Genomic DNA, 112,682 nt, shown 5'->3' on the forward strand with positions numbered 1-112,682 from the left:
GTGCCGATCTCTCGCTCGAGCTCGCCGGTGTGGTCGACAAGATCGAGTTCAAGTCCGGCCAGGACGTCAAGGCCGGCCAGGTGCTCCTGCGCCTGCGCAACGACGACGATGTTGCCAAGCTCGAATCGCTCGAGGCCGTGGCCAAGCTCGCCCAGATCACCTACGACCGCGATCTCAAGCAGTTCAAGGCCCAGGCGGTGAGCCAGGCGACGATCGACAGCGACGCCGCCAACCTAAAGAACAGCAAGGCGCAGGTCGAACAGCAGCGCGCGATCGTCGACAAGAAGATCCTGAGGGCTCCGTTCGACGGCAATCTCGGCCTGCGGCAGGTCGATCTCGGCCAATACCTCGCGCCGGGAACTGTGGTCGTCACCCTGCAGGCGCTGACGCCGATCTATGCCGACTTCCTGCTGCCGCAGCAGGCGCTCGACAAGATCGAGGTCGGGCAGCCGGTGACCGCGAAGGTCGACACCTATCCGGGCAAGACCTTCACGGGCAAGATCACGGCCATCAATCCCAAGGTCGAGGCCTCGACGCGCAACGTGCAGGTGCGCGCCACCATCCAAAATCCGGACAGGCTGCTGATGCCCGGCATGTACGTAACCGTCGACACCGAGATCGGCGAGCCGCGGAAGATGGTGACGCTGCCGCAGACGGCGATCAGCTACAACTCCTACGGCGACCTGGTCTATGTCGTCGAGGAGAAGGGCAAGGGTTCGGACGGCAAGCCACAGCTCGCCGTGCGACAGACCTTCGTCGCCGTCGGACCGACGCGCGGCGACCAGGTCGCCATCACCAAGGGACTGAAGGAAGGCACGACCGTCGTCACGGCGGGCCAGATGAAGCTGCGCAACGGCGTGCCGGTCGTGGTCGACAACTCGGTGGTGCCGAAGGACGATCCCGATCCCAAGCCGGTCGATCACTGAGGGACGGCAGGTCATGAAGTTCACGGACATCTTCATCCGCCGCCCCGTGCTGGCGACGGTGGTCAGCCTGATGATCCTCGTCGTGGGGCTGCGCTCGGTGTTCACGCTGCCGGTGCTGCAGTATCCTCAGACCGAGAACGCGGTCGTCACCGTGACAACGACCTTCTACGGCGCCGACCCTGCCGTGATCGCGGGGTTCATCACCACGCCGCTCGAGAAGGCGATCGCGCAGGCCAACGGCATCGACTACATGACGTCGTCCTCGATCAGCGGGGTCAGCACCATCACGGTCTACCTGCGGCTGAACTGGGACGCCAACAAGGCGATGACCGAGATCAACGCCAAGGTGAACTCGGTGCTGAACGCCCTGCCGACGGGCACGCAGCAGCCGGTGCTGACGGTCAAGGTCGGTCAGACCATCGACGCCATGTATCTCGGCTTCTCGAGCGACAAGCTCGCGCCCAACCAGATCACGGACTACATCACGCGCGTGGTGCAGCCCAAGCTGCAGGCGGTCGAAGGCGTGCAGACGGCCGAGATACTGGGCGGCAAGAACTTCGCGCTGCGCGCCTGGCTCGATCCGCAGAAGCTCGCCGCCTATGGCCTCACCGCGGCCGACGTGGCGAACCAGCTCTCCGCCAACGACTACATCTCCGGCCTGGGCAATACCAAGGGCCAGATGGTGCAGGTGACGCTCACCGCGTCGACGGCGCTGCGCACGCTCAATGAATTCCGCAACCTCGTGCTGAAGCAGGACGGCGGGGCCATCGTGCGCCTCTCCGACGTGGCGAAGGTGACGCTGGGCTCGGAAGACTATGAGAGCGAGGTCGGCTTCGACGGTGCCCAGGCAGTCTATATCGGCATTCAGGTGGCGCCGGCGGCCAATCTGCTGAACGTGGTCAAGGGCGTGCGGGCCATCTGGCCGGATCTCGTCTCCCAGCTCCCGCAGGGGCTGGAGGGCAGGATCGTCTACGACTCGACTGCGTTCGTGAACAGTTCGATCGACGAGGTGGTCCGCACGCTCGTGGAAGCGCTGCTGATCGTCACCGTGGTGGTGTTCCTGTTCCTGGGCTCCCTGCGATCGGTGTTCATTCCGACGGTGGCCATCCCCCTGTCACTGGTCGGCACCTTCTCGATGATGCTGATCTTCGGGTTCTCCATCAATCTCCTGACGCTCCTCGCCCTGGTGCTCGCCATCGGCCTGGTGGTCGACGACGCGATCATCGTGGTCGAGAACGTCAACCGCCATCTCGAGGAGGGTATGAAGCCCGTTCCCGCCGCCATCCAGGCGGCGCGCGAGCTCGGCAGCCCGATCATCGCCATGACGGTGGTGTTGGTCGCCGTCTACGTGCCGATCGGCTTCCAGAAGGGCCTGACCGGCGCGCTCTTCACCGAGTTCGCCTTCACGCTGGTGGGCGCCGTGACCATCTCCGCGATCGTGGCGCTCACGCTTTCGCCGATGATGTGCTCGCGGCTCCTGAAGCCGCACGGCGAGGGGGTCACCCGCTGGGAAGCCGCCTTCATCCGGTTCATCGACCGCAATTTCGATCGGCTGCGGCGCGGCTACGGACGGTGGCTCGACGGCAGTCTGAGCTATCTCCCGGTGACGGCGACGTTCGCCGTCATCATCCTGGGCAGCATCTATTTCTTCTATTCGAGCATCAAGGCCGAGCTGGCGCCGCAGGAGGACCAGGGCGTCATCATCACCTTGGCCACCAACTCGCCGACGGCGACGCTCGACCAGCGCCTGATGTATGCGCGGCAGGTCTACGAGATCTTCGCCAAGCATCCGGAGACGGATCACGTCTTCCAGCTCGACGTACCGGGGCAGGCAATCGCCGGCATGGTGCTGAAGCCCTGGGACGAGCGCAAGCTCACCTCCAACGACCTTCAGCCGGTCATCCAGCAGCAGGTGGCGGGCATCGCCGGTGCGCAGGTGGTGGCCTTCCAGCTTCCGCCGCTGCCCGGCAGCACCGGCCTGCCGGTCCAGTTCGTGATCACCACCACCGGCGGCTTCGAGTCGTTGAACGAGGTGGCGCAGAACTTCCTGAAGGAGGCGCTGCAGAGCGGCATGTTCATCTTCCTGAACACCGACCTCAAGATCGACCAGCCTCAGGCCACGGTACAGATCGATCGCGACAAGGCGGCCCAGCTCGGGCTCAAGATGAGCGACATCGGTGGCGCGCTCGCCTGGATGCTGGGCGGCGGCTACGTCAACTACTTCAACCTCGACGGCCGGTCCTACAAGGTGATGCCGCAGGTGCAGCAGCGCTCGCGGCTCAATTCCGACCAGGTCAAGAACTACTACATCAACGCGTCCGACGGCACGCCTGTGCCGGTCTCGACCGTGGCGAAGATCACCACCAAGGCGATCCCCGAGTCGCTGAACCACTTCCAGCAGCTCAACAGCGCCACGATCCAGGGCGTCGCCTTTCCGGGCGTTTCCCAAGCCGATGCCCTCAAGTTCCTCCAGGATCTCGCCGCGCGCACCCTGCCGGCCGGCTACTCGGTCGACTATGGCGGCCAGTCGCGGCAGTACATCCAGGAATCGGGCGGCTTCGTCACCACCTTCGCCTTCGCCCTGATCATCATCTTCCTGTCGCTGGCGGCGCTGTTCGAAAGCTTCCGCGACCCGTTGATCATCCTGTTCTCCGTGCCGATGTCGATTGCGGGCGCGCTCCTGTTCCTGCTCGTGCTCAGCACTTTCGGCGTGCTCGGCGCGACCATGAACATCTACACGCAGGTCGGCCTGGTGACGCTGATGGGCCTCATCAGCAAGCACGGCATCCTGATCGTGGAGGTGGCCAACGAGCAGCAGACGCTCGGCAAGTCGAAGCGCGAGGCCGTCGTGGCGGCCGCAAGCATCCGATTCCGGCCGATCCTGATGACCACGGCGGCGATGGTGCTCGGCGTGGTGCCGCTGATCATGGCCACCGGGGCCGGCGCTCTGTCGCGCTTCTGCATGGGGCTGGTGATCGCTTCGGGCCTTTCGCTCGGCACCTTGTTCACGCTGTTCGTGGTCCCGGCGGTGTATGTCATGCTGGCGGGCGATCACCACAGGAAGGACGACGAGGCCGAGGAGGCGCTGCCGGCCCCGGCCGAGTGACCGAAGGCGTTCGATCACCCATGAAGCCGCCCAAGAAGTCACCTGCCGTCGCCGACGGCAAGGACGAGCGCGCCGCGCGCCTGGCCGCGGCGCTGCGGGAAAACCTCAAGCGGCGCAAGGCCCAGGCGCGGGCAAAGCAACGGAACGAGGGGCAAAAGCCCGTCGAAGATTGAGCGGCGGGGCCGGCTCGTCTAAAACGTCGCTGTCGTCCCCGAGGAAAGTGTCATCCTGAGTGCAACGAGGGATGATGCGGTCACCTTGGTGGTGATCGCTTCCCCCTCGCGGAAACAACAAGAATGGCAATCCTTTCCGACCGCTGGATCCGCCGCATGGCCGAGGAGAAGGGCATGATCGAGCCCTTCGTCGCGGCCCAAAAGCGGGACGGCATCATCTCCTACGGCCTGTCCTCCTACGGCTACGATGCCCGCGTGGGCAACGACTTCAAGATCTTCACCAATGTCGACTCGGCCGTGGTCGATCCCAAGAACTTCGCCGAGAACAGTTTCGTCGACCGCACGACCGATGTGTGCATCATTCCGCCCAACTCCTTCGCGCTGGCCCGCACCGTCGAATATTTCCGCATCCCGCGCGACGTGCTCGTCGTGTGCGTGGGCAAGTCGACCTACGCCCGCTGCGGCATCATCGTGAACGTGACTCCGCTCGAGCCCGAGTGGGAGGGGCACGTCACCCTCGAGTTTTCCAACACCACGCCCTTGCCGGCGAAGATCTATGCCAACGAAGGCGCGGCGCAGTTCCTGTTCTTGCAGGGCAACGAGCCCTGCGAGATCTCCTATCGCGACAAGGCCGGCAAGTACCAGGGCCAGCGCGGCGTCACGCTGCCCAAGATCTGAAGCGGAGGAAAAGGGGAGATGGATCGCATCCGTATCAAGGGCGGCCGCGCGCTCAAAGGCGAGATCGTCGTGTCTGGATCGAAGAATGCCTGCCTGCCGGCCATGGCGGCGGCATTGCTCACCGACCAGCCGCTCGTCCTCAAGAACGTTCCCCGGCTCGCCGACATCACCACCATGATGCAGCTCCTTCGCCAGCATGGCGTGGAGATCGAGGCCGCGCCCGGCGAGAACGGCCACGCCCACGGCACCCGGCTGACGCTCCGCGCCGACAGAATCACCTCGACCACCGCGCCCTACGATATCGTGCGCAAGATGCGTGCTTCCGTGCTGGTGCTCGGCCCCCTGCTGGCGCGCGAGGGCGAGGCGCGCGTGTCGCTGCCCGGCGGCTGCTCGATCGGGGCGCGGCCCGTCGACCTGCATATCGCCGGGCTGAAGGCCATGGGCGCCGACATCGATATCGATGGCGGCTACATCGTCGCCCGGGCGCCCAAGGGATTGAAGGGAGCGCGCTTCACCTTCCCCAAGGTCTCGGTCGGCGCCACCGAGAACCTGATGATGGCGGCGGCGCTGGCACGGGGAACGACCGTGCTCGACAACGCCGCTCGCGAACCCGAGATCGTCGATCTCGCCGCGTGCCTCTCGAAGATGGGCGTGCCCATCGCCGGCATCGGCACCGAGACGCTGACGATCGAGGGCGTCGCCCAGCTCAAGTCGGCGACGCACGTCGTGATTCCGGACCGCATCGAGACCGGCAGCTACGCCATGGCCATCGCCATGACGTCGGGCGATGTCGAGTTGGTCGGCGGCCGGCTCGAGCTGATGGAGGCCGCGGCGCAGAGCCTGCGCGCGGCGGGCGTGGTCTTCGAGAGGACGAATCGCGGCTTCCGCGTGCGTCGGGCCAACGGCGAGCTGCACGGCGTCGACGTGATGACCGAGCCCTATCCGGGTTTCCCGACCGACCTGCAGGCGCAGATGATGGCGCTGATGACCCGCGCCGAAGGAGCTTCGATGATCACCGAGACGATCTTCGAAAGCCGATTCATGCATGTGCCGGAGCTGATGCGCATGGGCGCCAATGTCACCATCCACCACGAGTCGGCGCTGGTCCGTGGCGTGCCGAAGCTACGCGGCGCGGAGGTGATGGCGACGGACTTGCGCGCTTCGGTATCGCTCGCCATCGCCGCCCTCGCCGCGGAAGGCGAGACCACGCTGCACCGCGTCTATCACCTCGACCGCGGCTATGAGCGGCTGGAGGAGAAGCTCGCCGCATGCGGCGCCGACATCGAGCGGTTGAAGGGGTAAATGGCCGACAAGCTCAGGCTCACGGCGCTGGACGCCGACGATCTCGCGGTGATCTCGGCGGCGGTGCAGGATTCGCTGGTCGCCGTCCGCGACTGTGCCTTCTTCGCCGGGGAGAAGCGTTTTGTTCTCCTGCTGAACCGGTTCTGTTGGGAAGCCGACGCGACCATCGAGACGGCTTACTGGCGGACCCATTCCGCCCTTGTTTTCAACGAGGTGGATGCCGTCCATCACCACAAGATCCCGCTCCAGCAGCCCGACCGGATGCTGGAATTGCTGGCCGTGGGCCAGCAGAAGGACGGATCGGTGGTGCTGAGCTTCGCCGCCGGTCGTGCCATACGGCTGGAAATCGGCCGGCTTGCATGCCATTTGGGGGACGTCGGGGAGCCTTGGCCCACCCCGTGGAAGCCCGCCCATCCGGCCGGATAGCTCGCGCGGCCCCGGCCTGGGCGGGCATTCGTTACTGGTGAGAATCAACCTTGTCGAGCGAAGCCAACGAAAAATTGATCCTGGCGGTGCCGAAGGGGCGCATCCTCGGCGAAGCGTCGCCCCTGCTCGCCGCCGCCAATATCGAGCCGGAGGAGGCCTTCGCCGATCCGGACGCCCGCCAACTGCGCTTCGCCACCAACCATGCCGACCTCGACATCATCCGCGTGCGGTCCTTCGACGTCGCGACCTTTGTCGCGTTCGGCGCCGCCCATCTCGGCATCGCGGGTTACGATGTGCTGATGGAGTTCGACTATCCCGAGATCTATGCGCCGATCGACCTCGGCATCGGCAAATGCCGGCTGGCGGTGGCCGAGCCGGCCGAGATGGCGGGAAGCGACGATCCGCGGCGCTGGAGCCACGTGCGCATCGCCACCAAGTATCCCGAGGTGACGCGCCGCCACTTCGCCGCGCGCGGCGTGCAGGCCGAGTGCGTCAAGCTTTCGGGCGCGATGGAGCTTGCGCCATCGCTCGGCCTCAGCCATCGCATCGTCGACCTGGTCGATTCCGGCCGCACGCTGCGCGACAACGGCCTGGTCGAGATCGAGCACATCGCCGACATCACCTCGCGCTTCATCGTCAATCGCGCCGCCCTCAAGACGCAGTCGGAGCGGATCGGTCACTGGGTCGACCGCTTCCGCGAGGTGAGCCGTGCCGCTTAGGCTCGACGCCTCGGCGCCGGGCTTCGAAAAGGACTTTTCGGCCTTCCTCGGGCGCAATCGGGACACCGACGAGAATGTCGACCGTGTCGTCGCCGACATCGTGGCCGACGTGCGCGCCCGGGGCGATGCGGCGCTGGTCGAGTACACGCGCAAGTTCGACAGGGTCGATACCGACGTGAAGGGCCTGCGCATTTCCGATGCCGAACGCCGTGCCGCGGCGGCCAGGGTGCCGGCGGCACAGCGCGCGGCACTGGATTTCGCCAGCCGCCGCATCGAGGCGTTCCACCGCGCGCTGCTGCCCGGCGATGTCGAGTTCACCGACGAGACGGGCACACGGCTCGGTGCCCGCTACCGGCCGCTCGATTCGGTCGGCGTCTACGTGCCCGGCGGCACCGCCGCCTATCCTTCCTCGGTGCTGATGAACATCGTGCCGGCCAAGGTTGCCGGCGTGGGGCGGGTCGTGATGGTCGTGCCGACCCCTGGCGGCGTCCTCAATCCGCTGGTCATGCTGGCGGCCGAAATCGCCGGTGCCGACGAGGTCTGGCGCATCGGCGGCGCCCAGGCGGTGGCGGCGCTCGCCTATGGCACGCAGTCGATCAGGCCGGTCGACAAGATCACCGGTCCCGGCAACGCCTTCGTTGCCGCCGCCAAGCGTCGTGTCTTCGGGCAGGTCGGCATCGACCTGATCGCCGGCCCGTCGGAGATCCTGGTGGTCGCGGACCGCCACAACGATCCTGCCTGGATCGCCGCCGACCTGCTGTCCCAGGCCGAGCATGACCCGTCCTCGCAATCGGTGCTGATCGCCGACGATGCCGCCTTCGCCGATTCGGTTGTGCAGGCCGTCGACGCCGAGCTCAGAACCTTGCAGCGCAGCGAGATCGCGGGCGCGAGCTGGCGCGACAACGGAGCGGTGATCCTCGTGCCCGATCTCGCCCAGTCGGCGCCGATCGTCGATCGCATCGCGGCAGAGCATGTCGAGCTCGCCCTGGAGCCCGAAGCCGCCGAGGCGCTCAGCCGCAAGATCGTTCACGCCGGGGCGATCTTCCTCGGCCGGCATACACCCGAGGCGATCGGCGACTACGTCGCCGGCACGAACCATGTGCTGCCGACCTCGCGCGCGGCGCGCTTCTCGGGCGGGCTGGGCGTCGCCGACTTCCTGAAACGCACCTCGATCGTGCATTGCACGGTGGATGCGCTCGCCCGTCTCGGGCCGGCGGCGCTGGTGCTTGCCGAGGCAGAGGGACTGGGCGCGCACGGCCGCTCCGTTTCCATACGGCTGAACCGCCGCGATTGACGACCATGGCGCATCCGCCGTCATCTGCGGCTCCCAGGGCACGTCGCCTCGTCGACATCGTGCTCGACGAGAAGTCGGTGGCGCGGCGCTCTCCTGAGGTCGAGCACGAGCGCGCGGTCGCGCTGTTCGATCTGCTGGAGGAGAATCACTTCGGCCTCGTGAACGGCGAGGCCGGCCCGTACAAGCTCCATATCGGCATCTTCGAGCAGCGCCTGGTCTTCGGCGTCCATTCGGCGGACAACCGAAAGCTGCGCGATGTCATCCTGTCGCTCACGCCTTTCCGCAAGATCGTGAAGGACTACTTCCTGGTTTGCGGCAGCTACTATACCGCCATCAAGAAGCTCGGGCCGGCGCAGATCGAGGCGCTCGACATGGGCCGCCGCGGGTTGCACAACGAGGGCTCGGAGCTTCTGCGCGAACGGCTCGCCGGCAAGATCGAGCTCGATCTCGACACGGCGCGGCGGCTGTTCACCCTGATCTGCGCCTTGCATATCAAGGCCTGAGGATGAAGGACGGCCTCCCGGGCAGTCTGCTGTTCGCCTGTACGCACAATGCCGTTCGCTCGCCGATGGCGGAGGCGCTGGCACGTCGTCTCTACGGTCAGGCAGCCTATATCGAGTCGGTCGGAGTCCATCGCAGCGACCTCGATCGCTTCGCGGCGGCCGTGCTGGACGAGATCGGCATCGACAGCCAGGCCTATCGCAGCAAGAGCTTCGACGATATCGAGCCCAGCTCGTTCGACCTGATCGTGAGTCTCTCGCCGGAAGCCCACCACAGCGCGCTCGAGTTCACCCGCAGCACGGCGACCGACGTCGAGTACTGGCCGATTCCCGATCCGAGCGTCGTCGAGGGGACCCGCGAGACTCGGCTCGACGCCTATCGCGGCGTGCGCGACATGATCCTCACCCGCCTCAAGGTAAGATTTGGCGTTCCGTCGGGGCCGACACTTTAGAAAAAAGGTGCGCGGGAAGGTACGTTTGTCCTCTGCATGGCAAAGCAGCCTGCGCGGAGCGCGGTCCACGCAGGCTGCCGTTTGCCCGGCCTCGGCTAACGCAAAGGCCTATCGACGGTCCCAGCCGCGGCGCGAGGCCTCGGAATGGCCGCGCGAATCGCCGAACCAGCCTCCGCGATGGCGTCCACGACGATCGTAATCGTCGTCGTCCTCGTAGCGGCGGCTCCGATAGCCGCGGTCGTCATCGTCGTCATAGCGGGAATAGCCGCGATGGCCGTGCTCCCAACCGCGACGGGATGCCTCCGAGTGGCCCTCCGGATCACCGTACCAGCCGCTGGGACCATGGCGTGGATTGTCCCAGCCGCGGCGCGAGGCTTCGGAATGGCTTTCGGAGTCGCCGTACCAGCCGCTCGGGCCGTGACGCGGATTGTCCCAGCCGCGACGTGACGCCTCGGAATGACCCTCCGAGTCGCCGTACCAGCCGCTCGGGCCATGCCGCGGGTCGTCCCAGCCGCGCCGGGCAGCCATGGAATGACCCTCCGGATCGCCGAACCAGCCGCCGCGCCGGCGACCCCGTCGATCGTAGTCGTCATCCTCGTCGTAGTACCGGGAGCGGCTGCGCCGACGGTAGTCGCGGTCGTCGTCCTCGTCCATGAAGCGACCGCGTTCATCACGTGACATGCTCATGTCTGCTCTCCTGAGTCGGTGTTTGCAGGGGAGCGGAACGCACCGCGGATGTCGTGCCGCAGCTCGTTTGCCGCTCGTGGCGCGCAGCAGTGCCGCGCCTAGGCAGACAACTCTCGGCGTATAAACGGAGTTGCGAAGCCGGTAATCCGCGTGCGTTTTCGTACAGCAACGGAGCAGGCTAGCGGGATGTTCTGCGTCTGCAGTCTTGCGGCGAGCGCGGCGGCATCAGCCGGCAGTTGGATCGCGCAGGCCGACGGTCCGTTCACGCCGCCGCGCGGCGGGCGGTGCAGGCAGCAGCCCGCAATCGACCACCAGCCAGATCTGGCCGACGATGGGCAGCAGCAGAAGCATCGACCAGAATCCTGTCTTGCCGCGGTCGTGACAACGCTTGATCGTGATCGCCGTCTGCACCCAGATGATCGGCAGGGCGAAGATCAGGGCGACGGCCGAGCCCATGAAGATGCTGCCCGGCATCCAGGCTGCGAGCAGGCGGTCGACATAGGTCGCATACAGCCAGACGAGCAGCAGGACCACGATCTGGCCGAGCCAGAACGGACCGCGCCCGATCCGGCCTTCGAAGCCGAAAAGCAGCCCTGCCATTTGCCCGTGCTTCTCCCTTTTGGTTCCGCCCGGTAACGCGTGAGCGTGCCCGAATGGCGGTGGCCGGTCGAGGCCCGCCGCCGCCTGCGCAGGTCGGGCCGTTTTGCACCGGTCCGCAGACATTGACTATGTCCCTGTCCCAGCCCATTTTCCGGCCGCTTTCGTCTTTTGCATTCACCAGCCGGAGGCCGGATGGCCAAGGAAGATCTGATCGAGTTCAACGGTGTGGTCGAGGAGTTGCTGCCGAACGCGATGTTCCGCGTGAAGCTCGACAACGACCACACGATCCTCGCCCATACGTCGGGCAAGATGCGCAAGAACCGCATCCGCGTGCTGGCAGGCGACCGCGTCACCGTGGAAATGACGCCGTACGACCTGACCAAGGGCCGCATCACCTTCCGCTTCAAGTAGACACCGCTGCAGCCGCCGCTGGTCCTGGCTTCTGCTTCGCCGCGCCGCCTGGATCTCCTGCGGCAGATCGGGTGCGAGCCGGCCAAGATCGATCCGGCCGATGTCGACGAGAGCCCGCGCCGGGGAGAGCTGCCGCGCGGCTATGCATTGCGCATGGCCCGCGCCAAGCTCGACGTCGTGGCTGCCCGTCATCCGGACGCCGTGGTGCTGGCCGCCGACAGCGTGGTGGCGGTCGGCCGGCGCATCCTGCCCAAGGCCGAGGACGAGAGTACGGCGCGCGACTGCCTCGCTCTTCTGTCGGGCCGCCGTCACAAGGTGCTGGGCGGTGTTGCCGTCGCGGCAGCGGGGCGAGTGCGCATCCGGCTGGTGGAGACGGCGGTCCGCTTCAAGCGGCTGGAGGCGGCGGAAATCGACGCCTACGTCCGCAGCGACGAATGGCATGGCAAGGCCGGCGGCTATGCCATCCAGGGCCGCGCGGCCGCCTTCGTCTCCTTCCTGTCCGGCTCCTACAGCAACGTGGTCGGTCTGCCGCTCTTCGAGGCCGCGGCGCTGCTGCGCTCGGCCGGATTTCCGATGGGGACGTCGTGAGCCGGATCGACCGGCTGATCTGTCATGTGCTGCCGCGCGCTTTTCTGCTCGCGCTGGTCGCGGACGGCCGGCTGGTCGAGCTGCGCATTGCGCGGCGCGATCGTCCCTCGCTGATCGAGGGTGTCTTCCTCGGCCGCCTGGAGCGCGTCATGCCCGAGCTCGGCGCGGCCTTCGTCGATATCGGCACCGGCCAATCGGGCTTCCTGCGCGCCGAGGATCGCGCCGGCATCGAAGGCTGGCCGCCGGCCGGCGCGCCGATGCTGGTGCAGGTGCGCAACGACGGCGAGGATGGCGGCAAGGGTCCGCGGCTGTCGATGGATGTCGCCGTCACCGGCCGCTACGTCGCCTATCATCCGCTGGGCGCGGGCATCCGCTTCTCGCGCCGCATCGAGGGCGAGGCCGAGCGCGAACGGCTGGCCGGTCACGTGCGCGACCTGCTGGAAGGCGGGCTGGTGCTGCGCACGGCGGCGGCCGGCGCCTCTGGCGACCTGCTGCGGGACGACGCGGTGCGTGTGCTGGCGCGCTGGGAGACCATCCGGCGCCAGGCCCTCGACCTGCCGCCGCCGGCCGATCTCTCGGCGCGGATGCCGGGTGAGCTCGATCCGATCGAGCGGGCGTTGCGCGATCATGGCGCGAGCCTCGACGAGCTGATCATCGACGACCGCGGCCGGGCAGGCCGGTTGCAGGAAGAGTTCGAGCGCCGCCAGGAGAGGATTCGCGTGCGCTGGCACAGCGGGCCGATGCCGATCTTCGACGTCGACGACGTGGCGGGCCAGATCGACACCGCGCTCGCGCGGCGCATCGCCTTGCCGAGCGGCGTCGAGGTGCTGTTCGAGCCGGGCGAGACGCTGGTCGCGATCGATGTCGACAGCGCCGGCGCCGGCGGGCGCCAGGGGCGCGCGCCGCGCCGGCCGGTCGACGTCAATCTCGAAGCGGCGCCCGCCATCGCCCAGCAACTGCGGCTGCGCAACCTCGGCGGTCCGGTGATCATCGACTTCGTCACCATGCGCAGCGCCTACGATCGCGACAAGGTGCAGGCCGCGCTGGCCGAGGCGCTGGCGGACGATCCCGTGCCCAGCCAGCTCTACGGTTTCACGCGGCTCGGCCTCTTCGAGTTGACGCGCGCCAGACGCGGCGCGACTCTGGCGGCGCAATTGGAGGCCCTTCAACAGGCAACGGGCGAACAGACCGACCAGGAGCCATGACCCCGGCCGATCGATCCTCTCCGCCGCTGCGCGCCGTGCGCATCGACGCCAAGTGTCCGGTCTGCGGCAAGCCCGCCGAGCTCAAGTACCGGCCGTTCTGCAGCAAGCGCTGCGCCGACATCGACCTCGGCCGCTGGCTGAAGGAAGGCTATCGCGTGCCGACCGACGAACCCCCGGACGATGGCGCCGGAGAAGGTTCGGACGGACGACCTAGACACAAGCCCTGACGCATCCTATACAGCCCGCCGCCAACGAACGGCGCGCCCAGGTAGCTCAGTTGGTAGAGCATGCGACTGAAAATCGCAGTGTCGGTGGTTCGATTCCGCCCCTGGGCACCATTACCCTTTTCTCCCGCCATCTCAGAGCGTCTCACCTCGCCCGATAATGCATTGATATCGCTTCCTTTTTGAGGATTCTGGCGCCTTTTGTCGTCCCAATCCGCGTCACCGGATATCGCCTCATCCCGCGGATTTGTTGGCCTTGATGTTGGCCTCGGCCTGGTCTTTGTTGGCCCGAGGCCAACAGCGGGAGGCCAACAATGGCTTTGACGGATACGGCGTGCCGTACCGCCAAGAGGCGGGAGATGGAATACAAGCTCTCCGATGGCGGCGGGCTCTATCTCCTTGTGAAGCCAGGCGGCGGGCGGCTCTGGAACCAGGCATACCGGTTCAACGGGAAGCAGAAGAAGCTGTCCCACGGCGCCTATCCCTCCGTATCCCTCGCCGAGGCGCGCCGGCTGCGCGACGAGGCCAAGAAGCTGTTGGCCTCGGGAGTCGATCCCGGGGCCAACAAGAGGGCCGCAAGGCTGACCGCCGTCATCTCGGCGACGAACACCTTCGGGGGGATCGCCGAGGAATATCTGCAACGGATCGAGGACGAGGGCGCCGCCGCGTCCACCGTCATGAAGAACCGATGGCTGCTGGTCGATCTGGCCGGCCCCGACCTCGGCGCCCGGCCGATCGCGGATATCACCCCGGCGGAAATCCTCGCCCTGCTGCAACGGATCGAACGCACCGGGCGCCGGGAGACGGCGCGGCGGCTCCGCAGCATGATCGGCACCGTCTTCCGGCTTGCCATCGCTACGCTGCGGGCCAAGGACGATCCGACGCTTCTCCTGCGGGGCGCCCTGAAGGCCCCCAAGGTGCAGCACCGGCCCGCGATCACCGACGAGAAGCGTCTCGGTGCGCTTCTGGTGGCCATAGATGCCTATGACGGCTGGCCGACGCTCCGGTCCGCTCTTCAGTTCACGGCGCTGACGTTCGCCCGCCCCGGCGAGGTCCGCGGCGCCGCGTGGGCAGAGATCGATATGGAGGAGGCAATCTGGCGCATCAACGGCACCCGCACCAAGGTGCGCCGGCCGCATGAGGTGCCGCTATCGCGGCAGGCGCTCGACGTGCTGCGCGAGGTGAAGGAGGTCGGCCGGAGGAGCACCCTTGTGTTCCCCTCTATCCGCTCCAATGCCCGCCCCCTCTCGGAGAACGCAATGAACGCCGCGCTGCGGCGCATGGGCTTTACACAGGATGAGATGACCGCGCACGGCTTTCGGGCGGCGGCGAGCTCAATATTGAACGAACGGGGCTTCCGGCCCGACGTGATCGAGGCAGCGCTTGGGCATCAGGATCAGAACGAAATCCGGCGTGCTTACAACCGGGCAAGTTATTGGCCGGAGCGAACTGAACTGATGCAGGCGTGGGCAGACCACACTGATCGGTTGAAGCGAACGCCGTGACAAAGACTTGGATCGTGCACTGGATGGGGGCGGGTCTCACCGGCCAAAATCGGTCTTCTGCTCTGGCCGCCACGCCACGGGGTTGGCGACCCAGCAGTCGATATCGGATTCCCTCCAGCCGGCGCCGTTGACGCTGATCCTGATCTGGGGCGGGAACGTGCCTTCGGCGATCTTGCGGTAGATGGTGGACCGGGACAGGCCGGTCCGGGCGAGAACGGTTTTCAGACGGACGATACGGTCTGGTGCGGGCATTACTGCGCTTGCTCCTGCCGGTTGTCTCTGACTGCTCCTGATCCAGACAAAACAAGCACTTACGCGCGCGCAAGAGGATTCAAACCATCATCGTAGCCTGGCGTGCAGAGGGGCAAAAATAGGACGGTTCTACAGCCCGATGCTCCGGCCTCTGCCAAGGTCGATGCCATGACTGAAGGCGAGTTCCAGCCCGAGCCGGCGGCCGGATTCGATTCCGATGCCGAGGTCTCGCTTGCGGTTGGCGAGGATCGATTCAAGCTGCGGATCGCGTTCGAGACTCTTCGCCATGTCACCCATCGCCGACCTCGTGGCTTTGTAGCCGGACATGTCGCCCGCCTGATACTGGCGCTGGCTGGTCTGGCCGAGTTCTCGCCAGCGTTCCACGAAGCGGTCGGCGCGGCGCTGCGGATCGGTGCGCAGTTCGGTTTCGAGCTGGAGGGCACGGACGGCGCGGTTGACCCGGCCCGTCGCCGCTTCCTGGGCAAGTTCCGGGTTCCTCTTGTAGGCAGCTTCAGCATCACGCGAGCCATGGGGCCGCACCTCCTCGAAGGCCGTGCGGGCCTCCTGCAATTCCTTCACCTGCTCCGGGCTCGCCTTGCCGCCCCGCTCCTGCATCTCGAAGATCGCATCCACGGCGCGGGCATGACGGATGAGCGCCTTGGTGCGGGTGCGGCGCAGCGCCGTTTCCGGATCTTCCGCCACCTTCCTTTCCGGCGCTGCCCGTTCCGCCCCCTGCCCGTCATCGGCGGGCAGGCACAGGCCGTCGAACATGCCGCGCACCTTTTCCGGCACGACCTTGCGCACGATCTCGGTGACGCGGGCACGAAAGGTAATCCCGCGCCGCTCGGCATAATCCTGCGTCGGATCAAGCCGTTCGTAATCCGATGCCATATCCTTCGCCCGGTCGCGCGACAGGGTGCGGACAAGCCGATCCTGGCTGGCGAAGTCATCCCGGCCGTAATGCAGGTCCGTGCGGTCGCGGTGGCGTGACAGAGCGACATAGCTGCCATGGGCGTCCAGGCCCGGCGTCGCCAGAACGTGGGTGTGGTCCACGGTCATACCCTGCGCCTTGTGGATGGTCGCGGCATAGCCGTGGTCGATGCGGTCATAATCTTTGATGTCGAACGAGACGCTGCGCCCGTCGTCGGTGCGCACGGACATAGATTGTGCGCTGACCTGGTCGACGGTCCCGAGCGTGCCGTTCTTCACGCCAAGGCTGCGCTCGTTTTGCAGGAACATGACCCGATCCCCGCTGGCGAAGCTGCGCGCACCGCGTTCGACCACCAGGCGCACGTCATCGCCAAGATCGCCGGCGGCCCGCATCCGTTCGCGTGCGGCCTCGTTGAGCGCGCGAACCTCATCATTGGTGTGGGTAAGGATGATGCGGCTCTGGTCGGGCGACTCTTGCCGGTCGCGGTCCCAGCGGTCGATCAGATCGTCGCGCGCCTGCTCGCGTGTCGGGGCGGCATGGACCATGCCATGTGTGTCATAGGCATGGATCGCTTCGCCCGTCTTGCCGGTCGCAAGATCGCGCGTGGTGTCACGCTGCCAGTCGTCCCGCTGGCGGCGCACCTCGCCGATCTCCACCCCGCCGTGGCGCTCAAAGATCGAGCGGAACGCCGCGCCCGCCTCGATGGATTGCAACTGCTGCGGATCGCCGACCAGCACCACCTTGGCGCCGGCCTCGGCGGCATGGGACAGTACGCGCTCCAACTGGCGCGTGCCGACCATGCCCGCCTCGTCGATGACAAGCACATCGCGGGACGTGAGCACGTCGCGGCCCTGTCCCCAACCGTGTTCCATGCTGGCAATGGTGCGCGACGCGATGCCCGATCCGCTTTCCAGATTCTCGGCCGCGATGCCGGACAGCGCCACGCCCCGGACCTCGTAGCCAGCCGCTTCCCAGGCTTCGCGCGCCACGCCCAGCATCGCGCTCTTTCCCGTCCCGGCGTAGCCGATGACGACGCTCAGATCGCGCCGATCCGTGACATGCGTAAGCGCCTCGGCCTGCTCTCCCGAAAGGACAAGACCACGCGCTTCCGCACGCGCCAGCGCCGTTTCGCGGTCTCTGTCGCCGACCCCATGGCGCTCCTTCTCGGCCATGAGTTCGGCGGCGCGGTGCAGGCACTGTTCGGACTCGATCATGTCACGGGTGGTGAAGCGGTCTTCGCCCCGCCCGTCCGCCCCGAGTACGACTAGCTCGGGCGCGCTCCGCATCGCGCCCATGACCGCGTTGAACTGCTCGATCCCGTCGCTGTGCCGGTGCGCGAACATCGCTATGTCGCGCCGCGTGAAGGTCGATTGCTGGTGGGTTATCGCGTCCAGCGCCACCGAAGGATCGGCGATGATCCGCGCGCCGTTGTTGCGGGCGATCTCGCGGTGCATTTCCGCGCGATCGGCGGCCTCTAACCCTTCGCCCTCGATGCGTTGGGCGGGCGCGCCGATCTGCGTTTGCGGCTCAAGGCCGATGCCCTGCGCTTCCAGACTGCGATGGTCGATGCGCGCGTCGATGTCGAGTTCGGCCAGGCGCTCGTTTGCCAGCTCCGCCCAGCGTTCGCGCCAGCGTTCGACCATCTCGGTGCGGTTCCAGTCCCGCACCTTTTGGCCGAAGCCGTCCTCGTCCACGGATCGCATGGTGAGCATGACATGGGCGTGGGGCTTGGGTGTCCCGTCCTCGCCGATGTCCCAATGCACATTGAGGTCGGCGATCATGCCCTGATCGACAAGCTCAGCCTGCACAAAGTCGCGGGCGAGTTCGATGCCCTGGGCTTGCGTCATCTCGCGCGGAAGGGCGAACTCGACCTCGCGGGCAAGCTGGGCGTCCTTCCTCACCTCGAACGCCTCGACATCGTTCCAGAGCCGTTCGCGGTCGCGCCATTGTTCGGGCGCATCCTCCGGCAGCATGACCTCGGAATGGACGACGCCGCGCTTGTTGGAGAAGTCGTGGCTGCGTCCGAGCCGGTCGTCGTGCAGTCGCGAGGCCGAGCGGTAGGCGGCCGACGCCACCGCGCTCGACCCGGCCTTGCGGCCAATGACCTTAACGTGGAGATGATAGATCGCCATCGCGGGCGGATCATTTACACCGCGAAGCGCACGTCGGAACGACGTATAAGCGCGCCCTCGAAACTAATTTCTCGGGATTGCTCGTGCCGTTCCAGCCCGTCCCGGCAACATTACTGCATTACGCGCCCCGCTCAACTACGCTTTCTCCATCGCCACTGATGGAGGACATGATGCGGAAACCACGGGATTTCGACGCGGAACTGAAGGCGCTGGAGGACAAGGCGCGGGACCTGAAAGCCCGCAAGGTGCAGCAGCTCGGCGAGCTGGTGATCTCGACCGGAGCCGACGCGCTCACCGCCGACGAACTGGCGGGCGCGCTGATCGTGCTGGCCGAAACCAGGGATGCCGGAAAGAGGGAGGCATGGGCCAAACGCGGGGCCGCGTTCTTTCAAAGCCGGGTGCGGCGAACTGCGCTATCGCCTGACCGCGACGGTGGCGGCGCTCTGGCGCAACCGGGCGGCACACAACCGGCATCGGGCGGCACAGGCGCGGGATAACATGCGCACCTGGCAAGTCGAGCGTCGCAAGCGCACGCGGCATCTGATCGAACTCGGCGGCCTCGTCGTCAAAGCCGGGATCGTGGAACTGACCGGCGACGACCGCGCCATCCTCTACGGCGCGCTACTCTGGATGGCCGACAAGCTCCAAAGCGATGAGCGCGACAAGGCGTTGGCGCTATGGGCCGCGAAGGGGAAGCAGGGGTTCAAGGCTGAGCGCGACAGCATCGCCGAGAATGCTTAGACTCCGAACCGCTCCCGCATTTCTTCGGCCTTCGCCCATTCGTCGCCGGGTATCCGGTCGATCAGTTCCTTCATCACCCGGACAAACGTGGCCTTGAGCGTCTCGTCGGTCAGGGCCTTGGCGCGATCCGTCGAAAGCAGCGGGCGCATGTCGGTGAAGAAGGTCGGATTGGCGAGTTTTTGGAACATGCGCTGCTGCGCTTCGGCCCTGGAAATCGCTATCTCCGCCTTCTCGAGGTAGAGCCGGAAACATTCGACGATCCGGGCCGTGTTCAGCCCCTCGAACACGGTCAGCGCGTGATCGAGATCGAACAGATCGCGGCCCTTGTTGCGTTGGAGCAGCGCGCGCAGCTTGGTCGCCAGCATTTCCTCCCGTGAGAAGGTCGGGATCGCGGCCTTGCCGGTGAACCACGGATTTTTGACGCCGAACGGTATCTCGATGGGCGGATCGTGGGCTTCCCGCTCCCGCGTGTTGATTTCGACCTTGAGGTTGATACGTACATCAGCAGGCTCGCCTTCCGCATCGGCGCGAAAGCGAAGTTTGGGGGCGACGGGGCTCGGATCGGACTTTGCCTTATCAAGCCACGGTTCAAGGACGGCACGAACGCCATCGAGAACCGGCCCAATCGGGCCAGCGCTCGTTCGCACGAGGTCTATATCTTCGGAATAGCGCAGCGGCGCGGGGAAATGCAGCTTGTTGAGTGCTGTGCCGCCCCGGAAGCGCAGTTCGCCCCGCAGGAACGGATCGGAGAAGATAGCGACAAGCGCACGGCTAATGATGAGGTCTTGCTCGACCTGTCGCTGGCTTGCCCACGGCGCGACACGGCTCCAGGCGGTGATATAGTCTTGCGGGATCATTCGTCGATCTCCGGCGGTCGACGAACGATCACGCGCCAGCGGTCATCGCGTTCGGACGGCGGCGGCGACAAATCGGGATCGCCTGCCTGTTTGGGGTCGAGTTCGACCCACGGCAGCGACCCGCGCGCCGATAGCGCCACGAACATCGGCTCCGCAATCTGCGGATGCCCCAGCCTTCCGAGGAGATGCCCGAGGCGCTGCACGACCGCTTTCTCGAAACCGCCCGACAGGGAGGCGAGCTTTTGGGGTTGCAGTCGTTCGGCAAGCTCAGAAAGCACCGTCGCAATGTTGTCCAGGCCGGCGCCGGATTGCGGATAGCGCACGAGGTCGAGCGCCGTCAGTTCCGGTGAGGACAGCTTCATATAGCCCGATGGCGTCTTGCGATCCTCGATCCCCGCCGACACCGCCGCCATGTCCTTGCGGTAGGAAAAGACGATCCGCGTCCGCCCGGCCTCAATGTTTGGCAGGAGTTTGTCCGTGACGACCTGAAACTCCATCACGGCTTGATGGGAAGCGCCGTGAGCCGCTGCCGCCGTTAGCAACCCGGCATAATAGGGCCGCTGCTCATGGCGCATCAGGGCGTCGATATACCACTCCGGCGGCGGCGCTCCCGCCGTGGCGTGCTGGGGCGGCACGACCACGTAGAAGCCGCGCCGGGGCCGAATGAGCTGGCCGCGCCGCTGCAAACGCTCGGCGGCATCGAGAAATGCGCCTCGGCTAATGCCGATCTCCTTCTGCGCCTCATCCGCAGAAAAGACCCCCCGGCCCCTAGCAAGCAGGCCGGAAGCGTAGGAAGACAGGGCTGATCGCTCGACTCGGATCATATCTCATTATCCGCTCTTAGAGCGGATTCTTCAATATGAAGCTGTCACCGGATTATCCTTAAAAATCCGCTTCTAGGGCGGATTTTTCAATATGACGCTGCCGTGGCCCCGGTCCCCGCTACCGCTGCCCCTGGAGATGGACAGTCACCGCATCTTCCCTGATTTTCTCCGATCTTCTATACGCTTTCTCAACCATGAGTTACAGTGGGCGCGTAGCCGATGAAATCCTGACGATCCGGGAGGTGGCGGAACTTCTCAAGATCAATGAGAAGACGGCCTACAAGCTCGCCTCGGCAGGCAAGATTCCTGGCTTCAAGGTCGGCGGATCGTGGCGGTTCCAGCGGCAGGAAATCGCAAACTGGATAAAGCGTAAGGTTGAGGAGCAGCAGGGGGCAGCGGGGGCGCATGACGAACGAAGCCGACACGTGCCGAAAATTCGTCGTGCCCAAGCTACAATCCATCGGTTGGGATAATGACCCTCATTCCATCGCCGAGCAGCGCACCATCACGGATGGCCGCGTCATTCCCGTGGGCAAGGGCTTTGTCCGCAAGCCGCCCAAGCGGGTCGATTATCTGCTGCGTTACACGCGGGACTTTCCGCTTGCCGTGGTCGAGGCCAAGGCCAGCTATAAATCCGCGACCGACGCCGTGCAGCAGGCCCGCGATTATGCGGAAATCCTCGGCCTCAAATACGCCTACGCCACTAACGGCGCTGAGATCATCGAGATCGATTATTTCAAGGGGACGGAAACGCGCGTCCCCGACTTCCCGAGCCCCGATGACCTTTGGCGGCGCTATCAGACGGGCAGCGGAATCAACACGCCCGAGCGCGTGGAGCATCTGATCGCCCCCTACAATACGGTCGGCGGCAAGCTGCCCCGATACTACCAGCAAATCGCCATTAACCGGACTGTCGAAGCCATCCTTGCCGGAAGGAAGCGCCTGCTTCTCACCATGGCAACGGGGACGGGCAAGACCATCGTGGCCTTCCAGATTTGCTGGAAGCTTTGGTCGAGCCGCTGGAACAGGACCGGGGAGCATCGCAAACCGCGCATCCTGTTCCTCGCGGATCGCAACATCCTCATCGACGACCCGAAGGACAAAACCTTCACCCCTTTCGGGGATGCGCGCCACAAGATCGAATCCGGTGAGATCGTCAAAAGCCGGGAAATGTATTTCGCCATCTATCAGGCGCTCGCCGAGGACGAGCGCCGCGCGGGGCTTTTCCGGGACTATCCGCCGGACTTCTTCGACCTCATCATCGTCGATGAATGTCACCGGGGAAGTGCGCGGGACGACAGTTCATGGCGTGTCATCCTTGAGCATTTCAAGCCCGCCTATCAGCTCGGCATGACAGCCACCCCGCTACGAGAGGACAACCGCGACACCTACCTCTATTTCGGCAACCCGATCTACGAATACAGCCTGCGTCAGGGCATCGACGACGGCTTTCTCGCGCCCTACCGGGTGCATCGTGTCATCACCCAATGGGACGCCGCCGGATGGCGGCCCAGCAAGGACGAGGTGGATCGCTTCGGCCGCGCGATCCCCGATGATGAATACCAGACCAAGGATTTCGAGCGGGCCATCGCCTTGCGCGCCCGTACGGAAGCTATCGCCCGCCACCTGACCGACTTCCTTAAGAAGACCGACCGTTTCGCCAAAACCATCGTGTTCTGCGTCGATCAGGAACACGCCTCGGAGATGCGGCAGGCTCTGGTCAACCTCAATGCCGACCTTGTGGCGCAGTATCCTGATTATGTGGCGCGCGTCACCGCCGACGAGGGCGCAATCGGGCGAGGCCACCTATCGAAGTTCCAGGACCTCGAAACCAAAACCCCGGTCATCCTCACGTCGTCGCAACTGTTGACGACCGGCGTTGATGCCCCGACCTGCAAGAATGTCGTTCTGGCGCGCGTCGTCGGGTCCATGAGCGAGTTCAAGCAGATCATTGGACGCGGAACACGCCTGCGCGATGATTACGGCAAGCTGTGGTTCAACATCCTCGATTACACCGGCTCGGCAACCCGCATGTTCGCCGACCCGGATTTCGACGGCGATCCGGCCCGGATCACGGAAGAAGAAGTGAACGACGCCGGGGAAACTACCGCGACGACGGAGACGGTCCCCGAAGGGCAGGAACCGGAACCTACCCCTCCGGAGGAAGGCGAGCCCGGCGTGATCGAGCGGCCAACCGGCGAGCCGCGCAAATTCTATTTCGACGGGGGCGAGGTCGAAGTCGTGGCCCACCTGGTCCACGAGCTCGATCCGAACGGCAAGCAGCTACGCGTCGTCAAATACACCGACTATGCCGCCGAAAGTGTCCGTTCCCTCGCCCCGACCTCCGCCGAGCTTCGCAAGCGGTGGGCGGATGCGGACCAGCGCAGCGAGATCATCACCGCACTGGGCGAGCGTGGCATCGACTTCGATGTGCTGGCCGAACAGACGGGTCAGACCGACGCCGATCCCTTCGACCTGCTTTGCCATCTGGCCTTCAATGCGCCGCTTCGAACCCGGCGCGAGCGGGCGCAGCGCCTCAAAGCTGAGCGCAAGGACTATTTCGAGAAATTCTCGCCCGAAGCGCGTCAGGTGCTCGACGAGCTTCTGGAAAAATATGCCGAACACGGCGACGCGCAGTTTGTCCTGCCGGACGTGCTCAAGGTTCCGCCTATCTCAACCCACGGCCAGCCCGCCGAAATTATTAAGCTGTTCGGCAGCCCCGACGTGCTTCGCCGAGCCGTAAACGACCTGCAAGGACTGCTCTATGGCACGAACTAAGAAAAAGAACGGCGCAGAAGCCGCGCCGATGACGACCTCCCAGATGCTCGGGCGCCTTCTCAAATCCGCGCGCGACATCATGCGCAAGGACAAGGGGTTGAACGGCGATCTCGACCGTCTGCCGCTGCTGACATGGATCATGTTTCTCAAATTCCTCGACGATCTCGAGCAGCAGCGTGAGGAGGAAACCGCGCTGTCGGGCAAGAAATTCAAGGCCGCCATCGAGGCGCCGTATCGCTGGCGCGATTGGGCCGCCGATCCGCAGGGGATCACGGGCGATGAATTGCTTTCCTTCATCAATTCCGACGAAGCAGTGCGTGCGGACGGGACGAAAGGCCCAGGCCTGTTCGCTTATCTGCGCTCGCTCTCAAGCTCCAACGGCGACAACCGCCGCGACGTGATCGCCACCGTGTTCAAGGGCGTCGATAATCGCATGAAGAGTGGCTATCTGCTGCGCGACATCATCAACAAGGTTGACGGGATTCATTTCACCTCGTCGGATGAGCTTCACACCCTCGGTGCCCTCTATGAATCCATGCTCCGCGAAATGCGTGACGCGGCGGGCGATTCTGGCGAGTTCTACACGCCGCGCCCTGTCGTCCGCTTCATGGTAGAAGTCACCGATCCGCGCCTTTGCGAAACCGTCCTTGACCCGGCCAGCGGTACAGGCGGGTTTCTGGTAGAAGCGTACAACCACCTTGAAAAGCAGGTAAAGACTGTCGTCGACCGCAAGCGCCTTCAAAACGGCACCATTACCGGCTGCGAGCCCAAGTCCCTGCCTTATCTGCTTTGCCAGATGAATCTTTTGCTGCACGGGTTGGATGCACCGCAGATTGACCCCGGCAATGCCCTGCGCTTTAAGCTCTCTGAGATCGGCGAAAGAGAGCGCGTCGATGTGATCCTCACCAACCCGCCCTTTGGCGGGGAGGAGGAAAAGGGTATCCAGGGCAACTTCCCGGAAGACCGCCAGACGGCGGAAACCGCGCTGCTATTCCTCCAGCTCATCATGCGCAAGCTCAAACGCCACCCGACTCCCGTGGGGCGCCCGGCGCGTGCGGCAGTCGTCGTGCCGAATGGAACGCTGTTCGGCGACGGCGTTTGCGCGCGCATCAAGGAAGAGCTTCTCAAGGAGTTCAACCTTCATACCGTCGTGCGGCTGCCCAATGGCGTGTTCGCGCCCTACACCAGCATCCCCACCAATATCCTGTTCTTCGACCGCTCCGGCCCGACAAAAGAGGTCTGGTATTACGAGCAGCCCTTGCCCGATGGGCGCAAGAATTACACCAAGACCCAGCCCATGCAGTTCGACGAGTTCAAGGGCTGCATCGCGTGGTGGGCAAACCGCCAGGAAAGCGATCAGGCGTGGAAGGTGTCCGCCAAGGAGTTGCTCAACGCGGGCTGCAACCTCGACCGCAAGAACCCTCGGGCCAAGGTGGACTTTGAGCACCTGCCGCCCGATCAGCTCGCCGACGACATCTTGAAGAAGGAACTGCGGATCGCTGAGCTGATGCAGGAGATCAAAAGGGCGCTTGGGGCAAGCGCATGACAGCGACAGTACCCAGCGTCATGCTTGGTGAGGTTTTGAGGCAAGACACGCAATACGTCCACGATCTCGAGCCAAGGGCATATCCGAAGCTCTCAGTAAAGCTCTACGGGCGTGGCGTTGTCTTGGACGCCCCCGCAGATGGCGGTTCCGTCAAGATGGAAAAGCATCAGCTTGCGCGATCTGGACAAGTCATCCTTTCGGAAATTTGGGCGAAGAAAGGAGCCATAGGTATCGTGCCGCCGGAAGGTGATGGGGCGCTTTGTACGTCCCACTTCTTTCTTTTCGACATAGACGGAAGAAAGGCTTTCCCGGGTTTTATCGCGTGGCTACTTCGCGGCAATTACTTCGAGCCTCAACTCAATGCAGAGGCTCGGGGCACTACCGGCTACGCAGCAATTCGACCAAAACAATTTCTAGCAACCTCAATTCCTCTTCCGTCGCTTGATGAGCAACGCCGCATCGTCGCGCGCATCGAGGAACTGGCCGCAAAGGTGAAGGAAGCAAGCAAGCTGAGGGCTGAGAGCGCCCGTGCCTCGCAAGCACTATCAGCTTCCATCTTGGACAGGCTTCTTCCTAAGTCCGCTCCAGAGATGCCCCTACGCGAATTAGTCATGCCTGGGACATCAATTTCATACGGCGTTCTGGTTCCCGGAGCAGATACGGAAAATGGCGTCCCATTTGTTCGAGTGCAAGACTTGTCCGTCAAGTCGCCTTTATCAATGCCGAACAAGCGAATATCCAAGGATATCGCCGCACAATACAAGCGCACGACCCTTCAAGGTGGGGAAGTCTTAATTGGCGTTGTGGGAAGCATCGGTAAAATCGGCATGGCTCCGCAGTCGTGGGCTGGAGCCAACATTGCACGCGCAGTCTGCCGTGTGCTTCCAAGGCAGGACGTTGATGCGCGCTTTCTTGCAGAGAGCCTTTCTGATCGCCGTTGTCAGGATTACTTCCGAGAACAAACTCGAACATTAGCTCAACCAACGTTGAATGTGGGCCAACTCGAAAACACCCCAATCAAGCTCCCATCGCTTGATGAGCAGCGCCGCATTGTCGCCGAACTCGACGCACTGCAAACCAAAGTCGACACCGTCAGGGCACTCCAAACCGAAACCGCCACCGAGCTGGATGCCGTGCTTCCCGCAATTCTCGACAAGGCGTTCAAGGGGGGATTGTGATTACATGACTAGTACTTTTTTCGCCATCCGGGGTTCTCGCCCATTGAGCGAAGAGGAGTTTGCGTCCCACCTCGCGCTGACCATTCGCCTGGAGAATGTCGGCGTTCTCATCGGGGCAGGTGCGTCCAAGTGCGTGGGCGGTCTCACCATGGATGATGTCTGGTCGCGTTTGGAGGCGGACGCCGCCGACGCGGTGAAGACACTTCGGGAGCAGAAATTCCTGAAAGATGGCGAGAAGCCCAATGTCGAGCATCTGCTGGACCGGCTGGAAATCGCCTGTCTCGACGGCGAACGGGTGGGCGCCGATCTCGCGCCGATCAAGCGGGTGCGCCATGCTCTGCGCAAGGCTGTCCTGCAGGCCGCCATGCTACAAGCCGAGCTTTGGGAGCACCCGAGCAGGGCGCTGGTGCATGAGAAGCTCTCCCATCACGTCCGCATGGTGTCGCGGCTGGTGGGCAACCGACAGCCAGGGCAGTCGGCCCCTTGGGTCTTCACGACCAACTACGACTTGGCCATCGAGTGGTCCGCCGAGGCGCTGGGCCTGCATTGCGTCAACGGTTTCTCCGGCCTTCACGACCGTTCCTTCCGTCCCAGCAGCTTCGATCTGGGCCTGCGGAATGTGCAGGCCCGAGGCGAAGCCCGATTCGGCACCTACAACCTCTATCTCGGTAAGCTGCACGGCTCGGTGTCGTGGGTGACGTCGCCCGAGGGCGTTGTCTGCGAAATGCCGTGCGGCCCGATGAAGGGGAAAATCGACGCCTTCTTCGACTCCGACGAGCCGGATGACTGGCCGGGCCTGATGATCTTTCCCGGTGCAACGAAGTTCGTGCAGACCACTGGCTTCGTCTATGGCGAGATCATCCGCCGTTTCACCGAATTCCTCTCGCGCCCGAACACCTGCCTTTTGGTCAATGGCTACGGGTTTGCCGACGATCACATCAACCGGCTGATCGTCTCCGCCCTTCAGAATCCGACCTTGCAGCTCATTATCTACCTCCCTGAAGTTCACCGGCTTGGGCTCTATCCGACCCTCACATCCGGGGGTGAAAGCGCCATCGCGCCGAATGAGCAGTTGCGGCGCTTGCTTCTGGCTCAGTTGCCGCAGGTGGCCGTCAGGGGGTTTGGGCCGGGCAGCTTCTTCGACACGCTCGCCAGCGACCTGCCGGAGCCGGCGCTGCTGGATGATACCTCCGAGCGCGCAAGAAGCATCGAGCAGTTGCTCAAGCGCGCCACTAGCCTGCCCATCAGGAAAGATCCCGATGACCAAAGCGGCAACGGGAGCGGGTGAGGACGGCGCATGAGCAGCCGACGTCCGATTGGTTATGTCGTTGAGATCGACGGCGCGAACCTACTGGTGAATCTCCTTGAGGACTCGCGTGGTCATGTCGCCGGCCACAGGGACGGCCTGTCCACGGTAGAGCAGCCTGGCGATCTGGTCGGCGTTGAGGCCGGCGCGGAAACTGTGATCCTGCGGATCATGTCGGTTGCGTTCGCCGAACCCCGCGAGGTTCATGCCGGTCAGCGCGCCAATGCGCGGATCGTGCAAGAGCCGCTGCGCCAGCTCCGAGGGCGCGTGATCGGCTATCTTGCCCGTAGCGGCGGCAGGCTGCGGTTCCAGCCGCAGGAATGGCGTCTGCCGGTGCTGGGGGCCAGCGTGTATCCGCTGGCCGATGCCGAAACCATCGCCACGATAAGGGCGTCGGGAGACCCGGATGGCCAGATCACGCTGGGGGCCGATTCACGCAATCGCGGAATTGAGGTCCGCGTCGGCATCAACGATATCCTCGGCCGCCATCTGGCGGTGCTCGGCGCGACCGGACAGGGAAAAACTCATTTCGTCGCGGCGATCTTGCAGCAGCTCAGCCGATGGCCCCGGTCCCGTATTGTCGTCTTCGACGTGAACGGCGAATATGCACCAGCCTTCGCCCCCTTGGGGAGGCGCGTCAAACACACTCACCTTGGCGAGAGCAGCGTGCATGGCTTTCGGATTCCCTACTATGCTCTGGGGCGCAATGGCCTGGCGCGCTTGCTCATCCCGAGCGAGCGCGCACAGATGCCCGCGCTGCGTTTTGCCATCGAACATCTGAGATTTGTTGAAGCCAACCAATTCGGTGCGCGGGTAACCGGGCAGACCAACAACACTCTCTTCGACGACTGCCACACTGGCGCACCCGCGCGGGCACTTCAGGACCTTAACGCGATCCGCGCCGGCACCGCTGCCGTTGCGGCGGCTTGGCCCCATATGCGGGCTTTATCCTGTCTTGCCACGGAATGGTATGTCACCAAGCAGGGGCGGCAGGGGGCGGAGCGGGATACTTTTCACTACGGCCATATCCAGTCCCTGATTAACCGCATCCGCGGATTCATCGAGGATGCCCAATTTGCTTCCGTCGTCGATACCGGCGGCGGCGCTGCCGTCGAAAATCCGCTCAACATGGCCGCTGAGTCGGCGAAGCTGGTGAACAACATCTTCGGCCATGCGGCCATTCAGGCGAATGACTGGTCGATCCACATTGTCGATCTTAGCCGCCTGGCGCAGGATCTCATGCCCTTTGTTCTGGGCTCGTTGCTTGAAATGTTCGCCGCCGAGCTGTTTCGGCGCGGACCTGGCCGGACGCATCCCACCATGCTGGCACTGGAGGAGGCGCACCACTACCTGCGTCAGCTTCCCAGCGACAGTGATTCTGGGCAGCACGCCCTAGCCTACGAGCGTCTCGCCAAGGAGGGGCGCAAGTTCGGCTTGTCGCTAATGATTAGCACGCAGCGCCCGTCCGAAGTCTCGCCCACTGTTCTCGCTCAGTGTGGGACGTGGGCCGTCTTCAGGCTCAGCAACGACGCCGACCAGCGGGCCGTGGCATCGGCTGCCGAGACGGCCGGGGTGAACATATCCCGTCAGCTCTCCGGCCTGGGGCGCGGCGAGGCTATCGTCTTTGGTGCCGCGCTCCCGGTACCGACGCGGCTTGCGGTGGTCCGGCCAAGCCCCGAGCCGGATTCCAAGGACCCGCCATTTCTTGAGGCGTGGCGCTCAGAGCTTGCCGACATTGGCTGACATCGCGGGCCGTGTTATCCACAGGAAAATCGGCTGTTGGCTTTTTTGTTGGCCTTTCGATTTTCCACACTGCCAATTTTCGCTTTTAATATCAAGTCGTTATACGAATCGCGTGATGACGCCCCTGGGCACCATTTCCCAATTCCATCGACAATTCGATCGGGTCGGCCGAGTCGAAAGCGGCGGCGAGTTTCTCAATTCCGAGTGCGTGCGGACATGGACAGAGCAAGACCGCCCAGTATCAAGATCACTCCGGCAACGAAGAAAAATCCCAGCCTGTCCCCGAACATGGCGGATGAAGCGGCGATGCCCACGATCGGCTGAAGGTACTGCACGCTGGCGGCGGTCCGAGCCGGGACGAGGCGTAGCAGGTGGAGCCACAGGAAGAGACCCGCTACCGTGACGATGACGCCGAGATAGACCGCCGCTCCGAGACCTTCGGCGGTGACGTGGAACTGAACCCGCGCCATCTCCCAGCCTGCCCACGGCAGCAGCACCACAAATCCAAAAATGTACTCCAGGCCGCCACGGTGGCGGTCCCGTACGTGTTGGTGAGCTCGACGCTCCAAACGTATTAGAAAGCGACCGCGAGTGCAGCGCTGCCTACCTATGACGAATAGGAACAGCAATGGCACGGCGAGCGCGAACTGTGCGGCCGTCAGCGTCAACGGCGGCATGGTCACCAGGCCGAGTTTCGTTAATTGCTTCGTCGGGCCAGATTTCTACGGGCCCTGGACTCCCTCACATCGCTAGTTCCCAAGCTGAGGGTCCGTAAATCGTTGCAAGAGTGCTGCCTTTCGACAAGGGTCGCGCGGTCGAGCGGTTGGACTGGTCCTGCTGACCGCAGCATGCGGCTACTGCACCGGTGCCGGTTTCGCGCCCGCGCGGAACCGGCTTCATCGGTAGTCGGGCCGCATCTTCAAGCTCTCCTTGTGGGTTCTCGGCGTCCATGCGTGCATTGGCGAGCGGGCACAGAGCAGCCCGCCATCGGGACGCCCAGACCTGCGGCACGCGGCCGACACCGCAACCATTGGTTTGACAAGGATCAAGGAGCCGCCTGGATAGCCGTTCACGATGCGCCCTTTCGATGAGGCGCTGATGAACCCTTCCAGCTTGATGGTCCACCTGACGGCGGGCCAGTCCAATGATGCGTTGCTGCGGCTTGCCATCGACTTGGCGAACCGGGTCAAGGCCATCCGGGTGATCGGGATCAGTGCCTGCCAGCCGCTGCCGATCTACGGCAGCCCCGACGCATACGTGCCCCAGGACCTGATCACCCGGGATCTCGAGCTCATCGAGAAGGAGCTGAAGGCGGCCGAGAAAAGTTTCCGGTCGGCCTTCGAGGGCAAGGTGATGGACTGCCAATGGCGCTCGACAGTCGTCTCCTACGGCACCATCGCCGACTACGTCGCCGAGCAGATGCGCGCCGCCGACTTGTTGGTCGCGGCGGTCGAGGAACAGGCTTCCCTGCTCGAAAAGCATCGCATCAATCTGGCCGACTTGGCCATAAGGGCGGGCAAGCCGGTCCTCGTTGCCGGGCGCGGCGTCGACAAGCTCGACGTGAAAAGCGTGGTCGTCGGTTGGAAGGACACACGCGAAGCTCGTCGGGCGGCCGAGGACGCCCTGCCGGTTCTGACGCTGGCGGAACGCGTGACGGTCGTCCAGGTCGCGGCAGAGGACGATCTCGACGACGCCCGGACGAGCACGGCGGATGTCGCGGCCTGGTTGTCCGGTCACGGCATCTCTGCCACGGCGCGCGCCGTTGTCGGAGCTGCAGACGACTCGACCGAGCTCGAGGCCATCGCCAGGGAGCTCGACGCCGGACTGCTCGTAGGGGGTGCGTACGGCCATTCCCGCTTGCGCGAGTGGGTATTGGGCGGCGTCACGCGGGATTTGCTCCTCAGCCCGGCGCGATGCTCGTTCGTGTCCCACTGATCAAGGCAGCCGGTCTGGTGCCGCGCCGGTACGAATCGGTGATTGGTGCGTTTGCCTAACCGACAATGCCATAGTCGCGTCGACACGGAGCTTCGATCGATGCGCTACGGCTTCTATCTTCCCACCCGCGGCCCGATGGCCACGCGCGAAGGCGTCCTCTCCCTGGCGCGCGAAGGCGAGCGCCTGGGGCTGCATTCGGCGATGATCGCCGACCACATCGTCTTCCCGGTGACCAGCGACTCCGACTATCCCTACACGCTCGACCGCAAGCATCCGAGCGGCGGCGATGCGCTCGAGACGTTCTCGATCCTGGGCGTGGTGGCGGGCGCCACGGAGCGGCTGCGGCTCGTCACGTCGGTGCTGGTGCTGCCGTACCGCAACCCCGTGCTGACGGCGAAGATGGTCGCCTCCCTCGACGTCCTGTCCGGCGGCCGGGTCACGCTGGGCGTGGGCGTCGGCTGGTTGAAAGAGGAATTCGTCGCACTCGGCAGTCCGGGCTTCGAGCGGCGCGGCGCCGTGGCCGACGAATGGATCGCGATCTTCAAGCGGCTCTGGACGCAGTCGCCCGCGAGCTTCGAGGGCAAGTTCTACAGCTTCGCCGACATCCGCGCCGAACCGTTCCCGCTGCAGAAGCCGCATCCGCCGGTCTGGATCGGCGGCCATTCGCGCGCCGCCCTGCGTCGCACGGCACGGCATGGCGACGGCTGGCATCCGGTCGGTGCCGTCGCTGCCTCGCCGCTGCCGCCCGGGGAGATGCGGGCGCATCTCGAGACGCTGAAGCGGATGACGGAGGAGGAGGGACGGGACTTCTCGGCGCTCACCGTCTCCTACAAGGCGCCGCTCTACGACTCGGCCATTCCCGACCGTGACGGCAGCCGGCGGAGCTTCTCGGGCAGCCCCGAGGAGATTGCCGCGGACATCCGTTCGTTCGCCGCGATCGGCGTGCACGAGCTCGTCTTCGATTTCCGCGGCCGCTCCATCGCCGAAAGCATCGAAGGCCTGCAGCGCTTCGCGGCGGAGGTGATGCCGCTGGTGCGCGATTGAATCATCGATCCGGACGACAGGGTCAGCTCAAGCTGCCCGGATAGTCGCGCCAGATGCTGGGCTCGAGCTTGAGATGGGTTGTCGCCGGGAAGGCGATCGTCCAGTGGCGCGCGCATGCCGCGCTCGTCGCGTTCCACAGCTCCGGCAGGCCGCGGGCGTGGCCGAGGAACTGCTCGAGCATGTGAAGCCGGTTCGGCCAGGCGATGGCGTGCGGATGCAAGACCATGGCGAACTGCCGGCCGCGCTTGTACTGCGCGTCGAGCTCGGCCTTCCAGTTGCGGAAGAGGACGGCGGGATTCTCGAGGCCGGTGCCCTTCCGCGGGAACAACAGGAAGAACTGGTCGTCGAAATGATAGTAGTAGGGCAAGGTCAGGATCGCCCGGCGGCTGGCGAAGTCGGACACCCACCAGTGCGGCAGGTCGTCGGCCAGGCCGTTGCCGAAATAGGCGTAGCCCTCCTCGATCAGCAGATCGATCGTATGGGCGCTCACGGCGCCGCCGGCGAACTTGTCGCCCGGGCGCGGCAGGGAGAACCAGCCGTCGGGCCGCCGGCCGGCGATCCTGGCCAGGATCTCGGTGGTGCGCCGAAGCCGCGCCTGCTCCTCGTCCCTCGCCAGCAGGCTCACATCCTCGTGCTTGAAGCCGTGCGCCGCGATCTCGTGGCCCTCGTCGGCAAGCGCGCGGACTATGCCCGCATGGATCTCCGCCACGACCGCCGGCACCGCGAAAGTCACCGTGAGCCGGTGGTTGCGGAGCACGGCCATGAGCGCCGACAGCCCGCCGTGCATGCCGTAGAAGGCCTCGGGAGTCGCGAGATCGTGGCCCTTGATGCCTTCGGGCCCGCAGGCCGGGCTGAGGTCGACGACGACACGGAAGCAGCAGCGTTTGCCGTCGGGCCATCGCACCTCGGAGTCGGCGAGCGTTCTCTCGTCGCTGATCGTGTACCGGTCCTTCCACGGCATGTGCGTTCTCCCGATTCAGCCGGCCGGATGGGTCGCGAGGATGTGGCGCGCCACCTGCTCGCAGGTGGGCAACCACACGCCGGGCAGCGCCTTCATGCGCGAGATCAGCCGGTCGAGCATGGCGATGCGCAAGGCGCGGCCCGACACGAAGGGATGCATGCAGATGTTGAGGTAGCCGCCCTGCCGGTACTGCTGCAGGAAGGCCTGCCACCAGATCTCCTCGACATAGTCGGGATCCATCATGCGCTGGGCGCTGTTCTCGCTGTTGAGCCAGGCGAAGCTGAAGAACATCGCGTCGTCGATGGCGTAGTGGAACGGCAGATTGAGCAACGGCCGCGCGCCGTCGGGATCGCTCGTGTAGTTGGGCCGATGGTCGAGCGAATCCTCGGACGTGTAGATATAGCCTTCCTCGAGCAGCAGACCGCGCGTGTGCGAGCTGCGCGTGCCGACCGGCCGGCGCCCGGTCAGCTTCTCGAGCGCGGCGACGGTCTTGCGCAGATGATCCCGCTCCAGCCCGGGATCCTTCGGCACCTGGTGCTCCCACATATGGTCGGCGATCTCGTGGCCGCTCTGCGATGCCGCCTTCACCGCCTGCGGGTAGAGCTCGCAGATGCGGCCGGGCGTGAAGATCGTGGCCTTCACGCCGTGGCTGTCAAACAGCTCGATCAGGCGCCAGATGCCGACCCGGCCGCCGAACTCGCCCTTGGCGAGCTGCATCGGCGGCTCGTTCAGGACCCGGCGCAGCAGCATGGCGTCGAAATCCGCCGTGAAGTTCACGGCAACGCGCACGCCTTCCGGCCAGCGGCAATTCTCGATCACGCGGTGGCGCGCATTGTAGTCGGTGGCCGTGGCCTTGAGGCTGGCGATCTCCCGGTCCAGGCCGTTCTCGATTCCGGTCGTCGTATCCATGGCTAGCGTCCTCCCGCGACGGGCAGGGTCGTGCCCGTAATGTAGTTCGCTTCGTCGGAAGCAAGATAGAGCACGGCGTTGGCGACGTCGTCCGGCACTCCGATCCGGCGAAGCGGTGTGGCGCGTATGGGACCGTATTCCAGATGCTCGATCTTGCGGAAGCCGGGGCCTGTCCGCTCGGTCTCGATCGGCCCGGGCGCGACCGCATTCACGGTCACGCCGTATTCGGCAAGTTCCAGGGCCACGCCGCGCGTGAAGCCATGGATGCCCGCCTTGGCCGCCGAATAGGCCGAGTTTCCGCTGTAGTAGGCGGCCCAGGGTGTGCCCTCGCGCGCGCCGGACGAGAGATTGATGATCCGCCCCGAACGGTGCGCGCGCATATGGGCCGCCGCCTCGCGCGTGCACAGGAATGCCGAGCGCAGATTGAGGCGGATGACATGATCCCAGTCTTCCGCTGTCGCCTCCCAGATCCGGCCCGACGTTCCGCCGCCGACGTCGTTCACCAGGATGTCGATCCGGCCATGTTGGCCAAGTGCCGCGGCGAACAGAGCCTTCACGGCGCTTTCGTCCGTGACGTCGGCGGTGATCGCCTGGGAGGGCGCATTGCCGTCGGCTGCGCCGATCAGGCGGCCGGTTTCGACAAGCCCCTGCTCATCGATGTCGACGATGACCAGCGACGCGCCTTCCTCGGCCAGGCGCCGCGCGATGGCCCGGCCGATGCCCGCGGCGGCGCCCGTCACCAGAGCGACCTTGCCCGCGACTCGTCCGGGACGTCCTGCCACGCGTTCCTCCAATCCGATTGGTCGGGTGAAAAGCTAGCACGTTATCGATCGCCTTCCAGACTCGTCGGTCGACGCCGAGCCGACGCCAAAAGCCCTCATTGGTCACATCGCCAACACGCGCTGGTCACAGCCGTTCGCGGCCTGATTGGGTTATGCGATGTGCCAATCCCGGATACACACAAAATGAAGGAGGGCGCGTTGGCTTACCTGTGGCTCACGCTTTGCGATCCAGACCCGCAGACCAACGGCCAGTTCATCTATTCCGGAGGGCTGATCCGCGCGGTCGCGAAGGCCGGCGTCGAGCTGAGCGTGCTCGGCCTCAGTCGGCAGCCGGGCTGTGCCCATCGCCGGCGCGAGCCCAATATCGACTGGCATTTCGCCGAAGATCGCCGGCTCAACCGGTGGAGGCGCACGGCCTCTCGCTTCCCGGCGTTCGCGCAGCGGACGCGTGTGCCGGACATGCGGGCCGCGCTTGCCACACGTCTTGCGACCGGACGCTGGGACGCCGTCGTGCTCGACAGCATCAACGTCGGATGGGCACTGCCGCATGTCCTGCGCCATCGTCGCCGCCATCCGCAGACCAGGATCGCCTATCTCGCCCAGAACGACGAGACCGCCGCCGCGCGCACGCTCGCCGAGGCGCAGAAGGGCTGGCGGCGCGCGGTCCGCACCGCCGATGCGGCGAAGACCCGCTGGCTGGAACGCCTGCTGCTGCGAACGGCCGACCTGGTGACGGCCGATTCGCCGGACGATTGCCGGACCCTCGCTGCGCTGTCGCCGGGCAGGCCCGTCGTCTTCGTGCCGCCCGGCTATGACGGGACGCGCGTTCCCAGCCGGACGATCGACGCCACGCTGCCCCGGCGCGCCATCGTCGTCGGCAGTTTCGACTGGCCCGCCAAGCGGCTGAGCCTCGATGCCTTCCTCTCGACCGCGGCGCCCGTGTTCGCGGCCAACGGCATCGATCTGCAGATCGTCGGCCGCACCGAAGCCTCGCATGTCGCCGCCTTGCGCAAGCGGTTCCCGTCGGTCGAGGTCGTCGGCACGGTGCCCGACGTGCGCCCCTACATGGCCAACGCCCGCATCGCGCTGGTGCCGGACGTGCTGGGCGGGTTCAAGCTGAAGTCGCTCGACTATATCTTCAACCGGCTGCCGATCTTCGCCATGGATGGCGCCGTTCCGGGAACGCCGCTGGCCGAGGGCCGCGGCCTGCGCCTGTTCGCGAGCCATGCGGCCCTGGCTCGGGGCGTCGTCGACATGATCGACGACACGGCAAGCCTGAACGAGCAGCAGGAGACCGCTTACGCCTTGTCGGTCGGTCATTTCGATTGGCATGCGATCGGCCAGAGCCTGGTGCGGCATATCCAGATGGCCCCGGTGGAACGGGCGAGAGGGCCGGCGAGGGACGGACGCTGCTCTCCGGTCATGTCGGCGCTCGGCGCCCTGCACATCGTCGCGGAACGCTGCTCGTCGGTGTTCGAATACGGCTGATCCGATCGCACAGCGCATTGCAATTCACCGCGAAGCTGGGCAAAAGCGCGTCATCGTTCCCTCGTGCCCAGAAGTTCGATTGCGTTTCATGCATAAGCGGAAGTGGAGTAAGGCCCTCGTCCATCTGCGCCCTTCCAGGATCGACGGCATAGGATGCTTTGCCGACATCGCCATCAGGAAGGGCGAGTTCGTGCGGGTGTGGGATACCGAGGACAGCAAGTGGGTGACGCTCCGGGAGGCCCACGCCTCGCGCTACAAGGATCTCTACAAGCGCTACGGCATCAGGAGCGCCGGCGGCTACTGGGTGCCGGTCGATTTTCTGCGGATGTCGGCGGGCTGGTACATGAACCATTCGACCTCACCCAATCTGCAATCCGACGACGGCGAGGTGACATACTTCGCGCTGCGGGACATTCCCGCCGGCGAGGAGCTCACGATCGACTATCGGCGGATGGACGAGCAGTTCGACAACCTGAGCCGCGACGTCGTGATCGGCGAGCGGCCGCTCAGGAAGGCATCGTAGGCGGGATCGGCTTTACAGCAGCGGGCGCTGCTCGGGCGGGTAGGTGATCGTCCGGCCCTCGACGTGCGCGAAGCTCGTGAGGGCATGCGGACGCCAGCTCGTCTCGGACAGGATCTCGATCACCGGGACGCCGCGCACGCCGAGCGCATCCGCGACCAGCGAGCGGTGGCAGCGCCAGGGAACGGCCTCGGCGCACATGATGGCGACGCGCTTGTCGGCCGCGAGCTGCAGCAGCGCCTCGAGGCCCGCCGTGAAGGCCGGAGTCTGCATATAGTCCGCATAGCCGCGGAAGCTTTCGTTGCGCCACCCGGTGTTGGGCGAATCCTTGCGCGGCCGGCGCAGGCCGCCGAGCGCCGGCAGAGCCCGGTAGTCGATGCCGTCCCGGTGCAGCGACGGACCGAGCGTGTCGCTGTTGAATTGCGGGTTGCGGCGCGAACGCGGCACCGTGCGGATGTCGACCAGCCGTTCGATGCCGTAGGTCCGCAGGAGGGCCGTGAAGCGCTCGATCGGCAGCGTCGAGTGCCCGACGGTGAAAAGGGCGCCCGGCGGCCAGGATGTCTCGTGCGGAGGGGTTGCGGGAGTCATGCGGCAGAAGAACGCCGGCGCGGGGCATCCGGCGGGGGTGCGCCGGCAAAAAATTCGGCTTGAAGACGCGGGCGATCGGTCAAAAATCGGCGGAAGCCGACGTGCGCAGCCAGCCTTCGAGGGACCCGACCGCCATGTCCAGCAAGCCCGCTTCTCCTGTCGTCAGCCAGCGGCCCGCCACGCGGGCGGACTTCCATCGCATCCTCGGCTCGCTCGAGGATCCGAAGATCATCGACATCCTGAAGCTCAACCCGACCGTCGCGGATCTCGAGGAGGCGGCGATGTGCGTCATAGGCGACCACGACGTCCTCGCCAGGGGCGGCCACCAGGTGAGCAGCGTGGCGGTCCGCGTCGCCGAGATCATCGCTGCCGACGAGGAGGAGGACGAGCCGCCGCCGGTGCCCGAAGCCTGACGGCGTCATCTCGTCGTTGCCGGCGAAGCCGGCGTTCCCTGCAGCAATTGGCGGGAGATGTAGTCCGCCATCCTCCGATGCCAGAGGGCATTGGGATGCCGATCGTGGATGCTGAGAATGTACTTGTCCGAGCTGTAGAAGTCCGGCACCGCATCGGTCATGCGGCTCAGACGAACGCCGCTTCCCGCCAGCCCCTCCTCGATCTGGCGTGCCGCGCCGTCGTTGCCGCCATCCCACAGGATCATGTCGAACACGCTGCCGGGAAAGCGTTCGTGCGCGACGCGGGCCGACTGTCGGATGATGCCGTCGAGCAGGGCGATGTCCTCGCCGTCGATCCGGTACGGCCGGCCGAAGAACTTCTGCCAGACAACGGAGCCTGCCAGCGCATTCCCCATCCAGGCTGGCATCCAGCTTCCGGCTGCCGGGTCCGGATCGTCGAAATGGCCCTGCTGCACGACGGATCCGTCGGGCTGGAGCCGGAAGCGCGGGCCGTGCATGTCCCAGCGGTCCAGGCCAGCGGCCCGCGCGGCATGGTCGGGGATGCCGAGATAGACGAAGTATTTCGGCGCACACCGCACGGTCTCGCCGACCCGTCCCGACTGGAGGGCGGCCAGCATCTGATGGGCGCCGTAGCCGCTGAAGCCGAAATTGTAGGTGGCATAGCGGTCGGCCATCGCCTGCGAGACGAGGAAGGGGAAGTTCTGCCGGTCGCCCACGCCTTCGCCGAAGGTGATGGAATCGCCGAAGAACACGACGCATTCCTTCGCCGAGGCCGCCGCCTGGGTGGTGACCCGCAGGCCCTGCGCGCTGGTGGTGTAGACGACGTCGTAGATCGGCTCGGTGCCGTAGAGCTTGCGGGCGGTCACGCTCGCGTTCGCATCGGGCGCATAGCCCAGGACCTCGTCCCGGTGGGTGAAGCCGTTGACGATCGAGCCCTCCATGCGCGTGCCGTCGCCCTGGGCCTGCTGGCGCTCGAGATAGAACTCGAACAGCGTCAGCGCCCCGACCACGGCCGCGAGGTTGACGCAGAGGAGGGTCCATGTCCGGCGCCGCCTCAGGATCCAGCCGAGGAAGGCGAGCCCGACGGCGATGACGAGGAGGGCGACCGGGACCGTCACGCGCGTTTTCCTATGAGACGAAAGGGAAGAAAAAGAAGGAAGAGGCGAGCGCGGCGCAGAATGCCTGTGCGGCGGCCAAAATCCATCCTGAAAAGACGGCCGGACGCCCCGAAGGCCCTTGCGAGCGACAGCGCGAGCGACCATGTCTGAAAGACGGCGCCATTTGCGCCGCGATCGATCGTCGCCGTCCCGGCAGTATTTCACCGGTGTCGGGGCGAGAGAGGGGCCGTCGTCATGCAGATCGTCAGGCAAGGGAGCAGGCACATCCTCCCGGGCCTTTTGTGCGCGCTCGCCGTGACGGCCTGCCTCGGCGCGACGGCGCAGGCAGAGGCGCCGGCGGCGAAGGTTCTCGCCTGGAGAGTCGAGCCGGATGCCCAGCCGTCGCACTATGCCGCCGTCGCGCCGTCGGAGACCAACCTCAATGTCGAGAGCGTCGTGCTGGCGTGCGAGAGGGCGGGCGACCGCAATGTCCTGCAGCTCCAGCTCTATCTCACCGACGATGGCCCGTTGCTGCCCCGGGGCGCCACGACGGCGGACCTCAAGGATCAGCCGCGGGCCGAGATCGCGATCGATGGTCGGGTCTTTCCGGTGAGCCTGCTGTTCGGCGACGCTTACGCGGTGCTGGCCGACCGGCAGGTGGAGGGCTTCGCCGCACTGTCCGACGGTTTCGTCGATGCCATGGCCAACGGTCGCCGCATGATCTTGCGGCTCGATCTTGTCGCCGCCCAGCCCGGCGCGGCCGACGCCTTCGACGGCGAGGCGGTGGTCGATCTGAAAGCGGGCGGCGGCAGCGCGGCCATCGAGGCCGTGCGACGCTGCGCCTCGCCCGCGACCGGCCGGACCGTCGGCCTCGACCGCTGAGCCGGACCCGGCCGGACGCGCCGCGCGGTCAGGCCTTGACGCGATTGCTCGCGCGGCAATTGCATTTGTCGATCTGGTGCAGCTCGACCATGTTGCCGCACGGATCGTTGAGGAAGACCTGCAGCGAATCCGGGCTCGTCAGCCCCTCGATCTGCCAGTAGGGCACGCCCATGCGGTCGAGCTCGGCGCGGGTCTGGATGATATCGGCCACCGCCAGCGCGACATGCGGCAGGGTGGGATCCTGACCCGGCCCTATCGCCGCCGGCGAAGGCTGGGCGCCGCCGAACAGATGGATCTGGCCGACCTCGCCGACATTGATCCACATGCCCGGGATGCCGGGAATGGTCGGCCGGCCGGGATCGCGTTCGAGGCCGAGCACGCCGGTGTAGAACGTCTCCAGCGCCTTCATCTTCCGGTCTTCCGCGTCGATGCGGAAGCCGGTGTGGTGGATTTCCAGGACCTTGATCGCCATCGCTCGAACTCCTCCGCTTGCGGCTCGATGTTTCTCGACGGGCCCGCCGCTGTCGAGGCGAAATCGCCGGGCCCGACCGTCGAGCGGAGCAAGGCCGGTGCCGGGCGAGGGTGGGAGCGGGCACGAGACTGGGCCGCCGAGGCCGCCGGCAGGGACGTGCCAGCGACATCGACCCCGAGGCGAAGACTCGCCCGCGGCGCGAAAACCGGCTTAACTGGAAGGGCAATATTTTCTGCGTGAGCGCCTGGATGAGAAAACCGGTGGTGGGCGTGATCGGAAGCGCCCACCTGATCAACGACCGTCACAATGTGCAGATCGTCGGCCAGCGCAATCTGCGCGCCGTCGCGGAGGTCGCGGGCGCGCTTCCGCTGATGTTCGCCGGCACGCCGGACATCACCGACATCGACGCCCTGCTCGGCGCCGTCGACGGCATCCTGCTGACCGGCGCGCGCGCCAACGTCCATCCGTCGTGCTTCGGCGTCGAGCCCGACGCCCGGCACGAACCCTACGACCCCGATCGCGATGCGATGGCGCTGGCGCTGATCGAGGCCTGCGTCGAGCGGGGCGTGCCGCTGTTCGGCATCTGCCGCGGGCTGCAGGAGATGAACGTCGCGTTCGGCGGCTCGCTGCATCCCGAGATCCGCGAGCTGCCGGGGCGCATGAACCATCGCATGCCGCGCCTGGCGAACGGCGAGATCCATCCCGATCCGCAGGTCGTGTTCGCCGACCGCCACGAGGTGCGGCTCGCGCCGCAGGGCGAGTTCGCGCGCCTTCTCGGCTGCGACACGATCCGGGTGAACTCGCTGCACGGCCAGGGCATTCTCGAGCCCGGCCGGCGGATCGTGGTCGAGGGCGTGGCGGAGGACGGCACGATCGAGGCGATCCGCATCGCCGACGCGCGATCGTTCGCGCTGGGCGTCCAGTGGCACGCCGAATACGATCCGCAACGCAACCCCGTCAACCGCACCCTGTTCGAGGCGTTCGGCGCGGCCCTGCGCGACCGCCGGGCCGGCGGTGCAATGGAATGACCGGCAACAGGGAGCGATCGCCATGGCGCAGAAGACCTGGGAGCTGAGCGGCCAATACATGGAGAGCTGCAACTGCGACTATCTCTGCCCCTGCATCTTCACCAATCCGCAGGCTTCGGCGACGCACGAGCATTGCACGGCTCTCATGGTCTATCGCATCGATCGCGGCCGTCATCGCGAGATCTCGCTCGACGGCCTTAAGTTCGCGCTGGTCATCCGCTCCGGCCGCGTCATGTCGGACGGCGGCTGGATATTCGGCGTCGTCGTCGATGAAACCGCGAACGAAACGCAGCGACAGGCGCTCGCCGCCATCGCCGGCGGCACGGCCGGCGGGCCGCCGCAGATGATCCGCGACAATCTGGTGAGCGACTTCCGCGGCATCGAATACCGGCCGATCGAGTTCACGGCCGACGGCCTGCATCGCGCGGCGAGCATCCCGGGCGTGCTCGCCTTCGCGATCGACGGCGTGGCGTCGCGCAACCGCTCCGGCGAGCCGTTCTATATCGACAATACCGCGCACCCGGCGAACCGGCGGCTCGCGCTGGCGAGGGCCAGCAATCTCGAGGTGCAGGGCTTCGGTCTCGCCCTCGGCCTGGCCGGCAAGGGCAACAATGGGCATTTTGCGCCCTTCGCCTGGGGCGCCTGAGCCGTCGGCGCGGCCGGCCGCGGCCGGCTGGCCGTTCGACCGCCAGCGCGGCCTGATCGCGGGCGCCCTCGTCGCCCTGGTGGCGCTGTGCTGGCTCCATCTCGCCCGTCTCGCCGCCGACATGGCGGCGATGGATCCGGACATGACGATGCCGTCGGAGGGCGCCCTCGATCTCGTCCTCCTGCTCGCCATGTGGTGGATCATGATGATCGGCATGATGCTGCCCGGCGCCATGCCGATGATCCTGACCTTCGCCTCGATCGCCCGCACCGCGCGGGCGCGCGGCCAGCCCTATGTGCCGACCGCGATCTTCGCCGCGGGCTACCTCGTGGCCTGGGGCGGCTTCAGCGTCGTCGCGACGCTCGCGCAATGGGGGCTCGAGCAGGCGAGCCTCCTGTCGCCGATGGCGATGAGGATCACCAGCCCGGCAGCAGGCGGCGCCCTGTTCGTCGCCGCTGGCCTCTACCAGCTGACGCCGCTCAAGCGGCGCTGCCTCAGCCACTGCCGCTCGCCGTTCGGCTTCGTGCTCAACCGCTGGCGAAGCGGGCTCGCCGGCGCGCTGGGCATGGGCCTCGAGCACGGCCTCTACTGTCTCGGCTGCTGCTGGGTCCTGATGGCACTGCTGTTCGCAGTCGGCGCCATGAACCTCCTGTGGGTGATCGGGCTCGCCGCCGTGGTCCTCGTCGAGAAGCTGTTCCCGTCCGGCGTCTGGATCGCCCGGATCGGCGGGCTCCTGCTGATCGCCTGGGGCGTGGCCTTGCTGGTTGGCAGCCTGCCGGGACCCTGACCGGTCTCGTCGCCGTCAAGGCGCCTGGTCGAGGCTCGACACTTCGTTGGTGAGCGTGGTGCGGCGCATGTCGCGCACCGCGGTGTGATCGTAGCGGCGGGCGCGGTGCATGGTGACGCGGTTGTCCCACATCACCAGATCGTGCGGCCGCCAGACATGGGCATAGACGAACCGGCGTTGCGTCGCGTGCTCGGTGAGATCGCGCAGGAAGGCGCGCGCCTCGGGCACCGGCCAGCCTTCGATGCCGCCGGCGTGGCTGGAGAGGTAGAGCGACAGCCGGCCCGTGCGCGGATGGCGGCGCACCAGGCGCTGGCGCACCGGCGCCCACTTGGCGCGCTCCTCCTCGGTGAAGTCGGTGAAGCCCAGGATGCCGCGGGAAAAGATCTGGCTGTGCACGCAGACGAGGTCGTGCACCTCGCGCCTGGTGGCTTCGTCCAGCGCATCGTAGGCCGCACGCATGTCGGCGAACTCGGTGTTGCCGCCGGTCGGCGGGATGGTGCGCGCCGACAGGATCGAGTACTTGGCCGGCACCGGCTTGAACGAGCTGTCGGAGTGCCAGAGCTGGTTGCCGAGCCCGAACAGGCGGCGCCGATCGTCGCGCGCCACCACCTTGTTGTTCTTGTCGAGATTGGAGATATCGTTCAGGTCCATGCTGACACGCCGCTCGTGCGGGGCGGCGATGTCGCCGGTCGCCGTCTCGAGCGGTCCGAGCGCGCGGCTGAAGGCAAGCTGCTGTTCGTCGTCGATGTCCTGGTCGTGGAACACCAGCACGCCGAATTCGTCCATGCCGTCGTGGACGGCGGCAACTTCCGCCGCGGTCGGTGGCTTCCTGAGGTCGATGCCGGAGACGACGCCCGCGAAGAAGGCCCGGCCGACCGGATCGATGGGCGCAATGGCGATGGTCATAAGGGAAGTTTAACGCCGATGCCGGAATGGTGGAACTGCATCGCCTCGCTCCGCGGGGCATCGCGTGGCGGCCTCCATCGGCACGAGCGCCACTCCAGTGGCGCCATCATGCCTGCGGCTGATCGGGCCGCCATTCCGGAAGGGCGGACCACTCGGCGAACAGGCGGCCGTTGGCCTGGCGTGGCTCGTCTTCACCGAGGCGCCGGCGGCCGCGACGCTGCTGGGCGGCGCGATCGTCCTGGCACCGGTGGTGGGCGACGTGGCCCCGCCGCGCCCGCCGATGGTCGTCAGGCAACCGCCTTGACTCGGAAGGCGCAGGACAAGACATTTGAACAGATATTCAAATGTCGAAGGCCAGGAAAACCGTTCTGTCCGACAGCCACGCCGCGGCGCTGGCCGATCTGTTCCGACTGCTGGGTGATGCCACGCGCCTGCGCATCGTCGTCGCCTGCCTGCGCACGCCGCTCGCCGTGTCGGAGATCGCCGGGCGACTGGGACTGTCGGTCTCGCTGGTGAGCCATCATCTGCGCCTGCTCAAGGGCGCCCGTCTGGTGCGGGCCGAGCGCCAAGGCAAGCAGGTCTTCTATGGCGCCGACGACGAACACGTCCGCCGCATGGTCGAGGACATGCTCACGCACGTCGCCGAGGACTGAGGTGGGCGCAACTGGAGTTGCGCCTGTCCTGAGCGAAGCCGAAGGGCGCTCCGATGAGCGTCCGGAGGAGCGCGCCAATAACAAGAAACAAGAGCAGACGTCCCAGTGTCGTGTCATCCCGAGCGAAGCGAGGGATCTTTCGCAGCGCCGACAAAGGATCCCTTGCTGCGCTCGGGATGACACGGCCTTACCGAAAAGCACTTGTTCATTCCTGGAGGGTCTGCCCTTCGCTGGTGGCGAATTCCAGTGGCGCAATCTTGCTCTTTCAGTTCCGCCCTGGCCCGCCGCCTATGCCGTCGGCAGCTTGTAGTCCTCGAACTGCTTGCGCAGCGCGGTTTTCAGGATCTTGCCGGTGGCGCCGTGCGGGATGGCGTCGATGAACTGCACGTCGTCCGGCATCCACCATTTGGCGACCTTGCCGTCGAGGTGCCTGAGCAGGTCCTCCTTGGTGACGTTGGCCTCGGGGCGTTTCACCACGACCAGCAGCGGCCGCTCGTCCCACTTGGGATGATGGACGCCGATCACGGCCGCCTCGGCGACGCCCGGGCAGCCCATGGCCGCGTTCTCCAGATCGATCGAGCTGATCCATTCGCCGCCCGACTTGATCACGTCCTTGGAGCGGTCGGTGATGACCACCGAGCCGTCGGGCTCGATCTTGCAGACGTCGCCCGTCATGAACCAGTCGTCCTCGAGGAACTGGCTTTGGCCGGCGCCCTTCATGTAGCCCTTCACGATCCACGGCCCGCGCACCACCAGATTGCCCGACACGGTGCCGTCGTTGGGCAGGTCGTTGCCGGCGTCGTCGATGATCTTCATCTCGCAGCCGAACACCGGCCGGCCGGCCTTGGCGGTGATGGCGAAGCGCTCGGCGTCGGGCAGATTGCGTTCGCCCCGGTTGAAGCGGGTGAGGGTGCCGAGCGGGCTCATCTCGGTCATGCCCCAGCCCTGCGCGACCTCGACCTGGTGCTCCTTCCAGAAGCGCTCGATCATGGCGAGCGGAACGGCCGAGCCGCCGATCAGCGAGCGCTTCACGGACGACATCTTGAGCTTGTTCTGGGCGCAGTAGTCGAGCAGCGCCAGCCATACGGTCGGCACGCCGGCGCTCAGGGTCACCTGCTCCTTGTCGAGGAGCTCGTAGACGCTGGCGCCGTCGAGCTTGAAGCCGGGGAAGACCAGCTTGGTGCCGCAGAACGGGCCAGCATAGACGAGCCCCCAGGCGTTGGCGTGGAACATCGGCACCACGGGCAGGATCGTCGTGTCCGGATCGAGCGCCAGCACCGGCCCCGACGCCATCATCATCGAATGGATCATGGTCGAGCGGTGCGAGTAGAGCACGCCCTTGGGATTGCCGGTCGTGCCCGAGGTGTAGCAGAGCGACGAGGCGGTGTTCTCGTCGAACAGCGGCCATTCGATCGTGCCCGGCTTGTCGGCGATCAGCTCCTCGTAGCACAGGAGCTCCGGGATCTTCTTCGAGGTCGGCATGTGGGCGCGGTCGGTCATGACCACGACATGCTTCACGGTCTCGAGCTGGTCGTAGACGTTCTCGACCACCGGCAGGAGGTTGAGATCGACGAAGATGACCTTGTCTTCGGCATGGTTGGCGATGTAGGCCACGTGGTCGGGCGCGAGCCGCGGGTTGATGGTGTGCAATACCGCCCCGAGGCCGGAGATGCCGAAATAGAGCTCGAAGTGGCGATAGGTGTTCCAGGCGATGGTGCCGACACGGTCGCCGAGCTCGATACCCAGGCCTTGCAGCGCCTCGGCCACCTGCTTGGCGCGCTTGTGCGCCTGCCGGTAGCCATAGCGGTGGATCGGCCCCTCGACGGTCCGGGTCACGATCTCGACGTCCGGATAGGACGCGGCGGCGAAGTCGATGATCTGCGAAATCAGCAGCGGACGGTCCTGCATCAAGCCCAGCATGGCGCTCCCTCGGTTACGCGTGCCGCTCGATATGGAGGCTTCTGAAATTCGCGAGCGGCTTCAAGTCCGGTTCTAGGCCGAGTCCCTGCCCGTTGGGAAGTGATACGCAGCCTTCGGTCACATCGAGAACACCGGCCAGGAGCCCTTCGCGCAGCGGATTGGGATTGGCGTCGACCTCGAGCAATCCCGGCCCGCGCACCGCCGCCAGCAGATGCAGCGAGTGCATCAGCCCGATCGCCCCGCCCAGGAAATGGGGACAGTAGGTGCGGCCGGCGGCCAACGCCGCCCTGGCGACCGGCAGGCAGCCGGAATGGCCACCCCATTTCGCGGCATCGGGCTGGAGAACGCCCAGCAGGCCGGAGTCGATCGCCTGCTGGAAGGCGCCGGCGCCGCGCAGGTTCTCGCCGCCGGCCAGCCGCGCCGGCGCGGCCGCCGCGACCTGGACCCATTCCGCAGCCGGCCGGTCGGCGGGCAGCGGCTCCTCGATCCAGCCGAGGCCGAACTCGGCGAGCTTGGGCGCCATCCGGCACGCGGCTCCGAGGTCCCAGCCCTGGTTCACGTCGACCATCAGCCGCTCGCTGCGCTGGAGCGTCTTCGCCACCGGTCGCAGCGTGCCGAGGTCGGTCTCCTCGCCGAACCCGATCTTGATCTTGAAGGCGCGATAACCCGCGGCGCGCGTGCGTTCGACCGTTTCCAGCGCGGCCCGGCCGGGATTGAGACCGGAGGCATAGACGGGCACCGAGGAATCGTCGGTGCCGCCGAGCGCGCGCCACAGCGGCAGGCCGCGCTTGCGGGCCCGCAGATCGTGGATCGCGAGGTCGAGGCCGGCGGTCGCGGCCGATAGCGCACCCGCGTCGCCGCTCTGCAGGCGCAGCACGTGCAGGCCGCGATCGATCGCCGCCCACAGCGCCGGCGGATCGTCGAGCGGCTGGCCGAGCGCGCGCGGCGCCACGATCTCGGCGAACAGCAGCGCGCGGTGTTCGGCCGACGCGGTCGGGAAGTTGGACCAGATCTCGCCCCAGCCGCGGGCGCCATCCGAATCCTCGACGCGCACGAACACCGCGACCCGCTCGGTCATGGTGCCGAAGGAGGTGCGGATCGGCTCCCCGATGGGAACGCGGAAGACATGCGCCTCGACGCGCGCGAGCGTGGCCGTGGTCAACTGGTCCTCAGAGTCGGATTGTCATCCCGAGTGCAAGCGAGGGATCTTTTGCGGCACCGACCAAGGATCCCTCGCTACGCTCGGGATGACACCGAGTTTTTGATTGAACAATCAATCGGCGGCCTGGGGATCCTTCAGCAGGTCGTAGGTGCGCTGCTGATAATGGACCATGTAGTCGGTGTAGTAGGTCGTCGGATAGTTCGGCGGCCTGTCCGGCCCGACGGTGGTCGGCACGGCGGCGATCGGCCAGTCGATGTTGCTGTCGCAGAAGAAGGCCAGCGCATAGCGCTCGCCGCCGGAGCGGTTGACCGCGCGGTGGGGAGTCGCGAGGAAGAAGTCGTTGGTCCAGCGCAGCAGGAGCTGGCCGCCATTCACGACATAGGCATTGGGGATCGCCGGCGCCTCGATCCACTTGCCGGCCGGGGTGCGGATCGAGAGGCCGGGCACGTCGTTGGGCGCGAGCAGGGTGAGGAAGCTGGTGTCGGTGTGGGGGGCAATGCCGAACTCGTCGTCGGCCGGGACGTCCTGCGGCGGATAGTGCGTCATGCGGAGCTTGTACTGGCTCTCGCGGAAGGCTGCGTCGAACCAGGTCGCCGGCAGATCGAGGGCGCGGGCGTAGAGCGGCACCAGCTTCCGCACCAGCCGCTCCATCGTCTCGCAATAACCGACGATGGTCTTGCGGAAGCCCGGCAGAGCGCCGGGCCAGCGATTGGCGCCGCGGAACCGCCGGTCGGCCACCACGTCGGGATGATCGGCCGGCAGATCGCGCGCGACAAAGAAGGCCTCGTTGAGGTTGGCCTTGGTGACCGTCTGCACCACCGAGGTGCGCAGCGTGTCGCCGCGCATCGGCAGGTAGCCGACATTGTGCCGGTCGATCCGCACCGCCATCTTTTGCTCGAGCGGCAGGGCGTGGAAACGGGCGGCCTCGCGAAAAGTGTCTGCGATCAGGGCCGGCGGTACGCCATGATTGACGATGAAGTAGAAGCCGATCTCGGCGAGCGCGAAGCGCAGCTCGCGGGCACAACGTTCCCTCGCCCCCGGCTCGCCCGCGAGATAGGGCCCGAGGTCCAGGACGGGAATGATGTCGGTGCTCGTCAGTCGGCTGCCTGCGCTTCGTTCAGGACGTCGTAGTTCCGCTTCTGATACCAGATCATATAATCGGTATAGTAGGTCGTCGGATACTTCAGCGGCCGGTCGGGACCGATGGTAGTCGGCACCGCGGCCACCGGCCAGTCGATGTTGCTGTCGCAGAAGAACGGCAGCGCATAGCGCTCGCCGCCGCTGCGGTTGACGGCGCGATGAGGGGTGGCGAGGAAGAAGTCGTTGGTCCAGCGCTGCAGCATCTGCCCCCCGTTCACGACGTAGGCGTCGGGAATGGCCGGCGCGTCGATCCACTTGCCGCTCTGGGTGCGGATCGAGAGACCCGGCACGTCATTGGGTGCCAGCAGGGTGAGGAAGCTCGTGTCGGTATGCGGCGCGAGACCGAACTCGTCGACCGCCGGCCCTTCCTGCGGCGGATAGTGGGTCATACGCAGCGAGAACTGCGGATCCTGGAAGGCGGCATCGAAATACTCGGCCGGGAGATCGAGGGCGCGGGCGTAGAGACGCACCATCTTCTGCACCAGGCGCTCGAGGTCGTTGCAGTAGTCGATCACGGTCTCGCGGAAGCCGGGCAGATCGGGCCAGCGGTTCGCCCCTCGAAAGCGGCGGTTGGCGAGCACGTCCGGATGATCCGGCGGCAGCTCGCGTTTCACGAAGAAGGCTTCGTTGAGGTTGGGCTTGGTGTTCGACTGCACCGTCGAGGTGCGCAGCGTATTGCCCCGCATCGGCATGTAGCCGGTGGTATGCTCGTCGATCTTGAGCGCCAGCTTCTTCTCCAGCGGCTGGGCGTGGAAGCGCTTCACCTCGTCGAACACGCGGCGGATCTTCTCGCGCGCGATGCCATGATTGACGATGAAGTAGAAGCCGATCTCGGTGAGGGCGAAATGCAGCTCCTTCGCCGTGCGGTCGAGCGCCCCCGGCTCGCCCGCGAGATAGGGCCCGAGGTCGACGACGGGGATGGTCTCAGTGGCGGCCATGACGCCTGCTCCTTCGTGCGGAACCGATGGTGCCGATTCACAAACGATAGGCGGCAATGGCCCGAGGGTCCACCCGCGGCAGCGCGGAATTTCGCAGCCCAAGTCGGCCGGCGGCAAGTCAGCCGGCCGTCGGCAGCTTGTAGTCGCGGAAGTCCTCGCGCAGGCGGGTCTTCAGGATCTTGCCGGTCGCGGTATGCGGAATGTCTTCGACGAACTGCACATCGTCGGGCAGCCACCATTTGGCCACCTTGGTGCCGAGGAACTCGATCAGCTCCTTCTTGTCGAGCGTGGCGCCGGGCTTCTTGTGCACGATCAAGAGCGGCCGCTCGTCCCACTTGGGATGATGGATGCCGATCACCGCCGCCTCCGCCACCGCCGGATGGGCCATCGCCGCGTTCTCGAGGTCGATCGAGCTGATCCATTCGCCCCCCGACTTGATCACGTCCTTGGACCGGTCGGTGATCTGCATGTAGCCGTCGGCATCGAGGGTCGCCACGTCGCCGGTCGTGAACCAGCCGTCGTCGTCCAGGATCTCGCCGCCCTCGCCCTTGAAGTAGCCGCAGGTCACCCACGGGCCGCGCACCAGCAGATCGCCGAACGCCTTGCCGTCGCGCGGCAGCTCCCGGCCGCCTCCGCCCACGATCTTCATCTCGACGCCGAACGGCGGCCGGCCCTGCTTGACGCGAAGATCGAGCTGCTCGCGACGCGAGAGCCTGAGGTGCTTGGCCTTGGGATGGTTGATCGAGCCGAGCGGGCTCATCTCGCTCATGCCCCAGGCGTGCAGCACCTCGACGCCATAGTCCTCGTCGAAGGTCTCGATCATGGCCGGTGGTGCCGCCGAGCCGCCGATCACGGCATGTTTCAGCGTCGACAGCTTGAGCTTGTTGGCTTGCATGTGCTGCAGCAGCGCCAGCCACACGGTGGGCACCCCGGCGGTGAACGTCACCTCCTCCTGCTCGAACAACTCGTAGAGGCTCGCGCCGTCGAGGGCGACGCCCGGGAACACCAGCTTGGCGCCGACCAGCGCCGAGGTGTAGGGCAGCCCCCAGGCGTTGACATGGAACATCGGCACCACCGGCAGCACGACCGAGCGCGCCGAGAGGTCGAGCATGTCGGGCAGGGCGGCCGCGTAGGCGTGCAGGATGGTCGAGCGGTGGGAATAGAGCACGCCCTTGGGATTGCCGGTCGTGCCCGACGTGTAGCAGAGCGAGGACGCCGTATGCTCGTCGAAGGTCGGCCACTCGTAACGGCCTGGCTTGTCTGCCAGCAGCTCCTCGTAGACCAGCAGGTTCGGGATCGCGAGGTTCCCGGGCAGGTGGGCGCGATCGGTCATGGCCACGACGTAGCGCACGGTCTTGAACTGCGGCAGGAGCGCGGCGACCGCCGGCAGCAGGTTGAGGTCGACGAAGAGGAGCTGATCCTCGGCATGGTTGACGATGTAGACGATCTGCTCGGGGAACAGCCGCGGGTTGATCGTGTGGCACACCGCGCCCATGCCGGAGATGCCGTAGTAGAGCTCGAAGTGGCGATAGCCGTTCCAGGCCAGCGTGCCGATGCGCTGGCCGGCCTCGATGCCGAGCGCCAGCAGGGCCTCGGCCACCTTCTTCGCCCGTTGACGGGCATCGCGATAGGTATAGCGGTGAATGCCGCCCTCGAGCGTGCGCGACACGATCTCGGTGTCGCCATGGTTCAGCGCCGCATGCTCGATGAGCTGCTGGATCAGGAGTGGACGGTCCTGCATGAGGCCGAACATCGGGCGTTCTCTCCGAAAAAGTCGGTTGTCAGGGACAGGCCCAAAACCTAGCAGACCGTCTGAGCCATGCCAGCGTCCACGGGGCCGCAGACCCGGCGCCACTGGCGAGGCGCTCGGTTCTGGCCTACCGTCGGCCAAGGGTAGAGGCAGATCACGGCGATGGTCCGGAAGACTACAGTGATAGCGGGCGCCGCGGCCCTCTTCGCGGCCGGGCCGGCGGGGACTGCTTGCGCGCAGGTCAGCAAGGCGTTCAGCACCAACGGGACGCTGGGGACGTTCCTCACCCAGTTGTCGGACCGGCTCGACCATACGATCCAGCACATCCCCAAGCTCGGCCGTTACCTGCTCGCCCTGCCGCAGCAGTTCGACCTGCCCACCACGCTGCTGCTGATCGGCATCGTGGTCGGCGGCCTGGCGGCGGAATTCGTCGTCCGTCAGGTCCTGCAGCGGCTGCGCCACCGCGGCTTTGCCCGCCATTCGACCGAATCGCCCCTGCGGGCGTTCCTGCACGGCGCTTTGCTCGACGCGGTCGCGTTCCTCGCCCTGGTGGTGGCGGCGCGCTACATCGCGGGCCAGGTCGGCGCTCCCGACACGGTGCCGGGCAAGGTCGCCCATCAGGTCCTGGTCGCGCTGCTCTATTGGCGCGGCTTCAATTTCGTGTTCCGGACCTGGCTGCATCCGGACGCGCCGGAGGGCCGCATCGCCCCGGTCGACGACGCAACGGCGCGCCGCCTGCTGGTCGGCCTGAACGTGGTGATCCTCCTGCCCATGCTGGCCCGCCACATCGTGCAGTTCATGGCCGTGACCCAGGCCGGCTCGAACGTGATCTCGACCGCGGTGGTCCTCTACGTCCCGGTCTTCGGCGCGGCCCTGATCTACGCCATCTGGCATTGGCGCCGCGACATGGCGGCCTGGTTGGCGGGAATGGTGCAGGAGAAGGACCTGTTCCGGGCGCTGAAGCTCGCGATGGCGAAAGAGTGGTGGGTCGCGGGCGTCGTCTTTTACGCGGTATCGGGATCGGCCGCGGTCTATGCGGCGATCACCGAGCGGGCGGCCGCCATGCACGGCCTCGCCGGCGTCGAGTCGATGCTGATCCTTCTGCTGCTGCTGGAGACACTCGTCCATCGTCGCACGCGCCATCTGCCGACGGAGGTGCCGACGGTGGGCGAGGTGCTGGCGGCCTGCCTGCGGCTGGCGGTGCGGCTGCTGGTGATCGTCGTCGCCGTGCAGGGCATCCTGATCGACGCCCTCGGCATGATGTCGCCCGAGGACTGGGAGCCGCACGAGCGGGCGATCAAGCTCGCGGCGGTCACGACCTTCCTGATCTATACGCTGTGGCGGTTCGTGAAATTCCGCATGGACCGCTACATCGCCGACAATCCGCTGCCGTCGGCGGGCTTCGGCGGCGATGCGGCCGACAACGGCGACCTGCCGCCGGCGGCGTCGCGGCTGCGCACCATCATGCCGGTCCTGCGCGTGACCGCCGGCGTCGCGATCCTGATCCTGGGCGGCCTGCTGGTGCTGTCCGAGCTCGGCATCAACATCACGCCGCTGATCGCCGGCGCCTCGGTTCTGGGGCTCGCCGTGTCGTTCGGCAGCCAGTCGCTGGTGCGCGACATCGTTTCCGGCATCTTCTTCCTGGCCGAGGATTCCTTCCGCGTCGGCGAGTATATCGATGCCTCGAAGGTCAAGGGCACGGTCGAGGGCTTCTCGATCCGCTCCATCCGGCTGCGCCACCAGAACGGCCAGCTTCACATCGTGCCGTTCGGCCAGCTTCTTCACGTCACCAACTTCAGCCGCGACTGGACGACGGTGAAGTTCAACCTTGCCTTTACGATCAACACCGACGTCGAGCTGCTGCGCAAGACGGTGAAGAAGATCGGGCTCGAGATGATGAGCGAGCCGCAGTTCCAGAAGGAGCTGCTGCAGCCGCTCAAGATGCAGGGCATCGTCGACATCAAGGACGCCTCTCTGATCGTGCGCTTCAAGTTCACGGCCAGGCCGAAGAATCCCAGCCTGATCCAGCGCACCGCCATCCGCCGCATGTTCGAGGCGCTGCCCAAGCTCGGCATCGAGTTCGCACGGCCGCCCTACGCCGCCTTGGGGTTCGGCGGGCTGGATCCCGCCGCCCGCGCCGCCGCGCAGTAGTATCGTCAGCTTTCGAGGAGGAAACGACATGGAAAAGCGCAAGCTCGGCAAGTCGGGCATCGAGATCGCGCCCATCGCCTTCGGCGGCAACGTGTTCGGCTGGACCGCCGATGAGGCGACGTCGCACCGGCTGCTCGACGCCTTCGTCGATGCGGGCTTCTCCTTCGTCGATACCGCCGACGTCTACTCGCGCTGGGCGCCCGGCAACAAGGGCGGCGAATCGGAGACGGTGATCGGAAGCTGGCTCAAAAAGGACAAGAGCAAACGCGACAGGATCGTGCTTGCCACCAAATGCGGCATGGGCCTGCCCTCGCGGGCGCTGTCGCGCAGTCACATCGTGGAGTCGGTCGACGCCTCGCTGAAGCGGTTGAACACCGACCGCATCGACCTCTTCCAGTCGCACAAGGACGACAAGGATACGCCGCAGGAGGAGACGCTCTCCACCTACGCCGAGCTGATCAAGGCGGGCAAGATCCGCGCCATCGGCGCCTCCAACTTCGAGGCGCCGCGGCTTGCCGAGGCGGCGAGGATCGCCGGGGAGAAGGGCCTGCCGCGCTACGAGAGCCTGCAGCCGCACTACAACCTGATGGAGCGCGGCCTGTTCGAGGGCGCGCTGGAGAACGAGTGCCTGAAGGAGGGGATCGGAGTCATCCCGTACTACTCGCTGGCCAGCGGCTTCCTGTCGGGCAAGTATCGGTCGGACGCCGATCTCGCCAAGAGCAAGCGCGGCGCCGGCGTGAAGAAATACCTGAACGACAAGGGCTTCGCTGTGCTGAAGGCGCTCGACGGGGCGGCCAAGAAGCACAATGCCAGCAACACGCAGGTGGCGCTCGCCTGGCTGATGCAGCGCAAATCGATCACCGCGCCGATCGTGAGCGCGACCAGCCTCGCCCAGCTCGAGGACCTGATCGCGGCGCCCCGCGTCGAGCTCGACGCCGAGTCGGTCGCGGCCATCGACAAGGCGAGCGCGCCAGGCTGATGGCGGGTCAAAGGAAGGGCAATCGCATATGACGAAGAAGCCTGGCTGACACGAACGGGTGGTCAGGACTGGTTCATCGGCGGTAGCCTTGGGGGCAAAGGGGAAGGGAAGGCCAATGCTCGTCTTTCGTCAGCTTTTCGACCCGACCTCGTCGACCTACACCTATCTCCTGGGTGATCGCGCCAGCGCCGAAGCGGTGCTGATCGATCCCGTCTTCGAGCAGGTGAGACGGGATGCGGCGCTGATCGCCGAGCTCGGCCTCAGGCTCCTGTGGACGCTGGAAACCCATGTCCACGCCGATCACGTCACCGGAGCGTGGCTGCTGAAGAACCGCCTGGGCAGCCAGATCGCAGTCTCCGCCGCGGCCGGCGTGACGGGCGCCGACTGGCTCCTGCAGGACGGCGACCGGGTGCGGTTCGGCAAGCGCTCGCTCGAGGTGCGGTCGACGCCCGGCCACACCAACGGCTGCATCACCTACGTCCTCGACGACGAGACCATGGCCTTCACCGGCGATTGCGTGCTGATCCGCGGATCCGGACGGACCGACTTCCAGCAGGGTGACGCGCGGGCGCTTTACCGCTCGGTGCGGTCGCGCATCTTCTCGCTGCCCGAGACCTGCCTGCTCTATCCGGCGCACGACTATCGCGGGCTCACCGTGACGAGCGTGGCCGAGGAGAAGCAGCACAATCCGCGGCTGGGCGGCGAGGCGGGCGAGGCCGACTATGTCGGCTACATGAAGAACCTCGACCTGCCGCATCCCAAGAAGATCGACGAGGCGGTGCCGGCCAATCTGCGCTGCGGGCAGCCGGGCAACGAGGCGTCGTCCGCGCTTGATCCCGACTGGGCGCCGCTGCGCTTCACCTTCGGCGGCGTCTGGGAGGTCGAGCCGCACTGGCTCGAGGAGAATCTCGGCGCCGTGCGCGTGCTCGACGTGCGCGAGCCCGAGGAGTTCTCGGGCCCGCTCGGCCATATCCGCGGCGCCGTGCTCGTGCCGCTGGGAGAGCTTGCCCAGCGGGCGAAGGAGCTGCCCAAGGACAAGCCCATCGTCGCGGTCTGCCGTGCCGGCAGCCGCTCGGCCCATGCCACTGCCATCTTGCAGAAGGCGGGCTTCACCGACGTGGCGAACCTCCCCGGCGGCATGCTGCGCTGGCGCGGCGAGGGCCGCGGCGTCGAGGGTGGCGCCCTGTAGGAGCGGGGGATGGATATCCGCGGCTGGCTGGAGCGATTGGGGCTTGGGCAGTACGCGGACACCTTCGTTGCCAATCACATCGATGCGACGCTGCTCGGAACGTTGACGGCCGACGATCTGCGCGAGCTCGGCATCGACTCGGTCGGTCATCGCAAACGACTGCTGGCGGCGATCGCGGCGTTCGAGCAGGCGCCCGCTGCCGGGCCGGCTGCGGAGGCCGATCGCCGTCAGGTGGCTGTCCTGTTCGCCGATCTTTGCGGCTTCACCGAGCTGTCGGCGCGGATCGGCGCCGAGGATGTGCGGATTGTCGTCGAGAAATTCCTGGCCCGTGCGGACGAGGTGGTCGCCGAGTTCGGCGGATCGGTGGACAAGCATATCGGCGACGCTGTGATGGCGCTGTTCGGCGCTCCGGTTGCGCACGAGGACGATTGCTGGCGGGCCGTCTCGGCGGCCGATGCCCTGCAGCGCTCGATGCCGGCGCTGTCGACGCATTTCGGCCGGCCGCTCGCGACCCATGTCGGCATCGCGCTGGGCGAGGTGGTGGCCGGCGAGATCGGAGGCAGTGTCCGGCGCGACTACACGGTGCTCGGCGACACCGTCAATCTGGCGGCGCGGCTGGTCGCCGTCGCGGGGCCGGGCGAGATCCTGCTCAGCGATCCGGCGGCGCGTGTGCTTGCCGGCCGGGTGCGGCTCGTCGATGCCGGTCTGCGCGGCGCAACGGCTGCATGCATTGGCTGCCGACTGGTACGGCGAGAGCGAGGCCGATCTGCGCGCCCAGCATCTCGATCGGGCCGGAGATCCCCGGGCCGCGGCGGCCTATCGCGTGGCGAGCGAGCGGCTGCGCGCATCCGGTCGGATCGCGCTCGCCCTCCAGCGCGCAAGGCGCGGCCTCGAGCTCGCACGGGAGGGCGAGCAGGTCGTTCCCCTGTCGCTGCTCGCCGGTCATCTGATGTTGGATCTCGGCGTGCCGCACGAAGCCTTGAGCCGGTTTCGTGACGTCGTCGGGCTGGCAAGAGGTGATGCACAGATCGCCGAGGTGGAGTTGGGGCTGGCCTCCGCCATGCGCATCACCGATGACCTGCCCGGCGCCGAGCAAGCCGTCCAGCGGGCGCAGGCGGCGGCCGAGCGCGGCGGCCATATCGAGCTCGAATCGCGCTGTCGTCATCTGCGCGGGAATCTCCTGTTCCCTCTGGGCCGGGTCGACGACTGCATGGTCGAGCACCGTGCCGCCCTGGCATTGGCCGAGCGGGCCCAATCGCCGGAGCTGGTCGCGCGGGCCCTGGGCGGCCTCGCGGATGCATTCTATGCCCAGGGCCGCATGCGGTCGGCGCGCGACGCTCTCGAGCGCTGCATCGGCGCCGCGCGGGCGGCGGGCGCCGCCAGCGTCGAGATCGCCAACCGGCCGATGATGGCCTTCGCCGAAAGCTGCATGCTGCAGCTCGACAGGGCGCGAGAGCTCGCCGAGCAGGCGCGCCTGCTCGCGCTGCAGGCGCGGAACGGCCGCGCGGAGCTGATCGCCTTGCATGGTCTGATGGTTGCCGCCATCGAGGCGGAGGATCCGGAAGCGGGGCTGCCGCACGTCGCGCGATCGCAACAGATCGTCGCCGAGCTCGGCGCCTGGCGCTTCGAGGCCGAGAATCTCGTTTTCGGTGCGCAGCTCGAGCATGCCGCCGGCCGGCCGGACCTCGCCGCGCGGATGGCGCGCGAGGCGGTGTCGCTTTGCCGCGACCATGCGATGGCCTATCTCGGCGGCCTTGTTTTCGGCATGGGCGCCGCGCTGACCGACGATCCGTCCGAGCGCGATTCGTGGCTGGAGAAGGGCGATGCCCTGCTGTCGGCTCCGTCGCTCGGGCATAACCATCTCTTCTTCCGGCGCTATGCCATCGATGCCTCGCTGAAAGCCGGCCGGGCGGCGGAGATGCGACGCCACGCGCATGCCCTGCGGGCGTTCGTTGCCGCCGAACCGAATCCGTTCGTCGACCTCGTTGTCCAGCGCGCCCTGTTGCTGGCCGATGCCCTCGATGGCCGCCTGGAGCCGGCAGGCCGGGCCGACCTTTCCCAACTCGGCGAGCGGGCCTTGCGCGCCGGGTATCGGCAGCTTGCCGGGGCGATGCTGGCGGTCTTGCAACAGGAGCGGCGAGCGTCGCCGCGGCCGGCAGCGGATTAAGTTTTGCGGACTAAGTTTTCCGTTGTGTGCGGTCGGTCACAGTAAACCCGGGTCCGTCGCCCTAGCGTCGCCTCGCAAGCCACTCTCGGTCTTGCAGGAGGCAGCGAATGGACACCATGATTGCGGGCTATGACGTCCTGTCGGACGACCTGCTCAAGCGTTTTGCCGGGCGTGTCGGCACCTACGATCGCGAGAATCGCTTCTTCAAGGAGGATTTCGAGGATCTGAAGCGCTCTGGCTACCTTACGATCTGTGTTCCCAAGGAGCTGGGAGGAAAGGGCTTCAGCCTGGCCGAGTTCTGCCGCCAGCAGCGGCGTCTGGCCTACTATGCGCCGGCGACGGCGCTCGGCGTCAACATGCATCTCTACTGGGTGGGACTCGCCGCCGACCTCTACCGCGCTGGCGACCGCTCGCTCGAATGGATGCTGCGCGAGGCCGCGGCCGGCGAGATCTTCGCCGCCGGCCATGCCGAGCGCGGCAACGACATCCCCGTGCTGCTCGCGACCACCACGGCCAAGAAGGTCGACGGCGGCTTCGCCTTCACCGGCCGCAAGATGTTCGGCAGCCTGGCGCCGGTATGGACCCGCTACGGCCTGCACGGGTTGTGGGCCGACGCGCCGGGCGGCCCCAAGGTCGTGCACGGCTTCCTGCCGCGCAACGCCAAGGGCTACCGCATCGTCGAGACCTGGGACACGCTCGGCATGCGCGCCACGCGCAGCGACGACGTGCTGCTCGAGGAAGCCTTCGTGCCTGAAAAGTACATGGCCCGCACCTTGCCGGCCGGCGGCGCCGACGCCTTCGTGGTGGCGATCTTCGCCTGGGCGCTGCTGGGCTTCGCCAACATCTACTGTGGCATCGCCGAGCGGGCGCGCGACCTGGTGCTGCCGGCGATCAAGGGCAAGGGCTCGATGGGCCTCACCCGCAGCATGGCCTACCATCCCGGTGTGCAGCACGGCGTCGCGGAGATGGTGATGGCGCTCGACACGATCGCCCCGCTTCTCGACCACGTGGCCAACGACTGGTCGAACGGCGTCGACCATGGCGCCGCCTGGCCGGCCAAGATCGTCTCGGCCAAGGCCCATGCCGTCGAGACCTGCTGGAAGATCGTCGATCTCGCGATGGAGCTGTCCGGCGGCACGGGCATGTTCAGGTCGAACGAGCTCGAGCGGCTGTTCCGCGATGCGCGCTGTGGTCGCTTCCATCCGGCGAACGCGATCCTGGCTCACGAGATCGTCGGCAAGACCGCCCTCGGCATCGACCTCGGCGAGCAGCCGCGCTGGGGGTGATCGGGGGGCCGATACCTGCCAGACTGAGGCGTTCCCTCGGGGAGGGCGCATGGCCGAAGATATCGAGCGCTGGCTCGCGGAGCTGGGCCTCGGCAGGTATGCCGAGGCCTTCGCCGCCAACGGCGTCGATTGGGACGTGCTGGCCGACCTCACCGAGAAGGACCTCGAGTCGCTCGGCCTGCTGCTGGGCGATCGCAAGCGCCTCCTGCGCGCCATTGGCCTGCTCGACGGCGCGAACACGCCGGCGCCGCGCCGTGCCGTCGACGGGGCGGAGCGGCGGCAGATCACCGTGATGTTCGTCGACCTCGTGGACTCGACGCCGCTTTCCGAGCGCCTCGATCCCGAGGACATGCGCGCGCTTCTGCAGAGCTTCCACGGCCTGTGCGCGGCGGCCGTCGAGGCCCATGGCGGGCATGTGGCCCGCTACATGGGCGACGGCATCCTGGTCTATTTCGGCTACCCGCAGGCGCACGAGGACGATGCCGCGCGCGCCGTCCATGCCGGCCTCGGCATCCTGGAGAACCTGCGCGCGGCCAACGACCGCCAGGGCGAGCCCGGCACCCGGCTGAGCGCGCGCATCGGCATCTATACCGGGCTCGTGGTGGTGGGCGAAGTGGGCGCGGGCCCGGCGCGCGACCAGGACGCGATCACCGGCGAGACGCCCAACATCGCCAACCGCCTGCAGACCGAGGCGGCGGCCGACTCGGTCGTCATCGGCGACGCCACCCAGCGGCTGGTGGAGGGCCTGTTCGAGCTCGAGGATCTGGGCCCGCGCCGGCTCAAGGGCGTCGGCCATCCCGTCGGCATCTACCGTGTCCTCGGCGAAAGCGGCGCGGTCGACCGGTTCGGTCTGCGCGCCCGCACCCGCCGCAGCATGACGCCGCTGGTGGGGCGCGAAGCCGAGCTCGACATGCTGCGCCGCCGCTGGCAGCAGGCCCGGGATGGCGAGATGCGTTGCGTCCTGCTGGGCGGCGAGGCCGGCATCGGCAAGTCGCGGCTGCTGCGCGCCCTGCGCGACAGCCTGAAGGGCGAGGCGCACGAATTCCTGCCGCTGTTCTGCACCTCCCACCATTCGAACAGCGCCTTCTGGCCGGTGCTGGACTGGTTCCGGCGCATCTTGCGCTACGGCGCGCCCTCCCGCCCGCAAGCCGGCACCGTCCCGCTCGACCGGATCGTGGGACCACTCGACCTCGACATGACCGAGGCGATGCCAATCCTGGAAGCCTTCCTCGACCTGCCGGGCGACGAGCGCTATCCGCCGGCCGACCCTGCCGCGCCCTCCTTCCGCCGCCAGTTGATCGACGTCCTGGTGAAGATGATGGGGGCGACGGCACGGCGGAGGCCGCTGCTGCTGGCGGTCGAGGACGCCCACTGGATCGACCCGTCGACGCTGGAGTTCCTGCAGCAGGTGCAGGAGCAGCTGCCGGCCGCGCGCGTCATGCTGCTGATCACCGCCCGGCCGACCTTCAAGCCGGCCTGGATCTATCCGCAGTTCGTCCAGATCAATCTCGACCGCCTGTCGCGGCGCGAGCGCGTGGTCATGGTCGAGCGCCTGGTCGGCGGCGATCGCGTGCTGCCCGAGCCGGTGCTGGCCGAGATCGTGGCCAAGACCGACGGCATCCCCCTGTTCGTCGAGGAGCTGACCAAGGCGGTGCTGGAGGGCGGCGTGCTGCGCGAGACCGAGGCGGCCTACGAACTCGTCGGGTCGCTCAGGACCATCGCCATTCCCGATACCCTGCAGGGCTCGCTGATGGCACGCCTGGACCGGCTCGACGCCGAGGCGCGCGAGGTGGCGCAGATTGGCGCCACGATCGGACGGGAATTCTCGACCCGCCTGCTGGCGCGGCTGGCCGGCCGCCCGGAGGAGGAGCTCGGCGCGCCGCTGGCGCGTCTGGTGGCGGCGGAGATCGTCGTGCCGGCGACAGTCGAATCCTTCGCCGGACCGTCGCACGTGTTTCGCCACGTCCTCATCCAGGAGGCAGCCTACCAGTCGCTGCTGCTGGCGCGCCGACGCCAGTATCACGTGGCGGTCGCCGAGGCGATCGAGGCCCATTTCCCGGAAACCGCCGCGATGCAGCCGGAGACTGTCGCCCAGCATTGGACGTCGGCCGACCGCGTCGACGAGGCGATCGAGTGGTGGCGCCGTGCCGGCGAGCGCGCCTTCGTCCGCAGCGCCTACCAGGAAGCCGTCGCCCACTTCCAGCGCGGCGTCGAGCTTGCGGAGCGCCAGCCGGGTGAGACAAGGGATCGCTATCAGCGGGCGCTTCCCCTCCTGCTGGCGCGCGGTGACGCCGAAACCAAGGCGACCATCCTCTCCGCCGGCGCCACCTATCTGGAATGTCTCCGCATCGCCCGCCGCGAAAATCTGCCGGCGTTGATGGTCCTGGCGGCGCTGAAGTACGCCGATTCGGAGGTCTACGTCTCCGCGCCCAGCAAGACATCGGTCGCTGTGCTCGACGAGACCTTGGCGGTGGTCGGCGAGGGCACGCTCGATCGCTGCCGGGTGCTGAGCCGGCTGGCCAAGGCGCTGCTGTCGACCGGCGAGACGGAGCGCGGGCGCGAGGTCCTGCACGAGGCCCGCCAGATGGCCGAGCGGCTGAACGACCGGCGCAGCCTGTACGAAGTTCTGGTCAGTGATCTCATGCCCAATGCCGGCCCGCCGCCCAGCGGACCCGCGGTCGAGGAGCGGCGGCAGGCGCTGGCGCTGGTTTGGGAAATCGCCGAGGAGTTCGAGTCGATCCTGAAGATGCAGGCGCTGTCGCGCTCCAGCGCGGGCTTCCTCGAGATCGGTGACATCGAGGGATTCGAAAGAACCGCGCGGATGCAGCAGGAGATCGCGCAGACGACCCGCGCCAGTTTCGACAAATGGCTCGCGGCGAACGCCAACGCAATGCGTGGGATCGTCCAGGGGACCTTTGGCGATGCCGAACGATCATCCCTGGAGGCGCTGAATGCCTTGAGCGGTCTCGACGTCGATTTTCCGCTGGGCATCCACGGCATGCAGATGTTCACGATCCGGCGCGAGCAGGGCCGGCTGACCGAGGTGGCGCCGCTGGTGAAGCGCTTCATTCGCGAGAATCCGGACAATGCCATATGGCGGCCAGGCCTGATGCTGATCGCCAGCGATCTCGGCTTCGAGGGCCAGGCGCGGCGCAACTTCGACATGATGGCGGAAACGGGCTTTGCGTTGCCGCTCGACAGCAAGCGCACGGTGACGCTCGCCTATCTCGCCGAGGTCTGCGCGCGGCTGGGTGACGTCCGTCGCGCCAGCCAGATTCGCGAGCTCCTCCTGCCATACCGCGATCTCGCCGTCGTCGTGCCGATCCATGCGCTCTGTTGCGGCGCCGCGGCGCGCTATCTCGGCATGCTGTCCACGACGATGGGAGACTGGCCGTCGGCGGAGCGCTATTTCGAGACGGCGCTTGCGATCGAGGAGAGGATGAAGGCATGGCCGTGGCTTGCCCACACCCGGCACGAATATGCCGCGATGCTGTTGGCGCGCGGACGGCCGCAAGATAGAGTCCGGGCCGGAGAGTTGCATGACATGTCGCTGGCGGCGGCCGACCGGCTGGGGATGGGGCGCCTGCGCCAGCGTCTCCTGGGTTCGGCCGCGGCGGCCTGATCAATCCGATTTGTGGGGACGGAGATGCGACGCTACGTGATCGAGCGGAACTTTGCCGACCAGCTCGAGGCCTCCAAGGAGGCCAACGACATGATCCGCCGTGTCAACGACGAGGAGGGGATCAAGTGGCTCTTCTCCTTCTTGAGCGCCGACCGGAAGAAGACCTATTGCCTTTACGAGGCGCCCAACGAGGAGGCCATCCGCATCGCCGCCCGCCGCGCCGGCTTGCCGGCCGACGTGATCGTCGAGGTCAGCCAGGAGATACGGCCCGACATGTTCGACTAGGTGCCAGAAGGGCGCCTTGTTGCGAAACGGATGGGATTCATGGGCTGACTACACGCGCGGCGCCGGCAAGGGACGCCGCGGATCTCCGCTCGCCGGGTTGGGCCGCAACATCTCCGCGCATGTACGCCTGCGGGCTGCACCCCATGTCGCTGCGGAACGCGTAGACGAACGCCGACGTCGATCCGTAGCCGAGTTCCATCGCGGTCTGTGTCACGCTCAAGCCGCCGCCCATGAGCTCGATCGACTTGAACAGACGGAGCCGCCGTCGCCAGGAGCGAAGGCTCATGCCCAGTTCCGCCTCGAAGCGGCGCGCCAGCGTGCGCCCCGACATGCCGAGCTCGCGGCCCCACGCCTCGGAGCTGCGTGGGTCGGCTGGCTCCCCGTACAGCGTCTCACAAAGCTTTCCGAGCGATGCGTCGCGCGGCCAGGGCAGCGCACCGGCCAGGGGTGGTGCGCGCCGCAACTGGTCGAGGATCAGGTCCGTCACGCGGCGCGAGTAGCCGTCATGATCCTCCTGGCCCTCGATCTCGGCCGCCTCGACGATGAGAGCCCTCAGCAAGGGCGAGACGCCGAACACTGTCGGGCTCGCGGGAAGGCCCTTGCCGGCCTCATCGGCGATCCACAGGCTGCGGAACTCCGCGCCCAGCAACGAGCCGACACGGTGCGGCAGGCCGGTGGGCAACCAAACGGCCTGCTCGGGCGAGATCACCAGGGACTGGCCCTCCACCGCTACCGTCAGCACCCCCGAGATCGCATAGGCCATCTGGTGCCAGGCATGCGCATGCTCCGGAAAATAGTGCCGCGCCGAGATGGATTGCGCCCGCACGGTCATGGGGCGAGGCGGCATCACCCCGGGCGGCGCAGCGATCGTCTCCCACCGCATCGCCTATGCTCTCCTTTGTCGTTTATTCTACATAATCTGTCTGTCAGTCGAAAGACAGCCACACGGGAAGCCGATATGCCTTGGCCAGTTGACGGTCGCGGTCATGCCGCCTGGCCACCGCACCGTCGCCCATCGCCACTCGTCGACGCTGGCCGACGCCGCCGCGCCGTCAAGAACGAAAGCCATGTCCCAGGCAGGAATAGCCCCGGCTGCATCCCCCACCGCGATGGCGGCGCAATACGCCTCGGGCAACGTGGCCAGGCTCGCCATCGCGCAGGCGCTGGCCGGCGCGAATTCGACCGTCGTCTACGCCACGGGTGCCATCGTCGGCAACACGCTCGCGCCCGACAAGGCACTCGCGACCCTGCCCATCACCATCTTCGTGGTCGGGATGGCGGCCTGCACGCTTCCTGCCGGTGCCATCGCGCGGCGCCACGGTCGCCGCGCCGCGTTCCTGGCCGGCACGGCGTGCGGGGTCCTGGTTGGGCTGCTGGCGGCCCTCGCGGTGGTGCTGGGGTCGTTCTGGCTCTTCTGCTTGGCAACCTTCTTCGGCGGGGCCTACGCGGCAGTGGTGCTGTCCTTCCGATTCGCGGCGGCGGATGGCGTGCCGGAAGCTCGGCGCCCGCGGGCCCTCTCGCTTGTCATGGCGGGCGGCGTCTTCGCGGGCGTGATCGGCCCGCAGCTCGTCACGCACACGATGGATCTATGGCTGCCGCCTCTCTTCGCCGCGACCTTCCTGGCGCAGGCGGCCGTGGCGGCGCTCTGCGCCCTCGTCCTGGCCGGCGTTCGCCTGCCGATGCCAACGGCCGCCGAGATCGCCGGCGGGCGGCCCCTTGCCGTCATCGCGCGCCAGCCGCGCTTCGTCGTTGCCGTGATCTGCGGCGTCGTCTCCTACCTGCTGATGAACTTCCTGATGACGGCCGCGCCGCTGGCGATGCGGCTGTGCGGGCTGTCGCAGGAGTCGGCCAATCTCGGCCTGCAGTGGCATGTCATCGCGATGTACGCGCCGAGCTTCTTTACCGGCCGCCTGATCGCTCGCTTCGGTGCGCCGCGCGTGGTGGTCGCCGGCCTGGCGCTGATCGGCTTCGCGGCATTCGCCGGGCTGCTCGGCCAGGACGTCTCGCATTTCTGGGGGAGCCTGATTCTCCTCGGGCTCGGCTGGAACTTCGGGTTCGTTGGTGCCTCGTCGCTGGTGCTGGAATGCCATCGACCCGAGGAACGGACGCGGGTGCAGTCGCTCAACGACTTCGTCGTCTTCGGTACGATGGCGCTCGGCTCGTTCGCCTCGGGAGGCTTGCTGACGGCTTATGGCTGGGACACGGTTCTCTGGGTGTCGTTCGGCCCGCTTGCGCTCGCCGTCGTGGCGCTGGTCGCAAGCGCCGCACTACCCCGCAGGGCTGCGGCGCGCCGAGTTGACTGGAGAATCCGGTTCCTAATGGAGAGAAGGCGGAGATGATCACGGAGATAGTCGTTTTCGATATACCCGAGGGGATGACGCGCGAAGAGGTCGTGGCCAACTACCGCCGGAGCGCCCCATCCTGGCGCGCGAACCCCGACCTGATCCGCAAGAACTATCTCTACGACGCAGAGAACCGTCGTGCAGGCGGTGTCTATCTGTGGCGAAATATGGAGGGGGCGCGGCGCGCCCGCAATGCGGCGTGGCTGGAAAGGGTCCGACGGAACTACCGCAGCGAGCCGGTCGTGCAGTATTTCGAGACGCCGCTGGTGGCGGACAATGCCATCGGCGAGACGATCGACGAGGGAGATCAGGGTCTTTCGACGTAGCGGACAAGGTCACGCGCCGCGGCGCGTCGGGACTGCCTCCACACTCGCACCCCGATCACTCGAGACCTGCGACATGAAACGCCTCGCGATAGCGCCGCCGGTCCTCTTCGCGCGCATAGACCGCCATGTCCAGCGTTGCGAGCGAGAGATCCGGCTCGAGGCGCTTCAGGCTCGCGAGTGCCGCCCTGGCCTCCGCCGTCGCGCCGGCCAGGGCGCTGTTCACGACCACGAGATGATGGGCTCCGGCGCTATCGGGGCTTTGCCGGACGGCCCTTCTTGCGAACTCGATCCCGTCGCGGTAGCGCCCGTCGATGAAGCAGGCGATCGCCCGACCGATATCATTGAGACCGGCCTGGAAATCGCGTGGGCTGAGACGTTCCGCCCTATCGAGCTCCACCAGCGCCTCGTCGCCTCGTCCCAGGAAGCACAGGGCCAGCCCGAGATGGGTATGGGCGAAGGCGAAGTTCGGATTGAGCGCGATCGCATTCCTGAACTCGGCGACGGCGTCCTGCAGTTCCAGACGTTGGCGATGCAGATGCCCGAGGGCGAGGTGCGCCCACGGATTGTCGATATCCAGCCGTATCGCCGTTTGCGCCGCATCCCAGGCCGGCGCCAGAACGTCTTCCGACGATTGCCAGCCCCATGAACTGGCCAGCGACAGCGAGAATGCCAGGAGGCTGTAGGCTTGCGCGTAGGAGGGATCGATTGCGATTGCCTTCCGGAGCAGCTCCTGCGCGGCGGCATTGTCGTGCTTCGTCATCTTCATGATGAGCGACAATCCGCGGGCGACGCAATCCCAGGCATCGAGGCTTTCCGGAAGCTTGCGCTTCGCCCGATAGTCCTCGGCCGCATAGAGTTGGGGCTCGATCGTCGCGACGACATTCGACGTGATCTCGTCCTGCAGCTCGAAAATGTCGGCGACCGCGCGATCGTAGCGTTCGGCCCAGATATGGTTGCCGGTTGCCGCGTCGACCAACTGTGCCGTGATCCGAAGCCGGTCGCCGCTTCTGCGAACGCTTCCCTCGAGCACGTACTGCACGCCCAGCTCACGGGCGATCACCCTGACATCGATGGCCTTCCCCTTGTAGGTGAAGCTCGAATTCCGGGCGATGACGAGAAACCAGTGAAGCCGCGACAACGCCGTGGTGATATCCTCGGTGATCCCGTCGGCGAAATTCTCCTGCGCCGGATCGTGACTCATGTTCTGGAAAGGCAGCACCGCGATCGAGGGCTTGTCGGGCAGTCTCGGGCCCGCCTCGCTCCGTGCTGCAGTAGTCGGATCGGGCGGTATTCGATAGGCGCGCACCGGTCGGGCGATGTGCTTGAGGCGCTGTTCGCCCATATCCTCGAAGCCGATATCGAGCTTGTCCCGCACCTGCTGATACGACGATTCGGAGATCCATATGCCGCCCGGCTCGGCGATGCTTTCGAGGCGAGCGGCGATATTGACGCCGTCGCCCAATATGTCGTCGTTCTCGATCAGCACGTCGCCGAGATTGATGCCGATGCGGAACAGCATCCGGCGATCCGGCGGCGTCGCCGCGTTCCGCTCCGCCATGAGCGCTTGCATGGCCAGGGCGCATTCGACGGCGGCCACGATGGACGGAAATTCCAGCAGCATGCCGTCGCCGGTGGTCTTGACGATCCTGCCACGGTGGCTCGCCACGATCGGATCGAGGGCCGCGCGATGCTCGCGCAGGGCCCGCGCCGTGCCCGCCTCGTCGGCGCCCATGAGCCGGCTGAAACCGGCGACGTCGGCGGCCAGGATCGCTGCCAGCCTGCGTTCGACATGCTCGCGCGGCACAGGGAAACCTCTCTGCGCTATGCGCGGAGCCTAGCCCAGGCACGAGGGGCGGTACATGGACGGCCGGTCCATCCCCGGCACAAATCCGCGAGGCGCGGGTCCGCAGGAACCGGCCGCTGGTGTAGGCTGCGGTCGGGGTCGGGGGCCGGATGACGCCGCAGGAGCTTTGCCATCTTCATCCTTTTCTCGCCGCTCTCACCGAGGCAGAGAGGCGGGAGCTGCTGAAGCATGCACATGTCCGACGCCTGAAAGCCGACGACATCGTCTTTCGCAAGGACGATCCGGGCGACGGGCTCTACGGTGTGCTGGCCGGACGGGTCGTCGTCACGGTCCAGTCGGTCGACGGCAAGGAGCTGATCCTGAACATGTTCGGCGCCGGCGAGTTCTTCGGCGAGATCGCCCTGCTCGACGGCAAGGGACGGACGGCGACGGCGACGGCCCGCGAGCCGTCGGAGCTGCTGTTCCTCTCCCGCGCCGCGTTCCTGCCGTTCCTGCGTCAGCACCACGAGGCGGCGGTGCGGATCATCGCCTTTCTGTGCGAGCGGCTGCGGCGCACGACCGGGATGGTCGAGGATTCCGCCTTTCTCAACGTATCGACGAGGCTTGCCAAGCAGCTCGCCGTGCTCGCCGGCCTCACGACGTCGCCGGCAACCGCCATCCGCCTGTCGCAGGAGGAGCTGGCGCAAACGCTCGGCGTGTCGCGCGAGGTCGTGAGCCGCCAGCTCGCCGTATGGCGCGACGCGGGCGTCGTCGAGCTCGGCCGCGGCCGCATTGTCGTCCGCGACCCGGCGGCGCTCGATCGGATCGTCGCTGGCGGATGATCACCACCGGCCGGTGGCGCGCGCTCCCGGCGCGATCTCGGCCGCGGTCGGCGCCTTCACGCCCTGAAGGTGCTCGTAGCGCTGAGTCGCGAACCAGAGCGCGTAGTCGCCGAACCTGATCGGCGGGTATTTCGCCGGCTGCCCGTCCGTGCGGCAGGTGGGCAGGCATTCGATCACCGTGTCGTGGTCGGGATCGCAGAAGAAGGGGATGGCGTAGCGGACCTGGCCGGAAACGTTGCGCACGCGATGCGGCGTCGAGAGGAAGCGCTCGTTGGTCCAGCGGTGCAGGATATCGCCGCCGTTCACCACGAACGCTCCCTCGACTTGGGGCGCGTCCATCCAGCGGCCGCCGGGCAGCAGGATGGACAGGCCCTGGATCCGGTTGGGCGGCAGCAGCGTCATGAAGCCCGAATCGGTGTGCGGCACCAGGCTGGCGATCGATTCGTCGGCGCCGTCGATCACCGGATAGCGCGACATGCGCAGGATCAGATGCGGCCTCGCGAAGCAGGCATCGAAGAAGGTCTCCGGCAGGTCGAGCGCCAGCGCATAGAGGCGCACCAGCTTGCGGCATAGCGTCTCGAGGGTGCTCATATAGGCGAGCGCCGTCTCGCGGAAGCCGGGCAGGTCCGCCGGCCATTTGTTCATCGCGTGGAAGCGGCGGCCGGAGATGACATCGGGATCGTCCGGCATGCGCTCGCGGCGCAGGAAATAGGCCTCGTTCTGGCTCGGCTTCTTGCCTTGCGCGGCGGCGTTCGGCGGCGGCGTGCGCGCGATCGGCATGTAGCCGATATTGTGCTCGTCGACCCTGACCGCGAGCTTGGCCTCCAGTGGCTGGGCGTGGAAGCGCGCCGCCGCTGCATAGGTCGCATCGATCAGCGATTGCGGCACGCCGTGGCCGGCGAGGTAGTAGAAGCCGACCTTCTCGAAGGCGAAGCGCAGCTCGGCCGCCGCTCGCTTGGCGGCTTGCGGATCGCCGGCGAGGAAGCCCGATACGTCGATCAGGGGAATTTCGCCGCCGATCATCGGCGGCGACGCGGACAGATCCTGTGGCATCGCGCGATCCTATGGCTGGCCCGACGCTATCATGGGCGCCGGCTTTGTGCGACATAGAGGCCCCGCTTTCAGGAGGAGACTGCATGGCATCGCCGCTTTTCGACCTCACCGGCAAGGTCGCCGTCGTCACCGGATCGAGCAAGGGGATCGGCAAGTCGATTGCGCTGCATCTCGCGCTGCAGGGTGCGAGCGTCGTCGTGTCGAGCCGCAAGGCGCCGGTCTGCGAGGAGGCGGCGGCCGAGATCCGCAAGGCCGGCGGCCATGCCACCGTCATCCCCTGCAACATCTCGGACAAGGCGCAGTGCCAGAACCTCATCGCCGAGACCAGGAAGCAGCTCGGCCCGGTCGACATCCTGGTCTGCAATGCAGCGACAAATCCCTATTATGGGCCGACCGAGAAGATGCCGGACGAGGCCTTCACCAAGATCATGCAGAACAACATCCTGAGCAACATCTGGTTGATCAATCTCTGCGTGCCCGACATGCGGGCGAAGAAGGACGGCGCGGTGATCATCGTCTCGTCGATCGGCGGCGTGCGCGGCACGCCGGTACTGGGCGCCTACGGCATCTCCAAGGCGGCTGACATGGCGCTGTCGCGCAATCTCGCGGTCGAGCTGGGGCCGGACAATATCCGCGTCAACACCGTCGCCCCGGGCCTGGTCAAAACCGATTTCGCCAAGGCGCTGTGGGACAATCCGGCGTATCTCAACAAGCGCCTGCAGACGGCGCCGCTGCGCCGCATCGGCGAGCCCGACGATATCGGCGGCATCGCCGTCATGCTGGCGAGCAAGGCCGGCGCCTTCATCACCGGGCAGACGATCATCGCCGATGCCGGCGTGACCATCGGGAGCTGATGCGACGCGATGAGCCTCTACCGGGTTCAGAAGCTCATCCATCCCAGGACTACCGTCCGGATTCCTTGCCCTTCCGCGGCAGCAGCATCACCAGCTTGAAGTCGGTGCGGCTGGCGAAGGTGAAGGCAACCTGCTCGTAGGTCAGGCGGCCGCCGCCCGGATGGTCGAAGGTGCGCTCGCCGCCCAGCCGGTCGACCACCTCATGATCGCTCCAGCAGCGCGCGAAGAAGGCACTCTTGCCCTTGAGGCCATCGACCGTGGCCACCAGGGCAGGATCGTCGATATGACGGCCCGACTCGGCGCGGAACTCGGCCAGCACGCGCCGTGCGCGGCGGTTCCAGTCGGGAATGATCTTGCGCGCCATCGGATTGAGGAAGACGTACCGCAGCAGGTTCCTGTCGTCGTCGCGGTCGAGCCAGCCGACGAACAGGCGGGCCGCGGCCGCGTTCCAGGCGCGGGCGTTCCACAGATGGTCGAGCAGATAGGCGGGCACCTTCACCGCCGCCACGGCATCGGCCAATGCCGGCGGCACGTCCATGCCCTCGGCGCCGGAATCGTCGGCGGCCGGATCCCGCTTGCCCGCCAGTTCGAACAGATAGCCGCGCTCGGCCGGCGTCAGGTGCAGCGCGCCGGCCAGCGATGCCAGCGCCTGTGGCGAGGCGGAGACATCGCGGCCCTGCTCCAGCCAAGTGTACCATGTCACGCTCATGCCGCACTGCTGCGCCACTTCCTCGCGCCGCAGCCCTGGCGTCCGCCGCCGCTGGCCGGCCGGCAGGCCGACCCCGGCAGGCGAGAGGCGGGCACGCTGGGCGCGCAGGAAATCGCCGAGCGCGCGCTTCTGCGCGACTGGGGAAGGGGCCATGGTGGTGACGCTTCTACCAGGATAACGACCTTCCTTGTACCAGCTTGGAAAGTCTGCTGCCATGATGGCCGCTGCTCTCGGGAGGTCCCATGCGCCGTTTCCATATCGCCCTTGCCGTCGCCGATCTCGATGCCTCGATCGCCGACTACAGCCGCCGTCTCGGCGTCAGGCCGGCGGCCATCGTGCCGCGCAAGTACGCGCTGTTCCGCACCGACCAGCTCAACTTCTCGATCAACCAGATGCCGGAACGGGCGGGCCAGCTCCGCCATCTCGGCTTCGAGGACGAAGCGGCGCGCGGATTCTCCTCGACCCACGACGTGAACGGCATCGAATGGGAGCTGTTCTCGCCCGCCGATCAGGACGCGAAGATCCCCGAGGTCTACGGCAACGAGGTCATCCGCTGACGTCTGTCGTCCGCATGCCTTCAAAGGCGTGCTAGTCTTTGTCGATGGAAATCGTGCAAAAGCCCGCGGCGGCGTCTTTGCGTGCGGCGTGGGCTGCCGTACTGGGCATCATGGTGGCGCAGGCGCTGGTCCTTCACGGCATGGGTCGCGTCTGGCTTTGCACCTGCGGCGCGGTCCGGCTGTGGGTGGGCGACATTCGATCGCCCGAGATGTCGCAGCAGGTGACCGACTGGTACACCTTCTCGCACGTCGTTCACGGCATCCTTTTCTATGGCTTGTTGCGGCTCCTCTTGCCACGCCTGCCGATTCTCGCGCGCCTGGCCATTGCCGTCGGAATCGAGGCCACATGGGAAATCGCCGAGAACACGCCGTGGGTGATCGAGGCCTATCGCCAGCAGGCGCTGGCCCGCGGCTATGTCGGCGACAGCGTCCTGAATTCGCTTTCGGACACGATATCGATGATGATCGGCTTCGCGCTGGCGGCCCGCCTGCCGTGGCGGGCGACGGTGGCGATCGCGATCATCATGGAAGTTTCCGTGGGCTATCTCGTCCACGACAATCTCACCCTCAATGTCCTGAACTTCATCCACCGCTTTCCGGCCATCGAGGCGTGGCAATCGGCGGTCCGATAGCAGGCGTGCAAGGTATTTCCCGACAGTGTCGCCACAGACACTTTGACAGGGGAACCCTGTCGGCGCGAAGTCGTTGGCAGGGAACTCCGTACCGGGGCCGGATTCGGGATGGTTCGGCACGTCCGGACTTTGGCGTTCCCAAGAAGCAAGGGAGGGCAGCATGAACGATGCGGCAACAAAAGACGGTGTTTCCCTCGACCAGCTTTGCATCAACACCATAAGGACGCTCTCGATCGACGCCGTGCAGCAGGCCAAGTCGGGACATCCCGGCACGCCGATGTCGATGGCGCCTGTCGCGTACACGCTGTGGCAGCAGTTCCTGCGCTTCGATCCCGAGGACCCGATCTGGCCCAACCGCGACCGCTTCGTGCTGTCGGCCGGCCATGCCTCGATGCTGCTCTACTCGCTGCTGCATCTCACCGGCACCAGGGCGGTCGACGCCAAGTACGAGACCCTGGGCGAGCTGTCGGTGAAGCTGGAGGACATCGAGCGCTTCCGTCAGCTCGACAGCAAGTGCACGGGCCATCCCGAATATCATCTGACCTCGGGGGTCGAGACCACGACCGGGCCGCTGGGCCAGGGCTGCGCCACCAGTGTCGGCATGGCGATGGCCGGAACCTGGATGGCGCGGTACTTCAACCGGCCCGGCTTCACCATGTTCGACTACGACGTCTACGTGCTGTGCGGCGACGGCGATATGATGGAGGGTGTATCGAGCGAGGCCGCCTCGCTGGCCGGCCATCTCAAGCTTTCGAACCTGTGCTGGATCTACGACAACAACCACGTGACCATCGAGGGCCACACCAATCTCGCTTTCAGCGAGGATGTCGGCCGACGTTTCGCAGCCTACGGCTGGAAGGTCCGCCATGTCTCCGATGCCAACAAGACGGACGAGGTGGCAAGGGCGATCGCCGGCTTCCGCCGCACCAGGGATGCACCCACGCTGATCGTGGTGCACAGCGAGATTGGCTACGGCTCGCCCCACAAGCAGGATACCTCGGAGGCGCACGGCGAGCCGCTGGGCGACGAGGAGGTGAAGCTCACCAAGCGGACTTATGGCTGGCCGGAGGATGCCAGGTTTTTGGTCCCGGACGGGGTGCGCGAGCATTTCAGCCAGGGCATCGGCCAGCGTGCCGGCAAGCTGCGCAAGGCCTGGGAAAGGCGGCTCAAGAGCTACGCCAAGGAACATCCCGAGCTCGCCGATCATATCGAGCGCATGCAGACGCGCGAGCTGCCGGACGGCTGGGACGCCGAGCTGCCCAGCTTCCCGGCGGACATGGAGAAGGGTGTCGCCACCCGCACGGCCTCGGGCAAGGTGCTCAATGCCATCTCGCCGCGCTTCCCGTGGCTCTTGGGCGGTGCCGCCGATCTCGGCGCCTCGACGGGCGTGCGGCTCACCTACCAGGGCGCCAGCGAGTTCGAGGCGGACGACGACTACTCGGGCCGCAATCTTCATTTCGGCATCCGCGAGCATGCGATGGCCGCGATCATGAACGGTCTCGCACTGTCGAAGGTGCGAAGCTACGGCGCGACCTACCTCATCTTCAGCGACTACCTGAAGCCTGCGCTCCGGCTCAGCGCCATCATGGAAGTGCCGGCGATCTACGTCTTCTCGCACGACTCGATCGGCGTCGGCGAGGACGGGCCGACGCACCAGCCGGTGGAGCAGCTCATCGCGCTGCGGGCCATTCCCGGCCTGATCACGCTGAGGCCAGCGGACGCCAACGAGACGGTCGAGGCCTGGCGCGTCGTGATGGCGCTGAAGCACCAGCCGGCCTGCCTGATCCTGAGCCGCGGCGCACTGCCGGTGTTCGACCGCACCAAGTACGCCGCCGCCTCCGGTCTGGCGCGCGGCGCCTACGTGATGGCCGACGCCGAAGGCGGTCCGCCCGAGGTGCTGCTGATCGGCACAGGCAGCGAGGTCAAGCTTTGCTTGACGGCTTACGAGGATCTGAAAAGGGAGGGCGTGAAGGCCCGCGTCGTCAGCATGCCGTCGTGGGAGCTGTTCCAGATGCAGGACCGGGCCTATCGCGAGGAGGTCCTGCCGCCCGCTGTCAAGGCGCGGGTTTCGGTTGAAGCCGGCTCCGTGTTGGGGTGGGATCACTTCGTCGGCGAACGCGGCGCCAAGATCGGCATGCACACCTTCGGCTCATCGGCTCCTCTCAAGGACCTGATGAAGAGGTTCGGCTTTACGCCGGATGCCGTGCTCGAGGCGGCGCGCCAGCAGCTTGCCGAGGCCAGAAAGTAGGGAGGCGAAGATGCAGCTAGGGGTGATCGGCCTCGGCCGGATGGGCGGAAACATCGTGCGGCGCCTGACGCGGGCCGGACACGACTGCGTGGTGTTCGATCAGAACGCAGCGACGGTGAAGGCGTTGGTCGGCGACAAGGTCCAGGGTGGGCAGAATCTCGCCGACCTCGTGAAGAAGCTCGGCAAGCCACGCGCCGTCTGGGTCATGCTGCCGGCAGGCGAGATCACCGAGAACACCGTGAACGAGCTCGGGTCGCTGCTGGAGCGAGGCGATACGATCATCGACGGCGGCAACGCCTTCTTCCACGACGACGTGCGCCGCGCCAGGGCGATGAAGCAGAAGGGCATCCACTATGTCGACTGCGGCACGTCGGGCGGGGTGTGGGGGTTGCAGCGCGGCTACTGCCTGATGATCGGAGGCGAGAAGGAGGTGGTCGACCGGCTCGATCCGATCTTCGCTACCCTGGCGCCGGGCGAAGGGAACATCGACAAGACGCCGCACCGGGAGAAGCGCGATCCGCGCGTGGAGCGCGGCTATCTCTATTGCGGCCCCTCGGGCTCGGGCCGCTTCGTCAAGATGGTCCACAACGGCATCGAGTACGGCATCATGCAGGCCTATGCCGAGGGCTTCGAGATCATGCAGAAGGCCGCCTCGGAGGAGGTGCCGGAGGAGCGGCGCTACACCCTCGACCTTGCCGACATTGCCGAGGTCTGGCGGCGCGGCAGCGTGATCAGCTCGTGGCTGCTCGATCTCACGGCCATGTCGCTCGCTGAGGATCCGGCCTTGTCGAAGTTCTCCGGCGTGGTCGAGGATTCGGGCGAGGGACGCTGGACGGTCAATGCGGCGATCGAGGAGGCGGTGCCGGCCGACGTGCTGTCGGCCGCGCTGTTCGCCCGCTTCCGCTCGCGCGACAAGGAGGGCACGGCGAACAAGCTCCTGTCGGCCATGCGGCACGCCTTCGGCGGCCATGTGGAGCCGAAATGAGCGCGGCCGCCAGCGACAAGGCGACTCCCGCGCCGCCCTGCGCGCTGGTGATCTTCGGCGCGACCGGCGATCTGACGCGCCGCCTGCTCGTGCCCGCGCTGCGCAACCTCAAGCGCGACGGCCTGCTGGCGGACGGTCTGGCGCTGATCGGCGTCGCGTCGCGCGACGTCGGCGACGACGGCTTCCGCAAGCACCTGCGCCAGGGCATGGAGCAGTTCAAGGCCGGCAGCGGCGACGCCGACATCGACTGGTTCGTCCAGCGCACGCACTATGTCGCCGGCAAGTTCGAGGACCCGGCCGTCTACAAGGCGCTGGCCGCCAAGCTCAAGGACGTCGAGACAGCGCATCGCACCGCGGGAAACGTGCTGTTCTATCTCGCCACGCCGCCCAAGGAGTTTTCGGTCATCGTGGACCAGCTCGGCAAGGCAGGCCTGACGCGCGAGGCGGACGGCCACTGGCGGCGCGTGATCATCGAGAAGCCGTTCGGCCACGATCTCTCCTCGGCAGTGGCGCTCAACAAGGAGATCCTGAAAACGCTGGACGAAGACCAGATCTTCCGGATCGACCACTATCTGGGGAAGGAAACCGTCCAGAACATCATGGTGTTCCGCTTCGCCAACGGCTTCGTCGAGCCGTTGTGGAACCGCGATCACATCGACAATGTGCGCATCACCGTGGCCGAGACGGTGAGCGTGGAGCAGCGCGGACGTTTCTACGACCAGACGGGCGCGCTGCGTGACATGGTGCCGAACCACCTGTTCCAGCTCCTGACTCTGATCGCGATGGAGCCGCCGAGCTGCTTCGGTGCCGACGCGCTGCGCGGCGAGAAAGCCAAGGTGCTGGACGCGGTGCACCGCCTCGGTCCCGAGGAGGCCCGGCAGAATGTCGTGCGCGGCCAGTACGGCGCCGGGATCGTCGACAACCGGAAGATCGTGCCCTACCGCAAGGCGCCGGACGTGCCGCCGCAATCCACGACCGAGACCTATGTCGCGATGAAGCTTGCCGTCGACAACTGGCGCTGGGCCGGCGTGCCGTTCTATCTGCGCACCGGCAAGGCGCTGGCGCGGCGCCGCAGCTACATCACGGTGCAGTTCAAGCAGGCACCGCTGGCGCTGTTCCGCGATACGCCGGTCGATCGCCTGCCGCCCAACGACCTCACCCTGCATATCCAGCCCGACGAGGGTGTCACGCTGCGCTTCGGCGTGAAGATGCCCGGGCCGGCGGTGCGGATCGGCGACGTGGACATGAAGTTCAACTACCAGGATGCGTTCGAGACCACGCCCAGCACCGGCTACGAGACGCTGGTCTACGATTGCATGACGGGCGATGCCTCGCTGTTCCAGCGCGCCGACTCGATCGAGGCCGGCTGGCGCGTGGTGCAGCCGATACTCGACGCCTGGAAGGAGGATGGCCGCGCCGACCTGCCGATCTATCCCGCCGGCAGCTCGGGTCCGGAGGAGGCCGACGCGCTCCTGCTGCGCGACGGCCGCCGCTGGCGGGCAATCTCGTCCGATGGCCTGTCGGATGGCGACTAGCATGGTGCCCCGACCGCGGATCTCGGCGCTGATCTCCGATGTCGACGGCACGCTGGTCACGACGGCCAAGGTGCTGACGCAGCGGGCGAAGGAGGCGGTGGCGGAGCTGCATGCACGCGGCATCGCCTTCGCGATCGTAAGCGCGAGGCCGCCCGAGGGAATGCGCATGTTCGTCGAGCCGCTCGGGCTTTCGCGGGTGATGGCGGGCTTCAACGGCGGCGCCTATGTCCGGCCCGATCTGACCCTCCTGGAGGAACGGGTGCTGCCGCCGGATGTGGCGCGCCGCGCCCTCGATTTCCTCGATGACAGGCGCGTGGATGCCTGGGTCTTCGCCCACGGCCGCTGGATCATCCGCAATCCCAAGGGGCCGCGGGTCGATCACGAGGCGATGACGGTGCAGTTCGCCCCGACGGTGGTGAGCGACTTTGGCGCCGCGCTCGATGCGGTCCACAAGATGGTAGGGGTGAGCGACGACCACGATATGCTGGCGCGCTGCGAGACCGAGCTGCAGGGCCTGCTCGGGCGGTCGGCCGCCGTCGCCCGCTCGCAGCCCTACTATCTCGACGCCACCCACCCCGACGCCAACAAGGGCGTCGCGGTGCGCACGATGGCGACGCTGATGGGCGTGCCGCTCGAGGAGGTCGCCGTCATCGGCGATGGGCTGAACGACATCGCGATGTTCGCGCAGTGCCCGTTCAGCATCGCCATGGGCAATGCCAGCGACGAGGTGAAGGCGAAGGCAAGGTTCGTGACGGCCTCGAACGAGGAGGACGGGTTCGCCCTCGCCGTCGAGCGGTATCTGCTGTCCGGGGATCCGGAGAGCATGCCGTGAAGGTACGACCGGTCCTCGTCGCGCCCTCGATCCTGTCGGCCGATTTCGGCCGGCTCGACGCCGAGGTGCGGGCGGTGGACGCGGCCGGCGCCGACTGGATCCATGTCGACGTGATGGACGGCCGGTTCGTGCCCAACATCAGCTTCGGGCCGGTCGTGGTCGATGCCGTGCGGCGGGCCACGAAGAAGCCGCTCAATGTGCATCTGATGATCGTGGAGCCGGAGCACTATCTCGAGGCCTTTGCCAAGGCCGGCGCGGATCACCTCCTGGTGCAGGCCGAACCTTCGTCGACCATCCACCTGCATCGCGTGCTGAGCCGCGTCCGCGACATGGGCAAGAAGGCGGGCACGGTGCTCGATCCGGCCAGCCCCGTCGACTGGATCGAGTACGTCCTGCATCTCTGCGACATCGTGCTGGTGATGACGGTCAATCCGGGCTTCGGCGGCCAGAAGTTCCTGCCCGAGATGCTGCCCAAGATCCGGAAATTGCGCTCGATTTGCGATGCCAGGGGACTCGATCCGGTGATCGAGGTCGATGGCGGCCAGGATTGCCGGCATGCCGGCGAGGCGATCGCGGCCGGCGCCAATGCCATCGTCGCGGGCTCGGCAATCTTCGGCGCGCAGGATTATGCTGCAGCGATCAGCTCGATCCGCGCGGGACGGTGCCCATGACCAAGGCGAAGACCAAGCCGACTATCGAGGTTGCAGAAGATCCGGCAGCCTTGGCCGAGCTGGCGGCCGATTGGTTGCTGGCACGGGCGACCCGCAAGACCGGCGTCTTCAGCGTGGCCCTCTCGGGAGGGTCCACCCCACGCAGGCTCTATCAACTCCTGGCGAGCGCGCCGCGTCGCGCCGCGTTTCCCTGGGAGCGCACGTGCTGGTTCTGGGGCGACGAGCGTTTCGTGCCGCACGACGACGCGGCCAGCAACTACCGCATGGTCAACGAGGCGATGCTCTCGCGGGCGCCGGTGCCGGCGGAGAACATCCATCCGATGCCGACCGAGGGGCTGGAGCCGGAAGCCGCCGCCGCCGTCTACGAGCGCACCCTGAAACAGTTCTACGGCGCGCAGGAGCTCTCGGCCGACAAGCCGTTGTTCGACGTCGTCCTGCTGGGCCTCGGCACCAACGGCCACACGGCCTCGCTGTTTCCCGGCACGAAGGTGCTCGAGGAGCGCCGGCGCTGGGTCGGCACGATGACCGATCCCGAGGCTGGCACACGGCTCACGCTCACCTATCCCGTGCTGGAAAGCAGCCGCGAAACCGCCTTCCTCGTCGCGGGGGAGGACAAGCGCGCGGTGTTGCGGCAGGTGCTCGGCGGCGACACGTCGCTGCCGGCGGCGCGGCTGCATCCCCAGGGCAGCCTGCACTTCCTCGTGGATCGCGCCGCCGCCGGCGAAGGCCGGTCGTGACCGTTTCCGACCACACGGCGATGAAGCGGGCCGCAGCGGAGCGGGCCGTCGCTGACGTCCAGGACGGCATGATGGTGGGGCTCGGGACGGGGACAACGGCCGAGCTGGCCGTCGAGGCGCTTGCCAGGCGCCTGTCGGAGCGCCTCCGGATCGTGGCAGTGCCGACATCCGAACGAACGCGGGCGCTGGCTGAACGGCTCGGCGTGCCGCTCGCGCCGGCCGGCGACTGGCCGTGTCTCGACCTCGTCATCGACGGAGCCGACCAGGTCGAGCGCGGCAGCCTCGACCTGATCAAGGGGCTGGGCGGCGCGTTGCTGCGCGAGAAGATCGTGGCGAGCGCGGCCCGACGGATGATCGTCATCGTGGACGATTCCAAGATCGTCGATCGCCTGGGCGGGCGCTCGCCGCTGCCGGTCGAGATCGTGGCCTTCGGCTGGCGGCGCACGTTTGAGCGGCTCGCCGATCTCGGCCTGCAGCCACGGCTGCGGCTTGCATCGGCTCAACCGTTCCTCAGCGATGGCGGCAACCACATCGTGGACTGCCATATCGGCGAGATCGCCGATGCGCGCGCATTGGAAGCGACGCTTTCCGGCATTGTGGGGGTGGTCGAGACGGGTCTGTTCCTGGGGCTCGCCTCGACGGTGGTGGTGGGACATTCGACTGGCATCGAGGTCATGCAACGATGAATGCAAATGACGGCGGGCCCTATACGCTGGGGCTGGATATCGGCGGCACCGGGCTCAAGGGGTCCGTGCTGGACAGGAACGGACACATGATCGTGGACCGGGCGCGCGTGCCGACACCGAAGAACTGCAAGCCCGACCAGATGGTCGAGGTCCTCACGAAACTGGTGAAGCCGTTGCCGCCCTTCGACCGCATCTCGGTGGGTTTCCCCGGCGTGGTGCGCAACGGGAAGGTGGTGACCGCGCCGCATTTCGGCACCGACAGATGGCGGGACTTTCCGTTGCAGCAGAAGCTCGGCGAGCGGCTGGGCAAGCCGGCCCGCCTCAGCAACGATGCCGAGATCCAGGGCCTCGGCATCATCACGGGCTACGGGCTCGAGGTGGTGCTGACGTTGGGCACGGGGGTGGGCAGCGCGATCTTTGCCGGCGGCCGCATGACGCCGCATCTCGAACTTGCGCACCATCCGATCCATAAGTCCGAGACCTACAACGAATACCTGGGTGCCGCGGCGCGCAAGAAGATCGGCAGCAAGAAATGGAACCGGCGCGTGTTCCGCATGATCGAGATCGTGCAGACGCTCCTGAACTACGACGTCCTCTATATCGGCGGCGGCAATGCCGCCAACGTCGACAAGGACAAGCTGCCGGACAACGTGAAGATCGAGTCCAACGACATGGGCATCACCGGCGGCCTGCGCCTGTGGGACGATGCCGTCTGGCAATCCGCTCGCGACATCGGCCACGGCGGCGACTGAAGAAAATACTCGCGGGCCGGTCGCCACTCCGGCTGGCCATGTTGTCGCTACCTACGCACCGTGAGGTCATGGCCGCTTGCTGTCGGATTGCCGCTTTCGGGTTTTTCCCCTCCCCGGCTCCCGTGCGTAAAGCTGCGTGTCTGCATTCCACGCCGCCGCGAGTGGCTTTCCTTCTACCCAACCGGGAATCGTTTTGTAAAAGCGTGAGCTAGGACCTTTTTGTGGAAAAGATCGCCACCGGCAGACGGGTGAACAGGTCCTGCACGCGGATCTTTCCTGCCGTTGCCTGGAGTGTCCTGCCTTCGATCGTATCGAACCATGGCGTTTCATGCGGAAGGACAAGCGACGTATCTTTCCAGGCGGCCGGGTCGAGTTCGAGCGTGTCGCGCGCACGCAGCAGTGCGTGCGGCAGGCGCGGCACGGCGACCAGCAGCCGGTTTTCCCCATAGGTCCGCAAGAAAGCGACGAGGTGCTGCGCTTTCTCGCCTTCGACGGGAACGGGCCGATAGTCGCCGCGCGCGAACAACTCGGGCAGCGTCGCGCGCACCGCCAGCAGACGGGCGATGAGCGCCTGCTTGATTCGCCCGTCGCGCCAGTGGCCGAGCGCGTCGGCGACATCGATCGACGACAGGCTCCTGCGCCGCCGCTCGAAATCGACCGGACGGCGATTGTCCGGATCGACGAGGCTCAGGTCCCAATAGTCGGTACCCTGGTAGAGGTCCGGGATGCCGGGCACCGAGAGCTTCAGCGCGGCTTGCGCGAGCCCGTTCACAGCGCCCGCGGCGGCGATCGACTGGATGAACGAGAAGATGTCGGCGATCAGATCCGGCAGGGCGTTGGCGGCAACGAGGCGTTCGACGAAGCGCCGGGCAGCGTCTTCATAGCTTTTGTCGGGATCGGACCAGTCGGTATGGATCTTCGCCTCGCGCAGGGCCTTCTCCTGCCATGCCGCGAGCCGCGCGGCAAAGGCGGCCCGACCTTTCGCATCCTCCAGCACGAGATCTAACGGCCAGGCGCCGACGATCATCTGCAGGAGCATGGCGATGTCACCGACCGCCGGCTGGCCGTCGGTTCGCAGGACGGCGCTGCCGTCGATCCAGCTCGTGAGCCGATCGGCCCAGGTCTGCGGTTGCTCGCTCAGGACGGCGAGGCGCGCGCGCACGTCCTCGCCGCGCTTGTGATCGTGCGTCGCCGTGGCAAGCATCGAGCGCGGAAGGTCGGTCGAGCGTGCCTGCATCAGGGCATGGAAATCGCCGGGGCCGATGCCGAAGCGGTCGAGGTCGAAGCCGACATCGTTGCGTGAAAGCAGGCGACCATAGCGATAGAAGGCGGTGTCCTCGACCGACTTGGCAGCGACCGGCGCGCTCAACTGCTGGAAGCGGCCGATGGCGGCGTCGTCGGGTGTCGGTTCGGTCAGCCAGCGATGCAGCAGGTCGATTATCCAGCCGTCGCTCGGCCGGGCGGTGCGCTTGGCGTTGCGTGCGGCCGCATCGAGATAGGGCCGGTCGCGCCGGGGCCGCTCGGTCGGCGTGGCATAGCTGCGATAGACGGGGAAATGCACGAGCATCTCGATCAGCGCGCGGCGCAAGGCCGGGCGGCTGAGCTCGGAGGCAGCGGGATCGGCCTTGGCCAGACGATCGAAGGCCGCGACGGCCGCTTCCAGCGGGGCGGCGAAGCTCCCGGCGATGATCTCGCGGCGCGCGGCCTCCTCCTCGTCGGCGAAATCGGCAGGCCGGCCGCTCAGCTTCGTCCAGGCCCGTGCCAGCAGCGGCCCGGCCTCGGGATCGTGCTGCAGGGCGCTCACCTGATCCATGAAGTCGTAGCCGGTAGTGCCGTCGCACGCCCAGTCGGCCGGCAGCGTCTCGCCCTTCAGCAGGATCTTCTCGACCACCAGATAGGGACGGGACGGATCGTCCGGATCGAGCTGGTGGCGGAGCTTGCGGCAGTAGGAGGCGGGATCGTTGAGGCCGTCGACATGATCGACGCGCACGCCGTCTATCAGGCCCTCGCGATAGAGGCGGAAGATCAGGGCGTGGACGTTCTCGAAGGTCTCTGCATCCTCCATGCGCAGGCAGACCAGGTCGTTGATATCGAAGAACCGCCGCCAGTTGATGCGATCGTTGGCCGTGCGCCACCAGCCCAGCCGGTAGGGTTGCCGCTCGATGTCCGGGCCGGTCATCGGCAGTTGATGGTCGTAGTAGCGCAGAACCGCCCAGCCTTCGCGATCGCCGACCGTGACCTCCTTGGCCGCGATCGCCTCGTGCAGCGGCCTGCCGAGCAGCGGCAGGAACACGCGGCCGCGCAGTTGCGGGTCCTCCGTCTCCCAGTCGATGTCGAAGGAGCGCGCATAGCGGCTCGCCTCGCCGTGATGCAGCACGTCGGCCCACCACGGGTTCTCGAGGCTTGCCGCCATGTGGTTGGGCACAATGTCGACGATCAGGCCGAGGCCCTGACGGCGCAGTGCCTCCACCAGACGCCGAAGGCCGTCCTCGCCGCCCAGCTCCGGATTGACCCGCGTCGGATCGATCACGTCATAGCCGTGCATCGACCCGGCGCGCGCCGCGGTGATCGGCGAGGCGTAGAGATGGCTGACGCCAAGCGCGGCCATGTAAGGCACGAGCCGCTCGGCATCGGCGAAAGTGAAGTCCTTGTGGAATTGCAGGCGCAGCGTGGCGCGCGGCATCATGGCCGCGCCCGCTGCAGCAGCCCAAGCCGCCGCGCGGCCGCCGGCTCCTGAAGGAGCTCGTCGGCCGGCCGGCTGAAGCGGCGGCGCCAATTGGGATGCTCGTTGACTGTGCCGGGCAGGTTGGGCTGCTCCACCGTGCCGATGATGTCCTCCAGCGGCACGAGAGCGAGCGGATCGGGCGTGGCCGCCACGAAGGCGATCGCAGCGTCGACGGCGGTCGCGGCGTCGCCCGGCGGCGGCGGCGCGCCCTTCGCGACTCCGGCCTTGTCGAAGGCCTGCCAGAGCGCCGTGCGCTCGCGCTCGCGCTCCTCCCGGTCGCCCTGCTTGCCTGTGCCGAGGCCGCGCCGGAGCTCGAGATCCGCGCCTTGCCACCAACCGGCGACGGTCGGCAGATCGTGCGTGCTGGTCATCGCTACCGCGTCGTCGCGCCATCGCGCAGGCGGCAAGAAGCCCTGGCCGTCGCGCTCGAACCAGAGGACATCCATGCCGGCCATGCCGAGTGCTCGGCAGCGGCGGCGGAACTCCGGCGGTACGGTGCCGAGATCCTCGCCGATGATCACGGCGCGGTGGCGATGCGATTCGAGCGCCAGCAGGCGCATGAGATCGTCCATCGGATACGAAAGGTAGGCTCCTTCGGTCGGCGACGCCCCATGCGGCACCAGCCAAAGCCGCATCAGTCCCATCGCATGGTCGATCCGTACGCCGCCCGCGTGGCGCAAGGCGGCGCGCACCGTGGCGATGAAGGGATCGAAGCCGGAGGCGATCAGCTCCTGCGGGGAGAAGGAGGTGAGGCCCCAGTCCTGGCCGGCGGGATTGAAGGCGTCCGGCGGTGCGCCGATGCTGAGCCCCGTCAGGAAATGGCCGGGATCGGCCCCGACCTCGCTGCCGGCCGGATCGAGGCCGATGGCGAGATCGCTGAGGAGACCGATCCGCATGCCAGCATGACGCAAGGCGGCCTGCGCACGGGCAAACGAGGTATCGGCGATCCACTGCAGGAACAGGAAGTAGTCCAGCGGAGCGGAGCCCGCAGCGACGGCCGCCTCGAACTGCGCATGCCGTTCCAGGGCGGTGCCGCCTTCGCCGACGAAGGACCTGAAGCCGGCGGCAGGCGCCGTCCCGTGTGCGAGATCATGCCGCGCGAAGTCGTCATAAAGCTGGCGGAACAGGGCGAATTTCGCTCGCGCATCCTCGCCCCAGTCGATCAGCGGCCGGTCCGGCAGCGCATCCGCGCCCAGTGCCGCCGTGACACGCTCCGCCCCCAGCGCGTCGGCAGGATCTGCCAGCAACGGATTGAGGAAGAGCCGGTTCGACGGCGAATAGGGGCCGTAGCGTGAGGGGTCGGAGGGGAAGAGGCTGTGCGTGGGGCTGACGGCGATCGCATCGGCGCCACTTTCGGCCGCAAGCCGGCCGAGCGCGCGCAGACCGGTGGTGTCGCCGATGCCGCAGTCGCCGACCCGGCGCAGGCTGTAGAGCTGGACGCCGATGCCCCAGAGCCTGCGGCCCTCCGCGATCTCGCCGACCGTGAGGCAGCGCGGCGGCGCCACGGCAAGCGTGACCTCGCGATCCGCATAACGCAGCTTGTGGTAGCCGGCCGTGGCGATCGGCGGAATGCGCCGATCGCGCAGGAGGAGCGACTGTCGCCACCCGTCTTCCAGCACCAGCTCCGCCGGCACTTCGCCGTCGAGGTCCGCCATGGGCGTGGGCATCCCCACCGTCGCCGTCACGAGCGGTGGATTTGCCCGCGCCTGCTCCAATCGCTTGCTGCTCTCGAGCAGCTCGCCTGGCCTCTCGCAGGGCAAGCCGAGAGCGTCCAACAATCGGCAAAGGCAGGAAGTCGACACCTGGCGCGGCTGGCCGGCGGCGTCGATCCAGTCGACGGCGATGCCGGCCTGCTGCGCGAGCTGGCGGACCGCCGCATCGTTCATGTCGTCTCCTGGACAAACACGACAGTCGCGCGCGCGCCGATCTCGCCGCGGGCGAAGGCTCCTGGGCGCGTCTCGAGGACGAGTTGGCCGCCCGGAGGCTCGAGGGCGACGGCCGCGTCGCCGAGATTGGTGGCAATGGCCAGCACCGCGCCGCCGCCGAGCCGCCATCGCGCCAGCACGGCCGACGGGCCAAGCCCACTGGCGCCAAGGCTTCGCGCCCCGTCCAGACGCGGCACGATCAATTCGTGCCGGCGCCTGAGCATGTCGCGGTAGAAGCTGTCGTCGCCCTTGCCGTCGAGACGGCAGCGCTCGAAGGTCTCAAGGGCGTTGGGGTCGGGAATGTCCTTGCCATCGAAGCGGGTGAACGACGCGAACTCGCGTTTGCGACCTTCACGTACTGCATCCGCCAGTCCGCCATGATAGTCGGTGAAGAACTGGAAGGGCGTGCGCGCGAACCGGTCCTCGCCCATGAAGAGGAGCGGGATGTTGGGGCTCAGCAGTTGCAGGGCGATCGCCGCGCGCAGCGCTTCCGGGTCGGCCAGCGTCGTCAGCCGGTCGCCGAACGGCCGGTTGCCGACCTGATCATGGTTCTGCAGGAACAGCACGAACGCGGTGGGCGACAGGTCCGTGCAGGGCGTGCCCCGCGGCTTGCCCTTGCGATAGGTGGACGGCTCGCCCTGGTAGGCGAAGCCTTCGGACAGGCAGCGTGCCAGCTTTTGCGCCGGCCGATCGACATAGTCGCGGTGGTAGCCGTCGCCCTCGCCGGTGAGCATTACATGCAGGACATGATGCGCATCGTCGTTCCATTGTGCATCGTAGTCCTGGCGCAAGTGGCTGGCCTCGTTGCCGTCGTGCTCGAGCACGAGATGGACATGGCGGCCGGGCTCGACGGTGCGGCGGATCTCGGCCGCCATCTCGCCCAGGAAATCCTGATCGACGATGGCATGCACGGCGTCGAAGCGGAGGCCGTCGAAGCGGTACTCCATCAGCCAATAAAGCGCGTTCTCGATGAAGAAGCGCCGCACCGGCGGCTGACGGAAATCGATGGCCGAGCCCCAGGGCGTGGGCACGTCGGCGCGAAAGAACTGCGGCGCATAGAGGCCGAGATAGTTCCCGTCGGGCCCGAAGTGGTTGTACACGACATCGAGGAACATCATGAGCCGCCGCTCGTGCGCGCGGTCGACCAGCGCCTTCAGCTCGCCCGGCGTGCCGTAGGCGCGATCGGGCGCGAAGGGCAGCACGCCATCATAGCCCCAGTTGCGCCGGCCGGAGAAATCATTGATCGGCATCAGCTCGACTGCCGTGACACCCAGCGCCGCAAGACGCGGCAGCTCGTCCTGCACGCCTGCGAAGCCGCCATAGAGGCCGGCATGCAGCTCGTAGAGAACCGTCTCCGTCCACGGCCGGCCCTGCCAATCGGCATGCCGCCAGCGATAGGCCGAAGGATCGACCACCAGACTCGGTCCATGCACGTCGCTTTCCTGCGCGCGCGATGCGGGGTCGGGCACGTCCTGGCCCGATCCGAGGCGATAGCGGTAGCGCGCGCCGGCGGGGCAGCGCGTCTCGAGCTCGAACCAGCCGTCGGACCGGTCCACCATCGGCTGAGCGGCACCATCCTCGACGACGACGGCGATCTCCTTCTGTTGCGGCGCCCACAGCCGAAAGCGCGTGCGGCCGTCGCCGAGCAGGGCGGCGCCGAACGGCATCGATCGGGCGAACGCAGTCATGTCCTCTCCGGTTCGAGAACGCTCCTGGTAAGGACAACGCTGCGCGATTTCACGAGCAAGGTGCGGCCTTCGAGCGGCCTTTCCGGCTCCTTGGGGGAGGCGCTGTCCACCACCAGCTCGGTCGGCAGGTCGGGCGGCGGCATGGCGAAGGTCTGATCGTCCGGCGTGGGATTGAAGAAGCAGGTGAGGATGGTCACGCCGCCCGCGTCCTTGGAGGCGCGCTGCAGGACGAGCGTGCGCTCCTGCGGATTGTTCCAGGCTTCGTTGGTCATTTGCCCGCCCTGCTGGTCGAACCACTGGATGTCGAGAACGCCCGGCGCCGGCTGGTTGCGGCCGTGAATATACTGGTTCCAGCGCAGCACCGGATGGCGGTGGCGCAAGCCAACCATGCGGCCGACGAAGGTGGTGAGGGCACGGCCCTCCTCCGAGTCGGCCTGTTCCCAGTCGAACCAGGAAATCTCGTTGTCCTGACAGTAGGCGTTGTTGTTGCCGTTCTGGGTGCGACCGAACTCGTCGCCCCCCAACAGCATGGGCGTGCCCTGCGACAGCATTACCGTCGCGAGCATGGCGTATTGAAGACGGCGGCGAATCTCGTTGACGGCCGGATCGTCCGTCGGCCCCTCGACGCCCCAGTTGGCCGAGTAGTTCTCGGGTGTGCCGTCGTTGTTGTCCTCGCCGTTGGCTTCGTTGTGCCGTTCGGCGTAGCTCACCGTGTCGCGCAGGGTGAAGCCGTCATGGCAGGCGGCGAAATTCACCGAGGCATAGGGGCGGCGGCCGCGATGCTCGAAAATGTCGGCGGAGCCCGCGAGGCGGGCCGAGAAATCCGACCGTTCGCCCTCGTCGCCGCGCCAGTAGCGCCGCAGCCCGTCGCGGTAGCGGTCGTTCCATTCGGCGAAGCGCGGCGGTTGCGCCCCAAGCTGATAGCCGCCCGGTCCGGGATCCCACGGCTCCGAGATCAGCTTCACCTGCGACAGGATCGGATCCTGCAGGATCGCATCGAAGAAGCCGGAGCCGGGATCGAAGCCGTAGCCCTCGCGGCCCAGCGTCACGCCGAGGTCGAAGCGGAAGCCGTCGACATGGAACGACTGCACCCAGTAGCGCAGCGAATCCATGACGAGCTGCAGCACCCGCGGATGCGAGAGGTTGAAGGTGTTGCCGGTGCCCGTGTCGTTGATATTGTGCCGCAGGTTGTCGGGCACGAGACGATAGTAGCTCGCATTGTCGAGGCCGCGGAAGGACAGCGTCGGACCGAGCTCGCTGCCCTCGGCGGTGTGGTTGTAGACGACGTCGAGGATGACCTCGATGCCGGCCGCGTGCAGGCGGCGCACGGCGATGCGCATCTCCTCGGCCGAGCCGTCGGACAGGTAGCGCGGCTCGATGGCGAAAAAGCCGAGCGTGTTGTAGCCCCAGTAGTTCCGCAGCTCTTTTTTCAGGAGGTACTGGTCCTGGACGAAAGCGTGGATCGGCAGCAGCTCGATGGCATTGACGCCGAGACGGCGCAGGTGATCGATCACCGCGGGTTCCGCGAGCGCCGCGAACGTGCCGCGCTCGCGCGGACGCAGGTCCTGGCGCAGCATGGTCAGGCCGCGCAGATGCGCCTCGTAGATCACCAGGTCGGACCACGGGATGGCGGGCGGCCGGTCGTCGCCCCAGTGAAAGGCGTCGGCCGTGACGACCGCCTTCAGCATGCCGGGAGCGCTGTCGCGCCGGTCGAAGGAGAGATCGGCGCGCGGTGAGTTGACGCGATAGCCGAAGAGCGCATCCGAGCTGCGGAGGTCGCCGGCGATGCGACGCGCGTAAGGATCGAGCAGGAGCTTGTGGGGGTTGAAACGATGGCCGTGCTGCGGCTCGTAGGGGCCATAGGCGCGATAGCCGTAGATCAGGCCGGCCCGGCTGCCGGGCAGGTAGCCATGCCATATCTCGTCCGTGTACTCCGGCAGCGTGTAGCGCGCCACCTCGCGCCGGCCGTTTGGATCGAAGATGCAAAGGTCGATGCGCGTCGCATTGCTGGAGAAGACGGCGAAGTTGGTGCCGAGTCCGTCCCAGGTGGCGCCCAATGGGGAAGGCGCCCCTGCCTCGAGGCGGTCGGGATAGGGCGGCATGAATCAACTTTCCGCGCGAAGATAGAGAGTGGACAGAGGGGGCAGGGTGAGGTCGAGCGAATGGGTCTCGCCGTGCATGGGCTGCGAGACGGCATGGAGCGCGCCGCCATTGCCCATGTCGCTGCCGCCGTAGAAGCGCGAATCGGTGTTCATGATCTCGCGCCAGACGCCTCCCCGGGGTACGCCGATGCGGTAGTTGCTGCGTGGCGTCGGCGTCATGTTGCACACGACCAGCACTGGCCCGTGGTCGTCGTGGCCGGTCCGGAAATAAGCGAAGACCGAGTTGGAGCGGTCGTCACCCACGATCCAGCGAAAGCCCGCCGGCTCGCTGTCGCGCACATGCAGGGCCGGCTCGCCGCGGTAAAGATGATTGAGGTCGCGCACCAGCCGCTGCATGCCGGCATGCTCCGGATTGTCGAGCAGGAACCAGTCGATCTCGCGATCATGGTTCCATTCCCGCTCCTGGGCGATCTCGCCGCCCATGAACAGGAGCTTCTTGCCGGGATGCGACCACATGAAGCCGAAATAGGCGCGCAGGTTGGCGAACTTCCGCCAGCGGTCGCCCGGCATCTTGCCCAGCAGCGAGCCTTTGCCGTGCACGACCTCGTCGTGCGACAGCGGCAGGATGAACTTCTCGGAGAAGCCGTAGAGCAGGCCGAACGTCATCTCGTCGTGGTGATAGGAGCGATGGATCGGATCGCGCTCCATATAGAGCAGCGTGTCGTGCATCCAGCCCATGTTCCACTTGTAGGAGAAGCCCAATCCCAGCTCGCGCTCCGACCGGGTCACGCCGGGCCAGGCCGTCGATTCCTCGGCGATGGTCACCACGCCGGGGCAGCGCTCCTTCACCACGGCATTGAGGTGGCGCAGGAAGTCGATCGCCTCGAGATGCTCGCGGCCGCCGTAGACGTTGGGGATCCAGTCGCCCGCGCCGCGGCTGTAGTCGCGGTAGAGCATGGAGGCGACGGCGTCGACCCGCAGGCCGTCGATATGGAAGTGTTCCAGCCAGTGCAGGGCGCTCGCGATCAGGAAGCCCTGCACTTCGCGTCGGCCGAAATTGTAGATGTAGGTGTTCCAGTCGCGATGGAAGCCCTCGCGCGGGTCGAGGTGCTCGTAGAGGGCGGTGCCGTCGAAGCGGGCGAGACCGTGCGGGTCGGTCGGGAAGTGCGCCGGCACCCAGTCGAGGATCAGGCCGATGCCCGCGGCATGCAGCCGGTCGACGAACTTCGCGAACTCGTCCGGCGCACCGTAACGCCCGGTGGGCGCGAACAGGCCGAGCGGCTGGTAGCCCCATGAACCGCCGAACGGATATTCGGCGATGGGCAGAAGCTCGAGGTGGGTAAAGCCCATGTCGACGACATAGGGGATGAGCCGCTGCGCCGCGGTCTCCCAGGAGACGGTACCGCCGCCGCGCATCCAGGAGCCGAGATGGACCTCGTAGATCGAGATCGGCGCCGTCGCGGCCTGGCGTTCGGCCCGTCGCTGCATCCAGGCCTCGTCGTGCCAGCGCCACTGCTTGGGCGATGCGACCACGGATGCGGTTGCCGGGGCAGGTTCGGCCTGCTGCGCCAGCGGGTCGGCCTTCTGCGGCAGCCGCACGCCGCCGGGACCGATGATGTCGAACTTGTAACGCGCGCCCGGCGTCACCCGCGGAATGAAAAGCTCCCAGACACCGGCCGGAAAGCGCAGCCGCATGGGATGCCGACGCGAGTCCCAGCTGTTGAAGTCGCCCACCACGGCGACGCGGCTGGCATTCGGCGCCCACACGGAGAAGCCGACACCCTCGACGCCCTCGAGGCTGACGGCGTTCGCGCCCATGACGCTCGCCAACTCGAAATGGCGGCCTTCGTTGAAGAGATGCAGGTCGAGGTCGCCCAGCAGCAGCCCGAAGGAATAGGGGTCCTCCGTCTCTTGCACCGCCTGCGGCCACTTGATGCGCAGGAGATAGGGCGATCGATCGGAGACGACGCCCTCGAAGAGCCCGCTCCCGTCCTTGTCGGCAAGCGAGCCGATCGAAACTCCGTCCGTGCGACGCAGCACCTCGACGCCGAGAGCACCGGGCAGGCAGGCGCGGATCAGCCGTCCGCCGGCGGTGTCGTGCGGGCCCAGCACCTTGAACGGATCGCTGTGACGACCGCCCGCCAGCGCGTCCGCCTCCTCGCGTGGAAGCTCCAGGATCGCGGCCGCGCTCACGAGGCGGTCCCCGCTTCCTTGGCGAGGACGCGCAGGGTGTAGCGATGCAGGCCATGCAGCGGCACGGAGATCCAGGCCGGCCGGTTCGCCGCCTCGTAGACGACTTCGTAGGCGGCCTTCTCGATCATGAAGAAGAGCAGCAAGTCGGGATTGTCGAGGCCCTCGAGCCCGCCCAGGCCGGCGCTGTACGCTTCATAGAAGGCATGCTGGGAGGCATCGCGCAGGCGCCGCATGAATTTCACGCGCGTCGCCTCCGGCAACGGCGCGAAGGCCGGTGTCTTGGGATCGAGGGTCGTCGCCACGGCATAGTCGAGCGAGCGCATCAGGCCTGCTACATCCTGAAGCGGGCTCATCTTGGCCCGCCGCTCGGCAAGCGGCCGGCCGGGCTCGCCCTCGAAGTCGATGATGTAGGCGTCGCCGGTCGCCACGAGCACCTGGCCGAGATGGAAGTCGCCGTGGATGCGCGTCATCAGCGTGCCTTCGCCGGCCCGGGCGAGCCGTTCCATTGCCGCCATCATCTCTTCCTTGTGGGCCGTCAGCTCGGCGACGGCCGCGTCGTCGGACTCGTTCTCGCCCCTTGGCAGCCGGGCAATGCAGTCATGCGCCTTGTTCACCAGGGCGTGGGCATGGGCGATCCAGCGGGCGACGTCCTCGGCCGTGCTGATGCGCGGCGCGAACGCCTCGTTGTCGGTCTCCTGCGCCAGCAGGACATGCATGGCGGCGAGCTGACGGCCGATCGCGGCCACGACCGCATGGTAGTCCTCGACATGATCGGCGCGGGTCTCCGTCGAGGCCTCGCGCATGGCAAGGTCGTCGACGGCGCGCTTGAACTGGTTCAGCGTCCAGGTCCAGGCATCGCCCTGGTTGCGGACGAAGGCCTGGGCGACGGCCAGCGAATGGCGTTCGCCCTCGTTGTCGATGCGCACGACCTCGCCGAACAGGGCCGGCGTGTTGGCGAAGCCCCTCTGGGTGAGGTACCGGCTCATCTCGGCCTCGGGATGCTGGCCGGCCGAGACACGACGGAACAGCTTCAGGATCGCCGCGTCTTCGATGATGAGGGAGCTGTTGGACTGTTCCGCCGACAGCCAGCTCACATTGGCGTCGGGCTTCATCCGCAGGGCCGCATGGCCCGCCTCGGTGGCCGAGAAGACGATGCGGCCCTCCGGGGAGTCGATCTCCTTCCCCTCGGCCATGGCATTCACCACCGTCGTGGCGAAGCTCTGAAGGGCAAAGGCGTCGGTCAGCAGACCTACGCGGCGGCCGCGGCGCACCCGCGCGATCGCAAGCTGGCCGGGCAGCGGTCCGGCAGGCTCGTCCTCCCATTGCATCGAGAGCGGCAGCAGCCAGCGGCTGGTCGCGCCGTCGATCCGCGTCTCGGTCTCGGCGATCAGGAGCTCGCGATCGCCGCCGGGCAGCGCCGCCGTGTACGCGATGCGTGCAGTCTCGATCTTCTGGTCCTTGGCCGAGAACCAGCGGCGCTTGTCGAGGTAGGTCGGCAGCACGTCGCGCTCCAGCAGCGCACTGCCCGACTGCCTAAGGGCGGCGGCAAGGCCCTCGCGCGGCATCACCAGCGTCACGTAGTCGGGCATCGGCTCCGGCGCGGGCGTGTGCCAGGACGGCGCCTCGCTCTCCTTGGCGAGGATGAACCAGTAGAAGCCGAAGGGGGGCAGGGTGAGGAGATAGGGCAACTGGCCGATCGGCGGGAAGAGCGAGGCACCGCTGAGCTCGATCGGGACGCGGCCGGCGAATTCGGAAAGCTCGAGTTCGACGGCCTGCGGCGTGCGCGACACATTGGCGACGCACAGGATCGTCTGCTCGTTGCCTTCGCGCAGATAGGCGAGCACCTTGCGGTTCTTGGGATAGAGGAAGCGAAGGCTGCCGCGGCCGAACGCGGCGTGGGCACGCCGTACCATGAGCATGCGCCGCATCCAGTGCAGCAGCGAGTAGGGGTCGCGCGACTGCGCCTCGACGTTCACGGTCTCGTAGCCGTAAAGCGGGTCCATGATGGTGGGCAGGGCGAGCGCGTTGAAGTCGGCACGCGAGAAGCCGCCGTTGCGGTCGGGCGACCACTGCATCGGGGTGCGCACGCCGTCGCGGTCGCCGAGGCGGATATTGTCGCCCATGCCGAGTTCGTCGCCGTAGTAGATGACGGGCGTGCCGGGCATGGAGAGCAACAGGCAGTTCAGGAGCTCGATGCGGCGTCGGTCCCGCTCGAGCAGCGGTGCGAGGCGGCGGCGGATGCCGAGATTGATTCGCGCCCGCCGGTCGGTGGCGTAGGTCTGCCAGAGATAGTCGCGCTCGGAGTCGGTCACCATCTCGAGCGTCAGCTCATCGTGGTTGCGCAGGAAGATCGCCCACTGACAGGTGTCGGGAATCTGCGGCGTCTGCCGCATGATGTCGGTGATCGGGAAGCGGTCCTCGCGGGCGAGCGCCATGTACATGCGCGGCATCAGCGGAAAGTGGAACGCCATGTGGCATTCGTCGCCGTGGCCGAAATAGTCCTTGGTATCCTCGGGCCACTGGTTGGCCTCGGCGAGCAGCATGCGGTCGGGATACACGGCATCGATCTCGGCGCGGATGCGCTTCAGGATCGCGTGCGTTTCCGGCAGGTTCTCGTTGCTCGTGCCCTCGCGCTCGACCAGATAGGGCACGGCGTCGAGCCGCAGCCCGTCGACGCCGAGATCGAGCCAGAAATGCATGATGCCCATCACTGCCTTGACGACGTGCGGATTGTCGAAGTTGAGGTCGGGCTGGTGCGAGTAGAAGCGATGCCAGTAGTAGGCGTTGGCGACCGGGTCCCAGGTCCAGTTCGAGCGCTCGGTGTCGATGAAGATGATGCGCGTGCCCTGGTACTTCTGGTCGTTGTCGGACCAGACATAGAAGTTGCGGGCCACGGAACCGGGCTTGGCGCGGCGCGCGCGCTGGAACCAGGGATGCTGGTCCGATGTGTGGTTGATGACCAGCTCGGTGATGACGCGCAGACCGCGCTTGTGCGCCGCGGCGATGAAGCGCTTCACGTCGGCCATCGTGCCGTATTCGGGATGGACCGCGCGATAGTCGGAGATGTCGTAGCCGTCGTCGAGCCGGGGCGAGGGATAGAAGGGCAGCAGCCAGATCGTGTTGACGCCGAGGTCGGCGATGTAGTCGAGCTTGGAGATGAGGCCCGGGAAGTCGCCGATGCCGTCGTTGTTGGAGTCGAAGAACGACTTCACGTGGAGCTGGTAGATGATCGCGTCCTTGTACCAGAGTGGCTCGCGGGTCGAGAGGTTGGCGCTCTCGGCCGAACGCAGGAACTCCTTCGTCTGGATATTCATCCGCGATCTCCTTGCTCGGACGAGAGCCGCCACAGGGCGAACGGCAGGACGGCGGGGTCGAGCCGCAGCCGCTGGCCCTTGCCGGTCCAGGTGAAACGGTGGCCGGTCATCAGGTCCTCGGCCGCGAGCGAGCCGCTGTCGGGCAGCTTCCATTCCCAGAGCGGCAGCTCGAAGTCCGTCTCCTGTGGATGGTGCGGGTCGAGGCTGACGGCGACCAGGATCATGTCGTCCTGTCCCGGCCGCGTGCGGCCGTAGACCATCATCTGGTCGTTGCTGGTGTTGTAGAACCGGATGCCGCGATGGCTGTGCAGCGCCGGGTTGGCGCGCCGGATGCGGTTGAGGGCCGTGATCTCCTGCACGATGTTGCCGGGCGCATTCCAGTCGCGGATGCGGATCTCGTACTTCTCCGAGTCGAGATATTCCTCGCGCCCCGGCAGCGGCGCACCCTCGCAGAGCTCGAAGCCCGAGTACATGCCCCACAGGCCGGACGTGGTCGTGGCCAGCACGGCGCGGATCAGGAAGCCGGCGCGCCCCGAGGTCTGCAGGAAGTGGGGATTGATGTCCGGCGTATTGACGAAGAAGTGCGGCCGGAAGAACTCCACCGGCGCGGTGGTCGAGAGCTCGGTCAGGTAATCGACCAGCTCCTGCTTGGTGTTGCGCCAGGTGAAGTAGGTGTAGGACTGCGAGAAGCCCACCTTGGCCAGGCGATACATCATCTTCGGCCGCGTGAAGGCCTCGGCGAGGAAGATCGCGTCGGGGTGACGGCCGCGCACGTCGGCGATCATCCACTGCCAGAAGGGCAGCGGCTTGGTGTGGGGGTTGTCGACGCGGAAGATGCGGACGCCCTGCTCGATCCAGAACAGCACGACATCGCGCAGCGCCTCCCACAGCGCCGGCACCGCGCCGGGAGCATAGAAGTCGACGTTGACGATGTCCTCGTATTTCTTGGGCGGGTTCTCGGCGTGCTTGATGGTTCCGTCCGGCCGGTGCCTGAACCAGTCGGGATGGTCCTTGAGCCAGGGATGGTCGGGCGAGCACTGGATCGCGTAGTCGAGGGCGATCTCGAGCCCATGCTCGCGCGCTGCTGCGACCAGGCGGCGGAAATCGGCCAGGCCGCCGAGCTCGGGATGCAGGGCGTCGTGCCCGCCCTCGGGGCTGCCGATCGCGTAGGGGCTGCCGACGTCGCCGGGCGCGGCCTTCAGCGCGTTGTTGCGTCCCTTCCGAGCCGTCGTGCCGATCGGATGGATCGGCGGGAAGTAGAGCACGTCGAAGCCCATGTCGCGGATGCGCGGCAGGCGCTCGATCACGTCGGTGAAGGTGCCGTGGCGTCCGGGATCGTCGGTCTGCGAGCGCGGGAAGAGCTCGTACCAGCTCGCAAAGCCTGCAGCGGGCCGCTCGACGTCGAGCGGCAGCGGCTCATGACGGGTGACGAAGGGCGGATAGGCGCCGGCCTGCACCAGCTCCTTCTCCTCGGCGAGCTCGACCGAGATGTCCTGGCCCGCCTCGCGCTTCACCTTCATCGCATGGCGCACCGTGGCAAGCTCGTCGAGCCAGGCCTCGACCGTGAACAGCCAGCGGCCGACACGCTGCGGGGTCATCGCGGCTTGCCAACGATCATTTGGCAGCGGCGTCATGGGTGTGCGGTTCCAGCTCTTCTGGTCGGCCGCCTTCCACAGGAGCTCGGCGGCGAGCACGTCGTGGCCGTCCATGAAGATGTCGGCCTCGACGATGACGGTCTCGCCGACAATGCGCTTGGCCGCGAACGGGCCACCCTCGACTCGCGGCGTCAGATTCTCGATCACGATGCGCGCCGCCTTGGTGGCGTTGCGCAGCGCCTCCTTGCGCTTGGGCCGCGGCTCCACGATCGGCGGCTCCGGCGCCAGCGCCACCAGACGCACCTCGCCGGGCTCCAGTGTCGCGGTTGCGGCCGAAGGAGCCGGCAGCGCGACCGGAAGGGAGCGCACGCGGGAGAGGTCGCTGTTGATGCAAAGCGCCCTGTCGCCGGCACGTGGCTGCACCACGCAGACCGGACTGCCCGAACCGGTGAGCGCGCGCCACTCGCCGGACACGTCGATGGCGGCGGGCACAAGGGCCGAATTGGCGGCGCCGATGTCGGGCCCGAGATCGCCTTCGGCCTGGTGCTCCATCTCGACGAAGTCGGCGGTCTCGCCGAACCGGGGGTCCAACTGGCGGCGCGCCATGAACTCGAAGCCCATCGGGACGAAAAGGCCGCCGCCGCTCATCGCCGCGATCTGCAGGGTACGGCGCGCGAGCATGCGTCGGCGGTCGGGGTCGCGTTCGAGGATGCCCAGCCGTTCCTCGAACGGCGCCTCGGCGACGCCGATCGGCGGCGCCACGCGCTGCAGGATGTTGTGCTCCTCGATGTACCAGCTCGCGCGGCCGTCCCACCACGGCGTCGAGGCGAAGACGGCATCCAACCCGGTCTCCGCGAAGGCCGCCATCCGTTCCCATGGCAGACCGACGGTCCAGGCGAGAAAGCGGCAGCCGGGCGCGGCGCGGCGAGTCGCCTCGATCATGAGACGCAAGCCGGGCGGGGGGATACGCTCCAGACCCAGCAGCCGGAAGCCGGCCAGGCCAGCCTCGACGAGCGGCGCCAGCCGCTCCGCCCACCAGTCGGCAAAAGTCTCGGCCTCCTCGAAGCGCGCCGGCACGGCGCGGAAAGGAGAGGCAGGCTGGCGCGGATCGATGAACAGGCCAATCCGCTCGGGAGCGCCGAACAAATCGGGAAAGAGAAGTGCCGTCTCGCCCGCCGCGGCAACGCGATCGATCATGAGATCCGCGACAAGTCTCAGTCCGGCATCGCGTGTCCGCTCGGCCATGGCGCGGACCGCCGTCTCGATCGAGCCGTCGATGCCGAGCGCCGGATCGGGGCGGTCGTGCTGGCCGGTCAGGAACAGGTCGCCATCGGGACCTGGCTCGAACGGCGGCGTCGTGCAGACATGATCGAACCCCATGCCGGCTATGCGCTTGAGATGCCGGCCCCAGTCCGATACCGGCCCGGCGAGGCGGGAATGGAGGTAGTAGATCTTGAACGGGACGTGAAGGGCTGGCGGAGCGCTCGATCTGGTCACGCCAGACGACGGGACTGGGGCGTTGGGCTGCGGCGCCATACCGATAAAACGCAGATTTTCCAAATGGTTCCGCGCCTTCCAGGAATATGTGGACTTGACCGGCGCAGCCCTTGTGAAAGGCGGCGGCAGTCTACAGCCGGTCGGACGACGAAGGCCCGTCGGCTTGCGTCGTCACGCCTCCGGGAAAGGAGAACCGATGTACCGGGTCTTTGCAACCACTGCTTTCGCCGCGGCCGCGCCCGGGTCTTGCAAGAGCTTGGCTCAGCCTATGACACGAACCACCGGTGTTCCTGCTTCGGCCCGGCCGATGATGCGCGCACCGGGGCAGCCGGCGGCCTGGACGGTGCGCAGCATTGCCTCCGCCTTTTCCGGGGAACAGGCGACCAGGAGACCGCCGGAGGTCTGCGGATCCGCGAGCAGATGACGCTTCCAGTCGGGTAGGGCGGCCGGCAGGACGACGTCGTGGCCGTAGCTCGCCCAGTTGCGATGCGAGGCGCCGGTGACATGCCCCCGCTGCGCGAGCGAGGCGGCGTCGGCCAGCATGGGCACGGCATCGGCCTCGATGGCAAGCGCGAGCCCAGAGCCGCGCGCCATCTCCAGCCCGTGACCCAGAACGCCGAAGCCCGTGACGTCGGTGATGGCATGCACGTCCTGGTCGGCGGCGAGCTCGGCGCCAACCTTGTTTAACAGCGTCGTGGTGGCGATCATCTCCTGATAGGCTTCCGGCGCCAGGGCGTTCTTCTTGATCGCGGCCGAATAAATGCCGACCCCGACGGGCTTGGTGAGGATCACCGCGTCGCCCGGCCTGGTGCCCGAATTGCGACGCACCTGCTCCGGCCGGCAGGTCCCGATGACAGCAAGACCGTACACCGGCTCGGGACAATCGATCGAATGGCCTCCCGCGACCGGAATGCCGGCCGACGCGCAGACAGCCGCACCGCCTTTCAGGATCTCACGCACCATCTCGGTGGGGATTTTGCCGAGCGGCATACCGAGAATGGCGAGCGCCATCACCGGCTGGCCGCCCATCGCATAGACGTCGGAGATCGCGTTGGTGGCGGCGATGCGGCCGAAGTCGAACGGATCGTCGACCATCGGCATGAAGAAGTCGGTGGTGGCGATGATGCACGTATTGTCGTCGACCTGCCACACCGCGGCATCGTCGGAGGTCTCCGTTCCCACCAGAAGCTGCTTGTACATCGCCGCCGCCGGCTGATCGGCGAGCAACTCCTGCAGCACCGACGGCGCGAGCTTGCAGCCGCAGCCGCCGCCATGAGCGAGACTCGTAAGCCGGACCTTGTGCGTGTTCATGACATTGCTCCTGCTGGCGCAGCATAGCACCCGCCCCGGGGCGCGCCACCGTAGCGGCGAGTATGCGCGGCATCGGTCCGGAGCGCGACGCCGCCCGGACCGCCGCGATCAGTCATAGAACTGCGGCGAATGCTTCAGGCTCTGGAAGGTGGGCAGGTCATGATTGATCCAGAGCAAGGCTTTCTTGCTGGCCACGATGGCGGCGAGCCGCGCATGCGAGGCGTGCGTTTGGTCGGCGTTGACGTTCATCGAGGGCACGCGATCATGGTCCCAATTGTCCTTGAAGTGGGCCGCGTCGCCGGTCAGCACGATCCATCCCGTCCTGGCGAGGTGGACCAGCAGCGACTGGTGCCCCGGCGTATGGCCGGGCGTGGAAAGAAGGGTGATGCTGCCGTCGCCGAACACGTCGAGATCGCCCGAGAGCTCGCGCATCGGCCGATCCTTCTTGAACGGCACCTTCTTGCCGGGCGCGAAAGCCCAGTCGACCTCGGCCTTCTGGATCAGGAGCATCGAGGCCGGAAACAGGTCGACATTGCCGACATGGTCGCCATGGGTATGCGAGACGGCAACGAAGGCGATGTCGGCCGGCGTCAGCCCCAGCTCGCCGAGCTGCGCGGCAAGTGTCCTTACCCGGCTCGCCGTCCCCACCGGCGTGGTGACGGGCCTTTCCGCGATCGCGTCGGGATAACCCGTGTCCCACAACAACCACTGCGCGCCATGGTGGATGAGGTAGCAGCCGTTGGAGAGCTCGATCGGCTTGCCGACATCGACGCCCGGCGACCAGCGCGATTGGTCCTGCGCCGAATTGTGCCCACAATCCATCACGTAGAGCCGGTCAGCCGTCTGGGCTGCAGCCGGCAACGTGACGGCCGCCGCGATCACACTTGCAAGAACCAGCCGGCGAACGTGCATGAGGCCCTCCCGGTCATGCGCCGCCGAAAGACTAGCGGAGCGCTCGCGAGCCGGCGTTCACTTTTGCGGGACCGGCTGAGCGTCGAGCCAGCGGCGCGCCTCGTGCATCTCGCGGAAGATCGCCAGTGGACGGCTGACCGTGGCCGCGTCGGCGAAGATTCTCGCCTGCGTGTAGCTCTCGTCGGATGCCGCCACGATCGCCACCGGCCCGACCTGGCCATGCTGGGCGTAGTACATCACCCGCGCGCCCAACGCCTTCAGGTTCTCCTCGCTGAGCGCGGTAGGGGTGCGTGTGATCTCGAAGATCTTGCGATATGACATGCCGCCTTCGGCGGTCACGCCGGCGAAATACTGCTCGATATCGGCGATGGTTACATCATCCCGAGCGACCGCCACGACCAGTCGGGCGGGATGGGAAATGGTCCAGCGAACCGGCATCCGTCCCGTGGCAGCCGCTCAGGCAGCGGGCGCGTGCGGAGGGGTGGGCACCTCGGCCAGGCAACGCTGCTGTCCCAGCGCCGTCAACCGGATGCGACCGCCGCTCTCCTCGACGAGCGCCAGTCGCTTGAGACGTTCCACCGAATTTGAGCGCAAGTGCTTGGGCTTGGTGATTCCCTTCGCCACGCGTCGCAGAACTGTCTGTTCGTTTGGGCTGAGCGGGGCGAGCAAGCCGCGTTCCATGGGCACCTCCTGCTCGTTCGCCCACATCAAAGCGCGTCGCTTCCGAAGTGGCAACAGAATCAATATGAAGAGACTGTGGCAGTCGGCGTTCCACCACCTTCGAGGAGGGGTGGAGGAAGGCCGGCAACCCTTTACTACTTGCCGCGCCGGTGCAAGAACGGTGGTGGATCAGGGAGACCGACCATGCATGGACGCAACATCGATCCGCAGGAATGGGAGATCCGCTGCGACCTCGCGGCGGCCTATCGGCTGATCGCCCATTTCGGCATGGACGATCTCATCTTCACCCATCTCTCGGCGCGGCTGCCGGGCAGGGAGCATCGCTTCCTCCTCAACCCCTACGGGCTGATGTTCGACGAGATAACCGCCTCGAGCCTCGTGGTGGTCGATCCCGAGGGCCATGCGGTCGAGAAAGAGGAGGAGTCCAAGATCAACAATGCGGGCTTCACGATCCATTCGGCCGTCCACATGACTCGGGACGACGCGCAGTGCGTGATGCACACCCACACCACGGCCGGCATGGCGGTGGCGGCGCAGGAGGAGGGCCTCCTGCCGCTCAACCAGATGTCGATGGAATTCCATGGTCGCGTCGCCTACCACGACTACGAGGGCGTGGCGCTCGATCTCGACGAGCGTGAACGGCTGGTGCGCGATCTCGGCGACAATGATGTCATGATCCTGAAACACCATGGTCTGCTCACGACCGGCCGCACCGTCGCCGAGGCCTTCTACAACATGTACTACATGGAACAGGCCTGCCGGATCCAGATTGCGGCCACACAGGGTGGCCGCAAGATCGCCCTGCCGCCGGCTCGGGTTGCAGAGCGTACCGCGGCGCAATTCGCGAGCTTCCCCGGCAAAGGGGAGCGCCCGTGGAAGGCCCTGCGCCGCATGCTCGATCGGGAAAGCCCGGCCTACGCGAGCTGAGCGAACGGCGAGCCTCGATTTTCGCCTACGCCTTGTAGCCTTGCCGCGCCAGGAGCTTCCAGCTCGAGCCCTGCTTTTGCCAGACTTGCAGGACGCCGAGCTTGGAGACGGTCCAGTTGCCGTCGCCGCTGCCGCTCTCGCTCATCCAGGCATGGCGCACGATGGCGTCGTTGCCGGAGATGGCGATCGTCTGCTTGGAGAGCTCGATGGACTTGTACACGGTCTTCTTGCCGACGATCGTGTCGATGAACGCCGCCTTGTCCTGGACGAGGCCGCTCGAATGGCCGTAGCTCAGCTGGTCGGCGATGAGCGACTCGAGCTTGGCCTTGTCGGGCGCCAGCATCGCCTTCGTGAGCTCGATGACGGCATCCGACACGGCGGCAACGGCTTCCTTGTCCTTGTCCTTGTCCTTGTCCTTGCTATCCTTGTTCTGCGCCGAGGCATCGGCCTCGGCGAATGCTGCCACGGCGGAAGCCAGCATGGCGGTGATGGCCAGATTGCGGCGATTGATCGTCATTGAGTTCTCCAGAGGCGGCTCGATTCCGGACGATGGCCGGGACGTTAGCACAGGATCCACATGACAGGCCCCGTGAATGTGGGACTGGCATACCCCCCGTTGCATGTCGCCAATGCTTTCGTGGTCACGGCGAGCCGCGATTGTTCTGGCCGCGGTCGTGTGTGGCATATCGCCCGTCGGCACCCGGCAGGTTCTTGCAGCTTGCCACCAGAAGGATCGCAATCACGGCGAGCACCATGCCGGTCCAGCATCTCATGTCTCACCTCCACGGCCCAAGGTAGCGCCGATGTCGGCAGATGCCAGCGGCGACGCGGTCAAATCTCGAACTGTTGATTCAGCGCCGGCATTTAGAGCTTCGGTGTGCGCAAAAGCGGCGCGAGATCCTTCATTACCGGCACTTCGCCGTGAACGAGGAAGGTCGCCTGCTTGCCGTCGATACGGTCGTGCCAGTCGATCAGTTCGCGCTGGTCGGCATGGGCCGAAAAGCCGTTGATGGTATGGATGTGAGCCCGCACGGGCACCTCCTCGCCGAGGACTTTGACGCGGCGCGCCCCGTCGATGATCTGTCGGGCCAGCGTGCCGGCGGCGGCGAAGCCGACGAAGACGATGCTGGCGGCGTCCCGCTCGAGGTTGTTGCGCAGGTGGTGGACGATCCGGCCGCCGGTGCACATGCCCGAACCGGCCATGATCACCGCGCCGCCGCTGATGCGGGCGATCGCCGCCGATTGAGCCGTCTCCCTCGCCATCCGCAGGCCCGGAACCACCAGCGGATCCCTGCCCGACCTGAAAAGCGCAGCGAGGGCGGGGGCATGCGACTCCGGATGACGGCGGAAGATTTCCGTCGCCGAGATGGCCATCGGTGAATCGAGGAACACCGGCAACGCCGGAGGCAGCCGACTGGTCTCGATGCCTCGGCGCAGGCAATAGAGGATCTCCTGGGTGCGTTCCAGGGCGAAGGTCGGGACGACGACGTTGCCGCGTCGCTGCAGCGTCGACGTGATGGCCTCGTACAGCTCCTCGACCGAGGCCGCGAACGAGCGGTGCCGGCGATTGCCGTACGTCGACTCTATCACCACGAAATCCGCCGCCGGCGGCGTACTGGGCGGACGCAGGAGCGGCCGGCCGGCATTGCCGATGTCGCCCGAGAAGAGGATCGATCGCGAGTGGCCGTCCTCCTCGGCTTTGATCAGGATGCTGGCCGAGCCGAGGATATGGCCGGCATCGAAGAACGTCGCGCGAATGCCGGGCGCGATGTCGATTGCCGTGTCGTAGGCAGCGGTCCGACCAAAGCGTCCGATGGCGTCGAGCGCATCGAGCATCGAGTAGAGTGCAGTGCCGCCTTCCGGCTCGCCGGGGCGAAAGGCGCGAATCGAGCCCTGGTTTCGATGCCCCGCCTCTTCCTCCTGCAAATGCGCCGCATCGAGGATCACCAGCCGTGCCAGCTCGAAGGTGGGCGCGGTTGCGATCACCTCGCCGCGAAAGCCCCGCTTCGCGAGCAGCGGCAACCGGCCGCAATGATCGAGATGCGCATGGGTCAGCAGCACATGATCGATTGCGGCCGGATCGAAGCCGAAGGGGGCGGCGTTCTCATCCCGCAATGCCCGGCGGCCCTGGAACAGGCCGCAGTCGATCAGAATGCGCCGGCCGCGGCATTCGAGCAGGTGGCAGGAGCCGGTCACGGTCTGGCCGGCGCCATGGAAGGACAGCTTCATGGGACGCCGACGTCGCTCGGGCAGAACGGCTCGCCCTTCAGCTCGTACCAGCGCAGGATGTCACGCCAGATCGCCTCCGCCGACTCCGAGAACCAGAACAGCTCGCGATCTTCGGCATCTATCATGCCTTCCTCGACCAGGAACTCGGGATCGAACGCGCGCCGCCAGAACGGCTCCCCCACTAGGACAACCGGGACCGGCGGCATCTTGCGCGTCTGCGACAGTTCGAGGATCTCGAACAACTCGTCGATGGTGCCGAAACCACCGGGGAAAACCACGAGCGCCCGCGCGCGCATCATGAAGTGCAGCTTGCGCAGCGCGAAGTAGCGGAATTTCAGGCAGAGCTCGGGCGTGACGTAGGGGTTGGGATACTGCTCGTGCGGCAGCGAGATGTTGAGGCCGATCGAGGGAGCGCCGACATCGTGCGCGCCCCGGTTGGCGGCCTCCATGATGCCGGGCCCGCCGCCCGTCATGATCATCGTCCGGCCGCCATAGGAGCAGTCGGCCACGCGGCCGACGATACGGCCGAATGCGCGCGCCATATCGTAGTATCTGCTTTTCTCGAGGAGGCGCAGGGCGACGGCATGCTGCTGCCGCAGCGTGCTGTTGTGCGGGTCCTCGCCGAGCCTGCGGACGCAGTCGTCGAGGCGCCGCTGGGCTGCGCGCGGCTCGTCGATGCGCGTGCTGCCGAACACCGCGACGGTGTGGGCGATATTGTTCTCTCTGAGCAGTGTCTCCGCCTTGAGGTATTCGAGCTGCAGGCGCAGGCCGCGGGTCTCCTTCTCCTGCAGGAAATCGAGATCTTCGTCGGCTTCGCGATAGCTCGCGCTGGCGAGGATGCGTCGCAGGGCCTCGGGCGCGGCCGGATCGTCGGCGGCGGGCTTGGGCTTCGCGGTTGGCAGCGACTGCCGCCGCCTGTCCGGCTGCGGCGGGTGCCGCGCGGGCGAGCGGCCACCGGCCGGGGAATCGTCGGCCTTCATCGTTCCTCCGAGGGCAGGGCTAGGAGTGCCGGCCGGACGCCGCTCCCTGGTGTCGGACCAGCATCATTCGGCGCAGCGTCCCGTCCTTGAGGACGTAGTGATGGGCGATGGCGGCCAGAGCGTGCAGCGTCGCCACGATGAGAAGCGAGTCGGCCAGCAATTCGTGGATCTCGTGGACGGAGCGTGACAGGGCGCGGTCGCGGGCCCAGGGCGAAGCGATCTCGGCGAGGCCGAACAGCGGCACCGGCTGGCCGCGGGTGAACTGCAGCACGATGCCCGTGATCGGCAGCGCCAGCATCAAGGCATAGAGCAGCCAGTGGACGAGGATCGCCGCGCGTTCGGCCCACGGACTGAACGCGGACGGCAGGAGCTCCGGCGGAGGGTGACCGAACCGCCAGCCCAGGCGCACGAAGACCAGCGCGAGCACCGTTAGCCCGAGCGACATGTGGGCGAAGAGCGCCGCCGGTTCGGCGCTCTTGGGAAAGTCGTCGATGAACGTGCCCAGCAGCCAGGCCAGCACGATACAGAGCGCGGCAAGCCAATGGAGCACCTTCGCGGTGGGGCCGTATCCGGCGATTTCGCTGTTCTGCATCACGTTACCAACCTGCGGTGAGCTGCGATGACTTCATTACGAGGACCTCCGTCGGCGCCAATTGATCTGGGTCAACGCTGCACGACGGCGAGAATATAGGCGAAATAGGCGAGGGGAACGGCGGCGAAGACAGCCAGCAGGCTCCAGAACAGGAAGGGTTGCCGCGAGCGGTCGATCACGAAGCGGCCGCCGCGCAGTTCCATCCGTCCGCACCGCAGTGCGCGCACGGTCAGCCAGCCCGACAACGCCGCAAGCGCAATCAGGAGGATGAACACATAGCCCGGCAGATCGCTGTTCGTTGACATCGTCGTTGTTCCGGGAAGGCCGGCCCGTTCAGATCAGGTAGATTCGGTCGGGCAGCTCGTCCCGCGAGCTTTCGGTCGGCGGAAAGTGCATCGCCAGGACGTCGGCGCATTTGTCGATCGCGGCGACGAAGCCGTCGGCGATCCGCCCCTCCCGCATATGGCCGGTCAGGGCGTCGACGGCCCGCTGCCATTCCGACTGGGGAACACGTGCGGCGATGCCGTCGTCGGCGACGATGCGCGCATAGCGCTCCGCCAGCGACACGAAGATCAGCACGGCCGTACGATCCCTTGTCCGCGTGATGCCACGCAGGACGAACTGTTCCATGGCCCGGCGGTGCGCGACGGCCCGCCGCGCCGCCCTCGGGACGAGGGCAACGGCGATGCGCGGCTGGCAAAGGATCATGGTCAGGGCCACGAACGTCGCCACCTGAAGCAGCAGGATCTGCCGGACCGCAAGCGCGGTGCACTGCACGAGCAGCCACGGCAGCAGCAGCGACACGACCGCCGCAATAACGACGGGCAGCGCGGTCCGATCCACCGATCGCCGCGCCAGGACGCAGACGATCTCGCCCGAGGTCCGCGCCTCGGCGGCCCGGATGGCGGCCGAGATCCGTGCGCTGTCTTCCGGCCGAAAGGACATCACCAGCTCCCCGAAGCGCCGCCGCCACCCGACGATCCGCCGCCGCCCGAGAAGCCCCCGCCCGAAGAACCGCCTCCGCCGGGAAATCCGCCGCCGGAGAAACCGCCGCCGCGGCGGTAGGTGCCACCGGAACTGGCCATGGTGGACAGCAGGATGTTGAAGAAAAAGAAACGAAAGCCGGGCGAGACGGCGAGCAGGAGAACAAGACCGATCAGCCCGGCAACGATGATCCAGTCCATCGGCCCGGTCTGCTCCTCGTCGTCGAGCCGCAGCGACGGCCGCTTCTGCCAGTCGGAGGCATCGGTCGTGAGCACCGTGATGATGTCGTCGACGCCCCGAACGATTCCGTCGCCGAAATTGCCCGTCTTGAACCGCGGCACGATGGCATTGGTGATGATCACCTTCGAAAGGGCGTCGGTCAGCGTGCCTTCGAGGCCGTAGCCGACCTCGATGCGCACGCGCCGCTCCTTGGGGGCGACCAGCAGCAGCACGCCATTGTTCTTCGTCTTCTCGCCGAGCTTCCATGTGCGGAACAGCTCGTTGGCATAGGGCTCGATCTCCATGCCATCGAGTGAATTGACGGTCGCGACCACGAGCTGAATGCCCGATTTGGCCTCGAGCCCGGCGAGCCTGCTCTCGAGCGCACGGCGGGTTTCGGCCGGAATGACATTGGCCTGATCGACGACGCGGCCGGTGAGCGGAGGGAAATTGGCGGCCAGTGCCGCGACGGCGAGGCACAACCACATCGCCAAGGACGCCGCGACGGCGGCTGGCGCTCGAATCGCCGTGCCCCCGGCGAGGCGAGAGACGGCGTCGGCGCCTGCACTCATGGCCGGACAGTCATCGGTGGATCAGAACTTCACTTGCGGCGGCTTCTGCGCATCCTCTCCCGCGGTGAACTCCGCCATCGGCTTGGCCGAGGGGAAGAAGATCGCCGCCCACAGCATTCCGGGGAAGGTCCGGAGTTCCGTATTGTAGGCGCGCACCGCTTCGATGTAGTCGCGCCGCGCTACCGCGATACGGTTCTCCGTCCCCTCGAGCTGGGACTGCAATGCCAGGAAGTTCTGGTTCGACTTGAGGTCGGGGTAGTTCTCGCTGACCGCGAGAAGCCGCCCGAGCGCGCCGGTAAGCTGATTCTGGGCATCCTGGAACTGTTTCAACTTCTCAGGGTCGGTGAGCTGCGACACGTCGATCTTGATCTGTGTCGCCTTCGCGCGCGCCTCGACCACCGCGGTCAGGACGTCCTTCTCCTGCTTCGCATAACCCTGCACGGTCGCGACCAGGTTCGGTATGAGATCCGCGCGGCGTTGATAGTTGTTCTGCACGTCGGCCCAGCGCGCCTTGGCCTGTTCCTCGAGTGTCGGGATGGTGTTGTAGCCGCAGGAGGCGACGGTGAAGAGGACAAGCATCGACGCGAGAAGGGTGCCGGCACGGCTAAGCCACGGACGCATGGACGCTCCTGTCGTGTTTTCGGAGTAAGCTTGCGCGCGAAGCATTCCGGGCGCCTCCCCGACTCGCCGGTTCACGCAGCCAGCGCGGCCTCGCTCACCGGATCGCCGGCGATGCGGCTGTGCCACATCACGCGCGGCTGGGTCATGTCCCACGGCGTGGCCTGATGCAGCAGGCAGCGATTGTCCCACACGACGACGTCGCCCGGCCGCCAGTCGTGGTGATAGATGCGCGGCGGCCGGCAGGCGAACTCGACCAACCCGGCGAGAAAGCGTTCCGATTCGACCTCGTCCATGCCGGGGATGTTGTGCGCATGCCGGCCGATCAGCAGCGACTTGCGGCCGGTCTCGGGGTGTGTCTTCACCAGCGGACGCAGCGGCACGGGGCCGTCATGGAAGCCGTAGCCGCTATATTCGCCGTCGGACTTCCGTGTCTCGTGGCCGAGCTTCGACTGGCTGTAGTGCAGGGAGTGATAGGCTGAAAGCTTCTCGACCTTGTCTCGCGTCCCGCCGTCGAGCGCATCGTAAGCCGCGCGCATGTCGGCCCAGCCGGTGCGGCCACCGACCGCCGGCACGACCTCGGCGCTGAACACGGCTCCCTTGGCCTGAACGGGCATGTAGGTCGAATCGGCGTGCCAGCCCATGTTGCCCTTCAGCACCTTCATCATGTCGTCGTTGTCCTTCTCGAGCCGCAGCGTGCCGTCGGCTTTCACGTTGCTGATGGCCGCCATCTCGAACTCGAGCGGCCCGAAGCGCTTGGCGAAAGCGATCTGCTCGTCACGCTTGAGAAACTGGCCGGGAAAGATCAACAGGGCGCGGTCGAGCCAGGCCGCGTGAAGCTCCCGCCATGTCGACTCGTCGAGCTCGGGAATGCGAACGTCGCTGACAACGGCGCCGAAGGTGGCGCCCTCGACCGGCCGGATCGAGAGACCCTGGGGCATATCACGTCCTCCACGCTTTTCTTGAGGAAGTATAGCAGCCGGCCCCGACGGCGCAGGCGATTTTGGCCGCCCATTTCGTGCGCAGTCGACCGCCACGTCGTCAGGCAGGGGCGGTGCCGCGGACCACGAAACCGACAAACATGACCAGGGTGCCGGCCACGCCCAGCAAGAACGCGATCAGCGGCACGTCGCCGAGGAAGGCGAGGGCAAGGCAGACAAGCACCAACGCGATGTGCAGCACGGAAAACAGTATCAGACGCTCGAAAGTGAGATAGGACCGGCGATGAGCGCGCATCTCCTCCGGCGGAACACTGGCATCGGCGGGAAGGTCGCCGTAGTGGGCAGTGGTGTCGGCCATGATGGGACCTCTTTGCAGCGATAGCTGGGTCTCCGAATCAACGCCATCGCTGCCGCCCGGTTTCCGCGCGACGCTATCCGCCGCCGAGGGGCGCGCTCGCGGCCGGCAGCCCCGGCGGCGTCGGATTGCTCCAATCCGGGATCTGGCCCCCCACCACGGCATTGGGCGTGTTCCCCGTGCTGCTGCCGGTGGCGGCGTTGTTGGGGCTGGGCGGCAGATAGGCCGTCGTCCTGACGCCGGGGCTTCGGCCGCCGGGCAAGGCGCCGTGCGAGACGGTCCGGTCGCAGGCGCCGACAGTGCAGACGGCCACGACAACGAGGAAAAGGCAGACACGCCTTCCGGTCGTATGTCCACGACGATGCGCCACAATCGCCTCCTGCCGTCACACGGAGCCAAACCGCCGCCGTGAGCGAAGGTTGCCTCCCGTCGCGGCCTTCGCCACGCTTCATCGCAGCGAACGGGAACGGCAGTAGGACGGGATCGTTGGCATTGCGCATGGACTGGCGACTGGTGCTGGGTGCGCTGCGGTTCGCGGCATGGCTCGGCATGGCGGCACCGCGCCTGCCGAAGCCGGGCTCGATCGGTCTTGCCGAGCGCCTGGCCGCGCTTCCTGTGCAGGACGCACCGATCGGGCGACCGGCGATCGTGCGATGGAACCGGCATGCGGTGCCCTTCATCGAGGCCGACGATGACGGCGACCTCCCTGTCCTGATCGGCATCGTGCAGGCGCATCTGCGCCTGGGCCAGATGGAGATGTTCCGTCGCGTCGCCGCCGGCCGGATGAGCGAGATGGTGGGCGCAGCCGCGATCGAGTTCGATCGTACGGTGCGCATCATCGGCTTTGCGCGCGCCGTGCCCGAGATCCAGCGCAACTTGCCCGCGGCGACGCGGACCTGGGTCGAGGCCTATGTGTCGGGCGTCAACCACGTGTTGGTCAAAGCGCCGTTGCCGCCCGAGTTCGGGCTGTTCGCACTCGAGCGCGAGCCCTGGACGGTCGCGGACGTGCTCACCCTGGGCCGGCTCTATGCTTTCGACAACAGCTGGCTCGTCTGGCTAAGGTTGATCGGCGCCTACGGCGGACCGGGCTGGCGCGAGCTCTGGGACAGGATTTCCGCCCATACCGCGGTGCCGCGCGAGGCCGTGCTGGGCGTCAACAATCGTAGCGGCAGCAACGCGGTGGCGATCGCCGGACGGCATGGCGGCAAGCCGTGGATCGTGGCCGATCCGCATCTCGGCCTGACCCTTCCCAACAACTGGATCGCGATGGGTTATCGTGCGCCCGGCCATCGTGCGGTCGGCCTGATGATCCCCGGAACGCCGTTCATGGCCACCGGCCGCAACGACTGGATCGGGTGGGCCGGCACCAGCCTGCACGCCCATGTGAGCGAGCTGTGCGACGTGTCGGATCTGCCGGTGGAGCAGATCGAGGCACGGCCGGAGAAACTGCGTGTGCGCTGGGGCCGGCCGCGCACGGTCGCGGTGCGGGCCTGCGCCACGGGACCGATCCTGTCGGACTCGCGCTTCTTCCGGACGGCCAGCGGGCGGACACTGGCGTTGCGCTGGGCAGGCCATGCCGAGAGCGACGAGGTGACCGCGATGCTGCGGCTCGAGCGCGCGCGGGATTGGAAGGGCTTCCGCGCCGCGCTGCAGGGCTTCGCCGTTCCAGGCCTCAACATGATCTATGGCGACAGCGAGGGCCATGTCGGCCACGCCCTGGCCGCCTGGATCCCGCGCCACCGGCATTCGAACGACCTGATCGCTCCAGGCGGCGGGCCCTGGAAGGAGTTCGTGAGAGGCGACGAGCTGCCGAACTGGTTCGATCCCGCGAACGGCTTCGTGGTTTCCGCCAACGACCGGCCGCGCAGCGGGCAGGTCATCGGCCGCTTCTTCTCGCCGCGCGGGCGCGCCGACAGATTGTCCGAGCTGGTCGGCCGCATGGCGCGGCCCGACCTTGCCTCATGCGCCGAGCTGCAGAGGGATGTGCGGTCGGAATCGGCGCAACGACTCGCGCAGCTTCTATGTCGAGCGCTGCGGGTATCGGGCAGACTGCCGTCAGAGCACGAACGCTGCATTGCCCTCCTCGCCGCGTGGGATGGCAGCTACGAGGAGGCGTCCAGGGCCGCCGCCCTGTTCGAGCGCCTGCTGTTCCATGTCGCGCGCCGTTTCTATCGTGACCGCGTGCTTGCAGCTTACGGTGCCTCGTGGGCGATGCGCGATCTCATCCTGCACGATCTGGAGGCGGTTCCTCCCGAGAAGCTCACGCTGCTCGTGCGGCAGGCCCTGCGCCGCAGCGTCCGATGCCGGGGCAACGCCACCTGGGGCGAGCTGCACCGTCTGCGCCTCGACCATGCCCTGGGCGGCATTCCGGTTGTGGGGCGGCGCTACCGTTTCCTCGATCTGCCAGCCGGGGGCGGCAGCGACACGGTGATGAAAACCTCGAACCCGCTGGCAGGGGGACGCCATGCTGTCCGCTTCGGATCCAATGCGCGCTTCATCGCCGGCCTGTCGGACATCGACGAGGCTCGCGTCGTGCTGCTGGGCGGTCAGGATGGCTGGTTCGGCAGCGCCAACTTCCTCGACCAGGTCGAGTTGTGGCGGCGAGGCGCTTATCTGCGGCTGCCGCTGAGCGGGAAGGCGGTGGAGATCGAATTCCCGATTGTCACGGCCTTCGCGCCGCCCGGGGGATGACGGCAATGCTCGACGGCACGCCCCTTCTGCGGGTCTATGCGCGTTGGCGACGGGCGGTGCTTGCCCGGCAGGATCCGGTCGCCGAGCAGGAGAAGGTGCTGCGCGGGCTGCTGGGCCGCGCCGCGACGACGCGCTTCCACCGCGATCATGTGCTGGCGAAGGTCCGCACCGTCGCCGACTATCAAAGTGCCGTGCCGCTCAGACGCTACGAGGATTTCTGGCGGGAATATTGGGGCAGCCGCTATCCGGTGCTGAAGGATCTGACCTGGCGCGGGCGCATGCCGTGCTTTGCCAACACCTCGGGCACAAGCAGCGGCGTCACCAAGCACATCCCCGTCTCGAAAGAGATGATGGCGGCGAATCGGCACGCCGCCATCGACCTCCTGGTTCATCACGTCGCCAACCGGCCGCAAAGCCGCGTGCTCGCCGGCCGCAATTTCATGCTGGGCGGCAGCACAGCCCTCGAGCAGGTGGCGCCCGGCGTGATGGCGGGCGATCTGAGCGGGATCGCGGCAGGCGGTGTGCCGTGGTGGGCGAAACCCTATTTCTTTCCTTCGGGGGAGTCCGGCGCGATTACGGATTGGGGAGAGAAGACGCGGCGACTTGCCGAGGAATCGCTCGACATGGCGATCCACAGCCTCTCCGGCACGCCGAGCTGGCTGCTGCCCTTCTTCGACCGGCTGCATGCGTTGCGGCCGGGCAGCGAACGCCTCGTCGACTGGTATCCCGGGCTGGAGATGATCGCGCATGGCGGCGTTTCCTTCACGCCTTACCGGCAGCGCTTCGACGAGCTGATGGAAGGCGGTCACGCCGAGACGCGCGAGGTCTATCCGGCGAGTGAAGGCTTCGTTGCGCTGGCCGATGCCGGTCCGCGCGACGGGCTGAGGCTGCTCGTCGACAACGGTCTGTTCTTCGAGTTCGTACCGGTGGAGGAACTTTCCCGCCCGATGCCGACGCGGCATTGGCTGCGCACCGCCGAGACCGGTCTCAACTATGCGCTGGTGCTCACGACGTGTGCGGGCCTCTGGTCGTACATCCTGGGCGATACGGTGCGCTTCGTAAGCCTCCGTCCGCCGCGACTGGCCGTGACGGGCCGCACGTCCTATGGGCTTTCCGCCTTCGGCGAGCACCTGATCGGCGAGGAGATCGACAAGGCCGTCGCTTCGGCGGCGGGCGAGGTGAACGTCGGCGTGGTGGAGTTCACCGTGGGTCCCCTCTATCCGGTCGGATCCGGCCGCAGCGGCCACCATCTCTACCTGGTCGAGTTCTCGCGGCCGATGGCCGAGTCCGAGTGCGATCGCTT

Annotated in this window: 104 protein-coding genes and 1 tRNA gene (2 of these 105 running past the window's edge); 59 read left to right on the forward strand and 46 right to left on the reverse strand. The window is 66.8% G+C overall.

Annotated elements, in window-relative coordinates; translation table 11 throughout:
• The 10 genes from OJF58_RS17330 to OJF58_RS17375 all read left to right on the forward strand — a co-directional run.
• Nucleotides 1-926: the 3' portion of an efflux RND transporter periplasmic adaptor subunit gene (locus tag OJF58_RS17330; protein ID WP_300778965.1), read on the forward strand. The gene continues 205 nt to the left of window position 1, outside the view; only the last 926 of its 1,131 coding nucleotides appear in the window; the start codon falls outside the window, past its left edge; the stop codon is at nucleotides 924-926.
• Between the two features lie 13 nt (nucleotides 927-939).
• Entirely contained in the window at nucleotides 940-4,032 is a 3,093-nt protein-coding gene (locus OJF58_RS17335; protein ID WP_300778966.1) for an efflux RND transporter permease subunit, read from the forward strand.
• Nucleotides 4,033-4,052: 20 nt separating this feature from the next.
• Nucleotides 4,053-4,205, forward strand: a complete 153-nt coding sequence (locus tag OJF58_RS17340) for a hypothetical protein (protein WP_300778967.1) — start codon at nucleotides 4,053-4,055, stop codon at nucleotides 4,203-4,205.
• Nucleotides 4,206-4,328: 123 nt separating this feature from the next.
• Nucleotides 4,329-4,883, forward strand: a complete 555-nt coding sequence (dcd, locus tag OJF58_RS17345; protein ID WP_300778968.1) for a dCTP deaminase — start codon at nucleotides 4,329-4,331, stop codon at nucleotides 4,881-4,883.
• A gap of 18 nt (nucleotides 4,884-4,901) precedes the next feature.
• Entirely contained in the window at nucleotides 4,902-6,185 is a 1,284-nt protein-coding gene (gene murA, locus OJF58_RS17350; RefSeq protein WP_300778969.1) for a UDP-N-acetylglucosamine 1-carboxyvinyltransferase, read from the forward strand.
• Entirely contained in the window at nucleotides 6,186-6,611 is a 426-nt protein-coding gene (locus OJF58_RS17355; protein ID WP_300778970.1) for a DUF2948 family protein, read from the forward strand. It abuts the gene before it with no gap.
• Nucleotides 6,612-6,661: 50 nt separating this feature from the next.
• Nucleotides 6,662-7,330, forward strand: coding sequence for an ATP phosphoribosyltransferase (gene hisG / locus OJF58_RS17360; protein ID WP_300778971.1), 669 nt, complete (start codon nucleotides 6,662-6,664; stop codon nucleotides 7,328-7,330).
• Nucleotides 7,320-8,624, forward strand: coding sequence for a histidinol dehydrogenase (gene hisD, locus OJF58_RS17365; RefSeq protein WP_300778972.1), 1,305 nt, complete (start codon nucleotides 7,320-7,322; stop codon nucleotides 8,622-8,624). Before hisG ends, hisD begins: the two co-directional genes overlap by 11 nt.
• A gap of 5 nt (nucleotides 8,625-8,629) precedes the next feature.
• The gene (locus OJF58_RS17370) at nucleotides 8,630-9,127 is read left to right on the forward strand and encodes a UPF0262 family protein (RefSeq protein ID WP_300778973.1); all 498 of its coding nucleotides are present in this window, start codon (nucleotides 8,630-8,632) and stop codon (nucleotides 9,125-9,127) included.
• 2 nt (nucleotides 9,128-9,129) lie between these two features.
• Complete coding sequence (locus OJF58_RS17375) at nucleotides 9,130-9,576, forward strand: arsenate reductase ArsC (RefSeq protein ID WP_300778974.1); 447 nt, start codon at nucleotides 9,130-9,132, stop codon at nucleotides 9,574-9,576.
• Nucleotides 9,577-9,684: 108 nt separating this feature from the next.
• Here OJF58_RS17375 and OJF58_RS17380 read toward each other — a convergent pair whose 3' ends face one another.
• On the reverse strand, nucleotides 9,685-10,263 hold the full coding sequence (locus OJF58_RS17380; protein WP_300778975.1) for a hypothetical protein: 579 nt from the start codon (nucleotides 10,261-10,263) through the stop codon (nucleotides 9,685-9,687).
• Between the two features lie 225 nt (nucleotides 10,264-10,488).
• Nucleotides 10,489-10,863, reverse strand: coding sequence for a DUF805 domain-containing protein (locus OJF58_RS17385; protein WP_300778976.1), 375 nt, complete (start codon nucleotides 10,861-10,863; stop codon nucleotides 10,489-10,491).
• A 192-nt stretch (nucleotides 10,864-11,055) separates the two neighbouring features.
• On the opposite strand from OJF58_RS17385, the gene infA reads away from it, so the two are divergent.
• The 6 genes from infA (at nucleotide 11,056) to OJF58_RS17415 (ending at nucleotide 14,796) form a co-directional block, all read left to right on the forward strand.
• Nucleotides 11,056-11,274, forward strand: coding sequence for a translation initiation factor IF-1 (infA, locus tag OJF58_RS17390; RefSeq protein WP_085933607.1), 219 nt, complete (start codon nucleotides 11,056-11,058; stop codon nucleotides 11,272-11,274).
• A gap of 6 nt (nucleotides 11,275-11,280) precedes the next feature.
• Nucleotides 11,281-11,862 (forward strand): nucleoside triphosphate pyrophosphatase, encoded by a 582-nt coding sequence (locus OJF58_RS17395; RefSeq protein ID WP_300785307.1) that lies wholly within the window; start codon nucleotides 11,281-11,283, stop codon nucleotides 11,860-11,862.
• Complete coding sequence (locus OJF58_RS17400) at nucleotides 11,859-13,067, forward strand: ribonuclease E/G (RefSeq protein ID WP_300778977.1); 1,209 nt, start codon at nucleotides 11,859-11,861, stop codon at nucleotides 13,065-13,067. The genes OJF58_RS17395 and OJF58_RS17400 overlap by 4 nt, the downstream gene beginning before the upstream one ends.
• Nucleotides 13,064-13,294 carry a DNA gyrase inhibitor YacG gene (gene yacG, locus OJF58_RS17405; protein ID WP_300778978.1) on the forward strand — a complete coding sequence of 77 codons (231 nt, stop codon included), beginning with the start codon at nucleotides 13,064-13,066 and terminating at the stop codon, nucleotides 13,292-13,294. Before OJF58_RS17400 ends, yacG begins: the two co-directional genes overlap by 4 nt.
• Nucleotides 13,295-13,329: 35 nt before the next feature.
• Nucleotides 13,330-13,405 (forward strand) — tRNA-Phe (locus OJF58_RS17410).
• A gap of 200 nt (nucleotides 13,406-13,605) precedes the next feature.
• Nucleotides 13,606-14,796 (forward strand): integrase arm-type DNA-binding domain-containing protein, encoded by a 1,191-nt coding sequence (locus tag OJF58_RS17415; RefSeq protein WP_300778979.1) that lies wholly within the window; start codon nucleotides 13,606-13,608, stop codon nucleotides 14,794-14,796.
• 36 nt (nucleotides 14,797-14,832) lie between these two features.
• Here the strand turns inward: OJF58_RS17415 and OJF58_RS17420 are convergent, their stop codons facing one another.
• Both OJF58_RS17420 and traA read right to left on the reverse strand, forming a co-directional pair.
• A complete protein-coding gene (locus OJF58_RS17420; RefSeq protein WP_300778980.1) occupies nucleotides 14,833-15,048 on the reverse strand; it encodes an AlpA family transcriptional regulator in 216 nt (71 codons plus the stop codon).
• 129 nt (nucleotides 15,049-15,177) lie between these two features.
• Nucleotides 15,178-18,111, reverse strand: coding sequence for a Ti-type conjugative transfer relaxase TraA (traA, locus tag OJF58_RS17425; RefSeq protein WP_300778981.1), 2,934 nt, complete (start codon nucleotides 18,109-18,111; stop codon nucleotides 15,178-15,180).
• A gap of 170 nt (nucleotides 18,112-18,281) precedes the next feature.
• Here traA and OJF58_RS17430 point away from each other — a divergent pair, with 170 nt between their 5' ends.
• Together OJF58_RS17430 and OJF58_RS17435 are read left to right on the forward strand one after the other, a co-directional pair.
• The gene (locus OJF58_RS17430) at nucleotides 18,282-18,608 is read left to right on the forward strand and encodes a conjugal transfer protein TraD (RefSeq protein ID WP_300785309.1); all 327 of its coding nucleotides are present in this window, start codon (nucleotides 18,282-18,284) and stop codon (nucleotides 18,606-18,608) included.
• Nucleotide 18,609: 1 nt separating this feature from the next.
• A complete protein-coding gene (locus tag OJF58_RS17435) occupies nucleotides 18,610-18,852 on the forward strand; it encodes a conjugal transfer protein TraD (protein ID WP_300778982.1) in 243 nt (80 codons plus the stop codon).
• Here the strand turns inward: OJF58_RS17435 and OJF58_RS17440 are convergent.
• Together OJF58_RS17440 and OJF58_RS17445 are read right to left on the reverse strand one after the other, a co-directional pair.
• Complete coding sequence (locus OJF58_RS17440; RefSeq protein WP_300778983.1) at nucleotides 18,849-19,709, reverse strand: nucleotidyl transferase AbiEii/AbiGii toxin family protein; 861 nt, start codon at nucleotides 19,707-19,709, stop codon at nucleotides 18,849-18,851. The two genes, OJF58_RS17435 and OJF58_RS17440, sit on opposite strands and share 4 nt — an antisense overlap.
• Nucleotides 19,706-20,533, reverse strand: coding sequence for a type IV toxin-antitoxin system AbiEi family antitoxin (locus tag OJF58_RS17445; protein ID WP_300778984.1), 828 nt, complete (start codon nucleotides 20,531-20,533; stop codon nucleotides 19,706-19,708). Before OJF58_RS17445 ends, OJF58_RS17440 begins: the two co-directional genes overlap by 4 nt.
• Nucleotides 20,534-20,727: 194 nt before the next feature.
• Between OJF58_RS17445 and OJF58_RS17450 the strand changes: the two genes are divergently transcribed.
• The 6 genes from OJF58_RS17450 to herA are packed head-to-tail and all read left to right on the forward strand — an operon-like array spanning nucleotide 20,728 to nucleotide 29,084.
• Nucleotides 20,728-21,006 carry a helix-turn-helix domain-containing protein gene (locus tag OJF58_RS17450; RefSeq protein ID WP_300778985.1) on the forward strand — a complete coding sequence of 93 codons (279 nt, stop codon included), beginning with the start codon at nucleotides 20,728-20,730 and terminating at the stop codon, nucleotides 21,004-21,006.
• Nucleotides 20,939-23,311 (forward strand): EcoAI/FtnUII family type I restriction enzme subunit R, encoded by a 2,373-nt coding sequence (hsdR, locus tag OJF58_RS17455; RefSeq protein WP_300778986.1) that lies wholly within the window; start codon nucleotides 20,939-20,941, stop codon nucleotides 23,309-23,311. Before OJF58_RS17450 ends, hsdR begins: the two co-directional genes overlap by 68 nt.
• Entirely contained in the window at nucleotides 23,298-24,857 is a 1,560-nt protein-coding gene (locus OJF58_RS17460) for a class I SAM-dependent DNA methyltransferase (protein WP_300778987.1), read from the forward strand. The genes hsdR and OJF58_RS17460 overlap by 14 nt, the downstream gene beginning before the upstream one ends.
• A 20-nt stretch (nucleotides 24,858-24,877) precedes the next feature.
• Nucleotides 24,878-26,035, forward strand: coding sequence for a restriction endonuclease subunit S (locus tag OJF58_RS17465; protein WP_300778988.1), 1,158 nt, complete (start codon nucleotides 24,878-24,880; stop codon nucleotides 26,033-26,035).
• 4 nt (nucleotides 26,036-26,039) lie between these two features.
• Entirely contained in the window at nucleotides 26,040-27,323 is a 1,284-nt protein-coding gene (locus OJF58_RS17470) for an SIR2 family anti-phage-associated protein (RefSeq protein ID WP_366526779.1), read from the forward strand.
• A gap of 9 nt (nucleotides 27,324-27,332) precedes the next feature.
• Complete coding sequence (gene herA / locus OJF58_RS17475; protein WP_300778990.1) at nucleotides 27,333-29,084, forward strand: anti-phage-associated helicase HerA; 1,752 nt, start codon at nucleotides 27,333-27,335, stop codon at nucleotides 29,082-29,084.
• A 194-nt stretch (nucleotides 29,085-29,278) separates the two neighbouring features.
• On the opposite strand, the gene OJF58_RS17480 is transcribed toward herA, so the two are convergent.
• Nucleotides 29,279-29,761 (reverse strand): DMT family transporter, encoded by a 483-nt coding sequence (locus OJF58_RS17480; protein WP_300785310.1) that lies wholly within the window; start codon nucleotides 29,759-29,761, stop codon nucleotides 29,279-29,281.
• 421 nt (nucleotides 29,762-30,182) lie between these two features.
• Between OJF58_RS17480 and OJF58_RS17485 the strand changes: the two genes are divergently transcribed.
• Both OJF58_RS17485 and OJF58_RS17490 read left to right on the forward strand, forming a co-directional pair.
• Nucleotides 30,183-31,019: a universal stress protein gene (locus OJF58_RS17485; protein ID WP_300778991.1), complete on the forward strand. Its 837-nt coding sequence runs from the start codon at nucleotides 30,183-30,185 to the stop codon at nucleotides 31,017-31,019.
• A gap of 99 nt (nucleotides 31,020-31,118) precedes the next feature.
• On the forward strand, nucleotides 31,119-32,063 hold the full coding sequence (locus tag OJF58_RS17490) for an LLM class F420-dependent oxidoreductase (RefSeq protein ID WP_300778992.1): 945 nt from the start codon (nucleotides 31,119-31,121) through the stop codon (nucleotides 32,061-32,063).
• A 22-nt stretch (nucleotides 32,064-32,085) separates the two neighbouring features.
• On the opposite strand, the gene OJF58_RS17495 is transcribed toward OJF58_RS17490, so the two are convergent.
• Genes OJF58_RS17495 through OJF58_RS17505 form a run of 3 tightly spaced genes read right to left on the reverse strand, consistent with a single transcriptional unit; the run spans nucleotide 32,086 to nucleotide 34,715 of the window.
• Nucleotides 32,086-33,024 (reverse strand): polysaccharide deacetylase family protein, encoded by a 939-nt coding sequence (locus OJF58_RS17495; RefSeq protein ID WP_300778993.1) that lies wholly within the window; start codon nucleotides 33,022-33,024, stop codon nucleotides 32,086-32,088.
• A gap of 15 nt (nucleotides 33,025-33,039) precedes the next feature.
• Nucleotides 33,040-33,933 (reverse strand): polysaccharide deacetylase family protein, encoded by an 894-nt coding sequence (locus OJF58_RS17500; RefSeq protein ID WP_300778994.1) that lies wholly within the window; start codon nucleotides 33,931-33,933, stop codon nucleotides 33,040-33,042.
• Between the two features lie 2 nt (nucleotides 33,934-33,935).
• A complete protein-coding gene (locus OJF58_RS17505) occupies nucleotides 33,936-34,715 on the reverse strand; it encodes an SDR family NAD(P)-dependent oxidoreductase (protein WP_300778995.1) in 780 nt (259 codons plus the stop codon).
• 198 nt (nucleotides 34,716-34,913) lie between these two features.
• Here OJF58_RS17505 and OJF58_RS17510 point away from each other — a divergent pair, with 198 nt between their 5' ends.
• Complete coding sequence (locus OJF58_RS17510) at nucleotides 34,914-36,203, forward strand: glycosyltransferase (RefSeq protein ID WP_300778996.1); 1,290 nt, start codon at nucleotides 34,914-34,916, stop codon at nucleotides 36,201-36,203.
• Between the two features lie 88 nt (nucleotides 36,204-36,291).
• A complete protein-coding gene (locus OJF58_RS17515) occupies nucleotides 36,292-36,726 on the forward strand; it encodes an SET domain-containing protein (protein ID WP_300778997.1) in 435 nt (144 codons plus the stop codon).
• Nucleotides 36,727-36,738: 12 nt separating this feature from the next.
• Here the strand turns inward: OJF58_RS17515 and OJF58_RS17520 are convergent, their stop codons facing one another.
• Nucleotides 36,739-37,311, reverse strand: coding sequence for a DUF488 domain-containing protein (locus OJF58_RS17520; protein WP_300778998.1), 573 nt, complete (start codon nucleotides 37,309-37,311; stop codon nucleotides 36,739-36,741).
• 134 nt (nucleotides 37,312-37,445) lie between these two features.
• Here OJF58_RS17520 and OJF58_RS17525 point away from each other — a divergent pair, with 134 nt between their 5' ends.
• Nucleotides 37,446-37,724: a hypothetical protein gene (locus OJF58_RS17525; RefSeq protein ID WP_300778999.1), complete on the forward strand. Its 279-nt coding sequence runs from the start codon at nucleotides 37,446-37,448 to the stop codon at nucleotides 37,722-37,724.
• 5 nt (nucleotides 37,725-37,729) lie between these two features.
• On the opposite strand, the gene OJF58_RS17530 is transcribed toward OJF58_RS17525, so the two are convergent.
• The gene (locus tag OJF58_RS17530; protein ID WP_300779000.1) at nucleotides 37,730-38,842 is read right to left on the reverse strand and encodes a hypothetical protein; all 1,113 of its coding nucleotides are present in this window, start codon (nucleotides 38,840-38,842) and stop codon (nucleotides 37,730-37,732) included.
• Nucleotides 38,843-39,076: 234 nt separating this feature from the next.
• On the opposite strand from OJF58_RS17530, the gene OJF58_RS17535 reads away from it, so the two are divergent.
• A complete protein-coding gene (locus OJF58_RS17535) occupies nucleotides 39,077-39,703 on the forward strand; it encodes a hypothetical protein (protein WP_300779001.1) in 627 nt (208 codons plus the stop codon).
• A gap of 28 nt (nucleotides 39,704-39,731) precedes the next feature.
• On the opposite strand, the gene OJF58_RS17540 is transcribed toward OJF58_RS17535, so the two are convergent.
• On the reverse strand, nucleotides 39,732-40,175 hold the full coding sequence (locus OJF58_RS17540) for a VOC family protein (protein WP_300779002.1): 444 nt from the start codon (nucleotides 40,173-40,175) through the stop codon (nucleotides 39,732-39,734).
• A gap of 248 nt (nucleotides 40,176-40,423) precedes the next feature.
• On the opposite strand from OJF58_RS17540, the gene OJF58_RS17545 reads away from it, so the two are divergent.
• The 3 genes from OJF58_RS17545 to OJF58_RS17555 are packed head-to-tail and all read left to right on the forward strand — an operon-like array spanning nucleotide 40,424 to nucleotide 42,636.
• Nucleotides 40,424-41,203, forward strand: a complete 780-nt coding sequence (locus tag OJF58_RS17545; protein WP_300779003.1) for a gamma-glutamyl-gamma-aminobutyrate hydrolase family protein — start codon at nucleotides 40,424-40,426, stop codon at nucleotides 41,201-41,203.
• A 22-nt stretch (nucleotides 41,204-41,225) separates the two neighbouring features.
• Entirely contained in the window at nucleotides 41,226-41,849 is a 624-nt protein-coding gene (locus tag OJF58_RS17550) for a DUF1326 domain-containing protein (RefSeq protein ID WP_300779004.1), read from the forward strand.
• Nucleotides 41,815-42,636, forward strand: a complete 822-nt coding sequence (locus tag OJF58_RS17555) for a DUF2182 domain-containing protein (protein ID WP_300779005.1) — start codon at nucleotides 41,815-41,817, stop codon at nucleotides 42,634-42,636. Before OJF58_RS17550 ends, OJF58_RS17555 begins: the two co-directional genes overlap by 35 nt.
• A gap of 15 nt (nucleotides 42,637-42,651) precedes the next feature.
• Here the strand turns inward: OJF58_RS17555 and OJF58_RS17560 are convergent, their stop codons facing one another.
• Entirely contained in the window at nucleotides 42,652-43,542 is an 891-nt protein-coding gene (locus OJF58_RS17560; protein WP_300779006.1) for a TauD/TfdA family dioxygenase, read from the reverse strand.
• A gap of 97 nt (nucleotides 43,543-43,639) precedes the next feature.
• Between OJF58_RS17560 and OJF58_RS17565 the strand changes: the two genes are divergently transcribed.
• Together OJF58_RS17565 and OJF58_RS17570 are read left to right on the forward strand one after the other, a co-directional pair.
• Complete coding sequence (locus OJF58_RS17565) at nucleotides 43,640-43,846, forward strand: hypothetical protein (RefSeq protein ID WP_300779007.1); 207 nt, start codon at nucleotides 43,640-43,642, stop codon at nucleotides 43,844-43,846.
• Between the two features lie 40 nt (nucleotides 43,847-43,886).
• The gene (locus OJF58_RS17570; RefSeq protein ID WP_300779008.1) at nucleotides 43,887-44,195 is read left to right on the forward strand and encodes a metalloregulator ArsR/SmtB family transcription factor; all 309 of its coding nucleotides are present in this window, start codon (nucleotides 43,887-43,889) and stop codon (nucleotides 44,193-44,195) included.
• Nucleotides 44,196-44,483: 288 nt separating this feature from the next.
• Here the strand turns inward: OJF58_RS17570 and OJF58_RS17575 are convergent, their stop codons facing one another.
• From OJF58_RS17575 to OJF58_RS17595, 5 genes are all read right to left on the reverse strand, one after another.
• A complete protein-coding gene (locus tag OJF58_RS17575) occupies nucleotides 44,484-46,115 on the reverse strand; it encodes a long-chain-fatty-acid--CoA ligase (protein ID WP_300779009.1) in 1,632 nt (543 codons plus the stop codon).
• 13 nt (nucleotides 46,116-46,128) lie between these two features.
• Entirely contained in the window at nucleotides 46,129-47,277 is a 1,149-nt protein-coding gene (locus OJF58_RS17580) for a mandelate racemase/muconate lactonizing enzyme family protein (RefSeq protein ID WP_300779010.1), read from the reverse strand.
• Nucleotides 47,278-47,388: 111 nt separating this feature from the next.
• Complete coding sequence (locus OJF58_RS17585) at nucleotides 47,389-48,426, reverse strand: 2-oxoglutarate and iron-dependent oxygenase domain-containing protein (protein WP_300785311.1); 1,038 nt, start codon at nucleotides 48,424-48,426, stop codon at nucleotides 47,389-47,391.
• Nucleotides 48,372-49,355 (reverse strand): 2-oxoglutarate and iron-dependent oxygenase domain-containing protein, encoded by a 984-nt coding sequence (locus tag OJF58_RS17590; RefSeq protein WP_300779011.1) that lies wholly within the window; start codon nucleotides 49,353-49,355, stop codon nucleotides 48,372-48,374. The genes OJF58_RS17585 and OJF58_RS17590 overlap by 55 nt, the downstream gene beginning before the upstream one ends.
• Before the next feature lie 118 nt (nucleotides 49,356-49,473).
• Entirely contained in the window at nucleotides 49,474-51,108 is a 1,635-nt protein-coding gene (locus OJF58_RS17595) for a 3-(methylthio)propionyl-CoA ligase (protein WP_300779012.1), read from the reverse strand.
• Nucleotides 51,109-51,285: 177 nt separating this feature from the next.
• On the opposite strand from OJF58_RS17595, the gene OJF58_RS17600 reads away from it, so the two are divergent.
• From OJF58_RS17600 to OJF58_RS17630, 7 genes are all read left to right on the forward strand, one after another.
• A complete protein-coding gene (locus OJF58_RS17600) occupies nucleotides 51,286-53,256 on the forward strand; it encodes a mechanosensitive ion channel domain-containing protein (protein WP_300779013.1) in 1,971 nt (656 codons plus the stop codon).
• Nucleotides 53,257-53,284: 28 nt separating this feature from the next.
• Nucleotides 53,285-54,235, forward strand: a complete 951-nt coding sequence (locus OJF58_RS17605; protein WP_300779014.1) for an aldo/keto reductase — start codon at nucleotides 53,285-53,287, stop codon at nucleotides 54,233-54,235.
• A 115-nt stretch (nucleotides 54,236-54,350) separates the two neighbouring features.
• Complete coding sequence (locus OJF58_RS17610; RefSeq protein WP_300779015.1) at nucleotides 54,351-55,424, forward strand: MBL fold metallo-hydrolase; 1,074 nt, start codon at nucleotides 54,351-54,353, stop codon at nucleotides 55,422-55,424.
• 9 nt (nucleotides 55,425-55,433) lie between these two features.
• The gene (locus OJF58_RS17615) at nucleotides 55,434-56,420 is read left to right on the forward strand and encodes an adenylate/guanylate cyclase domain-containing protein (RefSeq protein ID WP_300779016.1); all 987 of its coding nucleotides are present in this window, start codon (nucleotides 55,434-55,436) and stop codon (nucleotides 56,418-56,420) included.
• Nucleotides 56,421-57,698: 1,278 nt separating this feature from the next.
• Nucleotides 57,699-58,877, forward strand: coding sequence for an acyl-CoA dehydrogenase family protein (locus OJF58_RS17620; protein WP_300779017.1), 1,179 nt, complete (start codon nucleotides 57,699-57,701; stop codon nucleotides 58,875-58,877).
• 49 nt (nucleotides 58,878-58,926) lie between these two features.
• Nucleotides 58,927-62,499, forward strand: a complete 3,573-nt coding sequence (locus tag OJF58_RS17625; RefSeq protein WP_300779018.1) for an adenylate/guanylate cyclase domain-containing protein — start codon at nucleotides 58,927-58,929, stop codon at nucleotides 62,497-62,499.
• Nucleotides 62,500-62,523: 24 nt separating this feature from the next.
• Nucleotides 62,524-62,784, forward strand: a complete 261-nt coding sequence (locus OJF58_RS17630) for a DUF4242 domain-containing protein (protein WP_300779019.1) — start codon at nucleotides 62,524-62,526, stop codon at nucleotides 62,782-62,784.
• 37 nt (nucleotides 62,785-62,821) lie between these two features.
• On the opposite strand, the gene OJF58_RS17635 is transcribed toward OJF58_RS17630, so the two are convergent.
• Complete coding sequence (locus OJF58_RS17635; RefSeq protein ID WP_366526780.1) at nucleotides 62,822-63,616, reverse strand: helix-turn-helix transcriptional regulator; 795 nt, start codon at nucleotides 63,614-63,616, stop codon at nucleotides 62,822-62,824.
• Nucleotides 63,617-63,851: 235 nt separating this feature from the next.
• Here OJF58_RS17635 and OJF58_RS17640 point away from each other — a divergent pair, with 235 nt between their 5' ends.
• Both OJF58_RS17640 and OJF58_RS17645 read left to right on the forward strand, forming a co-directional pair.
• Nucleotides 63,852-65,123, forward strand: coding sequence for an MFS transporter (locus tag OJF58_RS17640; RefSeq protein WP_300779021.1), 1,272 nt, complete (start codon nucleotides 63,852-63,854; stop codon nucleotides 65,121-65,123).
• Nucleotides 65,120-65,452 (forward strand): monooxygenase, encoded by a 333-nt coding sequence (locus OJF58_RS17645; RefSeq protein WP_300779022.1) that lies wholly within the window; start codon nucleotides 65,120-65,122, stop codon nucleotides 65,450-65,452. The genes OJF58_RS17640 and OJF58_RS17645 overlap by 4 nt, the downstream gene beginning before the upstream one ends.
• A gap of 55 nt (nucleotides 65,453-65,507) precedes the next feature.
• Here the strand turns inward: OJF58_RS17645 and OJF58_RS17650 are convergent, their stop codons facing one another.
• Nucleotides 65,508-67,256, reverse strand: coding sequence for an adenylate/guanylate cyclase domain-containing protein (locus OJF58_RS17650; RefSeq protein ID WP_300779023.1), 1,749 nt, complete (start codon nucleotides 67,254-67,256; stop codon nucleotides 65,508-65,510).
• Nucleotides 67,257-67,405: 149 nt separating this feature from the next.
• Between OJF58_RS17650 and OJF58_RS17655 the strand changes: the two genes are divergently transcribed.
• Nucleotides 67,406-68,077: a Crp/Fnr family transcriptional regulator gene (locus tag OJF58_RS17655; RefSeq protein ID WP_300779024.1), complete on the forward strand. Its 672-nt coding sequence runs from the start codon at nucleotides 67,406-67,408 to the stop codon at nucleotides 68,075-68,077.
• Here OJF58_RS17655 and OJF58_RS17660 read toward each other — a convergent pair whose 3' ends face one another.
• Nucleotides 68,078-69,130 carry a 2-oxoglutarate and iron-dependent oxygenase domain-containing protein gene (locus OJF58_RS17660; RefSeq protein WP_300779025.1) on the reverse strand — a complete coding sequence of 351 codons (1,053 nt, stop codon included), beginning with the start codon at nucleotides 69,128-69,130 and terminating at the stop codon, nucleotides 68,078-68,080. It abuts the gene before it with no gap.
• An 83-nt stretch (nucleotides 69,131-69,213) separates the two neighbouring features.
• Here OJF58_RS17660 and OJF58_RS17665 point away from each other — a divergent pair, with 83 nt between their 5' ends.
• The gene (locus tag OJF58_RS17665) at nucleotides 69,214-69,984 is read left to right on the forward strand and encodes an SDR family oxidoreductase (protein ID WP_300779026.1); all 771 of its coding nucleotides are present in this window, start codon (nucleotides 69,214-69,216) and stop codon (nucleotides 69,982-69,984) included.
• A gap of 49 nt (nucleotides 69,985-70,033) precedes the next feature.
• On the opposite strand, the gene OJF58_RS17670 is transcribed toward OJF58_RS17665, so the two are convergent.
• Nucleotides 70,034-70,846: a helix-turn-helix transcriptional regulator gene (locus OJF58_RS17670; RefSeq protein ID WP_300779027.1), complete on the reverse strand. Its 813-nt coding sequence runs from the start codon at nucleotides 70,844-70,846 to the stop codon at nucleotides 70,034-70,036.
• A gap of 89 nt (nucleotides 70,847-70,935) precedes the next feature.
• On the opposite strand from OJF58_RS17670, the gene OJF58_RS17675 reads away from it, so the two are divergent.
• From OJF58_RS17675 to OJF58_RS17720, 10 genes are all read left to right on the forward strand, one after another.
• Nucleotides 70,936-71,250 (forward strand): hypothetical protein, encoded by a 315-nt coding sequence (locus OJF58_RS17675; RefSeq protein WP_300779028.1) that lies wholly within the window; start codon nucleotides 70,936-70,938, stop codon nucleotides 71,248-71,250.
• A 53-nt stretch (nucleotides 71,251-71,303) separates the two neighbouring features.
• Nucleotides 71,304-71,882 carry a DUF2585 family protein gene (locus tag OJF58_RS17680; protein WP_300779029.1) on the forward strand — a complete coding sequence of 193 codons (579 nt, stop codon included), beginning with the start codon at nucleotides 71,304-71,306 and terminating at the stop codon, nucleotides 71,880-71,882.
• Nucleotides 71,883-72,042: 160 nt separating this feature from the next.
• Complete coding sequence (tkt, locus tag OJF58_RS17685) at nucleotides 72,043-74,130, forward strand: transketolase (protein ID WP_300779030.1); 2,088 nt, start codon at nucleotides 72,043-72,045, stop codon at nucleotides 74,128-74,130.
• Nucleotides 74,131-74,140: 10 nt separating this feature from the next.
• On the forward strand, nucleotides 74,141-75,115 hold the full coding sequence (gene gnd, locus OJF58_RS17690) for a phosphogluconate dehydrogenase (NAD(+)-dependent, decarboxylating) (protein ID WP_300779031.1): 975 nt from the start codon (nucleotides 74,141-74,143) through the stop codon (nucleotides 75,113-75,115).
• Entirely contained in the window at nucleotides 75,112-76,650 is a 1,539-nt protein-coding gene (gene zwf / locus OJF58_RS17695; protein WP_300779032.1) for a glucose-6-phosphate dehydrogenase, read from the forward strand. Before gnd ends, zwf begins: the two co-directional genes overlap by 4 nt.
• Before the next feature lies 1 nt (nucleotide 76,651).
• Nucleotides 76,652-77,482, forward strand: a complete 831-nt coding sequence (locus tag OJF58_RS17700) for a Cof-type HAD-IIB family hydrolase (RefSeq protein ID WP_300779033.1) — start codon at nucleotides 76,652-76,654, stop codon at nucleotides 77,480-77,482.
• Nucleotides 77,479-78,153, forward strand: a complete 675-nt coding sequence (rpe, locus tag OJF58_RS17705; protein ID WP_300779034.1) for a ribulose-phosphate 3-epimerase — start codon at nucleotides 77,479-77,481, stop codon at nucleotides 78,151-78,153. Before OJF58_RS17700 ends, rpe begins: the two co-directional genes overlap by 4 nt.
• Complete coding sequence (gene pgl, locus OJF58_RS17710; RefSeq protein ID WP_300779035.1) at nucleotides 78,150-78,890, forward strand: 6-phosphogluconolactonase; 741 nt, start codon at nucleotides 78,150-78,152, stop codon at nucleotides 78,888-78,890. Before rpe ends, pgl begins: the two co-directional genes overlap by 4 nt.
• Nucleotides 78,891-78,910: 20 nt before the next feature.
• Complete coding sequence (gene rpiA / locus OJF58_RS17715) at nucleotides 78,911-79,576, forward strand: ribose-5-phosphate isomerase RpiA (protein ID WP_300785313.1); 666 nt, start codon at nucleotides 78,911-78,913, stop codon at nucleotides 79,574-79,576.
• Entirely contained in the window at nucleotides 79,573-80,328 is a 756-nt protein-coding gene (locus tag OJF58_RS17720; RefSeq protein ID WP_300779036.1) for an ROK family protein, read from the forward strand. The genes rpiA and OJF58_RS17720 overlap by 4 nt, the downstream gene beginning before the upstream one ends.
• Nucleotides 80,329-80,536: 208 nt before the next feature.
• Here OJF58_RS17720 and treY read toward each other — a convergent pair whose 3' ends face one another.
• The 11 genes from treY to OJF58_RS17775 form a co-directional block, all read right to left on the reverse strand.
• Nucleotides 80,537-83,014, reverse strand: a complete 2,478-nt coding sequence (gene treY, locus OJF58_RS17725; RefSeq protein ID WP_300779037.1) for a malto-oligosyltrehalose synthase — start codon at nucleotides 83,012-83,014, stop codon at nucleotides 80,537-80,539.
• Nucleotides 83,011-84,939 carry a 4-alpha-glucanotransferase gene (gene malQ / locus OJF58_RS17730; protein ID WP_300779038.1) on the reverse strand — a complete coding sequence of 643 codons (1,929 nt, stop codon included), beginning with the start codon at nucleotides 84,937-84,939 and terminating at the stop codon, nucleotides 83,011-83,013. The genes treY and malQ overlap by 4 nt, the downstream gene beginning before the upstream one ends.
• Entirely contained in the window at nucleotides 84,936-86,666 is a 1,731-nt protein-coding gene (gene treZ, locus OJF58_RS17735) for a malto-oligosyltrehalose trehalohydrolase (protein ID WP_300779039.1), read from the reverse strand. The genes malQ and treZ overlap by 4 nt, the downstream gene beginning before the upstream one ends.
• Nucleotides 86,663-88,768 carry a glycogen debranching protein GlgX gene (gene glgX / locus OJF58_RS17740; protein WP_300779040.1) on the reverse strand — a complete coding sequence of 702 codons (2,106 nt, stop codon included), beginning with the start codon at nucleotides 88,766-88,768 and terminating at the stop codon, nucleotides 86,663-86,665. Before glgX ends, treZ begins: the two co-directional genes overlap by 4 nt.
• 3 nt (nucleotides 88,769-88,771) lie before the next feature.
• The gene (gene glgB, locus OJF58_RS17745; RefSeq protein WP_300779041.1) at nucleotides 88,772-90,961 is read right to left on the reverse strand and encodes a 1,4-alpha-glucan branching protein GlgB; all 2,190 of its coding nucleotides are present in this window, start codon (nucleotides 90,959-90,961) and stop codon (nucleotides 88,772-88,774) included.
• Nucleotides 90,958-94,275: a maltose alpha-D-glucosyltransferase gene (treS, locus tag OJF58_RS17750; protein WP_300779042.1), complete on the reverse strand. Its 3,318-nt coding sequence runs from the start codon at nucleotides 94,273-94,275 to the stop codon at nucleotides 90,958-90,960. Before treS ends, glgB begins: the two co-directional genes overlap by 4 nt.
• Nucleotides 94,272-97,367: an alpha-1,4-glucan--maltose-1-phosphate maltosyltransferase gene (locus OJF58_RS17755; RefSeq protein ID WP_300779043.1), complete on the reverse strand. Its 3,096-nt coding sequence runs from the start codon at nucleotides 97,365-97,367 to the stop codon at nucleotides 94,272-94,274. Before OJF58_RS17755 ends, treS begins: the two co-directional genes overlap by 4 nt.
• A gap of 261 nt (nucleotides 97,368-97,628) precedes the next feature.
• On the reverse strand, nucleotides 97,629-98,678 hold the full coding sequence (selD, locus tag OJF58_RS17760) for a selenide, water dikinase SelD (RefSeq protein ID WP_300779044.1): 1,050 nt from the start codon (nucleotides 98,676-98,678) through the stop codon (nucleotides 97,629-97,631).
• A gap of 108 nt (nucleotides 98,679-98,786) precedes the next feature.
• Nucleotides 98,787-99,590, reverse strand: a complete 804-nt coding sequence (locus OJF58_RS17765) for an N-acyl homoserine lactonase family protein (RefSeq protein WP_300779045.1) — start codon at nucleotides 99,588-99,590, stop codon at nucleotides 98,787-98,789.
• Between the two features lie 57 nt (nucleotides 99,591-99,647).
• The gene (locus OJF58_RS17770) at nucleotides 99,648-100,028 is read right to left on the reverse strand and encodes a hypothetical protein (RefSeq protein WP_300779046.1); all 381 of its coding nucleotides are present in this window, start codon (nucleotides 100,026-100,028) and stop codon (nucleotides 99,648-99,650) included.
• Nucleotides 100,029-100,046: 18 nt separating this feature from the next.
• Nucleotides 100,047-100,271, reverse strand: a complete 225-nt coding sequence (locus tag OJF58_RS17775; protein WP_300779047.1) for a hypothetical protein — start codon at nucleotides 100,269-100,271, stop codon at nucleotides 100,047-100,049.
• A 183-nt stretch (nucleotides 100,272-100,454) separates the two neighbouring features.
• On the opposite strand from OJF58_RS17775, the gene OJF58_RS17780 reads away from it, so the two are divergent.
• On the forward strand, nucleotides 100,455-101,198 hold the full coding sequence (locus OJF58_RS17780) for a class II aldolase/adducin family protein (protein WP_300779048.1): 744 nt from the start codon (nucleotides 100,455-100,457) through the stop codon (nucleotides 101,196-101,198).
• A gap of 25 nt (nucleotides 101,199-101,223) precedes the next feature.
• Here OJF58_RS17780 and OJF58_RS17785 read toward each other — a convergent pair whose 3' ends face one another.
• From OJF58_RS17785 to OJF58_RS17840, 12 genes are all read right to left on the reverse strand, one after another.
• Nucleotides 101,224-101,715, reverse strand: a complete 492-nt coding sequence (locus OJF58_RS17785; RefSeq protein WP_300779049.1) for a nuclear transport factor 2 family protein — start codon at nucleotides 101,713-101,715, stop codon at nucleotides 101,224-101,226.
• 124 nt (nucleotides 101,716-101,839) lie between these two features.
• Nucleotides 101,840-101,971: a hypothetical protein gene (locus OJF58_RS17790; protein ID WP_300779050.1), complete on the reverse strand. Its 132-nt coding sequence runs from the start codon at nucleotides 101,969-101,971 to the stop codon at nucleotides 101,840-101,842.
• 91 nt (nucleotides 101,972-102,062) lie between these two features.
• Nucleotides 102,063-103,427 (reverse strand): MBL fold metallo-hydrolase, encoded by a 1,365-nt coding sequence (locus OJF58_RS17795; protein ID WP_300779051.1) that lies wholly within the window; start codon nucleotides 103,425-103,427, stop codon nucleotides 102,063-102,065.
• Complete coding sequence (locus tag OJF58_RS17800) at nucleotides 103,424-104,407, reverse strand: LOG family protein (protein ID WP_300779052.1); 984 nt, start codon at nucleotides 104,405-104,407, stop codon at nucleotides 103,424-103,426. The genes OJF58_RS17795 and OJF58_RS17800 overlap by 4 nt, the downstream gene beginning before the upstream one ends.
• Before the next feature lie 19 nt (nucleotides 104,408-104,426).
• Nucleotides 104,427-104,999 carry a cytochrome b gene (locus tag OJF58_RS17805; RefSeq protein WP_300779053.1) on the reverse strand — a complete coding sequence of 191 codons (573 nt, stop codon included), beginning with the start codon at nucleotides 104,997-104,999 and terminating at the stop codon, nucleotides 104,427-104,429.
• A 71-nt stretch (nucleotides 105,000-105,070) separates the two neighbouring features.
• A complete protein-coding gene (locus tag OJF58_RS17810) occupies nucleotides 105,071-105,304 on the reverse strand; it encodes a hypothetical protein (protein WP_300779054.1) in 234 nt (77 codons plus the stop codon).
• A 28-nt stretch (nucleotides 105,305-105,332) separates the two neighbouring features.
• Nucleotides 105,333-105,944: a TPM domain-containing protein gene (locus OJF58_RS17815; RefSeq protein WP_300779055.1), complete on the reverse strand. Its 612-nt coding sequence runs from the start codon at nucleotides 105,942-105,944 to the stop codon at nucleotides 105,333-105,335.
• Entirely contained in the window at nucleotides 105,944-106,690 is a 747-nt protein-coding gene (locus OJF58_RS17820) for a YgcG family protein (protein WP_300785315.1), read from the reverse strand. The genes OJF58_RS17815 and OJF58_RS17820 overlap by 1 nt, the downstream gene beginning before the upstream one ends.
• 105 nt (nucleotides 106,691-106,795) lie before the next feature.
• The gene (locus OJF58_RS17825) at nucleotides 106,796-107,395 is read right to left on the reverse strand and encodes a LemA family protein (RefSeq protein WP_300779056.1); all 600 of its coding nucleotides are present in this window, start codon (nucleotides 107,393-107,395) and stop codon (nucleotides 106,796-106,798) included.
• Nucleotides 107,396-107,466: 71 nt separating this feature from the next.
• The gene (locus OJF58_RS17830; RefSeq protein WP_300779057.1) at nucleotides 107,467-108,333 is read right to left on the reverse strand and encodes a TauD/TfdA family dioxygenase; all 867 of its coding nucleotides are present in this window, start codon (nucleotides 108,331-108,333) and stop codon (nucleotides 107,467-107,469) included.
• A gap of 100 nt (nucleotides 108,334-108,433) precedes the next feature.
• A complete protein-coding gene (locus OJF58_RS17835; RefSeq protein WP_300779058.1) occupies nucleotides 108,434-108,691 on the reverse strand; it encodes a hypothetical protein in 258 nt (85 codons plus the stop codon).
• Between the two features lie 73 nt (nucleotides 108,692-108,764).
• Entirely contained in the window at nucleotides 108,765-109,058 is a 294-nt protein-coding gene (locus OJF58_RS17840; protein ID WP_300779059.1) for a hypothetical protein, read from the reverse strand.
• Between the two features lie 116 nt (nucleotides 109,059-109,174).
• On the opposite strand from OJF58_RS17840, the gene OJF58_RS17845 reads away from it, so the two are divergent.
• Nucleotides 109,175-111,379 (forward strand): penicillin acylase family protein, encoded by a 2,205-nt coding sequence (locus tag OJF58_RS17845; RefSeq protein ID WP_300779060.1) that lies wholly within the window; start codon nucleotides 109,175-109,177, stop codon nucleotides 111,377-111,379.
• Between the two features lie 5 nt (nucleotides 111,380-111,384).
• On the forward strand, nucleotides 111,385-112,682 hold the 5' portion of the coding sequence (locus tag OJF58_RS17850) for a GH3 auxin-responsive promoter family protein (RefSeq protein WP_300779061.1). It continues 229 nt past the right edge of the window; 1,298 of the gene's 1,527 nt are visible here — the first part of the coding sequence; it begins with the start codon at nucleotides 111,385-111,387; the stop codon falls past the right edge of the window.

Origin of the sequence: Enhydrobacter sp. (assembly GCF_030246845.1) — a bacterium.
Taxonomy (GTDB): domain Bacteria; phylum Pseudomonadota; class Alphaproteobacteria; order Reyranellales; family Reyranellaceae; genus Reyranella.

What these genes read in the sequence shown, in the direction of transcription:
- OJF58_RS17720 (WP_300779036.1), top strand. Translation starts at nt 79,573, where the DNA reads ATGAATGCAAATGACGGCGGGCCCTATACGCTGGGGCTGGATATCGGC.
- OJF58_RS17415 (WP_300778979.1), top strand. Translation starts at nt 13,606, where the DNA reads ATGGCTTTGACGGATACGGCGTGCCGTACCGCCAAGAGGCGGGAGATG.
- OJF58_RS17380 (WP_300778975.1), bottom strand. Translation starts at nt 10,263, where the DNA reads ATGAGCATGTCACGTGATGAACGCGGTCGCTTCATGGACGAGGACGAC.
- OJF58_RS17450 (WP_300778985.1), top strand. Translation starts at nt 20,728, where the DNA reads ATGAGTTACAGTGGGCGCGTAGCCGATGAAATCCTGACGATCCGGGAG.
- malQ (WP_300779038.1), bottom strand. Translation starts at nt 84,939, where the DNA reads ATGAACGATGCGGCGGTCCGCCAGCTCGCGCAGCAGGCCGGCATCGCC.
- OJF58_RS17625 (WP_300779018.1), top strand. Translation starts at nt 58,927, where the DNA reads ATGGCCGAAGATATCGAGCGCTGGCTCGCGGAGCTGGGCCTCGGCAGG.
- OJF58_RS17800 (WP_300779052.1), bottom strand. Translation starts at nt 104,407, where the DNA reads ATGAAGGCCGACGATTCCCCGGCCGGTGGCCGCTCGCCCGCGCGGCAC.
- OJF58_RS17535 (WP_300779001.1), top strand. Translation starts at nt 39,077, where the DNA reads ATGCAGATCGTCAGGCAAGGGAGCAGGCACATCCTCCCGGGCCTTTTG.
- OJF58_RS17375 (WP_300778974.1), top strand. Translation starts at nt 9,130, where the DNA reads ATGAAGGACGGCCTCCCGGGCAGTCTGCTGTTCGCCTGTACGCACAAT.
- OJF58_RS17595 (WP_300779012.1), bottom strand. Translation starts at nt 51,108, where the DNA reads ATGTTCGGCCTCATGCAGGACCGTCCACTCCTGATCCAGCAGCTCATC.
- OJF58_RS17810 (WP_300779054.1), bottom strand. Translation starts at nt 105,304, where the DNA reads ATGTCAACGAACAGCGATCTGCCGGGCTATGTGTTCATCCTCCTGATT.
- OJF58_RS17555 (WP_300779005.1), top strand. Translation starts at nt 41,815, where the DNA reads ATGGGCATTTTGCGCCCTTCGCCTGGGGCGCCTGAGCCGTCGGCGCGG.
- infA (WP_085933607.1), top strand. Translation starts at nt 11,056, where the DNA reads ATGGCCAAGGAAGATCTGATCGAGTTCAACGGTGTGGTCGAGGAGTTG.
- OJF58_RS17835 (WP_300779058.1), bottom strand. Translation starts at nt 108,691, where the DNA reads ATGGCCGACACCACTGCCCACTACGGCGACCTTCCCGCCGATGCCAGT.
- OJF58_RS17775 (WP_300779047.1), bottom strand. Translation starts at nt 100,271, where the DNA reads ATGGAACGCGGCTTGCTCGCCCCGCTCAGCCCAAACGAACAGACAGTT.
- OJF58_RS17785 (WP_300779049.1), bottom strand. Translation starts at nt 101,715, where the DNA reads ATGACGATCAATCGCCGCAATCTGGCCATCACCGCCATGCTGGCTTCC.
- OJF58_RS17765 (WP_300779045.1), bottom strand. Translation starts at nt 99,590, where the DNA reads ATGCACGTTCGCCGGCTGGTTCTTGCAAGTGTGATCGCGGCGGCCGTC.
- OJF58_RS17655 (WP_300779024.1), top strand. Translation starts at nt 67,406, where the DNA reads ATGACGCCGCAGGAGCTTTGCCATCTTCATCCTTTTCTCGCCGCTCTC.
- OJF58_RS17825 (WP_300779056.1), bottom strand. Translation starts at nt 107,395, where the DNA reads ATGCGTCCGTGGCTTAGCCGTGCCGGCACCCTTCTCGCGTCGATGCTT.
- zwf (WP_300779032.1), top strand. Translation starts at nt 75,112, where the DNA reads ATGAGCGCGGCCGCCAGCGACAAGGCGACTCCCGCGCCGCCCTGCGCG.
- OJF58_RS17675 (WP_300779028.1), top strand. Translation starts at nt 70,936, where the DNA reads ATGCGCCGTTTCCATATCGCCCTTGCCGTCGCCGATCTCGATGCCTCG.
- OJF58_RS17660 (WP_300779025.1), bottom strand. Translation starts at nt 69,130, where the DNA reads ATGCCACAGGATCTGTCCGCGTCGCCGCCGATGATCGGCGGCGAAATT.
- OJF58_RS17495 (WP_300778993.1), bottom strand. Translation starts at nt 33,024, where the DNA reads ATGCCGTGGAAGGACCGGTACACGATCAGCGACGAGAGAACGCTCGCC.
- OJF58_RS17550 (WP_300779004.1), top strand. Translation starts at nt 41,226, where the DNA reads ATGGCGCAGAAGACCTGGGAGCTGAGCGGCCAATACATGGAGAGCTGC.
- OJF58_RS17545 (WP_300779003.1), top strand. Translation starts at nt 40,424, where the DNA reads ATGAGAAAACCGGTGGTGGGCGTGATCGGAAGCGCCCACCTGATCAAC.
- rpiA (WP_300785313.1), top strand. Translation starts at nt 78,911, where the DNA reads ATGAAGCGGGCCGCAGCGGAGCGGGCCGTCGCTGACGTCCAGGACGGC.
- OJF58_RS17620 (WP_300779017.1), top strand. Translation starts at nt 57,699, where the DNA reads ATGGACACCATGATTGCGGGCTATGACGTCCTGTCGGACGACCTGCTC.
- selD (WP_300779044.1), bottom strand. Translation starts at nt 98,678, where the DNA reads ATGAACACGCACAAGGTCCGGCTTACGAGTCTCGCTCATGGCGGCGGC.
- OJF58_RS17515 (WP_300778997.1), top strand. Translation starts at nt 36,292, where the DNA reads ATGCATAAGCGGAAGTGGAGTAAGGCCCTCGTCCATCTGCGCCCTTCC.
- herA (WP_300778990.1), top strand. Translation starts at nt 27,333, where the DNA reads ATGAGCAGCCGACGTCCGATTGGTTATGTCGTTGAGATCGACGGCGCG.
- OJF58_RS17795 (WP_300779051.1), bottom strand. Translation starts at nt 103,427, where the DNA reads ATGAAGCTGTCCTTCCATGGCGCCGGCCAGACCGTGACCGGCTCCTGC.
- traA (WP_300778981.1), bottom strand. Translation starts at nt 18,111, where the DNA reads ATGGCGATCTATCATCTCCACGTTAAGGTCATTGGCCGCAAGGCCGGG.
- OJF58_RS17465 (WP_300778988.1), top strand. Translation starts at nt 24,878, where the DNA reads ATGCTTGGTGAGGTTTTGAGGCAAGACACGCAATACGTCCACGATCTC.
- OJF58_RS17820 (WP_300785315.1), bottom strand. Translation starts at nt 106,690, where the DNA reads ATGTGGTTGTGCCTCGCCGTCGCGGCACTGGCCGCCAATTTCCCTCCG.
- OJF58_RS17560 (WP_300779006.1), bottom strand. Translation starts at nt 43,542, where the DNA reads ATGACCATCGCCATTGCGCCCATCGATCCGGTCGGCCGGGCCTTCTTC.
- OJF58_RS17440 (WP_300778983.1), bottom strand. Translation starts at nt 19,709, where the DNA reads ATGATCCCGCAAGACTATATCACCGCCTGGAGCCGTGTCGCGCCGTGG.
- OJF58_RS17520 (WP_300778998.1), bottom strand. Translation starts at nt 37,311, where the DNA reads ATGACTCCCGCAACCCCTCCGCACGAGACATCCTGGCCGCCGGGCGCC.
- OJF58_RS17480 (WP_300785310.1), bottom strand. Translation starts at nt 29,761, where the DNA reads ATGCCGCCGTTGACGCTGACGGCCGCACAGTTCGCGCTCGCCGTGCCA.
- OJF58_RS17420 (WP_300778980.1), bottom strand. Translation starts at nt 15,048, where the DNA reads ATGCCCGCACCAGACCGTATCGTCCGTCTGAAAACCGTTCTCGCCCGG.
- OJF58_RS17340 (WP_300778967.1), top strand. Translation starts at nt 4,053, where the DNA reads ATGAAGCCGCCCAAGAAGTCACCTGCCGTCGCCGACGGCAAGGACGAG.
- treZ (WP_300779039.1), bottom strand. Translation starts at nt 86,666, where the DNA reads ATGACTGCGTTCGCCCGATCGATGCCGTTCGGCGCCGCCCTGCTCGGC.
- OJF58_RS17605 (WP_300779014.1), top strand. Translation starts at nt 53,285, where the DNA reads ATGGAAAAGCGCAAGCTCGGCAAGTCGGGCATCGAGATCGCGCCCATC.
- treY (WP_300779037.1), bottom strand. Translation starts at nt 83,014, where the DNA reads ATGATGCCGCGCGCCACGCTGCGCCTGCAATTCCACAAGGACTTCACT.
- OJF58_RS17500 (WP_300778994.1), bottom strand. Translation starts at nt 33,933, where the DNA reads ATGGATACGACGACCGGAATCGAGAACGGCCTGGACCGGGAGATCGCC.
- tkt (WP_300779030.1), top strand. Translation starts at nt 72,043, where the DNA reads ATGAACGATGCGGCAACAAAAGACGGTGTTTCCCTCGACCAGCTTTGC.
- pgl (WP_300779035.1), top strand. Translation starts at nt 78,150, where the DNA reads ATGACCAAGGCGAAGACCAAGCCGACTATCGAGGTTGCAGAAGATCCG.
- OJF58_RS17830 (WP_300779057.1), bottom strand. Translation starts at nt 108,333, where the DNA reads ATGCCCCAGGGTCTCTCGATCCGGCCGGTCGAGGGCGCCACCTTCGGC.
- OJF58_RS17780 (WP_300779048.1), top strand. Translation starts at nt 100,455, where the DNA reads ATGCATGGACGCAACATCGATCCGCAGGAATGGGAGATCCGCTGCGAC.
- OJF58_RS17815 (WP_300779055.1), bottom strand. Translation starts at nt 105,944, where the DNA reads ATGTCCTTTCGGCCGGAAGACAGCGCACGGATCTCGGCCGCCATCCGG.
- OJF58_RS17805 (WP_300779053.1), bottom strand. Translation starts at nt 104,999, where the DNA reads ATGCAGAACAGCGAAATCGCCGGATACGGCCCCACCGCGAAGGTGCTC.
- OJF58_RS17570 (WP_300779008.1), top strand. Translation starts at nt 43,887, where the DNA reads ATGTCGAAGGCCAGGAAAACCGTTCTGTCCGACAGCCACGCCGCGGCG.
- OJF58_RS17665 (WP_300779026.1), top strand. Translation starts at nt 69,214, where the DNA reads ATGGCATCGCCGCTTTTCGACCTCACCGGCAAGGTCGCCGTCGTCACC.
- OJF58_RS17700 (WP_300779033.1), top strand. Translation starts at nt 76,652, where the DNA reads ATGGTGCCCCGACCGCGGATCTCGGCGCTGATCTCCGATGTCGACGGC.
- OJF58_RS17615 (WP_300779016.1), top strand. Translation starts at nt 55,434, where the DNA reads ATGGATATCCGCGGCTGGCTGGAGCGATTGGGGCTTGGGCAGTACGCG.
- OJF58_RS17470 (WP_366526779.1), top strand. Translation starts at nt 26,040, where the DNA reads ATGACTAGTACTTTTTTCGCCATCCGGGGTTCTCGCCCATTGAGCGAA.
- OJF58_RS17575 (WP_300779009.1), bottom strand. Translation starts at nt 46,115, where the DNA reads ATGCTGGGCTTGATGCAGGACCGTCCGCTGCTGATTTCGCAGATCATC.
- murA (WP_300778969.1), top strand. Translation starts at nt 4,902, where the DNA reads ATGGATCGCATCCGTATCAAGGGCGGCCGCGCGCTCAAAGGCGAGATC.
- OJF58_RS17640 (WP_300779021.1), top strand. Translation starts at nt 63,852, where the DNA reads ATGTCCCAGGCAGGAATAGCCCCGGCTGCATCCCCCACCGCGATGGCG.
- OJF58_RS17790 (WP_300779050.1), bottom strand. Translation starts at nt 101,971, where the DNA reads ATGAGATGCTGGACCGGCATGGTGCTCGCCGTGATTGCGATCCTTCTG.
- OJF58_RS17335 (WP_300778966.1), top strand. Translation starts at nt 940, where the DNA reads ATGAAGTTCACGGACATCTTCATCCGCCGCCCCGTGCTGGCGACGGTG.
- OJF58_RS17610 (WP_300779015.1), top strand. Translation starts at nt 54,351, where the DNA reads ATGCTCGTCTTTCGTCAGCTTTTCGACCCGACCTCGTCGACCTACACC.
- OJF58_RS17590 (WP_300779011.1), bottom strand. Translation starts at nt 49,355, where the DNA reads ATGGCCGCCACTGAGACCATCCCCGTCGTCGACCTCGGGCCCTATCTC.
- glgX (WP_300779040.1), bottom strand. Translation starts at nt 88,768, where the DNA reads ATGCCGCCCTATCCCGACCGCCTCGAGGCAGGGGCGCCTTCCCCATTG.
- OJF58_RS17485 (WP_300778991.1), top strand. Translation starts at nt 30,183, where the DNA reads ATGAACCCTTCCAGCTTGATGGTCCACCTGACGGCGGGCCAGTCCAAT.
- OJF58_RS17635 (WP_366526780.1), bottom strand. Translation starts at nt 63,616, where the DNA reads ATGACCGTGCGGGCGCAATCCATCTCGGCGCGGCACTATTTTCCGGAG.
- OJF58_RS17435 (WP_300778982.1), top strand. Translation starts at nt 18,610, where the DNA reads ATGCGCACCTGGCAAGTCGAGCGTCGCAAGCGCACGCGGCATCTGATC.
- yacG (WP_300778978.1), top strand. Translation starts at nt 13,064, where the DNA reads ATGACCCCGGCCGATCGATCCTCTCCGCCGCTGCGCGCCGTGCGCATC.
- OJF58_RS17770 (WP_300779046.1), bottom strand. Translation starts at nt 100,028, where the DNA reads ATGCCGGTTCGCTGGACCATTTCCCATCCCGCCCGACTGGTCGTGGCG.
- OJF58_RS17645 (WP_300779022.1), top strand. Translation starts at nt 65,120, where the DNA reads ATGATCACGGAGATAGTCGTTTTCGATATACCCGAGGGGATGACGCGC.
- gnd (WP_300779031.1), top strand. Translation starts at nt 74,141, where the DNA reads ATGCAGCTAGGGGTGATCGGCCTCGGCCGGATGGGCGGAAACATCGTG.
- OJF58_RS17490 (WP_300778992.1), top strand. Translation starts at nt 31,119, where the DNA reads ATGCGCTACGGCTTCTATCTTCCCACCCGCGGCCCGATGGCCACGCGC.
- OJF58_RS17445 (WP_300778984.1), bottom strand. Translation starts at nt 20,533, where the DNA reads ATGATCCGAGTCGAGCGATCAGCCCTGTCTTCCTACGCTTCCGGCCTG.
- treS (WP_300779042.1), bottom strand. Translation starts at nt 94,275, where the DNA reads ATGAATATCCAGACGAAGGAGTTCCTGCGTTCGGCCGAGAGCGCCAAC.
- dcd (WP_300778968.1), top strand. Translation starts at nt 4,329, where the DNA reads ATGGCAATCCTTTCCGACCGCTGGATCCGCCGCATGGCCGAGGAGAAG.
- OJF58_RS17370 (WP_300778973.1), top strand. Translation starts at nt 8,630, where the DNA reads ATGGCGCATCCGCCGTCATCTGCGGCTCCCAGGGCACGTCGCCTCGTC.
- OJF58_RS17540 (WP_300779002.1), bottom strand. Translation starts at nt 40,175, where the DNA reads ATGGCGATCAAGGTCCTGGAAATCCACCACACCGGCTTCCGCATCGAC.
- OJF58_RS17630 (WP_300779019.1), top strand. Translation starts at nt 62,524, where the DNA reads ATGCGACGCTACGTGATCGAGCGGAACTTTGCCGACCAGCTCGAGGCC.
- OJF58_RS17385 (WP_300778976.1), bottom strand. Translation starts at nt 10,863, where the DNA reads ATGGCAGGGCTGCTTTTCGGCTTCGAAGGCCGGATCGGGCGCGGTCCG.
- OJF58_RS17355 (WP_300778970.1), top strand. Translation starts at nt 6,186, where the DNA reads ATGGCCGACAAGCTCAGGCTCACGGCGCTGGACGCCGACGATCTCGCG.
- OJF58_RS17430 (WP_300785309.1), top strand. Translation starts at nt 18,282, where the DNA reads ATGCGGAAACCACGGGATTTCGACGCGGAACTGAAGGCGCTGGAGGAC.
- hsdR (WP_300778986.1), top strand. Translation starts at nt 20,939, where the DNA reads ATGACGAACGAAGCCGACACGTGCCGAAAATTCGTCGTGCCCAAGCTA.
- OJF58_RS17460 (WP_300778987.1), top strand. Translation starts at nt 23,298, where the DNA reads ATGGCACGAACTAAGAAAAAGAACGGCGCAGAAGCCGCGCCGATGACG.
- OJF58_RS17670 (WP_300779027.1), bottom strand. Translation starts at nt 70,846, where the DNA reads ATGGCCCCTTCCCCAGTCGCGCAGAAGCGCGCGCTCGGCGATTTCCTG.
- OJF58_RS17525 (WP_300778999.1), top strand. Translation starts at nt 37,446, where the DNA reads ATGTCCAGCAAGCCCGCTTCTCCTGTCGTCAGCCAGCGGCCCGCCACG.